Here is a 111,606-nt window from a genome sequence, read left to right on the forward strand (position 1 = left end):
ACCAGGAGGCGCTTAGGCCTTCTCCACCTGGCCGAATTCGAGCTCGACCGGGGTAGAACGACCGAAAATGAGCACCGCGACACGCAGGCGGCTCTTTTCGTAATTCACTTCCTCAACGACACCATTGAAGTCGTTGAACGGGCCTTCTGTGACACGGACCATCTCGCCTGGCTCGAAGAGGACCTTCGGGCGAGGCTTCTCGACACCTTCGCGGACCCGGCTGAGGATGGCCTCGGCCTCGGTGTCCTTGATCGGGTGCGGACGGTCGGCGGTGCCGCCGATGAACCCCATGACCTTGGGGGTTTCCTTGACCAGATGCCAGCATTCGTCGTCGATACGCGGCGTCTTGCCGTTGGTATCGGTTTCGATCTGCACGAGGACGTAACCGGGGAAGAACTTGCGCTCGCTGCGACGCTTCTGGCCGCCGCGCATTTCGATGACTTCCTCGGTCGGAACCAGGATCTCACCGAACTTCTCTTCCATGCCCTCGCGCAACACGCGCTCGTTGAGGGCCTTGCGGACCTGCTGTTCGAACCCCGAATAGGCGTGAACCACGTACCAGCGTTTGCTCATGCCTTACCTCAATGTCCGAGCTTAAGCAGCCAATCGAGCACGACCGTCTTCAACAACCAGTCGATCAGCCCCATTAGCAGCGAGAGAATGATGACGACCACGATGATGATACCGGTGGTCTTCAGCGTTTCGTCGCGCGACGGCCAGACGACCTTGCGCAACTCGAACTGCGACTCAGCGACAAAGCCGCGCAGCTTACGGCCAGGGACCGTGAAAGCGCCGATCGCCATGGCGGCGGCGACAGCGGCAATAACACCGATGACGCGCGCGAAAGACGGCACGTTCGGGTTATCGCTGAAATAGTAAAAACCGACGATGCCGGCGATGAGCACGATGAAAGCAAGCGCTAGCTTGCCGATGTCGGCCGGGCCCATACCCTTGGCTTGTTCTGCCTTCGTGTTCATGCGCGCTCAAGAATGGCACGCCAGGAGGGACTCGAACCCCCAACCTGCGGTTTTGGAGACCGCTGCTCTGCCAATTGAGCTACTGGCGTACAGATGAAACAGTGGAAACGCCAGCCCTGGCGGGGCTGGCGTTACTTGTATTACTTGTTGATCTTTGCCACGACGCCGGCGCCGACGGTACGACCGCCTTCACGGATCGCGAAACGCAGGCCTTCGTCCATGGCGATCGGGAAGCCCAGCGTGACATTGATCTTCACGTTGTCGCCCGGCATCACCATCTCGACGCCTTCCGGCAGCTTGATCGAACCGGTCACGTCCGTGGTACGGAAGTAGAACTGCGGGCGATAGTTGCTGAAGAACGGCGTGTGACGGCCACCCTCGTCCTTCGACAGGATGTACACCTCACCCTCGAACTCGGTGTGCGGCGTGACCGACTTCGGAGCAGCCAGCACCTGGCCGCGCTCGACGTCTTCGCGCTTCAGGCCGCGGACCAGCACGCCGACGTTGTCACCGGCCTGACCCTGGTCGAGCAGCTTGCGGAACATTTCCACGCCCGTCACGGTCGTCTGCTGGGTGTCCTTCAGGCCAACCACTTCGGCCGCATCACCCACCTTGACGATACCGCGCTCGACGCGACCGGTCAGCACGGTGCCGCGACCGGAGATGGAGAACACGTCTTCCACCGGCAGCAGGAACGGCTTGTCGATCACGCGCACCGGCTCCGGGATCCAGCTGTCGAGTGCGTCGACCAGCTTGACGATCGACGGGACGCCGATTTCCGACTGGTCGCCGTCAAGAGCAAGACGGGCCGAACCGTGGATGATCGGGGTGTCGTCGCCCGGGAACTCGTACTTCGACAGCAGTTCGCGGACTTCCATCTCGACCAGCTCGAGCAGCTCGGCGTCGTCGACCATGTCGGCCTTGTTCAGGAACACGACGATGTACGGCACGCCGACCTGACGCGACAGCAGGATGTGCTCACGCGTCTGCGGCATCGGGCCGTCAGCAGCCGAGCACACCAGGATCGCGCCGTCCATCTGCGCCGCACCGGTGATCATGTTCTTGACGTAGTCAGCATGTCCCGGGCAATCGACGTGGCCGTAGTGGCGCATCGGCGATTCATATTCGACGTGGGCCGTCGAGATCGTGATGCCGCGTGCCTTCTCTTCCGGCGCAGCGTCGATCGAACCGTAGTCCTTGAATTCGCCGCCGAAACGCTCGGCGCCGATCTTGGTCAGCGCAGCCGTCAGCGTGGTCTTGCCGTGATCGACATGACCGATGGTGCCGACGTTGACGTGCGGCTTCTTACGTTCGAACTTACCCTTTGCCATGAGCGCTAAACTCCGCTGGAGCCAATGAGATAGTAAAAAAGGAACCGCCGCGGACGACGAAGATGGTGCTCATGACTGGAATCGAACCAGCGACCTCTTCCTTACCAAGGAAGTGCTCTACCGACTGAGCTACATGAGCACGATTACGCAGCGCGCGAAGTTACAATGGAGCGGGAGACGGGAATCGAACCCGCACAATCAGCTTGGAAGGCTGAAGTTCTACCATTGAACTACTCCCGCACTGCGCGGAACTCGTCTGGTGGAGGAAGGTGGATTCGAACCACCGAAGGCGTAAGCCAGCAGATTTACAGTCTGCCCCCGTTGGCCGCTTGGGTATTCCTCCAACATAGAACGCCTATTGTCGCGAGCGCCCCGGAAACTGTCAATAACTTCTGCAGGCGAATCAGCGTGCAATGACGGGTTCCGGATGCCCGGACACCCCATCGATACGGGCCGTCGACGGGTGGGCCGCGAAGTGTAACGAGGTGCCCTTGTGAAGGGAAGCGTTTTTACGCCTCGCGGGTTGCCAGGACCAGCGGCTCCATGGCTCGTGACATCTCCATCAGCTTCAGGGCGTACTCCTGCAGGCGCAGGTCTTTCGCCTCCACCGGCTTCCACGGCGGCACGGGCGTCGGCTTGCCGCCGTCCGGCTTGTCGAGCGCCACGAAGACCATGACGCAGCTGGTGGCCAGGCGCTGCTCGCCGCTGCGCAGGTCGCGGGCCAGGACGTCCACCGACAGGTGCATGCTCGAGGTTCCCGTGTGGATCAGGCGGGCACGGACGGTGACCAGGTCGCCGATCAGGATGGGCGCGAGGAACTGGATGCCACTGACCGACGCCGTGACGCAATACGCGCCGCTCCAGCCCACGGCACAGGCGTACCCGGCCTGGTCGAGCCACTTCATCGCCATGCCGCCATGGACCTTCCCGCCGAAATTCACGTCGGTCGGCTGGGCCAGGAAACGGAATTCGACCTCACGCTGCGTGCCGGGCATGCAATTACCTTGCTCTGAAAAGTCGCATTATGGCCTCCCGACGGCTTGTCCGGCCGCTCCGGCCGGCATAGATTCGACTTTACGCACCCCTGGAACCTCCGATGGTCCTTCGCAGCGTCGCCTCCCGACTCGCCCTGGCCGTCCTGCTGGGGTCGGCGATCGTCCTGATCGTCACGGGCGGCCTGCTGCTGACGCATACCCGCGAGCAGACGCTCGCGCAGACCGAACGCGAGGCCGCGGCCATCGCCTCGTCCGCCGCCAATCGCATCCAGGCCCGTATCGACGGCGTGGCCAAGGTCGATCAGGTCCTGGCCAGCCTGCTCAGTACACGGCGCGAGGAAGCGCCGGCGATCATCCACGACATCCTCGCGGCCAACCCCGACATCGGCGACATCAGCGCCGCCTTCGTGCCGCGCGACCATTCGGCACTGCGCGACGACGATGCCCCGGTGGCACGCCGGAAAGCGGACGGTGGCATCGTCATGGGCACCCGGCTGAGCGATCCGGAACCGTACTGGAGCTCGCCCTGGTTCATTCGTGGGCTGAACTGCGATAGCGGCTGCTGGCAGGCGCCCTTCCGGTCTGCCGAGCGCAACGAGACCCTGGTCGGCTATTCGATGGCCATCCCCGGCAAGACCGTGCCGGTGATCGGCGTGGCGGATACCACCATCAGTCTCGACTGGCTGCAGAAGCTGCTCGGTGAACTGACCAAGCCCGAACACGCCTCCGCTTTCGTGCTCGACGCCAACGGCGAGTTCCTGGCCCACGACTGGGTGTCGTATATCGGAACACGCGGCAGCCGCCCCCTGCTCGCCGCTGTGGCCGCGAACCGCAACCCGTTCCGCCTCACCCCCGAAGATGGGGGGCGCGTGAGCGAGCCGGTCTGGATCTATTTCGTGCCCATCAAGGGCACCCGTTGGATCTTCGGCCTGAACATGCCGGAGCGCCAGGTACTGGCCGACCTGCGCCATACGTACATGGTGGACATCCTCCTGGGCGTACTCGCGCTCGCCGGCGTCTCGTTGATCACCCTCATCGTGACCCGTCGCCTGATGGCGCCGCTGGGCGTGCTCGCCGAACGCGCGGAGAATGTATCCCGCGGCGATCTCGACTTCGCCCTGCCCGTGGTTCGCCGCAATGACGAAGTCGGCCGGCTCACCCGTGCCTTCGATCAGATGCGTCACCAGCTCGCCGGCCATATCGATACCGCCAAGCGCACCGCGCGCGAGCAGGAGCGCATGGCCAGCGAGCTGGAGATCGCGCGGCAGATCCAGCTCGCCCTGATTCCCGAAGCGCACTGGCTGGCCGACGATGGCCGGCTTGAAGTGCATGCCGCCCTGCGTCCGGCCAGCGCCGTCGGCGGGGATCTCTACACGTACTTCGCCCTGGGTGCGAAACACGTCTGTGTCATGGTCGGCGACGTCTCCGACAAAGGCATTCCTGCCGCGCTCTTCATGGCGCGCACGATCACGCTGGCACGCACGATCGCTACCCACGCACGTTCGCCCAGCGACATCCTCGGGGCACTCAACCGCGAGCTATGCAAGGGCAACGACACCTGCATGTTCGTCACCCTGCTATGCGGCGTCGTCGAGACCGAGACCGGGCTCCTCGCGCTGGCCAGCGCCGGGCACGAGCCGCCGGTGCTGCATGCGGGAGGTAACGCCATCATGGTGGATGTGGAGACGGGCCCCGCGCTCGGCCTCGACCGCGAAGCGCGCTACCCTGTACGCGTACTCACGCTGCTTGGGGGTGACACGGTGCTCATGTATACCGACGGCGTCAGCGAGGCGCATGCGGGAAACCAGAAGCTTTACGGCACGCATGCGCTACTCGAAAGCGTTTCCCGAATCGAGGAAGGCGCCACGCCGGAAGCCTTCGTCGATCGCGTGCTCGACGACGTCGATGCCTATGTCGAAGGTGCGCCAGCGTATGACGACATCGCCCTGCTCGCCCTGACCTGGCACGACACGAGTGCCGAGGGAGCCCGCTTCAATGCGGCTGTGCATTCCTAATCGCCTCGAGGACGTGTTCCTCGCCCTGGACCGCGCCGAGCTCACGCTCAACGGCGCGGCGATCGACCATGCGTGTCGCGCCGACGTACGCCTCGTCCTCGAGGAGCTGCTGGTGAACACCGTTCGTCACGGCTATCCCGACGGGCGCGAAGGCACCATCGACATTCATCTCGAGATTCGCGCCGACACCGTACGCCTCGAGTTGCGCGACGACGCCGAGGCTTTTGATCCACTCCTGCACGAACCGCCCGACCTGCCTGGCGATCTCGCCGACCGGGAAATCGGCGGCCTTGGCCTGCACCTCGCGCGCAGCATCGCCAGCGACTTTGAATATGCACGCGATACACACGGCAATCGTGTCGTTATCCGCTTTGATCCATCCCTGTCCGACGAGCCTTCCCCATGACCCTGATCGTTCGCAGCGAAAGCCCCACCCCTGCCCGTACCACCGTCTGGCTCGAGGGGCGACTCGATGCGGCGACCTTTGGCGACCTCGACGACGCCCTGCGCGACATCACGCCCCTGGTCGACAACGGCGGCACGCTGGTCATCGACCTCTCCGGCCTCGACTACATCAGCAGTGCCGGCCTGCGCAGCCTCGCGCAGTTGCGCAAGCACATGCATGACCGGGACAGCCGCACGCTGCTGCTCAACCCGCAGCCGCAGGTGAAGAAGGTCTTTGAGATCGTGAAGGCGGTACCGGTGGCCGAAGTGTTCGCCAGCGTGGCGGAACTGGATCAGTACCTTGACCACATGCAGCGGCAGATCACCGGCTGATCGCCGGGCGGATTCGCTCAGCTGTTGTTCGTGTCGATCAGGCCGGCGCGCAGCTTTTCCAGCTGACTTTTGAGACCGACGACCTCGTCGATCTCGCAACCCGTTGCGCAGAAGACATCCACGGGTACCTGGCCGGCCCTCTCGCGGAGCACCCTGCCCTCGTCCGTGAGCGTAACGATGACCTGGCGCTCGTCGCGGGTGCCACGGGTACGCTGGACCAGACCCGCCGCCTGCAGCCGCTTGAGCAGGGGCGTAAGCGTGGCGGAGTCGAGGAACAGGCGCTCGCCGAGTTCGGACACCGTGATGCCATCACCCTCCCAGAGCACCAGCATGACTAGGTACTGCGGATAGGTCAGGTCGAGGTCCGCCAGCAGTTGGCGGTAGAGCTTGCCCATCGCCAGGTTGGCCGAATACAGCGCGAAGCACAGCTGCCCGTCGAGGGTGCGGGGTGCTTCGATGCCTGCCGGGAGTGAGTTCTTGCTCATGACCGGAATGTAGGGTCGCGGATATTGAATTGCAAGCGATTGAATTGTGCTGCCTGCGTGGCGAGAAGCCGTATGATCGGCTTACCGTGGAACGGGAGCGACGCGTGATTCTGGGCACCCTCTGGGATTTCATCACATCGACCTGGGTCGCCGACGTCATCGGGGTCATAGGCGATGTCGTTCGGGTGATCCCCTACCCGCTGCTCTTTCTCCTCGGCTTCCTGATCGTGCAGGGCCTCATGGCCTGCCACGCCTCGGTCGACATGGGTACTGGACCGGCCGCTCGTGCGCTCGTGCACGGTGCGTTCCTCGATAGCCTCGGCCTTGGGTGGTCACTCGGAGTGGCGAGCGCGCTCGTCGCGTGGAAATGGCTGGCGAAGATCATGCTCGGAGCGCGGAGGTAGCGAGAGTCGTTCGCCTTCGTCGCGCACTCACTATTCAGCGCATGCCTGCCGCTTCGCGCACAGGACCTCCCATCCGGGCGAATGGTTCAGCGTTTTCTCGGAAAATTCGCAGAACATCGTGCTTCACCTGAAGGACGAAACGGAAGTTCATGGCTGGCCGTCGATGTGGCCTGCAGGTGCTGAAAAGGGCCATTTTTTCGTCACTGACGCCATCCGAACGTCTCGCGACAGCGATGAAACGGCTTCCACGCATGAGGCCCTGATGATAAATGTAGTGGACGTGGTGCTTGTTGAATTCCCCGCACCGAAGGAGAAAAAGTGATGCCAGATTCAGGCAAGAAGAGGTTCTGGGAAGATCCACGCTTCTATGAGCGCTACTCCAACACCACGCCGCCGCCCTCGCGCCCCATGCCCCCTCCGCCGGCGCGTTTTTTCGACGCAGCCACACGAAAACCGAAGGCTGCCAGACGGGATGCACCTCCAGGTTACCTGTGGGTGCTGGTCAGGATTGAAGACATCGAATCTTGCTAATAAAAAAGCCACGGCGCGAGCCGTGGCTTTTTTGTTCCAGCAATGACGCCAGCAATCAGACGTTGAACCGGAAGTGCAGCACGTCGCCTTCCTTCACCAGGTATTCCTTACCTTCCAGGCGCAGACGCCCGGCTTCCTTGGCACCCTGCTCGCCCTTGAACTTGATGAAGTCGTCGAAGGCCACCGTTTCGGCGCGAATGAAGCCGCGCTCGAAGTCGGTGTGGATCACGGCCGCAGCCTGCGGAGCCGTCGAACCGGCGCGGACCTGCCACGCACGAACTTCCTTCTCACCGGCAGTGAAGTAGGTCTGCAGGCCGAGGAGACGATATCCGGCACGAATGAGGCGGTTGAGACCCGGCTCGTCCAGGCCGAGATCCTTGAGGAATTCGTCGCGGTCGGTGTCTTCGAGCTGCGAAAGCTCTTCCTCGATGGCCGCGCTGATCGGCACTACCTCGGCACCCTCCTGCGCGGCGTGCGCGCGAACGGCGTCCAGGTGCGGGTTGTTCTCGAAGCCGTCTTCCGCAACGTTGGCGATGTACATCAGCGGCTTCATCGTGATCAGGAACATGTCACGTATAAGCGCTTTCTCTTCGGCGTCGAGACCAGCGGAGCGCGCCGACTTGCCCTGGTCGAGCGCGACACGCAGCTTCTCAAGAACGGGCTTCTTCGCCATCGCATCCTTGTCATTGGCCTTGGCGGCGCGCGTGGCGCGATCCAGCGCCTTCAGCACGGCTTCGAGATCGGCCAGGGCCAGCTCCGTGTCGATGGTTTCGATGTCAGCGATCGGGTCGACCTTGTTCGCCACATGGATGACGTTGCCGTCTTCGAAGCAACGGACGACGTGCGCGATGGCGTCGGTCTCGCGAATGTGGGCGAGGAATTTGTTACCGAGGCCTTCACCCTTCGACGCGCCAGCCACGAGGCCCGCGATGTCGACGAATTCCATGGTGGTCGGAATCACGCGCTGCGGCTTCACGATGTCGGCGAGCTGGGTCAGGCGAAGGTCCGGCACGGGAACGATACCGGTGTTGGGCTCGATGGTGCAGAACGGGAAATTCGCCGCGGCGATGCCCGCCTTCGTCAGCGCGTTGAACAGGGTGGACTTGCCGACGTTAGGCAAGCCGACGATGCCGCATTTGATGCCCATGGCGTTATGGTCCGGTAGAAGTGATTGGTGCGGTCAGGCGACCGTGTGCAGGCGTTTCATCGCCTCTTCGAACTTGCCATCCAGCGCCAGCGGCAGCACGTCGAACGCGCGCCCGATGCCGTGCATGATGGCGTCCTCGTCAGCCGCATTGGGGCGGCCGAGCACCCACGGGGTGACCTTGTCCTTGTGCCCCGGATGACCGATGCCGATCCGCAGGCGGTGGAACTTGCCGTGGCCGAGATGGGCCACGATGTCGCGCAATCCGTTCTGGCCGCCGTGGCCGCCATCGAACTTCATGCGGACGGTACCGGGCGGAAGGTCGAGCTCGTCGTGGGCGACGAGGCACTCTTCCGGCGCGATCTTGTAATAGCGCAGCGCCGATGCGACGGCGATGCCAGACTTGTTCATGAACGTCGCGGGCTTGAGCAGCCAGACGGTCTCGCCACCGAGGCGCAGCTTGCAGGTTTCCCCATGCAGCTTGCCGTCGAAGGTCCAACGCTCTCCCTGTTCCATCGCCAGGGCGTCGACACACCAGAACCCGGCGTTGTGCCGGGTCCTGACGTATTCGGCCCCGGGGTTACCGAGGCCGACGATGAGACGTAGTGTTGCCAAGTGCCAGATTATTTCTTGTCGGCCGGCTTTTCTTCGGTTGCCGGCACGTCAGCGCCTGCAGCCGGTTCCGGATCGACTTCTTCCTGGACCGAAGCGACGGTCACGACGGCGACGTCGTGTTCCTTGCCGAGACCCAGCTCCGGGATTTCCACACCGGCCGGCAGCTTGAGGTCGGACAGGTGGACGATGTCGCCGGCGGCGAGCTTGGCGAGGTCGAGTTCGATGAACTCCGGGAGGTCCTTCGGCAGGCACGAGACGGTGACTTCCGTCAGGTTGTGCGAAATGACCAGGCCGGCGGTCTTGCCAGCGGGCGACTTTTCCTGGTTCAGGAAGTGCACCGGCACGGCGACCTTCAGGACTTCGTTCTCGTTAACGCGCAGGAAGTCCATGTGCAGCATGAGCTGCCTGAACGGGTGCTTCTGCCAGTCCTTGATCAGGACCTTCTGCTTCTTGCCGTCGACCGTGAGATCGATGACCGAAGAGTAGAACGACTCGAAACGCGAGCCGAGCAGGACGTCGTTGTGCAGGACCTGGACGGGCTGCGGTGCTTCGTTGCCGCCATAGATGACAGCCGGTACGTAGCCAGACAGGCGGAGGCGGCGGCTCGCACCCTTCCCCTCGACCTGGCGGCTGGTAGCCGTGAGCGTGTGATTCGTTGACATGGTGTTGCCTCAGTGTTGAAAGCCGCCTTCCGGCGACTGATAAAGGGCTCCTCCGCGACCAGGGGAGCCCGAAAAACGATACGTCAGTCGATGTAGAGCGAGCTCACCGATTCGCCAAAGGCGATGCGGCGGATCGTCTCCGCGAGCAGTTCCGCCACCGACAACTGGCGGATTTTCGCACAGTCGCGGGCGTTGTCGCGCAACGGCAGCGTATTGGTGACCACCAGCTGGTCGAGCTGGGAGCCTTCGATGTTCTGGATCGCCGCACCCGAAAGCACCGGATGGACGCAGTAGGCGACGACCTTGCGGGCGCCCTTTTCCTTCAGTGCCGCCGAGGCGGCGCATAGCGTACCGGCGGTGTCGACGATGTCGTCCACCAGCACGCAGGTCTTGCCTTCCACGTCGCCGATGATGTTCATGACCGTAGCCACGTTCGCCTTCGGACGGCGCTTGTCGATGATCGCCAGATCCGCGTCGTCGAGGCGCTTGGCCAGCGCGCGGGCGCGTACCACGCCGCCAACGTCGGGGCTGACCACGATCAGGTCATCCATGCTGTGGTGACGCCAGATGTCGGCCAGGAGCACCGGCGAGGCGTACACGTTGTCGACCGGAATATCGAAAAAGCCCTGGATCTGGTCGGCGTGCAGGTCGATCGTCAGGACGCGGTCGGCACCGGCCGTCGCGATCATCTTGGCAGCCAGCTTCGCCGTGATCGGCACGCGCGCCGAGCGCGGGCGACGATCCTGGCGGGCGTAGCCGAAGTACGGCATGACCGCAGTCACACTGCCAGCCGATGCGCGCTTGAGCGCGTCGATCAACACCAGCAGGTCGAACAGATTCTCAGCGCTGGGGGCGCCCGTCGGCTGAATGACGAACACCTCCTGCTTGCGAACGTTTTCCTCGATCTCGATCTGAGCCTCGCCATCGCTGAACCGGCCGACGAGCGCCTTGCCAAGCGGAATACCGAGACGGGCAGCGACATCTTCGGCGAGCGCACGGTGCGCATTACCACTGAACAGCATCGGGGTGGACGTATCCACGTAGGAACTCCTGGCGTGAGAGGGGGGTGGATCGGCTCTGCCACCGCGAACGGTGGCTGGGGCGGCAGGATTCGAACCTGCGTATGCGGGAATCAAAATCCCGTGCCTTAACCAGCTTGGCGACGCCCCAACAAATTCATTCTGCCGCAGCCCGCGGCCCTACCCGTCCTTACGACCTGATCCCCGAAGCTTCGATCCGGCGCCGCACGACGTGCAGCGGCGAAGGGTCGATTCCCGCTGCCACGTGGGCCCTGAAGCCCGCGGGACAACGCGAGGCGACCGCAAGGGCCGCCTCGTGGGTTCGTGTTTCCAGAAAAATGCAACCGCCGCTGCCGGACAGGCGCGCATGACCGAAGCCACCCAGCCAGTCCAGTGCAGCCGCGACCTGCGGGTGACGCGCCCGAACCACGGGCTCGAAGGCGTTCTCCGCGGAATCCCCGGAAACAAAGGATGAAATTGTCGCCCGCGGGGCATTTCGTGTCAATTCGACGGCCTTGAAAAGGGCGGCCGTCGGGACGTTCTCGCGGGGATCGACGACCACGTACCAGCGCCTGGGCAGCTGCATGGGAGTCAGCTGCTCGCCGACCCCCTCGGCCCAGGCAGAGCGGCCACGGACAAAAACCGGGACATCGGCGCCAAGCTTCAGCCCGAGGGCGGCAAGGGCATCCTCGTCCAGCCCGACGCCCCAAAGAAGATTCAGGCCGACCAGCACCGACGCGGCGTCCGAGCTTCCGCCGCCCAGCCCCCCGCCCATGGGAATCCGCTTGGCGACATCGACATCGGCCCCCAGTTCGGTCCGGGTCTCAGCCGCGAGGAGACGGGCGGCGCGAATCGTCAGGTCCGCATCCTCGGGCACGCCGCGGATCGGATTCGGGCGGGTGATGACGCCGTCGCCGCGAATGCGCAGGCGCACTTCGTCACCCCAGTCCAGAAGACGGAACACCGTCTGCAGCTCGTGGTACCCATCGTCGCGGCGACCCACGATGCGGAGGAACAGGTTGAGCTTGGCCGGCGCCGGCCAGACGGTCCAGTCACCCTCTTCCAGCGGCGCCAGCTCGCGGCTCATGAAAACCCGCAGATGGTCGGGGAAGCCGTTCTCACGGTCGCGCTCGAGGGCCCGGGCAAAGGCCGGCGCATGCTTGTCGACGATGACGAACCCATGCTTCGCGTAGAACGGGGCGTTCCAGGGCACGTCGGCCAGCGTGCCGAGATCGATACGGCGATACCCCGCCTCGCGTGCCCACTGGCAGGCATGTTCGAGCAAGGCCGCGCCGATGCCCTTGCCACCGAAGGCCGGAAGGACGTCAATTTCCCCTACGCCGATCGAACCCGGCAGGCCTTCGGTGTCGAGACAGACAAAGCCCACGACAACCTCGTCGACGGTAGCGACCCACACCAGCCCCCGGACGATGAGCGCACGCACGACGTCCAGCGGCAAGGCCATGGACGAGTAGGCGCGCCAGGCCACATGCCCGCGAAACAGTTCGACAGCCGCCCGCTCGATGGCGCAAAGGCGCTCGGCGTCGTCCGCGAGAGCGCGGGAGATCTGGAAGTTCATCAGGGACCGGGGTGTTTCGACAGGGGCGGAGTATAGCGTTGCCTTACCGACCGAAAGACCAGTTCTCGACCGATAGCCTGACCTTGTACGGCGCTTTCTCGGCGAAGACACGCGTCGGCATGGCAGGCTGCCGCGTTGCGTCCCATTGCTTGTAGTCGACGGTCCAGCCGTCCTGGACCAGGCGCGAAGGCAGGCGATCGGCGCCGAACGCGATATCCGCAGGGCCGGTATCGGCACGCAGGCCGAGGGCCCAGCGCTTCAGCTCTGCCAGGGGGATATTCCAGCCGACCGTACTGGCCATGAGCGATTCCGCATCGGCGCCATGCCGCGGGCCGCCGTCAAGACCTTCCAGATCGGCCCCGCCCGGCCCGCCAGTGAGCCGGAACGTACGACCCGTGATCGGGCCGCGCACGGTGAACTCGTACCGATCACCGTCCTGGCGCCAGGTGAGCGTGCCGGAATTGTTGTCCTTGCCATCGCTGACCGAGAGTTTCCCCTCGAGGGTCCAGTGATCCGTGTCCGCAAGGCTGCGCTCTCGCTGCTCCTGCAGGCCGAGCGTGGCGGCGTCGCCCTGCAGATGCACGGGAGGCCTCGTCGTTGCGCAGGCAGCCAGCAACAGCGTGGCCAGCATGAAAAGGAGCGCCCTGTGTGGGGGCCGATTCATCCGCGAATGGGTGCACGGCTTCATCGCTCCGTTGGCTTTTCGCCGCTGAAGCGGCTCCCACATTGCCTTATCTCGCTCCCACATTTCCTTATTTCGCTTCAAGGCTTCAGCTTCCGCTCGGTCCGCTCCAGCGAGACGTTCCTGGGGTCGATACGGCGTACCTCATTGAGCACCTTGCGGGCTTCGTCGTGTTCGCCACGGTTCCACAGCACCTCGGCGAGATGGACGCCGATGTCGGCATCCTTGCGCTTGAGCCACGCGCTGCGCAGGGTGCTTTCCGCCTGATCGAGCTGGCCCTGGCGGAATTTCAGCCAGCCCCAGGAATCGGCCACGGAGGGATCATCCGGACGCGCGCTGCGGGCGGCCTCGATCAGGTTTTGCGCCTCACCGAGATCGCGGCCGTTGTCGGCCAGCGTGTAACCGAGGGCATTGCTCGCCTCGATATCCCCTGGCTTGAGTTCGAGCACCTTGCGGAAGTCGGCGACGGACTGGTCGATCTTGCCGGCTTCCGCATAGGCCAGACCACGGCCGTAAAGCATGTCGGTGTCGTCCGGCTTGACGCGCAGCGCCTTGCCGTACGAAGCCGCGGCGGCATCGAACTGGCGGGCATCCATGTATAGCTCGCCGTCGAGCGCGAAGGCCTTCAATAACTGTTCGGGACGATCCGCATAGGTCGTCTGCAGTTCGGCGACGATCTCGTGCGCATCGTCTTCCTTACCTTGCAGATGGAGCACGACGGCACTGCGAACCGAGGCGTCGTAGATGTGGGGGTCGTCGTCACCGACCGCCGCATACCAGTCCAGCGCGTCTTCCTGCTTGCCGAGCAGCTCGGCCAGCTGCCCCAGGGTGAAGGCGTTGTCGGTCTGCACGTCGTCGGACCGATGGCGAATCTCGTCGTAGAGCCTGCCCACGGCAACTTTGTCGTTGGCGCGCGCGGCGAGGGTCATGCGCATCGTGTAGGTGTCACTGTCCTGCGGGCCGGCGGATAGCAGTCTCGCGGCCGCCTTCTCGTCGCCACCCTGCGCCAGCACGCTGGCATAGGCCAGTCGCAGCCGGATGTTCTTTGGATCCTTGGCGACGGCCTTGGCGAACAGCTTCTTTGCGCCTTCCTTGTCGCCGGCGCGGAATTTCTGCTGCGCGGCCCAGGCGTACGTGGTGCCGTCATGGAAGCGGGCCATGGCCCCGTCGCCGATCGCCTTCGCGTAGTCGTGCCGCCCCAGGTTCTCGCCCAGTTCGCTCATGGCCAGCCAGGCACTTGAATCGTTCGGCAGTCGCTGCGCCGTGCCTACCCGCTCCAGCAGGACACCCGCCTGGGCAGCGTCGCGCGCGCTCATCAGGGTTCGCCCGATCTCGCGCCAGGCGTCCGGATCGCCGGTGGCGATCATGGCATTGAGCTGGCGCTCCGCTTCCACGGTATCGCCACGGTCCAGCGCCACGCGCGCCCTGCCCTCGGCGAGGTCGAGCGGCTTGCCGTGGAGGGCGGCCCAGCGGTCGATCGCTTTGCTGGCGGCCGCCTGGTCGTGCACGGCCAAAGCAAGCTCGGTCGCCCGGCCGGCGACGCGAGGGTCGTCACTGAGCTGCGCGGCGTTGCCGTAGGCCTCGGCGGCGGCCTTGAGATCGTTGCTGGCCAACGCAAAGTCACCTGCCATGAGCTGGGCCTGGAGATCGCGCTCGGGGGGCAGGATGGCCACCTGGAGCCGATCGAGCGGCTGGACGCCGGTCCGGGTTGCCCTGGGCGCCTCGTGCTCGTGCGGCGCCATGGCACAACCGGTCGCGGCGGCCACGAGGCTGGCCAGGACCACAAAATGCCGCACTTGCTTGAACTTGGACCGACCGCTCAGCACACTAGACTCCGTCATAATCGATAGGGCGCTGCAAGAGCGACGCGCCTTGTGAGCGCACAATGCGCCCTTAGCTTAGCCGACGCCACCGAAGCCGACTCACGCCCGTCATGCCACTCATCGCCCTCGGGCTTAATCACCTTACCGCGCCGGTCAGCCTGCGCGAGCAGGTGGCATTCGATGCCGCGGTGGCTCCGCAGGCGCTGGACGACCTTGTCCGGCAACCGGGCGTGGAAGAGGCGATGATCCTCTCCACCTGCAACCGCACCGAGCTCTACTGCAGTGTCACCGAGGGTTTCGAGGGCGTACCGGGCCAGTGGCTTTCGCGTCAGCATCGATTGACCCCGCAACGCCTCGACGAGTTCCTTTACCGGCACGACGAACACGAAGCCGTGCGCCACATGTTCCGCGTCGCCACCGGGCTGGACTCCTTGGTGCTGGGTGAGCCACAGATCCTCGGCCAGGTGAAGGACGCTTATCAGCAGGCCCGCTCGGCGCAGAGCCTGCGCGCGCCGATGGAGCGCCTGCTGCAGCACACGTTCGCCGTGGCCAAGCGGGTCCGTACCGACACCCGCATCGGCGCGCATACGGTTTCCGTGGCTTACACCGCCGTGCGCCTGGCCGAACAGGTGTTCACCGACCTGCGCCAGGCCTGCGTGCTGCTGATCGGCGCCGGCGAGACCATCGAACTGGCCGCCAGGCACCTTTCCGACAAGAAGGTGCGCCGGCTGATCGTGGCCAACCGCACGCTGGAGAACGCCCAGGAGCTGGCGGGCCGCTATAGCGGCTACGCCATTGCCCTGGCCGACCTGCCGCGGCACCTCGCCGAAGCGGACATCGTGATCACCTCCACGGCCTCGCGCCTGCCGGTTGTCACGAAGCAGATGGTGGCCGACGCCATCGCCGCCCGCCGCCGCCGGCCCATGTTCATGGTCGACATCGCCGTGCCACGTGACATCGAGCCGGAAGTGGCACATCTGGACGACGTCTATCTCTACGGCATCGACGACCTGAAGCAGGTCATCGACGAAAACCGACGGTCGCGAGAGATGGCCGCCCGCGAGGCCGACGCCATCATCGACCTCCAGGTCGACCGCTACATGGCCTGGCGGCGGGCCCTGAGCCTGCGTAACCCCGCCGTGGACATGCGCGTCGCCGCCGAGGCCCAGCGCGACGAGGTGCTGGCCAAGGCCCAGGCCATGCTGGCCAGGGGACGTACACCCGACGAAGCGCTGGCCTTCCTGGCCAACACCCTGACCAACAAACTGCTCCACGCGCCCAGCGCGCGCCTGCGCGACGCGGCGCTTTCCGGTGATCTCGACCTGCTCCACGCGGCCGGTCGACTCTACGGACTGGACCCGGACGACGACGTTTCCGCATGATGTGCGGCTCCTGCCACACCCCGTGCCCAGAATGACACCCTCGATCCGTCGCAAACTCGAAGCCCTGGCCGAACGCCACGAAGAAATCGGCCTGCTGCTCGCGCAGCCGGACGTGCTTGCCGATGGCCAGCGATTCCGCGACCTGTCGCGCGAATATGCGCAACTGGAACCAGTCACCCTTTCGCTGAAGGAACACGACACGGCGGAACGCGAACTGGCCGAGTCCAGAGCCATGCTCGACGACGCCGAGATGCGCGAGATGGCGGCCGACGATATCGCCCGGATCGAGGGCCGCTTGCGCGACCTCGACGCCGACCTGCAGGTGTTGTTGCTGCCCAGGGACCCGCGCGACGAGGGCAACCTGTTCCTCGAGGTGCGTGCCGGTACCGGCGGCGACGAAGCCGCGATCTTCGCCGGCGACCTGTTCCGCATGTATGCGCGCTATGCGGAACGCCAGCGCTGGAACGTGGAAATCCTGCATGCCAACGAAGGCGAGCATGGCGGTTACAAGGAAGTGGTCGCCCGCGTCGAAGGACGCGGCGCGTACTCGAAGCTGAAGTTCGAATCCGGCACCCATCGCGTTCAGCGCGTGCCGGAAACCGAATCGCAGGGTCGCATCCATACCTCGGCGGCCACCGTCGCCATTCTTCCCGAGCAGGACGAGGTCGGCGAGATCGAAATTCGCGACGGCGACCTCAAGGTCGACACCTTCCGTGCGTCCGGCGCGGGCGGCCAGCACGTGAACAAGACCGACTCGGCCATCCGCATCACCCACCTGCCTACCGGCACCGTGGTCGAATGCCAGGATGAGCGCAGCCAGCACAAGAATCGCGCCCGTGCGATGAGCCTCCTCAAGGCGCGCCTGCTCGACGCGGAGCGCAGCAAACAGAGCGCCGCCGAGGCCGAGTCACGCCGGTTGCAGGTGGGCTCGGGCGATCGAAGCCAGCGCATTCGCACATATAGCTACCCGCAGGGGCGGATCACCGATCACCGGATCAACCTCACGCTGTATCGCCTTCTTGAAACGATGCAGGGCGATCTGGACGAGCTGATCGATACGCTGACGCGCGAGCATCAGGCGGATGAATTGCAGAATCTGATCGGGGCCAGCTGAAGGGCATCGCCGCTGAAGCGGCTCCCACACAGAGCATCGCTCGCACCAAACTTACATTACCTGCCGCACAATGCCGGTCACCTCCCCGTGGAACGGACCGAACCGATGGGCAAGAAAAAGAAGAAAGCCTACGAGCACGACCTCGAGGCACTGCAGATCGAACTGGTAGGCCTCACGCGCTGGCTGCGATCCACAGGCAAACGCATGCTGGTGATCCTCGAAGGGCGCGACGCCGCCGGCAAGGGTGGCACCATCAAGGCCATTACCGACAAACTCGACACCCGCGCCGCGCGCGTGGTCGCGCTGGGCAAGCCCTCGCATACCGAGGAAAGCCAGTGGTACTTCCAGCGCTACGTCGCCCAGCTCCCCGCTGCCGGTGAACTCGCGATCTTCGACCGCAGCTGGTACAACCGCGCGGTGGTCGAGCCCGCCATGGGCTTCTGCACGGAAGAGCAGTACGACGCCTTCATGAAGGCCTGCCCCACGTTCGAGAAACTGCTCACGGACGACGGCATCATCCTGTTGAAGTACTGGCTGTCGGTCGACCAGGAACCGCAGGAAGAGCGCTTCGCCGAACGCGCAGCGGACCCGCTCAAGCGCTGGAAGCTCTCCCCGGTGGACCTCAAGGCACGCGAGAAATACGTCGAGATGGGCGACCTGCGTGACGCCATGATCCAGCACACGCACACCGCGGACGCCCCCTGGTTCGTCGCCGATTTCAACGACCAGAAAGAGGGCCGCCTCAACCTGATCCGTCATCTCCTCGACCAGGTGCCCGACAAGCTCACGCCGGACAAGGAATTCGACCTGCCACCCTTGAAGGGCAAGCCGAAGAAGGACAAGGTCACCGCCAAGGCGGAGAAGGTACCGAAGGTCTACTGACGCACGACGGCACGTCGCACGGGCGTCTTGCGTTTGGGCAGGCGCCCGTTACGTGACAACCTCAACCACTGGCGCAAGGCCAGCAGGCCGCCTGCGGATTCGATCATCGCCGCGGGCACCCACATGATGACGCCACCGATCAGCTGGCCGGTGAGCACGTTGAGGGTGAAGGCACGGCCGCAGATCTCGAAGATCGGATACAGGTCGGTCTTCGAGAACGTGACGATGGCGCCGGCGACAATCTGCGGCGTCATGGTGATCGCCGGCGACAACACGCGGATGCCCGGCGACATGCGTCCCGGCGGCTTTGGCCGGTGATCGAGGACGATCCACCAGTAGGCCAGCCCCGAAAGCACCATCGACCAGTTCATGGCGCGGTAGATCCGCCAGTCCAGCATCGCCATGGTCTGCATGTCGGGAATCAGCCAGACCAGGATCAGGGCGACGAAGAACGCCGTGACAAAGGCGGGGTTGAACAGGCACGCGGCAACCACTCGCCACGCCAGCGATCGGCCGGCATGTCGCAAGCGGATACGCAGCCAGAACGGCAGGCCCGCACGAAGCACGGTGCCCGGATACGCCGCGATGATCAGCAGCGGCGCGAGGTGATGCAACAGCACCTGCTGGATGCGATGCATGAAGAACTCATGCTCGGCGTAGTAGTCGAAATAGGTGTGCAGGGCGACGTAGACGATCGCCATGCCGGCCCAGAATGCCGCCTGCCGGAGCGGAGACACCCGCAGGCGACGCGACCCGGCCACGTACGTGGCGGCCGTGGCGAGGAAAACGATCAGGAACACCCAGGAAAATTCCCAGGGTACGATCCACTTCATCAACCCGGCGCCCATCGGCTCAGACGACCCGACGGGCGCGACGCGTGCGTCGCCAGCCGTAGATGAGGCCGAGCAAGGCAACCAGCCCCGGCACCAGCACGATGTTGATGAACTTCAGGCGCAGGCCCAGTGCGTCGATCTCGGCGTTGAGCTGGTGCTGCACGTCGCGCAACTCCTTGCCGATGGCAAGCTTGCGTTGCAGGTACTGCTCCACTTCGCGGCGTTGCTCGGCGGTGGCCGTGGCCGGCCCCGCCGCACCCTTGGCCGGCTGCAGTTCGGCAAGCCGCCGCTGCGTTTCATAGAGTTCGTTCTCGAGCTCGCGCTTCTTGACCAGGAACTTGCGATCCGCTGCAGCTTGCAAGGCCTTCACCCGGGTGAATGGCCGCTGGGAATTCACGCGCCCGCGGATCGACAGCAAGGCGGTCGAACCACCCAGGTTGTCGACGAGGTTGGCAACGAAGTCGCCGTTGTTCGCGAACGGTGTGAGTTGCTGCTGTCCCAGGAGCGGCTGCACGTCGATCCAGAGGCGATCCGAGAGCAGGTCCGTGTCGGCGACCAGGACGATCTCGCCCGGGCCACCGGCCACCGCCAGATGTCCCTTCTCACGACGCTCCGGGAAGGCGGTGTGGAAGGTGTCGCGCAGGCGCGCCGCCAGGAGGTAGCGCTCGTGGGTCGGTTCGTAATTGTCGAGCAGGCTGGTCGGATCACTCACCGAGTCGCGTACACGCTGGGCCGGCACGATCGTCGCCTCGTCCGAGGTCTGCACCAGCGGGATCAGCCGGGCCTTCGTATCCTGCGCAAGTTCGAAGAAGCCGGTCGTCGAGAAGTTGATCCGCTGCAGGCTCGCCGTGACCACGTCATCGTGATTGAGGTCCTGCGTACCCAGGCCGAGCATCGCCGGGTGGCCGATGCTGTTGCCGTTGAGTTCGATGGTAAGCGCCTGCGAGCGGTCGAGCACCACGCGCGTCGGATCGAAAATCACGCCCCAGCTCTTGAACAGCCTTGGCAGGTTCGAGTCGTGATCGTCCACGGTGCCGTGCGAATCGATGAGCGGCGCGGTGTCCATCTCCGCGTCTGGGTCGACGAAAACAACCAGATGCCCCCCGCGCATGACGAACTGGTCGATCGCGTATTGGGCGTCGTCCGAAAGATGCTTGGGATGAATCAGGAGCAGCACCCCGATCGAAGGATCGATGTGGGTCACGCTGTCCGGATCGATCGCGGTGACATCGGCGAGCTGGTCGAGTTGATGCATCAGCGTCCACGGCGCCTCACCGATGACCAGGTTGCCTTCGACGGGAAGCGAGCTCATCACGCCAAGACGGGGCTTCTTCGGCATACCTAGTTCGTAGAGCAGCTTGGCAATGTCGTATTCGACAAAGGCCTCGCGCGCCGGATCGAAGAAGGGAATCGCCTGCGGCGCGGTATCACCGGGACCGCTGCTGCCGACGAGGCCGAAGAACACGCGCTCGCCGTTGCTGCCGCCGCTGGCCGGCGTCAGGCCATAGCTTTCCGCGGCGTCCTCGTCGTCCGAATACGGCACCGGATCGATCACCCGCAGGCGGATACGTCCATGCGCGCGCACGGCGATCTCGCGCAGCATCTCGTGGACGCGCTGCTCGTAGCTGCGCAGCTGCGCGAGATCGCGCGTGGCGTGGTCGGAGAAATACAGCGTGAGCGTAAGCGGCTTGTGCAGGTCGTCGACGATGTCCAGGGTACCGGGCGTCAGCGTGTAGATGCGATCGGACGTCAGATCGACGCGAGCCGTACGCAGCGACAGCGAGCTGAAGGCGACCGTGATCAGGAAAAGGATCGCGATACCCAGCAGCGAGAGGCGCAGCAGGAAGGGGCGCGACAGACGCAGGCGGCGCGACATCGTCATCGCGTCCTCTTCAGGTCGAGGACCACGACGCTGGCCGCGAGCCACGCCACGATGGTGGCGAAAAAGTACACCAGGTCACGAAGATCGAGCACGCCACGTGCGATGGCATTGGCATGCCGGGCGATGCTCAGCTGGCCGAGCGCACCGATGACGCGTGGTGGCACGGCATCCTGGAAGAAATCGAGCACCTGAGGCTGGCCCGCAAGCAACAACAGGAAACACACCGCCGCCGTGAGGATGAACGCGATGATCTGGCTGCGCGTCGCCGTGGACATGCAGGTGCCGATGGCGATGAAGGCGCCGGCCATCAGCCAGCTACCGACGTAGCCGGCCAGGATCACGCCGTTGTCGGGGTCGCCGAGATAATTCACGGTGAGCCAGATCGGGAAGGTCAGGAACAGGCAGATCCCGATGAAAGCCCAGGCGGCGAGGAACTTGCCGAGCACGGCCTGCGAAATCGATACAGGTAGCGAAAACAGCAACTCCAGCGTGCCGGAGGACCGTTCCTCGGCCCACATCGACATCGTCACCGCGGGCACCAGCACGAGGTAGAGCCAGGGATGCATGTCGAAGAAGGGCTGGAGATCGGCGAGGCCGCGATCGTAGAAGTCGCCCGTGTAGAACGTCAGCACCCCGGCCATGACCAGGAAGATCACCATGAACACGTAAGCCACAGGTGTGACGAAGTAGCTCCACAGCTCGCGGCGCATGATCGCCGTCACGCCGCTCATGCCTGGGCTCCGCGTGGCTGGGTGGTGATCTGGCGAAACACTTCGTCCAGACGACCCTGCTCCAGCTGGATCTCCGAGACTTCGAGGTTCTGTGTCCGCAGCAAGGCCTGTACCTCTTCGAGGATCGGCTGGCCACTCCTCGGAAACACGGTGACGCGGCCATCGAGGGGATCGACCTCGACCGATGCCACGTTGGGAATACGCGCCAGCATCTCGCGGGACACGCCACTGCCCGGCGCGCTGAAGGACACCGCACCGTGGTAGCGCGAGCGCGCCTCCAGTTCCGCAGGCGTCGCATCGGCCAGCAACCGGCCATTCGCGATGATCGCGACGCGGTTGCACAGCGCATGCACTTCTTCGAGCAGGTGCGTGGAAATAAGGATGGTGCGCTCACGCGCCATGGCGTCGATCAGCATGCGTACCGAGTGCTTCTGGTTCGGGTCGAGGCCATCGGTCGGCTCGTCGAGCATGAGCACCGGCGGATCGTGCAGGATCGCCTGGGCCAGGCCGACGCGGCGGCGCAGGCCCTTCGACAGCGTGCCGATGGTCTGCTCGAGCACGTCTTCCAACTCGAGCCGCATCACCACTTCGTCGAAGCGGCGAAAGGCGATGTCCCGCTCCAGGCCACGCACGCGAACCATGAAGACGAGGAACTCGCGGATCGTCATCTCGCCATAGCTGGGCGCACCCTCGGGCAGATAGCCCAAAGCGCGCTTCGCGGCGAGCGGCTCCTTGCGTACGTCATGGCCACAGACTCGCGCGGTACCCGAGGTGGGAGCAAGGAAGCCGGCGATCATCCGCATGGCGGTGGACTTGCCCGCGCCATTGGGACCCAACAACCCGAGCACCTGCCCCGGCTCGGCCCGCAGGGTCAGTGCGTCCACCGCGGTCAGCGGCCCATAACAGCGGGTGAGTCGGTCGGTCTCGATCATTGCTTCGCAGTGTACCGAGCGGCCCAGCGGATAGCTCGCACCTTCCACGTAGGAGCCGATTCATCGGCGAACGCCTCAATGCTGATATTGCGAACGACGCATTGCTCCGCTTCGTGCTGGCGCTTCAACCGCTCGCCTCATGATCGCAATCCATCATCCGCGAACCCGACAGGCTGAGGGTTCGCCGATAAATCGCCAGAATGGTACCACTTGTGGTACCATTCTGGCCCAGCAAAGGAATGGCTGATGGTGCTAGTCCAAGAATACATAGCAGCAGATGGGCGTAATCATTATCGCGAGTGGTTCAACCGCCTCGTACCGCTAGCCGCTGCGAAAGCGGCCGCAGCGGTAGCGCGTATGGCTGCTGGCAACAGCTCTGGCCTGAAAGGCCTTGGTAGTGGTCTCGCGGAATGGAGAATCGATTGGGGCCCTGGGCTCCGCCTTTATGTGCACCAGGCTTTTTGAAGGCGGGCACAGGACGGCATAACAACGCGTCCAAACCCAGGAGGCGCAAATAGCCGTACAGATGGCTTCATGTCGGTGCCACAAGCAACACCACGAAGGAACAACCATGCCCCTGACCGTCGACTATCGCGAGACGATCGCAAATCGCATCAAGGACGACCCCGGGTTTGCTCGAGCACTGCTCGATGAAGCCACCAGCATGCTGCTCAATGGCGAGGCAGAAGCTGCACGCCTGCTGATGCGCGACCTCACCCACGGCCTCGTGGGCTTCGAGGGCCTGGCCAAGGCAACCGGGACCCCGCCCAAATCGCTGCACCGAATGCTTTCGCGCGGCGGAAACCCGGGCATGAACGCGCTATGCGGAATTCTCGCGCAATTGGTGAAGGCAACATTCCACGCGCCGGCCACCGCCCACGTGACCGCAGGACCTCTATCCGCCTGATCTCGAAGTGCCGCGCCGCGGTCCTTGTTTCGATAGGGCATCGCCGATGAATCGGCTCCCACAAAACAAAAAAAGCCCCGCCGTTGCCGGCGGGGCTTTGGGTGTTGCGCGGAACTAGCTTACTTCGACAGCGTCGGCGCGGAGGCTGCCTCGGCCGGAGCCGCGGCGGTACCTGCGGCGGCCGGGGCCGAGGAGGAGCTGGCCGGAGCCGCCTCTTCCAGGGCCGGCGGCTTCATGCCGGCTTCCTGCTCCGGGGTCTGCTCCGGGAGGTTGTCGCCCTGCAGCGGCAGGTAGATCTCGAACTTCTGCTCGTCGTAACCCTCGATCGTGCCGTGGTTATTGGTCGGAGCCTTGGTCTGGATGTCGTAAGCGCGGAAGACCACGTCGTCGTACTTGTAACCGTGGGTCTGCGCGTAAGCGCCCAGCATCTGACGCGTCTGCGGCAGGCCTGCACCGGTACCGGCCCAGTCGGCCTTGAGGGCCTTGCCACCGAAGGCGAGCACAGCCTTGACATTGCCATCGACGATGACGCGGCCCAGCTTGTCCTTGCTACCCGGAGCCGCATTGTCGCCGGCTGCCGGAGCGGCGGAGGTCGAAGCCTCGGCCGGATCCAGCGACGGACGCTGGGCGGCGGTGAGCTCGACGTCCTGACCGTTGATCTTCAGCGTGGTGGCGTCGATCTCGGCGGCCACGTCGAAGGTGTAGTTCTGGTCGCCCCAGTTCGTGGTGAACGTGATGCGCGGGCTGGTGATGTTCACGCCGAGCTTCTTGGCGGTCGCCTGGATCTCGGCCATCGCCTTGTCCGACGCGGTATCGACATCGTCGAGGGTGCGCGGAGCGGTGGTCGAGACGAAGAGGATCGGCTTGGCCGGCTGCTCGACGATCGACGGAACCATCTTGCTGTAGTCGATGTTGGGGATCGACGCCATCAGGTTCTGCAGATTCGACAGGCTGAACTGGATCAGCGCGTCGGGATCGCCATGGATGTAGAGATTCGAGAAGCGGTTGATCAGGTTGAAGCCGTACGACACGTCGTAAGCCCAATTGACCTTGACCAGCTTCTGGCTACGACCGGTGCGCTCGAGCTTGATCGTGAACTTCTTGTCGCTACCGCGCCAGCCGTTGTCCAGGTTCCAGACAATGGTGCCCTTGCCGGCATCGGAGATCTGGGCGAAGCCCGGATCGATAGAGGCAATCTCGAGGGCGCCATCGCCGACCTTGGGGTCGGAAGCCTTCCAGGAAATCTTTGCACCCGGGCCGTACGCCTTACCCGACAGCTCGAACTGCACCTTCGAATCGAAGGAGCGCAGAACGGTGTAGTCGGGGAAGCGACGGAAGTTGCTGAAAACGTCGTAAACCTGACGCAGATCCTTGCTGATCAGCATTTCGCGCTCAACATGTCCTGTTGAGGGCATAGCGACGCCGACCACGACACCGAGTACGGCGACGATGACGAGGGCGACAATAAATTCTAACAGACGCGTCATTCCACGGTTCTCCGAACGTCTTACGAACGGGTTCTACGCACAGCCATGGACGCCGTACGCTCACCCCTGAAGAATCGGCCCGTGGCAGGGGTTCGCCCGCGCCGAAAGAGCCGATGGTACTTGCTCGCGGCAGGGAACGCCATTGGGTGCCCTGCCCTTTTTCGCAAGCGGGTAAAAGGCGGTTTTCGGCCGCGGCGGCCCGGCGGGCGCCGCGGATCCGCGTCAGATCAGACGATCCCCAGTTCCAGCGCCTTCAGGACGGCACGCGTGCGGTCGCGAACGCCCAGCTTGGAAAGAATATTGGAAACATGATTCTTCACCGTCCCCTCGGCGACGCGGAGCGAATTGGCGATCTCCTTGTTGCTGTAGCCACCCGAGAGCAGGCGCAGGATCTCGGTCTCGCGCTCGGTGAGCGGGTCGGGCTGCTCCAGGCTGGAGAACTGGTTCTGGATGCGGCCAACCCCCGCGAGGAGGCGCTGGGTGACCATCGGGGCGACCAGGGAGCCGCCCGCCGCCACGGTGCGCACCGCTTCGACCAGCTGGTCGAGCGAGACATCCTTCAGCAGGTAACCGCGCGCGCCGGCCTTGAGTCCGGCCAGGACGAGCTGGTCGTCGTCGAAGGTCGTCAGGATGATCGTCGGTGGCAGTTCGTTGCGGCCGCCAAGAGTCTGGAGTACGTCCAGGCCGCTCATGTTCGGCATCCGCAGATCGAGGAGGACCACATCGGGGCGAATCTGCGGAATGGTCTGAACAGCCTGGGCGCCATCCGCGCATTCGGCGATCACGCGGATATCCCCCGCGAGGTCGAGCAGCGAGCGAATGCCCTGGCGAACCAGGTTCTGATCGTCAACGAGACAGACGGAGATCATGGATGACCCTCGGAAGGAAGCGGAATTGTGGCACGGGGCGGGAAGTCCGGATCGCCTGCCAGGCCCTGCTCCAGCGCGGGTCGCGTCGGTGCATGCGCCAGGGTCGGCTCCTCGCCGAGGGGAAGGCGTGCGGTAAGGGCAAAGCCGCCCTCGGGGCCACTGCGGAAGTCGACCGTGCCCCCGAACTCGGCCAGGCGCTCGCGCATGCCGTTGAGGCCATTGCCGGGCCGGACCGAACCGCTGCCATCGCCGCGCCCGTCGTCGCGTGCCTCGAGACAGAGTTCATCGGGACCCGTGTGCCGGAAGGTGAGCCAGAGATTCCGGGCGTGCGCGTGGCGTACCGTATTGGTCAGGATCTCCTGCACGCAGCGCAGCAGCATCTGCGCCCGGCGAGGATCTTCCACGCCGAAACGTGGCGGCACGCTCAACTGCACCTGCAGCCCGGGCACGCCTTCGATGAGGCTGCGCACGGCCTGGGTCAGGTCGATGGCATCGTCCTGGCGTAGCTCGCTGACCACTTCACGCACATCGGCCAGCAATTGCTTGGCGGTGCGCTGGGCCTTCAGCACGTGCTCGCGGGCGGTGTCATTGGTGAGGTGGCTGGCGACCTCGAGATTGAGGCTGAGCGCGGTCAGGTGATGGCCGACCAGATCGTGAAGATCGCGCGCGATACGCATGCGCTCGGCAATGCGCGTGGATTCGGCCAGCAGCGCCCGGGTAGCCCGCAACTCGGAGTTCAGCTGACGAAGTTCTTCTCGTTCGTCAGCCTGCTGACTCGCCACCATCGAGGCGATGAACACCAGCGCGGAGAAGCCGAAGTAGAGGCAGGCCTGCATGGCCGAGGCGACCAGCGTGAAAGGGATCTCAAGGAACACCGGGATCAGCAACAGGTGCGCCAGGACCATCCAGGCAATGCCGATGGGGAGGGTCACCAGCCAGGGGACCACCGTCGCCACGATGATCAGCAGCAGCGCCGCGACGCCGCTTTTGCTGAACACACCGATCGCCAGCGCCGTGCCGGTGAGAATCAGCAGGACCGCAATACGGGTAAATCCGTCTACACGGAGCCCGAGATTGCGGGTAAGCAGCCAGTAAACCAGGCCGAAGACGAGGTAACTCGCGGTCCAGCCCAGCAGCGCCGTGTCACCGATGGATCCGGGCCCGCTGCCGACCCGTTGCTGGGAAAGCGGCAGGCCCACGCACAGGAACACGAAGTACGTGGCGTACTTCAGCAGGCGGACGTTATTGAACTGAACCTTCGACATGGCCGCATCATAGGGCTTCGAGGCCGCCGCACCACCTGATAGAAGTCACGCTTGGGCAAACGGCAAGCGTCGGCTTTACAACGGTTTTACATGCGCATTGGCATGCCACTGGGGTAGCCGGCGTGCCATAATGCCGCGCATTCGGCGGCCGGGGGTCGCCTGTTTTCAGAACCACTCATTCCAGAATCTTCAGCGGAGCAACGAATGGCCCTTGCCATCCGCGACGTGCGTGAGCACGACCTGGATGCCGTGCTGGCACTCAATAACGAGGCAGGCACCGGTATCCTCGCCACGGACCGCAGCCGCCTGCGTCACCTGTACGAGATCGCGCACTATTTTCGTGTCGCCGAACAGGATGGCCGCATCCTTGGCTTTCTTATCGCCATGCGCCCCGACGCCGAATACGCCAGTCCGAACTTCCGCTGGTTCCAGGCCCATTACGAAAGCTTCGTGTACATCGATCGCATCGTGATCGCGTCCGAATCACGCGGCCATGGTCTGGGCCGCATCTTCTATTGCGATGTACAGAGTTATGCCGAGGTACGTGTGCCGCTTTTGACCTGCGAAGTTTTTCTCGAACCACGCAACGACCAGACCGTGCTGTTCCACGGGACCATGGGTTTCCAGGAAGTCGGCCAGCAGAAGATGGGCGACACGGGCCCGAAGGTGAGCCTGCTCGCGCGTGAGCTGCCAAGCTTCCCATTCGTGCGTGAGCGCTATATCGAGCAGGACGGCCTGCCCGCCGTACCCTGGCTCAGCGAGCGCGAGCGTCCGATCAACGGCCACAAGGTGAGCGCATGAGCGCCCGCGCTGAATCCCTCGAGGCCGCCTGCGACCTCCGCTTCGGCCAGGTCGGCATTGCCTGTGTACGGCTTCGCCGCGTCGATGCCGCCGCCCTCGTCGAAGAACTCGAGCGTCGGGTGCGTGCGGCCCCGCAGATGTTCGCCCGCGCCGCCGTCGTGCTCGATCTCTCGCACCTGCCCAAACTGCCTGACGACGGCATGGTCGACGCACTGCTGGAAGCCATTCGCAGCGCCGGCATGCTGCCGGTCGGCATCGCCTACGGAACCCCGGAAACCGAAGCGCTCGCCGAGCGGATGAACCTGCCGCTGATCGCCAAGTTCCGCGCACAGTACGAACCCGGGCAAGGCACGGCCACGCCGGGCGTCGGTGCTCCTGCGCGCAGCGAAGCAGCGCCCACCATGGCACCGATCGACCAGGATGCCGAACCGGGCAATGCGACGACCGCCCAGCACCACACGGGCAGCGCCGTGCGCTCGGGCCAGCAGGTCTACGCACGTGACCGCGACCTCGTCGTCACCGCCGCGGTGGCGAACGGCGCGGAAGTCATCGCCGATGGCTCGATCCACGTCTACGGCAGCCTTCGCGGCCGTGCCATGGCAGGCGCCCAGGGCGACGAATCCGCGCGCATCTTCTGCTCCGACTTCCGTGCCGAACTGGTCGCGATCGCCGGGCATTACCGCGTCTTCGAAGACATGCCGAAAGAATTCGAGGGCCAGCCCGTGCAATGCTGGCTCGATAATGGAAAACTCATGATCGCGCGCCTGTGACGCGCGGTCCCACGCTTATTCGCGGAGACATCTCTTGACAGAAATCATCGTCGTCACCTCCGGCAAGGGCGGAGTCGGCAAGACCACCACCAGTGCCTCCCTCGCCACCGGTCTCGCCCTGGAAGGCAAGAAAGTCGCCGTCATCGATTTCGACGTCGGCCTGCGCAACCTCGACCTGATCATGGGCTGCGAGCGGCGCGTGGTGTACGACTTCGTCAACGTCGTCCACGGTGAAGCCACGCTCAAGCAGGCCCTGATCAAGGACAAGCGCCACGAGACCCTCTTCGTGCTCGCCGCGTCGCAGACGCGCGACAAGGACGCCCTCACCCAGGAAGGCGTCGAGAAGGTGCTCGAGGAACTGACCAAGGAAGGCTTCGACTACGTCGTCTGCGATTCCCCGGCCGGCATCGAGAAAGGCGCGCACCTGGCGATGTACTTCGCCGACCACGCCGTCGTCGTCGTCAACCCGGAAGTCTCTTCCGTGCGCGACTCCGATCGCATCCTCGGCCTGCTCGCCAGCAAGACCCGCCGCGCCGAGAAGGGTGAGACGCCGATCAAGCAGCACCTGCTGCTGACGCGCTACAACCCCAATCGCGTCGAAGCCGGCGAAATGCTCAGCGTGAAGGACGTCGAGGACATCCTCGGCATCAGCGTCGTCGGCGTCATCCCGGAATCGGAAAACGTGCTCGCGGCATCCAACGCCGGCGTCCCGGTGATCCTCAACGATGACTCCAACGCGGGTCTCGCGTACAAGGATACGGTTGCCCGCATCCTCGGTCGTGAGCTTCCGCTGCGTTTCATCGAGCCGGTCAAGAAGGGCTTCCTCAAGCGCGTCTTCGGAGGTTGAGCATGGGTATTCTCGATTTCCTGAAGCGTAAACCCGAAGCGACTGCGGGCGTGGCCAAGGAACGCCTGCGCATCATCGTGGCCCAGGAACGCTCGACACGTGGCGGTCCCGACTACCTGCCGCTGCTGCGTAACGAGCTGCTCGAAGTCATCCGCAAGTACGTCAACGTCGACGTGGACGCCGTGAACGTCACCCTCGACCGCGACAGCGGCCACGAAGTGCTCGAACTCTCGGTTGCTCTTCCCGACGGCAAGCCCGCTACGTCCGCATGAACGCGCCCGATCCCGCCGACGCGGTCCTCCGCGTCGGCGCCATCGGCCTCGACGAACCACGTGCCCTGCTCGCCCGCTACGGCCTCACGCTCGTCGAGGTCGCGGACGGTGAAGCCATCCCGGGTAGTTTCTGGGGCGACACCGAGGCCGGCATCATCGGCACGACGGTCTACGCCCGCGCCGATACTCCCGTGCACTCGCTACTCCACGAAGCCTGCCACCTCATCGTTCTCCCCGAGGAGCGCCGAGCGTTGGTGCACACCGACGCGACGGATTCCATCGAGGAAGAAGACGCGACCTGCTACCTCCAGATCGTCCTCGCCGGCCAGCTGCCTTCGGTGGGCTCCGCACGCCTGATGGAAGACATGGACCGCTGGGGCTACACCTACCGCCTCGGTTCCACCCGCGCCTGGTTCGAGCAGGATTCGCCGGAAGCGCAGGCGTTCCTGCGTGAGCGCGGGTTGCTTACTGGCTGATGCGGGGGCACCCGATCGCCGATAAATCGGCTCCTACAACAGAGGCCCGCGCTAACCCGGCTCGTTTCGCTCGATCTGCGAAACGACGCTGGACGCCGCGGCTGCCGACATGCGGGCAAGCCGACGGCGTTCCAACGAGGCGTAAGCGAGCCACGCGCTCAGGCCGATCAGGCACATGCACGTCGTGCCGATCGCCAGGCTGAGCATGCTGCCGGACAGCGCCGGCGACAGGATGCCGGCGACGATGGCCGTGAAGATCAGGCTACCGAACGCCTGCACCGACGACACGCCGCCCCGCTGTTCCGGGAAGCGATCCAGCAGCAACAGGGTCAACGTCGGGAATGCCAGCTGCACACCGCAGCCATACAGCGCCAGCGGGAGGGTGGACCAGGGGACGCGGGGATGGTCCAGCGTCAGTGCGAGGATAAGGTTAAGGGCGCACGACGCGAGCATCGCCGCGTAACCCCAGTTCACCGTGCGCGCCGCACTCGCCCGCCCGGCCACGCGGCCGGAGATGAAGGCGCCGACGACCATGCCGCTGACCACCGGTACGAATAGCCACGGGAAGCCGTCTGCACCCAGGTGAAGGCGATCGCGGATGAGCTGGGGCGCCGAGGCGATATAGAGGAACAAGCCGGCGAAGTTGATCGAGCTGGCGATCGCCAGCGGCCAGAACGGGATATCGCGCAGGATGGTGAGGTAGCCGTGCAACAAGGGCCGTGGACGGAATACCGTGCGCTTTTCCTTCGGATGCGACTCGACCAGCAGGCGCGCCACGCTCACCGTCAGCGCCACCGTGAACGCCGCCAGGGCCCAGAAAATACCCCGCCAGCCGTCGATGCCGAGCAGCCACGCGCCGATGATCGGGGCGATGGCCGGCGCCACGCCGAAGATCATCATCACCTTCGACATCATGCGCTGGGCTTCCTCGCCCTGCATGGTGTCACGCACGACGGCGCGACCGATGACGATACCGGCGCCACCACACATGCCCTGGACAATCCGGCAGCCGAGCAGGAAACCGAAGCTTGGCGCCATCGCGGCGCCCACGGACGCCACCGCGTAGATCGCCATGCCGGTGACGATCACCGGTTTGCGCCCGTAAGCGTCCGACAAGGCGCCATGGAACAGGCTCATCACCGCGTAGGCAAGCAGGTACACGCTGAGCAGCTGCTGCAGGGCCACTTCGCCCACGCCAAAGTCGCGCCCGATATCCGGAAAGCCCGGGAAAATGGCGTCGATCGAAAACGGCCCGATCATCGACAGGGCCGCCAGCAGGTACGGCAGGTAACGCCGCAGGTCGCGGGTCGCGGAGGTCATAGACCTTCAAGGCGGTGGCAAGGGGACTTTGCGAGTATAGCTGCAAGGTTTCGGGCCATAATCGTGCCATCGAACTACGCAGGAGCTGCCGTGGGTTACACCGGTTTTCTTGCCGTCGGCGTCGGCGGCGTCCTCGGCTGCTGGTTGAGGTGGTGGCTGGCGGTCGCCTTCAATCCGCTCTTCCCCAACCTGCCGCTCGGTACGCTCGCGGCCAACCTCACCGGCGGCCTGCTCATGGGTGTGGCGCTGGGCGTGTTCGACCACTTCACCACCTTGCCGGTGGATGCACGACTGTTGATCGCCACGGGCTTCCTCGGCGGCCTCACCACGTTCTCGACCTTCTCGGCCGAGACCACGGGCCTGCTCCTTCGCGAGCAGTACGGCTGGTTCGCCCTGCATGTCGGGTCGAACCTGGCCGGCTCCATCGCCATGACGATTGCCGGCCTTTTCATCACACGCGGAGTTCTGAAACACATGTGAGCGCCACGCCGCGCGGGGCGGCGAGAGGATCACCAGGGATCACTTCGATGAGCCACGATTCTTCTTCTCTCAAGGCACGGGCACAGGCCATGCTCGAACAGGCCGGCATCACCCTCGGCGGTAACCGGCCCACCGACCTTGTCGTGCACGACGAACGCACTTATCCCCGTGTCTTCGCCCACGGGTCGCTCGGCCTGGGCGAGGCCTATATGGAAGGCTGGTGGGACGTGGGTGACCTCCCCGCCTTCTTTGCCCGCGTACTCGGATCGCATGTGGACGACTCGCTGCGTACGCTGGACACCCTCGTCGCGCACCTCAAGGCCCGCTTCCTCAACCTGCAACGCGGCGACCATGCGTGGGACGTCGGCAGGCAGCACTACGACCTGGGCAACGACCTCTTCGAAGCGATGCTCGGCAAGCGCATGGTCTATTCCTGCGGTTACTGGGCCAACGCCAGCAACCTGGACGATGCGCAGGAAGCCAAGCTCGATCTCATCTGTCGCAAGCTGCAGTTGCGGCCCGGGCAGCGCCTGCTCGACATCGGATGCGGCTGGGGCGAAGCGTTGAAATACGCCGCGGAACGCTACGGCGTGAGCGGCGTCGGCGTCACCATTTCGAAGGAACAGGCCGAGTACGCACGTGCGTTGTGCAAGGGCCTGCCGGTCGAGATCCGCCTGCAGGACTACCGCGACCTGGACGAGCGCTTCGACGCCATCCTCTCGGTCGGCATGTTCGAGCATGTCGGCGGCAAGAACTACCGCACATGGTTCGAGGTGGCGCGCCGATGCCTGCACCCCGAAGGGCTGGCGGTGCTGCATACGATCGGCAGCAACGAACAGCCGGGACGCCCCGATCCCTGGATCGAGAAGTACATCTTCCCCAACTCGGTCATCCCCGCCATGAGCCAGGTAGCCACCGCACTGGAGGGCCTCTTCGTGGTCGAGGACTGGCACAACTTCGGCACCGACTACGACCGCACCCTCACCGCATGGCTGGCCAACTTCAACAAGGCGTGGCCCCAGCTGGCGGGGCGCTACGATGAACGTTTCCGCCGCATGTGGCAGTTCTACCTGGGATGTTCGGCCGGCATCTTCCGCAGCCGGCGCGACCAGCTCTGGCAGCTCACCCTGTCCCCCCGGGGCGTGGCCGGCGGCATGCGCGTGCCACGCTGACGCCGCGACGACTTACCGCCCCGTACGGTCAGGGGCATGACTGATCGTGCCAGTGCCAGCGACGGAGTGGTCGAAACGGATGTGCCAGCGCGGCTGGACAGGCTTAGCTGGGGTCGCTTCCACACCCTCGTCGCCGTTGCGCTCGGCATCACCTGGGTGCTCGACGGCCTGGAAGTCACCATCACCGGGTCGATCGCGGGCGCGCTGAAGTCCAGCCCGGCGCTCCACCTGACCGACCTGCAGGTCGGCATGGCAGGAAGCCTCTACCTGGTGGGCGCAGTCGCCGGCGCCCTCTTCTTCGGCTGGCTGACCGACCGCCTCGGTCGCAAGAAGCTCTTCACGATCACGCTCGGCCTGTACCTGGTGGCGACCGCCGCCACGGCGTTCTCCCCGGATTTCACCACCTTCGTGATCTTCCGCATGTTGACCGGTGCCGGCATCGGCGGCGAATACGCGGCGATCAATTCGGCGATCCAGGAGTTGATCCCGGCCCGCTACCGCGGCCACACGGACCTGGTCATCAATGGCAGCTTCTGGATCGGCGCGGCGATGGGGGCGCTCGGCGCCGTGGGCTTGCTCGACGGTGGCTGGGTGCCGCCCGAACTGGGTTGGCGACTTACCTTCGGGCTGGGCGCCGTGCTTGGCCTGGGTGTACTCGTGCTTCGCCATTGGGTGCCGGAGAGTCCGCGCTGGCTGATGCTGCACGGGCGCGTCGACGAAGCCGAAGCCATCGTTGCGCAGATCGAGCGGCGACTGGGTGTCGCGCCGCCGACGGTGTCGCTTCCACGACTACGCCTGCGTCCGCGCAAACTGACCCTCGGCGCCGTCGCCACCACCCTGTTTCGCGACTACCCCAGGCGCACGGTCCTCGGCCTGATCCTCATGGCCACGCAGGCGTTTTTCTATAACGCGATCTTCTTCACCTACGCGCTGGTGCTGGGGCGCTTCTACGGTGTAGCCGATGCCGACATCGGCCTTTACCTGTTGCCTTTCGCCGCAGGCAACTTCCTCGGCCCCTTGCTGCTTGGACGGCTGTTCGACACGGTCGGACGCAAGCCGATGATCGCGATCACCTATGCGATGTCCGGAGTGCTCCTGTTCGCCACGGCGTGGATGTTCGTCCATGGCATGCTCGATGCCCGCACGCAGACGGTCGCGTGGAGCGTCGTCTTCTTCTTCGCCTCGGCGGCCGCGAGCTCGGCCTATCTCACCGTCAGCGAGAGCTTCCCGCTGGAGCTGCGCGCGCTGGCTATCGCGCTCTTCTATGCGTTTGGCACGGCACTGGGCGGCGTGGTCGGACCTTGGCTGTTCGGCTCGCTGATCGGCACGGGCGAACGCTCGGCCATCGGCTGGGGCTACGCCCTGGGTGCCTGCCTCATGCTAGTGGGTGCCGCCGCCGCCCTTGGTCTCGGGATCGCCGCCGAACGGCGCTCCCTGGAGGATGTCGCTGCGCCGCTCGGGCGCGCCGACTGAGCGCAGGAAGCGCTTGCGAAGGATGCCGCGAACGAAAGCGATCGCCGGCTGCGGATCGTCCCAGCGAAAGGTATGCAACTGCGCGCTGGCCCACTGTCCGAGTACGCGCAGCCACGGCAGGCGCTGGCGTTTCCGGAGCGCCAGCACCGTGGGGATGTCGTGGTAAAGGTCCACGCAGGCGACACCCTCCGGGTAGTCCGCCGTCGCACGCGTCACCGGGAGGCCCTGCGCATCCTGCCAGGCCATCTCGCACACGTTCATCCCGCAGCGCGCGGCGAACTCCACATAGGTCCACGCGCGCGTGTTCACCTCGATGATGCGGTAGACGCCATCACGCGGATCACGTTTGAACTCGGCACTGAAGATACCCCGGTAATCGAGGCCGTCGAGGAGACGACGCAGTTGGCGAATGGCTTCCGGCAGGATGGCAAGCGGGACCGAGTGACAACACGAGCTGTTGCCGAAGTCCGGTGGCGACATGCGCAGCCGTCGCCGGGCGAACACGCCGCCGTAGGCTCCGTTCGCTCCGCGAAAACCGTCGACGAAGAAGTGTTCGCTGGCCGGCCCGGGCACGTACTCCTGGGCCATCAGGCTGAAGCCCTGCGCGTGCAGGCGTGCCCACGCCTCCCGCAACGCTTCGGGCCGATCCACCCATATCCCTTTCACCCCGGTGACGTCACTGAAGCGCTGCGAGTTCACGGGCTTGATGAAGACGCGATCCATCGTGGCGAAGGGGATCGCGTCGATATCCTCCAGGCTGGCGATGCGATACGTGCGCGGATGAGGAATATGCGCGGCAGCGAGGTAGCCCGCGAACACCGCCTTGTCCTGCAGCAGGCTCTGCGCGTCCCGACTGGACGTGCTGACCAGGAAACGTTCGCCGAGATCGCTCGACGGCAGGTCGGCCAGCCAGAGTGCCGCGTCGTCCGCACCGGCGATGATCACGGCTTTTTCCAGGGGCATCGCCCGCAGGGCGGCCAGGGCATGTTCGCCCGGCTGGCCGTCCCACGGAACGGCACCGGGGGTCGGCCGGAACCACCGCGAATGGGTCACGATATCGCCGGCGGGACAGGCCACGTAGGCAGGAATGCCCGCCATCTGCAGGCTACGAAGAATACCCAGCGCGGTCGGCCCGCGCCCCATCACGATCGCGGGTACCCGCTCGTCGCCGCACGTAGTCATGCCGCCCCCTGTGGCGGGTTACAACGCCGGAATGGCGCACCCTGCAAGGGAAATGTGACACCGGAGCCGGCGACCAGATAGATCGCCACACGGCCTATGCCCTATCGGGGGGAGCCGCGTTGCTCGGCGAGGGCGGATTCGATGGCGGCATCCATCGCCAGGGCACTCGCCCGCAGGGAGGCGCCGTCCATCAGGTCGAACACGTCGGCCACGGCGGCCGATGGCGTAGCGTCCGAGGGAGTGGCAGCAACGTCAGCCGTCGACGCCGGGGCAACCAGGGCATCCGCGCTCATCTCGGTCGCGTACTTGACGATCTTCACCGGGCGTCCGTTGGCGTCGAAGATCGGGTTGTATGTCGCCTGGATCCAGGTGACGACCTGGCCCTTGGCCAGTCGCCGGTACAGGCCGGCATCGTGCAGACCCGAGCGCAAACGCCGCCAGAAGCCGATATAGGCGTCGGAGCGGCTCTCCTCCTGGTCGACGAAAAGACTGTGGTGCTTGCCGACGATCTCGTCGAGACGATAGCCCGTCATGCCGAGGAAGACGTCGTTGGCGTCCAGCACCATGCCGTCGAGCGAGAACTCGACGACGGCCTGGGTATGGTCGACCGCGTCCTCGCGCTGGACCCGCGTCGTGACGGCCGCGCGCTCGTCGGAAATGTTGCAGCCGTAAAGCAGCACCGACGACATCCGTCCGCCACGGCCGGCCAAGGGAATGTAGACCGCCTGGAACCAGACCTCGCGGCCGGGAGCACCCACAGCGCGATACGTCCCGGCCACCTGCTCGCCCCGGGCAAGGGCGCGCCAGAGGTGTTCGGCGTCATCCAGCGGGAAGAAACGGCTGTGCGGTTGCCCCACCACGGCCTCGGCCCGGCAGCCCAGCGCGGCGAGGAAGCGCTCGTTGACCGAGCGCACCACGCCATCCATGCCGAACTCGACCACCGACTGGCTGCGCGAAAGCGCTGCGATGATTGCGCGCTCCGTGCGGGCGCCGCGCATGCCGCGCACCCATCCGAACATTCCCATCGTCGCGCCCCGTACTTCAATGTGATTCAAACTGGCTTATCGGCCGGAGGCGGTCCGGGCTTTAGGCGGACGATACCAGTTTCGTCATTTCACATCTGTCCGTCGGCCACGGCGAACGGGACGACGGCGGGTGGCTCGCGGGCCTCCATCGCCTGGCGACGCACCGGCGGAGCCGGGCGCGGGACCGAGGGCGCGGTACGGCCAAGGGTGATGTTCTTGGAGGCGCGCACTTCCCGGTTGGCGAAGGTCCAGATCTCCCCGGATTCGGTGATGAACACCGTCCAGTAAAGGTCCGACTCCGGGCCATAGTCGATCAGGAAATGGGCGAAGCCTTCGCCTTTGGGGGTGTTCATGGGAAGTGGTGGATTCAGTTGCAGCATGGTGTCCTCCTCGTGAGCCGATTAGCCCCAAACGCGCGTGGGGCCGGAGTGAACGTGCCGTCGATCACGCATCACCGGACGGGGACACCACTTTTCGCCACGGGTGGGTAACATGGACGTATCCGAGAGCAGGTTCACCAGGGGATTCAGGGCGTGCAGGCACGTAATTTCGCGGTATCGGTTGTCCAGCCCGGTGGCAAGGTTGCCATCGAGATCGAATTCAACGAGAAGATCCACGGACTGTCCGGGGACACGCTGTGGCTGTCGCTGGAAGACGATGCAAGCGTTGCCGACGCGGAGGCGCTACGCGCGCTGCTCGAGCGCGTGGGTCACCGCATCACGGTGACGAACGTACGCGCCTGACCGGCGATGCAGCCGTCTCGGTGACGGCGCCTACCGCCACCGCCAGCGGTACCACGACAGGCGTCAGCCGATGGTTCACGCCATGGATCTTGCCGCAGCCAAGGCAATGACGGGTCATGCCCAGCCCACGGCGGGAAGCCCGCGCCGAGCTCAGCAGGCACCCGCAGACATAGCAGCTGGCGATCGCACCGCGGTCCCATAGCTTCACGCGCACGGCCTGCACTGCCACCCACCCGATCGCGACCGTCACCGACCCGGCCATGATCCAGCCGGGAAGGTCGGAATACAGGGAAAGAATGCCCAGCCTGCCGGGCATCTGTTGCACGGCTTTCATCGCCGCCGCCGCAAGCGCACCTGCGCCAAGGACCATCAGGCCCGGCGAGAACAGCCGAAAATACATTCGTCCGGTGTACGACATGTGGCTCCCCTTCCCCAGCCGGATGCTCCCGGCCGGGTCAGGTTGGGGCCTGCGGGGTCTAGCCGCCGTGAACGACGTTGGCTCAGGTGGCCGACGCGCCGAACGAGGGCGGCCGGTCGGCCTTCGCCTTGCCGAATGCCTCGTTGGGTTTGTCGCCCATCACGAAGCTCAGTGTTCCGCCGGCAGCGAGTTCCTTGTGGCTGATCCAGCTCTTCGACCACGGCTGGCCGTTCCAGCTCACCGACTGGATGTACGCCCGGCCCGGACCGTTGTCCTTCGTCTCGATGACCAGCGTACGGCCACCGCCGACCTGCACTTCCGCGCGGTCGAGCAAGGGGCTGCCAAACACGTAGTTGGTGCTGACCGGATCCACCGCGTAGAGACCCATGGCGCTGATCACGTACCAGGCGCTCATCTGGCCGCAGTCCTCGTTGCCCGGAAGGCCATCGGGCTCGGGCAGGTACATGGATTCCAGGATCATGCGCACGCGCGCCTGGGTCTTGTGGTGCGACCCGGAGTACGCGTACAGGTAAGGCATGTGATGCCCCGGCTCGTTGCCGAACGCGTACTGGCCGATCATGCCGGCGATGTCCGGCGGCGCGTTGTCCGGCAGGTCCGGGTCCGCATTGAACAGGCCGTCGAGCTTGGCCTCGAAAGCCTTCTCGCCACCGAACAGCGCCATGTAGTTGTACACGTCGTGCTGGTTGAGGAAGGTGGCCTGCCAGGCGTTGGATTCGGTGAAGTCGCGCCACTTCTTCGAATGACCGATGGCGATCGGATCGAAGGGCTGCAACCAGCTACCGTCGTCCGCACGCGGCTGGACGAACTGCGTGTCCTTGTTGAACACGTTGCGATAGTTCTGCGACTGCGTCCGCAGGAGCGTCGCGTCGTCGGCGTGGCCTAGTGCATCGGCCACGTGTGCCACGGCCCAGGCGTCGTACGCGTACTCGAGCGTCTTGCTGGCTGCCTCGCCTTCCTTGTCGCTGGGGATGAAGCCCTTCGCGCGGAACGCCGGCAGGCCGAAGTAGTCGTCCTGCAGGGCACGACGGCGAAGCACCGGCCAGGCCTTGGCGTAATCGATACCGGTGAAACCCTTGGCCTGGGCCTCGGCGATCACCGGCGCGCAGTGGTAGCCGATCATGCAGACCGTCTCGATACCCTGCAGCGGCCATACCGGCGCGCCGCTCGGGCTCTCGACGGCAAGCCGCACGAGGCCGTCGACCAGGTCGGGCACGCGCTCGGGCTGGTAGAGCGTGAACAGCGGATGTTCCGCCCGGTAGGTATCCCACAGCGAATACGTGCTGTAGTTGTGCCGTCCCTCGGGCAAGGTGTGGACCGCCTTGTCCATGCCACGATAACGACCGTCGAAGTCACTGAAGACCGTCGGCGCGAGCATGGTGTGATAAAGCGAGCTGTAGAACGTGCGCTTGATCTTGTCCGACGACGACTCGATGCGGATGCGCGAGAGTTCGTGCTCCCACTCGGCTTCCGCCGAGGCGCGGATGCCGTCGAAGTCCCAGCCGGGCATCTCGCTGTCGACGTTGCGCATGGCCCCGTCGATGTCGACGCCGGAGATACCGACCTTCACCAGCAGCGGTTCCGACGATGCCTTGTCGAAGTGCAGCGCCGCCTTCAGCTGTTCGCCCTTGATCGTGGTCGTGCCATTGGGCAACGCCTTGTCGTCGCTGTACAGCGTGGCGCTGACGATCGGCCGTGAGAGCTTCATCGCGAAGTAGATCACGCGCCCCGTCGCCCACTGGTAGACACGACGGCCACCGACGATCGTGTCGTTGCCGACCAGGGTCAGTTCCACGTCGCTGAGGCGGGTCGGCGTCTGGATGTTGTCCTGGTAACCGTGCGCGAGATCGAGCAACAGGTGGGCGTCGCCATCCTTCGCGAAGGTGTAGCGATGCATACCCGCGCGCAGGGTCGCCGTGAGTTCCGCCAGGATGTCGTGGTCGGTCAGCTTCACCCGGTAGTAGCCCGGATGCGCCTGCTCACCCGTGTAGCGCGAACGGTAGCCCTTGACGTGCGTACGGAAGCCCTTCTCCGGCTTCTGGTTCCCCTTGTGCTTCGCGTCGAAGCGCGACACGAAGTTCACGCCGTCGTAATCGCGGTCACCCGGCTGCAGGCGCACCGCGCCCATCGCCGGCATGACGAGGAAGTCGAGCATGTCCGCCGCACCGGTGCCCGACAGGTGGGTGTGCGAGAAGCCCATGATCGAACCGTCGCCCTGGTGGTAACCGGACGAACCGTCCCACTCGGCGTTGTTCGTGTCCGGACTCAGCTGGACCATGCCGAACGGCCGCGTCGCACCCGGGTAGGTGTGACCGTGGCCGCCCGATCCGACAAAGACGTCGACGTAACGCAAGACGCCATCCGCAGCGGTGCCGCCGCTGGCGGGTGGCGCGTTCAGGCCCTGGTGTACGCCAGTGGCCAACGCGGTGAGGGAACCGAGCTGACCAACGGCCGTAACGGCGGCCATCCCTTGCAGAAAACGTCGACGGGTAACCATGAATCGCTCCAGCTCAGTTGAGCCGCGTCAGACGCGGCGCAGGGAATCGGGGGACTTGTCGGCGAGATGGACCACCAGCTCGCCGAACAAGGTATTGGCCCACGCGAACCACACGCGGGTGAATTGCTTCGGGTCGTCCTGGTCGAACGACTCGTGCATGAAGCCGGTACCGGCGTGGGTCGTCTTCAGCCAGTGCAGGCACTGGCGTTGCTCGGCCACGTCGGTAGTGGTGAAGGCCTTCATCATGATCGACATCGGCCAGATCATGCGCAGGCCTTCGTGCGGGCCACCGACGCCTTCGCCGGCGCTGCCCTTGAAGAAGTACGGATTGTGCGTGCTCCATACGCGGTCACGCGTGCGCTGGTAGCGCGCATCGTGCGGCGCGCTTTCCAGGTACGGCAGCGCCAGCAGGCTCGGCACGTTGGCATCGTCCATGAACAACTGGTTGCCGTAGCCGTCGACCTCGTAAGCCCAGTAGTCGCCCTGGGGATCCTTGACGACACCGTACTGCTCGACGGCCGCGGCGACCTCATCGGCCAATGCATGGCATTCGTCCGCGAATACCTGGTCGCCGTAGAAGCTGGCGTGCATCTGCGCGAGGCGGCGCAGGGTGACCACGGCGAACAGGTTGCCCGGGATATTGAACGGGTAAACCGTCGCATCGTCGGACGGCCGGAACATCTGGTGGATCATGCCGACCGGGCGGGTCGGCTGGCCATAGCCCTTCAGGAACTGCGTTTCGGTCGGGTTGGGCGAGGGACGCTGGAAATGGTACGGACCCGGATTGTCCTTGCGCTGCTGCTCACGGAACGTCGTCACGATGAGCCGCGTGGCAGCGCGCCAGGCATCGTCGAAGGGCTCGCGGTCGCCCGTGGTCTGCCAGTAGCCGTGCGCGAGGCGCACGGGGTAGCACAACGAATCGATTTCCCACTTCCGCTCGGCGACGCCGGGCTTCATGTCGGTCTGGTCGGCCTGGGCCCAGTCCAGTTTGCTCTTGCCCTTCGGGTCGGGCAGGAAGGCGTTGGCGTACGGATCGAGGGCAATGCAGCGTGCCTGCCGGCGGATCAGGCCGCGGAACAGCTTGCGCAAGCCTTCGTCCTTCGGCGTCAGTGGCAGGTAAGGCCACACCTGGGCCGAGGAATCGCGCAGCCACATAGCGTCGATATCACCGGTGACGACAAAGGTGTCTTCGTAGCCATCCAGCCGGCCGACTTCCACCGTGGTATCGAGGGTGTTCGGGAAGCAGTTCTCGAACAGCCACGCCAGTTCGGGATCGGCGATCTTCTTCTTCGTCGAGGCGATCAGCGCTTCGACCGCGGCGCTGGTGAACTTGCGCTGCCCGACGGGGGGACGTTTACCAGGAAAACGCGAGGCAGCGAACGCGCCCGTGCTGATGCCACCGACCAGGGCGACGCTGGGTACGAGCGACAGCCATTTGATGAGGTTACGACGACTGGGATTCATGGCTGACTCTCCTTCAGGGCATCGACCAGCGATCGTACCGACAGGGCATGACGAAGCGTCTCGAGGTCGACGTGGCCGTCGATCGTGACGTCCACGCTCTCACCCGGCAGCAGGTCGAAGGCATTGTTGGACAAGCGGACATCGAGGTCCCCGGTATCGATCCATACGGCGCGCGCGAGGCGCTTCGCGCTCACCGTCAGCACGATGCCGTGATCGGTTTCGCGCAAGCTCGTGGCGAGCTCCGGCAACGGCAGCGCGAGCGTGCGCGCCGCACCGAAGTACAGCAGGTGGTGCGCCAGCGTCTTGCCCTGCTCGATCAGGTCGAAAGCGACGACGGTGTGCTGCGGGTCGGCACCCTTGAGCAGGGCCGCATCAGCGACCTGTTCCACGCGGGTGCTGGCCAGCGCGGTCGCGTGGACAGGGCGACTCTCTTCGCGAATCAGCTTTCCACCCATGTCGTAGACACGCATGTGCAGGCTGGCATCGAAGTCAGCCGTGCGATCGGACACCGCGAACACCTCGGTCTTGCCGTCGCGACGCAGGGGAACGATATCCACCGGCGCATAGAAGCGCTTCGCGTGGAACTGGAGTGCCTTCCAACGATTGAAGTAATCCACGCTGGCCCACGACGCACCGGGCCACACGTCGTTGAGCTGCCAGTAGAGCGAGCCCATGTTGCGCGGGCGGGCACTGCGCAGGTGCTCGGCGGCCAGCTCGATACCCTCGGCCTGCATCACCTGGCTGAGGTAGACGAAGGACGGGAAGTCCTTGGGCTCACCATATTCCTGGCGGATGTACAGCAGCAGGCGCTGGTTGCCATCACCGTTGGCGAACTTCTGGTGGGCGCGCATTACCTTCGATTCCGGCTGCATGTCGCCGGGCTCGGCAAAGGCCTTGATCGTCGCCATCACCGGGAAGGACTGCAGGCCGTACTCGGACTGGAAGCGCGGCGTGACATCGAGGTAATGCGAGATAGGCTCGGAGCCGGACCACACCTTCCAGTAGTGGAAGTCACCGTCGTTCTCGACATTGGCTTCGCCGTCGAAATCGGTGCTCGGCGAACTGGCCCAGTAAGGTGTCTGCGGCGAAAGGTCACCGACGACCTTGCGCAAGGTCTTGCCGAACAGTTCGTGCATGCCCTCGTCGAGGCGACGCACCTCGTCGGCATTGATGAACTTGCGGAAGTCTTCGCGATCCGGCCACGATTCCCAGCCGGTCTGTACTTCGTTGTTACCGGCCCAGAGCACGATGGACGGATGGTCGCGCAGGCGGGTCACCTGCTCAACGGCTTCGATGCGTGAGCTTTCGCGGAAGGCGGGGTCATAGGGCGTGATCGCGCCGCCGAACATGAAGTCCTGCCAGATCATCAGGCCCATGCGGTCGGCCGCCGCATAGAACGCGTCGTCCTGGTAGGTACCGCCACCCCACATGCGCAACATGTTCATGTTGGCGTCGCGCGCCGACTGCAGCATGGCTTCCATGCGCGCCGTGGTCACCCGCGCCGGAAAGCTGTCGAACGGGATCAGGTTCGCGCCCTTGGCGAAAATGGGCACGCCGTTCACTACGAAGGCAAAGCCCCTGCCCCACTGGTCTTTCTCACGGCGCAGCTCGACGCTGCGCAAACCCGTCTCGCGATCGGCTTCGGCCAGGCTCGCCCCGCCAGCGCTGACGCTGGCATGGAAGCGATAGAGATTCGGGTCGCCGTAGCCCACCGGCCACCAGCGTTGCGGATGATCGATGTCGATCGGAACGGCAACGTGGTTTTCGCCAGCGGCCAGGGTCACGTCGCGCTCCTGCGCACCATGCGTGCCATTCGGCGCGGTCCACTCGACGGTGACCTTTGCCTTGCCCGCTTTGTCGGCGCGCAGGTCGAGCTGCGCATCGACATGCGCGCTGGCTTCGTCGACCTTCGCCTGCGCGATGTGGAAATCGGCAAGGCGCAGGTCGTCCCAACTTTCCAGGCGCACGGGACGCCAGATGCCGGCGGCGAGGTAACGCGGACCCCAGTCCCAGCCGTAGTGGTAATTGGCCTTGCGGACGTAGTTGGAGGTCTGCTTGCCCTTCGGCTCATCGCCGAAGGAGGAATCGAATTCACCCGGCAGCGCGTACGGCTGCTTGAGCAGCCAGGGCTGCAGGCGGGCGATGGGTGACTGGAAGTGCACCAGCAGCGTATTGCTGCCGGCATGCAGGTTGTCTTTCACCGGCAGGCGCCAGCGACGGAACATGTTGTCCGCGGCCAGCAGCTTCTTGCCGTTGAGGCTGACCTCGGCAAAGGTATCGAGGCCGTCTAAAACGAGATCGACGTGACCACGCTTGAGCGCGGCCACGTCGAGGTCGAACGAGAGCTGGTAGTCCCAGTCGGCGAGGCCGATCCACTGGAGCCCTGCCTCGTTGTCGCGCCAGAACGGATCACCGATCCGTCCCAGCGCCAGCAGGTCCGTCTGGACGGCTCCCGGCACGATGGCCGGTTGCCAGTCCGTCGGGGCCTTCTGCGCGATCGCTGGCGCCGCCCCGGGGGCGAGGCGGAACCGCCAGCCGGCGGAGAGGTCCCTCTCCCCCGGCGTGGCTGCCGTGGCGGCGCTGGCGACGAGCCAGGCCACCACCGCCAGCGACGCGCGGCGCATCACAGCTTGAAGCCCAGCGTCAGCGTGTAGGTGCGGCCGTTCTTGTAGGCATTGAGCGGCTCGGCCGGCGTGTTGTTGTAGACGTAATACGTTTCGTCGAGCAGGTTGGTGCCGTCGAGCGAGATACGCATATGGTCGTTCACCTGGTAGCCGATGGAGGCGTCTAGTTCACGGAAGATACCGGTGATCTGCGCCGACTCCAACTGGGCGATCTGGGTGAAGTACGCCGAGCGCCAGCTGTACGTCACGCGCGCGTCCCACGGACCCTTTTCGTAGTACGGGCTGAGGTTGAACGCGTTCTTCGAGTTGTACGGCAGCGGGAAGTCATTGCTCGTGCTCGCGTCGGAGTACGTGTAGTTGGCCAGCATGCCGAAACCGTACTTGAATGTCTGCTGGTAGGTCAGCGACACGCCCTTGACCTTGGCCACGCCGGCATTCACCGGGATTTCCATGTCATACACGTCGTCACGCAGGTTGGTCAGGTTGTAATGCGTCTGCTTGACGTTGGTGTTGAGGATGTAGCCGGAGATGCGACGGTAGAACAGCTCGGCGGACAGCACGCTGTTCTCCGAGAAGTACCACTCCGCCGAGGCATCGTAGTTGGTCGACTTGTACGGCTTGAGGTCGGTGTTGCCGCCCGAACCGGTCAGCGTGCGGTCGTCCAGTGCGATGTACGGGGTCATCTCCTGGTAACGCGGGCGGGCCATGGTCTGCGCCGCGGCGAAACGCAGGGTCACGTCTTCGATCGGGTCATAGGCGATGTTGAACGACGGCAGCCAGTCGTGGTACGTGCTGCGCTTGTTCACCGGCGCGTACTGGTCCGGGCCGATGCTGTTGTAACCATTCACCGTGTCACGCGTGCGGTAGTAGCGCACACCGAGGTTGCCGCGGTAGGAGTCACCGGAGAAATCGCCCTGGATGTAGAAGGCGCGGTTCTGCTCGGCGATGCTGTACGTGGCCTTCGGATCCAGCGGCGTGCTGGTGACCAGGCTGTTGACGTAGTCCTGCAGGCCGCCGCGGCTGATCGTCGTCCAGTTGGCCATGCTGCCCGTACCGTCCAGGCCACCGAGGTAACCGCCGGGCGTGCCGCCGCCGTCCAGGTCCGAAAGCGAAACGCCGCTGCCATCCGGCGACGGGATGCGTGCCGCGTAAGCGTCCTGGCCGTTGAGATGGTTGGTCGCCTTGATGCCGACCTCGATCTGGTTCAGCGGACCCCACGTCACGTCGTGGCGGAAGTCGGTCTGGAAGTAGCGCTCGCGGTCATAGCTCGGCGCATAGCTGAAGCCGGCACCATGGGCGAGCATCGCCGACGGGTTGTCCGGGCTGTTGAAGTTGATCTGCGGGTGCTGGCCGTCGAGGTTCCAGTTGTAGCCACCGAAGCCCTGGAACTGCGCGTTCCAGATGCCTTCGGAGCCACCGGTGGAACCGGTGTAGCCGACCTGGCTCGTGGCCGACCAGCCGTCGCCGTACCAGTCGGCGCGCAGCTGCGCTGTGCCGGTGTTGACCTTGGACTCGCGCTCATAGCCGTCGAGGTAGGTCGACGCGCCCGGACCGTAGGAGCCGCTGGTGCCCACACCGTTCTGGAAGTTCAGCGCCGTGGCGTCCGGCGCGCTGCCGGACCAGTCGCCGTAATGGCTCTGGTTGAAGTTGTCGAACTTCTCGGTGACGTAGAGGCCGGTGAAGTTCAGCTCGAACGCGTCGTTCGGCTTCCACTGCAGGTCGGTCGAGACGCCGTCACGCTTGCGCTGCTGCTGGAACCACGCGGTATTGATCGCGGTCGGGTAGACACCCTTGGTGCCCGGCGCGACGACGCCCGGATTGAACTGGTGGTTCGGGTCCGTATCGGTCGGATCGTTCGCGCGCTGGTAGCCGAACACCTCGGTGCCCTGGCGATCGATGATGCGATCGGAATGCATCACCGAGCCGAGTACGCCGAAGGTCGAATCGTTGTTCTTCCAGCTGTACAGCGCGGAGGCGTTCGGCTTGCCGGTGTCGGCGCGGTCGTTGTAGCCATAGCTGACGCTGCCGGTGAGCGTGTTCGCTTTCAGGTCGAGTGGCTTGCGCGTATTGACGATGACGGTGCCGCCAATGCTGCCCTCGTCGAGATTCGCCTGCGGGGTCTTGTAGACCTGGGCGTTACCGATGATTTCCGAGGTGAGCAGGCTGTAATCGAAGGAGCGGCTGTCCGGGTTGTTCGGATCCGACGTCCAGTTGGTCGACGCCAGCGTCTGGCCGTTGAGGAGCAGGCGGTTCAGCGCCGGGTCGGTGCCGAGGATGCTGACCTTGTCGCCTTCGCCGAAGTTGCGGTCCACGCTGATGCCCGGGAGGTGCGACAGCGATTCAGCCACGTTGCGGTCCGGGAACTTGCCCACGTCTTCGGCCGAGATGGCCTCGATGATGGAGTCCGAGTTGCGCTTGAGGTCCAGCGACTTCTGCAGGCTCGCGCGGATACCCGTCACCGTGACACCGGCGAGGTTCGCTGCGTTCTGTGCATCGGCGTCGGTGGCCGGTGCGGCGGCCGGCTCGGCTTTCTTGATGGTCGTGGCAGGCGGGTTGGTCGCGCCGGCGTCCTGCGCCATGACGGAGCCTGTGGCGAACAGCCCGGCCATGATGGCCATGGAAAGGGCGCTGATCCGGTGAGTCACTTCTATCTCCTGGGGACGAGAATGGTTTTTTCGGGACGAACGACACCGCGCAAGCTTTCGCCTGCGTTCGTCGTTCGTTCCATGGATTTAAGTCGGTTGCCCTGCGCGGTGGGGGCCGCGGTGGATCGCTGTTGCAGCCGTGTTACGCAGCGGATTTTTAAGGTCCGCTGACAACGTTGTCAACCATTTTTTAACTCGATCTAAAGTCAGGCGAATTCGTTTAAGTCATTGATATACGTTTAAATAGTTGAATGACGAAAATACTGCACTGCGGAAAATCTCATAGGGGATTTGGATCGATCCATGCGCGGGCAAGACATTCGATGCGAGCGCGTAAGCCACTGCCCGGGCGACAGTTTTTCAAAGCGGGATGCGCAGGGCCATCGAGAGGGCTCGTCGGGGAGCCGCTTTGTTGCGGCGCAGCGTAAAAACATGTGTATCCGATGCCAACTCGCGGATGAACGACATCGGCAAGTCCTTGCGGTTTGGCGCTTCAGACAGCCATCGCTCACCTGTTTTCGCTGAAGCTGAACGCACGAAGTCCCACGAACGACTAAGGAACTCATGGTGATCAAGCGATTCGCCCTGGATATCTCGATGATGTCCGTCCTGTCCGTCTCACTGATCGGCGCTCTCGCCGGCTGCCAGCGCCAGGCGCCGGCCGACGCTGACGCACAGGCACCCGTCGCGGCGACATCGGCGGCAGGTCCTGCCACCGCATCCACCCAGGCCCCCGCCTACCAGCTGCCGACGGCTGAGCAGCTGTTTGCGCTGGTCGCCCCGATCGCCCTGTTCCCTGACCGCCTCGTCGCGCAGACCCTGGCTGCTTCCACGCATCCCGACGATGTCGGCGCCGCGCGTGACTTCCTTCAGCAGAACCGCAATCTCACCGGCGCCGCCCTCATCGACGCCGCCGACGGCCAGCCGTGGGATCCGAGCGTGAAGTCGCTGGTGGCCTTCCCCGCCGTGCTCGACCAGCTGGCCAACAACACCGAGTGGACAGCTGCACTCGGCGCGGCCTATGCAAGCGAGCCCACCGATGTCATGAACGCAATCCAGGTCATGCGCGGCCGGGCGCGGGCGCACGGCAACCTGCAAAACTCCGCGCAGCAGGTCGTACAGGTCGAGCAGCGAGGCCCGTCCGTCGACGAGACCGTTGCCGACGACAACGGCATCGTCGCCGCACCCGCGCAGACCATCGTCATCGAGCCGGCCGAGTCCGGCGTGGTCTACGTGCCCGATTACGATCCGGACGCTGTCTACGGCGAGCCGATCGTCACGCGCGTCTATTCCCAGGGTTGGTACGAGGAACCGCCGCGCGACCGTGGCGATCTGGTCGCCACCGGCCTGATCTCGTTCGGTGCCGGTGTGCTGGTCGGCGAGTTGTTCGCCTCGCACGGGCACCGCGAGCCGCCGCGTTGGGGCTGGAATTCGTGGAACACCTCGTGGGGCGGCGGCCGGCCGGGTGGCCCGCACTATGGCGGCCGTCCGGCGATCGTCTACGACAACCATCCCTATGCAGTGAATCGCACGACGGTGATCAACCGCACGGTCAACATCAACCGCTCGGTAAACATCGATCGTTCGAACCACATCGACAACCGGCACGACTTCAATAACAACAATATCGACAACCGCCGGCAGGCGGCACCGGTCGCAACCGGTGCGCGTCCGGCGCCACCCGACTACGCGCACATGCAACGCCCGAACTTCACGGCCGGCATGACGCACCCGACGGCGCCGAACGCGCGCCCTGCCCTGCCGCCGCCGCAAGCGCAGGCGCAGGCGCAGGCGGAGGCGGAGGGGCAGCGTGCCGACGGGCGTGGTCTGGCATTCGGCCAGCGTCCTGGCAACCCCGCCGATCCACGCAATGCGAACGCAGCGCGGGCATTCCGCCCCAGTCAGAACCCGCCAGGCCAGAACGTCACGCGGAACGAACCGACGCGATTCGATCCGCGCCAGCAGGCAGGCGGTCAGGTGCCACACGTCGACCCTCGCGAACAGCAGCGGGCCACGCAGGCGGCGCAGGCCGCGCAGGCGCAGCAACAGGCAAATGCACGGGAGCAGGAAGCTGGACGGTCGCGCGCGGAAGCGCAGCAGCGCGCTGCCGCGATGCCAAGGCCGCAGCCGGCAGCACAGCCACGGCTACAGCCGCAGCCGCAGCCGCAGCCGCAGCGTCCGCAGCAGATCGAACGGCAGCCTGCGCAGGAACGACCGATGCCGCAGCGCGCGGAACCCCAACGCGAACCGCAGCAGCGAATGGAACAGCCGCGACCGCAGCCGCAACGCGTGGAGCAGCAGCACGAACAGCAACGTTCTGCACCTCAGCAGCGTCCAGCCCCTCAGCAACGGCAGGAACCGCAGCACGAGAACCATGCGCCTGCGCAAAAGGCTGCTCCACCCGCGCATCACGACAGGCACGACGACCACTAAAGGCAGCGCGACATCCGCTGCGGCGCTGGACCTTCAGTGTTTGAAGGGTGAGGCGCAGAGCCTTCGGTGCCTGAAGGTCACGGCGCAGAGCCTTCGGTGCCCACCCTCGCTGCTCAGACACCCCTTCGCGTTTCGTACCGGAAAGGCCGCTGCGCGGCCCATGTATCCATCTGGCCTACGGCCGCTCCACTTGTCGGGAACTCGCCTCGAGGGTGGGCACCGAAGACTCTCCCCAGCCCCGAGGTTCGTGAGGTCGAGCTGACGAAGCAACGCCGCTTCGGCTGTTGGCTCTCCTTACAGCTGACCGTATCGTCGTGAGAGACCTTGGTGTCCACCCTCGATGCGAGTTCCGGACAAGTGGAGCGGCCGTAGGCCAAATAAGTACATCGGCCGCGGTAGCGGCCTTCCGGTACGAAACGCGGAGGACTGTCTGAGCAGCGAGGGTGGGCACCAAGGTCTCCCCGCGAGACGCCCAAGTGTAGAAGGCGATGGTAAAAGCCGAGCCCGCGAGGCCAAAGGCAAGCCGGTCGAGCGCCCCAAGCCCCGGTGATCTGCGAAGAACCAAAAAAAAGAGCCCGGTGTAAGCCGGGCTCTTCATTGCAACCTGAGGTGGTCGCTTACTTCTTGCGTGCCCGCTTCACCGGCGCAGCCTTGCGTGCGGCGGCGACCTTTTTTGCCGGGGCCTTCTTCACGGCTGCCTTCTTCACTGCGACCTTCTTGACTGCCGCCTTCTTCGGCGCCGCTTTCTTCACCGCGACCTTGCGGGCCGGCACGGCCTTCTTCGTCGCGGCAACACGCACCGTCTTCTTCGCCGCCGCGCGCTTCGCTGTCTTGCGAGCCGCAGGCTTCTTCTCGGCAGAAGCCGATGCATCCGTCTTGGGCTTGGCGGTACGACGGGCATTGAGCTCCGCGGCGGAGTTCAGCGGACGCCACGAACGGCCACCGAGGGCGAGCAAGGTGTCGGCCGAGGCCGGACCCGCGCTGCCGGAGGCGTAGTTCGGGAAGTCGGCCGGCGTGCGCTGTGCCCAGTCGTCGAGGATCGGCTGCACGGCGCGCCAGCAGGCTTCGACCATGTCGGCACGCTGGAACAGCGTGGCGTCGCCGGTCATGCAATCGTAGAGCAGCGTTTCGTAGCCCACGTTCGGCTCGGCGCGGAACCAGTCGGCGTACTTGAAGTCCATGCGGACCGGTGCGAGTTCCACACGCGGGCCGGGGCGCTTCACGTCGAACTGCAACGAGATGCCTTCGTCCGGCTGGATCTGCAGCACCAGCCAGTCCGGACCGAACGCGTCCATGCCGGTGCCACGGAACGGGGCAAACGGCGCGGACTTGAAGCGGATCGCGATCTCCGTTGTGCGGCGACCCATATGCTTGCCGGTGCGCAGGTAGAACGGCACGCCCGACCAGCGCCAGGTGTCGATAGACAGCTTCAGCGCGACGAAGGTCTCGGTCACCGAATCCGGCGCCACGTTCGGCTCGTCGCGGTAGGAGGTGGCCAGTTCGTTGTTCACCGCGCCCGGACCGTACTGGCCGCGCACCGCGTCTTCGGGCTGGATCGGACGGATTGCCTCGATCGTCTCGGCCTTGCGCGTGCGCACGGCTTCGGCGTCGAAGGAAGTCGGCGGCTCCATGGCGACCATGGCCAGCAACTGGAACAGATGGTTCGGCACCATGTCGCGCAGCGCGCCGGTCTGCTCGTAGAACGAGCCACGGCGTTCCACGCCCACGGTTTCGGCCACGGTGATCTGCACGTGGTCGATGCGATCGCGGTTCCAGATCGGCTCGAACAGGCCGTTGGCGAAGCGGAACGCCATGATGTTCTGCACCGTTTCCTTACCGAGGAAATGATCGATGCGGTAGATCTGGTCTTCGCGCAGCACCTTGAGGATGCGCTCGTTCAGCGCATGCGCGGAGGCGAGGTCGTGGCCAAAGGGCTTCTCGATGATCACGCGGCGCCAGAACTGGCCATCCGCACCACCGTCGTCGACCAGGCCGGCATTCTTCAGCTGCTCGATCACGTCGCCGAAGAAACGTTCCGGGGTTGCCAGGTAAAAGAGCACGTTGCCCTTGGTGCCACGGCTCCGCTCTGCCGCCTTGAGCTTGGTGGCGAGGCTCTGGAAGGCACTGAGGTCGTCGAAGTCGCCTGCGTGGTAGCTCATCTGGCTACTCAGCCAGCCCCAGGCATCGTCGTCGAGCTTGGCGCCGGCATTGCTGACGTAGCGCTCGAGCGCGGTGCGCAGGCTTTTCTTCCAGGCGTTGTCGGCCATCTTGCCGTGATTGAAACCGATCACGGAGAAATTGTCGGACAACAGGCCGGTGCGACGCATGTTGTACAGGGCGGGAACGACGAGGCGGCTGGTGAGGTCACCGGCAGCGCCGAAAATCACGACGGTACACGGGTCGGCCGGGTGAGCGCGCGAGGTAACGCGCTTCGATTGGGCTTGGCTCATGCACGGACTCCTTGGGGATCGGTGGTAGGGGGGGAAGCGTGGCTGTCGGCAGTCGCGCTGAAACCGTGCGCGAGACTGAAAGCGGCATTAACCAACGCTACGTGGGAAAAGGCTTGTGGGAAATTGCCCAGCAGTCGTTTCGACCGTGGATCGTACTCCTCCGCGAGCAGTCCGAGGTCGTTCGACAGAGCAACCAGGCGGACAAAAAGCGCTCTCGCCTCGTCCAGCCTGCCCAGCAGCACGTAATTTTCCACCAGCCAGAAGCTGCATGGCAGGAACTCGCCCTCCCCCGGTGGCAGGCCATCCACGCCACTGCGCGTGTCGTAGCGGCGGACGAATCCCTCGACGAGCAGGTCCTCTTCGATGGCCCGGACGGTGGCGACGATGCGCGGATCGTCCGGGGGGAGGAAGTCGGAGAGCGTCACCAACAACAGGCTGGCGTCGAGCTCCGTCGAACCATAAGACTGGGTGAAGCAGCCGCGGACGGGATCCACGCCCTTGGCGAGGATATCGGCTTTGATCTCGTCGGCGACGTTTCTCCAGCGTTGGACGAAATGCGGGTCGCGACCGTCGCGGTTCTGTTCGGCCGCACGCTGGAAAGCCAGCCAGGCCATGACCTTGGAGTGGACGAAGTGACGCGGCTCACCACGGATTTCCCAGATGCCTTCATCCGGGTGGCGCCAGATGCTTTCGAGGTGTTCGAGGAACACCGACTGCACGTCGTCGGCATCGGGCTGCAGCGCGACGCCATGGCGCACCGCGTGGGCGAAGGCGCCGACGAGTTCACCGAAGATATCGAGCTGGAACTGTGCCGATGCCGCATTGCCGACACGAACCGGCTTGGCACCTTCGTAGCCAGCGAGCCAGGGCAGCTCGTATTCCTCGAGCCGACGTTCGCCAGCCAGGCCGTAGAGGACCTGCAACTGGCCGGGCGAGCCGGCAACGGCGCGGCGTACCCACTCGCGCCAGGCGCTGGCTTCATCGTGGTAACCCGCATTGACCAGGGCCGAGAGCACGAAGGTAGCGTCGCGTGCCCAGCAGAAGCGGTAGTCCCAGTTACGTTCGCCACCGAGCTGCTCGGGCAATGACGTGGTCGGCGCGGCGACGATGCCGCCGGTAGGCAGATAGCTGAGGCCCTTCAGCACGATGAGCGAGCGGCGCACGATATCGCTCCACTCGCCCGAGTCGTTGCAGCGACCGGACCAGTCTTCCCAGAAGGCCAGCGAATCCTTCAGTTCCTGATGCGCATCGAGCGCTTCGGGCGGTGGCAGGTGCGAGGCACCCCAGGCCATGACGAAGGGGATCGAGTCGCCCGCGCTCACGGCGAAACGCGCCACGCTTTGCATGCCCTCGCCTTCCACCGCGATAGGACTGCGCACCACCAGCAGGTCGGGACCAGCGACCGCGGTCATCGTGGTCTCGTCGACGCGAGTCACCCAGGGCACCGCACTGCCGTAGTCGAAACGAATGGTCAGGATGCTTTCGAAGTCCACCCGGCCCTCGATACCTTCGACGATGCGCGTCACGCCGACCTGCTCGCCGGCGAACGGCATGAAGTCGATGACGCGGGCACGGCCGGTCGCGGTGCGCCACTCCGTTTCCAGCACGAGGCTGCCGTCGATGTAACGACGCTGACAGGAGGCGTCGGGATCCGAAGGCGCGACGCGCCAGCGTCCGTTGCTTTCGTCACCGACCAGGGCGGCGAAGCAGGCGGCCGAGTCAAAGCGCGGCACGCATAGCCAATCAATGGAACCGTTGCGTGCCACCAGGGCGGCGCTTCGGCAGTTGCCGAGCATCGCGTAGTCTTCGATCAGGGATGCCATGAAGTCCTCGTCGTATGAGCGCTATTCCGTTAACGGTAGTCGCCGGGACGTTAGAACCGCGTAGCGATCAGTGCCCCGAAGTAGCCACCGGCGTGCGATCGCCGCGCGCGGCTTCGAACAGGCTGTGCGCAAGTTCCTGCTCCCCATAGATGACCTCGCTGGCACCGAGGCCGGCGAGGTGATCCATGCACTCCTGCGAGTGGGCGCGCGCGACGATGGGCAGGTCGGCGCGGGCCTGGCGTGCAGCGCGAACGACCTGCCCCGCTTCGAACGGATCCGGCACCGCCACGATCAGGGCGCGTGCGCCGGCGAGGTTGGCTTCGGCCAGGACCAGCGATGCCGCGGCGTTGCCGATAACGACATCCGCGCCACCCGAATCGCGCAACGCACGCACGGCATCTTCGTCGGTTTCGATGACGAGCACGCGCGCGCCGGCGGCACGCAGCTCGGCGAATACGCGACGACCGACACGACCGAAACCGACCAGTACGGTGTGGCCGCCGACAGCTGCCGGATGCTGATCGGGAGCATCGGCATCATGTTTCGCGATCCAGCGATCGAGGGCGACGAACAGCAAGGGATTCACGAGGATCGACACGATGGCCGCGGCGAGGATCACGTCGCGCGCCTGTGCACTGATGAGGCCAACCGACACACCGAGCGCGGCAAGGATGAAGGAGAACTCACCGATCTGCGCCAGACTGGTGGCGATGGTCAGCGCGGTTTTCACAGGCCGGCCGAAGGCCCGCACGATGACGAAGGCAGCGGCCGATTTGCCGACGATGATGATCAGGCAGGCGGCCAACACGACCCACGGATGCTCGACCAGGATATGTGGATTGAACAGCATGCCGATCGAGACGAAGAACAGCACGGCGAAAGCGTCACGCAACGGCAGGGTTTCCTCCGCCGCCTGCTGGGAGAGTTTCGACTCACCCATCATCATGCCGGCGAAAAAGGCGCCCAGCTCGAACGAGACGTCGAAAAGATGCGCGGCACCGAACGCGACACCCAGGGCCATCGCCAGTACGGCAAGGCGGAACAACTCACGCGAGCCCGTGGCCGACACAGCCTGGAGTGTCCAGGGAATCACGCGCTTGCCGACGATGAGCATCAAGGCAACGAAGACCACCACTTTGCCGATGGTCCACGCCACGGTCTCGAACAGCTCGCCCATCGACGGTGTTGCGCCGCCCTTCTCCGAACCCAGAAAGCCACCGATGGCCGGCAGCAGGACCAGCGCCAGGACCATGGCGAGGTCTTCGACGATAAGCCAGCCGACGGCGATGCGACCGCGATCGCTGTCGAGCAGCCGCCGCTCTTCCATGGCGCGAAGCAGGACCACGGTGCTCGCGACCGAGAGTGCCAGACCGAAGACGAAGCCCTGGGCGAGCGGCCAGCCCAAACCCCAGCCGAGCAGCATGCCGAGACCGGTGGCGACACCCATCTGGACGGCGGCGCCGGGGATCGAGATCGCCTTGACCGAGAGCAGGTCCTTCAGCGAGAAGTGCAGCCCCACGCCGAACATCAGCAGGATGACGCCGAGGTCCGCGAGTTCCTGGGCGATGCCTGCGTCGGCTACGTAGCCCGGGGTGAAAGGCCCGGCGACGACACCCGCGACCAGATAGCCGGCCAGGACAGGCAGCCGCAGGCGGTTGGCAATGGCGCCGAAGATGAAAGCGAGAACGAGTCCACCGACGATGGTGGCAATGAGAGGCGTGGCGTCGTGCATGGCGGCTCCTTGAGTCGTCGTTGGCCATGACCGTATCAGCTAAACCGCTCCGCTGGCTTTTCGCCGCTGAAGGGGCTCCCACCCGTCCTGATCACCGATGAATCAGCTCCTACGGGGGCTGAGAAGAATCTTAGGCGCCGCTGGCGGTCAGGACGGCGAGGAAATCCTTGCCGTAGCGCTTGAGCTTGTTTTCGCCCACGCCACTGATCGAACCGAGTTCGTCTTCGTTGGCGGGCAGCGCGCGAAGCATCGCCAGCAGGGTCGCGTCGTGGAAGATGACATACGCGGGCACGCCGTGCTGCTTCGCCAGCTCCGAGCGCACACGACGCAACTCGCTCCACAACGGCTGTTCGATCTCCTCGATACCGAGTGACCCGCCCGTGGTCGCGGGAGAGGGCCGCGAGTTACGACGTCCTTTGGCTGGACGCGCGTCCTCACGCAGCCAGACCTTGCGTTCGCCCTTGAGCACCGGGCCGCTGGTCGGTGAGAGGCGCAGCGTGCCGTATCGCTCGGGGTCTGCTTCGATCAGGCCGGCAGCGAGCAACTGGCGGAACACCGAACGCCATTGCGTGGCGTCCATGTCGGCGCCGACACCGAACACAGTGAGCTGATCGTGACGCAGGTCGCGCACACGCTCGCCCGCTTCTCCGCGAAGGATTTCGATGAGATGCCCTGCGCCGTAGCGCTGGCCACTGCGATAGACACACGACATGGCCTTCTGCGCGGCCAGGGTCGCGTCCCACGTCGTGGGTGGGACAAGGCAGTTGTCGCAGTTGCCGCAGGGCTCCGGGTAAACCTCGGCGAACGCCTCGAGCAAGAGCTGTCGACGGCAACGCGTGGCTTCGGCGAAACCCAGCAGGGAGTCGAGCTTCAGGCGCTCGATGCGCTTGCGATCGTCGCCGGCCTCGGACTGCGAAATCATCTGGCTCATGGTGACGACGTCACCCAGGCCGTAGACCATCCAGGCTTCGGCCGGCAAGCCGTCACGACCGGCACGGCCGGTCTCCTGGTAGTACCCCTCCATGCTGCGCGGGAGGTCCAGGTGGGCGACGAAGCGTACATCGGGTTTATCGATGCCCATGCCGAAGGCGACCGTCGCCACCATGACCACGGCGTCTTCCCGCAGGAATCGCTGCTGGTGGCGCGTGCGCATATCGCCGTCCAGGCCGGCGTGGTACGGCAACGCCTCGACGCCGGCCTCGACCAGCCAGGCAGCGGTCTCGTCGACCTTGCGGCGGCTCAGGCAGTAGACGATGCCGGCTTCACCGCGGTGCGCGTCGAGGAAGTCCAGCAGCTGGCGTCGCGCGTTCTGTCGCGGCGCAACGCGGTAACGGATGTTCGGTCGGTCGAAACTCGACACGAAGCGACGCGCCTCATTCAGGCCGAGGCGCTCGACGATTTCTTCCCGCGTGCGGTCGTCGGCCGTGGCGGTGAGCGCGATGCGCGGGACTTCGGGGAAACGTTCATGCAGCACCGCCAGTTCGCGATACTCCGGGCGGAAGTCATGGCCCCACTGGGAGACGCAGTGCGCCTCGTCGATGGCGAACAGCGCAATCGGAATCCGGTCGAGCAGGCCGAGGAATCGCCCTGTGAGCAGGCGCTCCGGCGCGACATAGAGCATGTCGAGGTCACCGGCGAGAAGGAGCTCTTCCACCTCACGCTGGGTGGCCGAATCGAGGCTGGAGTTGAGGTAACGGGCGCGAACGCCGGCCTCGGTCAGCGCATCGACCTGGTCTTGCATGAGGGCGATGAGGGGCGAGACGACGATGCCCGTGCCATGGCGCATCAGGGCGGGAATCTGGAAACACAACGATTTGCCGCCGCCGGTGGGCATCAGGACGAGAGCGTCGCCGCCATTGGCGACCTCTTCGACGATGGCCTGCTGCTGGCCGCGGAACTCGGGGTAACCGAAAACGGAATGGAGAAGATCGTGGGCCGGGGACTGCATGCCGCCATGCTAACAAACGGGGACCTTCTACCGTCATCTACTGACAGCTGAACGGGCCGTAGGCCTACTCCGATTTGAGACGCCAGCGATGTTCTTCCGCAACGTGTGGGCGGGTAATAGGCGTGGGCCCGCCGCGTGGCTCGTCGGCTGTTCGTATCCCAGGGGAACGAATATGAAGCATCCGTACCTGACCGCTACGTGCCTCGCCGGTGTCCTGCTGATGGGCACTCTTCCCGTCCATCCCGAAAACGGCCGCGTCGCCTTCGCGGGTAGCATCGTCGAGCCGGCCTGTCCGCTGCGGGACGGCCTGCTCGATTGTCCACCCGGCCGCCCGTCCACGGCCATCGTCCGTGCGCTCGACATGAGGTCCGCCCAACGCCAGATCCACGCGGAGTTGTTCGCCTACGCCCTCCAACGAGATCGCACGGCAGCCTGGCGCGTCGTGGACGTCACCTACCCCTGAGCCTCAGCCCCAGATGGCGCGATCGAGGTCGTGGTCGAGACCGAAGGCGCTCATCGGCACCCGGCCGTCCTTCACGGTGACGCCTTCGGCCTTGAGGCGCCGGCATTGCTCGCGATATCCCTGCGTCCCCGCAGGGATTCCGATCCGTCCGTCCGCCCGGAGCACGCGATGCCAGGGAAGGTCGAGCCGATTGGGCGCGTCGCCCAGCACCCGGCCGATCAGGCGCGCGCGTCCCGGATAGCCGGCCCGCGCGGCGATAGCCCCGTAGCTCGCCACCCGGCCACGTGGAATGGCTGCCACCGCTTCGATGATCCGCGTCGCCCGCAGCGTGCGGGCCTCGTCGTCGTCGAGTTCATCCGTCATGGTCGTTTCGTGCATGCCTGGAAACGGCGGGGAGCGTACCATCGACCCTCCCCAGAGACGGAATTTCCCCCAGCGATGCGACACTTCGAGGCAATCCGATCCCACGTCGGCGGCGTGCACAAACTCCGCCAGAACGAGCCCTATGTCATCAGTTTCGACCTGGAGCTGCCGGACGGACGCCATCAGGGCATCTACCTGGCTGAGCTGGAAGATTCGGAAGGTCTGCGCTTCCTGCGCCTGTCGACCCCGATCGGCCCGCTGGCGGGGGTGGACGCACGTCGCTGCCTTCGCTTCAACTGGGAACAGCGTACGGGTTACCTCGCCGAGGCAGATCTCGACGGCTCGCCCTACCTGCATCTTTGCGAGAACCGGCCCTACGACTACCTGGACGAGCGGGAGCTCGCCCGGTTGATCGAAGAACTCGGTGCCACCGGCGACCAGCTCGAGCAGGTCGTCAACGGCGAAGCCGACGCCCTCTGAGACTCAGAGAAACAGCCGGCTGAGCTTGACCAGGCCATAGCCGATGCCCGCCGTGATCGGCAGGGTAAGAATCCAGGCCCAGACCATCCGCTCGACCACGGACCAGCGGATGGCATTCCAGCGCTTGGCCGCGCCCACGCCCATGATCGACGCCGACACGTTGTGGGTGGTCGAGACCGGGACACCGAGCAGCGACGCGGTGAGGATCACCGCCGCCGAACTGCCTTCTGCCGCGAAACCGTTGATCGGGTGCAGCTTGACCATCTTGTGGCCGAGCGTCTTGATGATGCGCCAGCCACCGCCCGCGGTACCGGCGGCCATGGTCAGCGCGCAGACGACCTTGACCCACACCGGGATCGGGAAGCCACCGGGCGCTGCCGGGTCGTGCGGAATGCGCAGGAAATGAAGGATGGTCGGCAGGTGGTCGAAGTGACCGGCCGCCGTGGCGCCAGCGAGGGCAAGGGCGATGATGCCCATGCTCTTCTGCGCATCGTTCATGCCGTGGGACAGACCCATCGCGCTGGCCGAGACGATCTGCGCCTTGCCGAAGAAGCTGTTCACGAACGGGGTACGACCGAAACGGCGCAACGGGCCTTTCCGGCTCGAGAAGAAGCCGAGCAGCGCGTACAGGCCACCCATCAGCGCGTAGCCGATGACGAAGCCGAGGAAAGGCGAGACGATCATCGGCAGGATGACCTTGGGCATGACGCCCTTGCCCAGCCACCAGTGCGCCCCACCCTGCCACCAGATGATCGAATGCAGGTTGCCGTCCGACGCGGCAAGCGCCGCGCCACACAAGCCGCCGACCAGGGCGTGGCTGGAACTGGACGGCAGGCCCATCCACCATGTGATCAGGTTCCAGATGGTGGCGCCAAGTAGCGCGCTGATCAGCAGCTGCGAGCCCACGTCGACCACGCCGGTATCGATCAGGCCCGAGGCGATCGTCGCCGCCACGGCAGTGCCCCACAGAGCGCCGGCCAGGTTGGTGACCGCCGCCAGCAGGACCGCCTGGCCCGGCGTGAGGACCTTGGTTGCCACCACGGTGGCGATGGAGTTCGCCGTATCGTGGAAGCCGTTGATATAGGTGAACGCGAGGGCGATCAGGACGACCGCGATGACCATGCTCATGGGAACGCCGCCCTCAGGAGTTCTTGAGCACGATGGAATAGACGACGTTGCCTACGTCACGGCACTTGTCGACCGCCTTTTCCACCAGCTCGAACAGGTCCTTGGCAAGAATGGCGCGCAGCGGGTCGGTACCCTCCGCGTAGAGCGTGCGGTAGGGATCGAGCAGGAGACGGTCGGCTTCCGACTCCAGGGCCTGCAGCTGGTCGCGCAGCTTCTTGACCGGGTCGATTTTCAGGCCATGGCGCAGCTGGCCAATCATGGCGACCACGACCTCGGCCGAGCGCTCGAGCAGGGCCGCGCGCTGGCCGAAATCGATGCCCTGAAGACGCTCGGCGACGATCACGTAGCGTTCGGCGAACTTCTCGATGGACTTGGGAATCTTGTACAGCGCGGAGTTCAGCGCCTCGATGTCTTCGCGATCCAGGGCGGTCACGAAGGTGTTGACCAGTTCCTCGCCGATCTGGCCGTGCAAGGCCTTCTCGCGAGCCCGGGCGGTGCTGAAGGCGGCCATGATCGGGGTACGGTCGGTCTGGGTGACCAGTTCGTGCATCGCCTTGGCACTTTCACGCGCGGCCTCGGCGCTGGCCTCGAGCAGGCCATAGAACTTGTCGCCCTTACCGAACATCGTCTGGAGTGAAAACATGGGGTCGCCTGGAGGAACCTGGGGGATTTGTGACCGCAATGTTACCGGATAAGGAAATGTGGAAGCCGATTCATCGGCGATCAGGACATGTAGGAGCCGCTTCAGCGGCGATCAGGACATGTGGGAGCCGCTTCAGCGGCGATCAGCACATGTAGGAGCCGCTTCAGCGGCGAAAAGCCAACAGAGCGGGGAAGCCGGATTCCCCACGCCCCAAATCCCCCCGGTCTGATATATATCCCCCCAATGCTCTCCGAAATCCTGCTCGTCCTCGTCCTTTCCCTCGGCAACGCGTTCTTCGCGCTGTCCGAGATGTCCGTCGTGGCCTCCCGCAAGAGCCGCCTGAAACAGATGGCACGAACCAGTCGCCGCGCGGGGGTGGCGCTGCGCCTTGCCGAATCCCCCGAGCGCTTCCTGTCGACCGTGCAGGTCGGCATGACCCTGATCATCCTGGTCACCGGTGCCGTGGCCGGCGACACCCTGGGCGCGCAGTTCACCGCCCTGTTCCACGACGGCGAACCCGCCTGGCTGGAACCGTACGCCAAGATCATCGGCTGGCTGCTCGGCTTCCTGCTGATGTCGCTGGTCCAGATCGTCATCGGCGAACTGGTGCCCAAACGAGCGGCGCTGACAGCGCCGGAGCGGATCGCCTCGCAGATCGCCGTGCCCATGCTCGTCGTATCCCGCCTTTTTTTGCCCATGGTCTGGCTGCTCAACCACCTCTCCAGCGGCATCCTCCATGTACTTCGCCTGCGCCGCGGTGACGCTTCGGCAGCTACGGAAGAAGAGATTCGCCTGCTCGTGGCCGAGAGCGCGGAACAAGGCATCCTCGACCTGGACGAACGCAACATGGTCAACCGCGTGCTGCGGCTGGGCGACCGCACCGTGGGCTCGGTGATGACGCCGCGCATGAAGATCGCCTGGCTCGACATGAACGCTCCGCAGGAAGACAACCTCGAGGTACTCCGCGAGACCCCCTTCTCGCGCTACCCGGTCTTCCGCCGCGACGAAAGCGACGTGGTCGGCACCGTCGAGGTGAAGTCCCTCTTCAGCTCGATGCAACAGGGCGAAGTCGACCTCTTCAGGCACATCGCCAGACCGCTCTTCGTCCCGGCGACGGCGCGCGCCCTCGATCTCCTGGAATCCTTTCGCGATGCCGACACCCAGCTAGCCCTGGCCGTCGACGAATACGGCGACATCGAGGGCCTGGTCACCCTCAACGACCTCCTTTCGGCCGTCGTCGGTGCCACCGCGCCCTCGACCGAAGACGCCACGCACGACGGCCCCATCGTCCGCCGCGAGGACGGCAGCTGGCTTGTCGACGGCGCACTGCCCGCCGACGACCTGCGCGAACTACTCCAGATCGATCGCCTGCCGAACGAGGAAGAACACGACTTCCGCACCGCGGCCGGCATGGTCACGACGAACTTCGGCCACATCCCTCGCGCCGGCGAATCCTTCGTCTGGCAGGGCATCCGTTTCGAAGTCGTCGACATGGATGGCGCCCGCATCGACAAGCTGCTGGTCAGCGTCGTCGGCGAGAACGAGGCGCTCGTCCAGGAGTGACAAAGCGGACAGCCCCAAGGGCTTTGCGCCTCGCGGCTTCCCAGAAGCATCGCCGCTGAAGCGGCTCCCACATTAGAAGCATGAGCCCACGTAGCGGGCTATCCGCATCAGTCTTTCTTGTGTGCGATCCCGGCCATGCGCTGGGCGTCGGCGAGGATGCCGTGGAGGATGCGGAGTTCGCGGAGCTCGGGGCGGGCGCGGAGGAAGAGCTTGCGCAGCTTCAACATGATCGTCACCGACGACCGGCCCTTGTGGAACTCGATCTCGTCCAGGGTCTGGCCCAGGTGGGTGAAGAAGCGCTCCATCTGCTCGGCGTCGGCCGGGATCTCGTCGGGATCGACGGCCGTCTCCGCAGCCAGTGCCTCCGGTGCCGTCACCTCATCGGCCAGCAGGGCCGAACGAAGCTCGTAGGCCACGACCTGCACCGCCTGCGAGAGGTTCAGCGAGCTGAAATCGTCCACGCTGGGGATGCGGATCATCGCATGGCATCGCGACAGCTCGTCGTTCTCCAGGCCGGTACGTTCATTGCCGAAGACCAGGGCGACCTGCTCGCCCCGGCGAGCGGCGGCGATGGCCTGGGCCACGCCTTCGCGAGGGTCCAGCTCCGGGATGTTGACCCCGCGGCGGCGCGCCGAGAGGCCCAGGGCAAACGTAGTTCCGGCGAGGCCCGCCACCAGATCGTCCTGCACGGAAGCCTGGCCGAGGACATCGTCGGCACCCGCGGCCAGCGCCGTGGCTTCCGGGTCGGGGAAGCGATGCGGTGCCACCAGGGTCAGCCGGTCGAAGCCCATGGTGCGCATGGCACGGGCTGCGGAGCCGATATTTCCCGAATGCGAGGTGCGGACGAGGACGAAACGGAGGCGGTCGTTGAGCTCGGAAAGGGCCATGGCGTCGGGAGGCTGAACGGGAGGACCGGAAAGTCTACAACGGCAATGACTTGGGTGAGCCGCAAGGCGGTGTTAAACTGCCCGACCGACGCGGCTCGACCGCGCTCACCTGTTCTTTTACCAAGTCGATCCCCATGCCCAGACCCGCCGTCAACGTTGCGGCGCGCGCCGCGCGCTCCGCAGGAAACATCATCCTGCGCTACATGAATCGCCTCGAAGGCCTCGCGGTCGTCGAAAAGCAGCGCATGGACTTCGCTTCGGAAGTCGATCGCCTCGCCGAAGCCGAGATCGTGAAAGAACTTCGCCGGGCCTACCCCACCCACGCCATTCTTGGCGAAGAGTCGGGGCAGATCGGCAAGGGACCGCTGACCTGGGTCATCGACCCGCTCGACGGCACGCACAACTACCTGCGTGGCATCCCCCACTTCTGCGTCTCCATTGCCCTGGTCGAGAAGGGTGAGCCGGTCTACGGCGTGGTGTTCGACCCCCTGCGCGATGAGCTCTTCACCGCCAGCAAGGGTGATGGCGCCTATCTCAACGATCGCCGCATCCGCGTGGGCAAGCGCGAAGGTCTCTCCGGGGCACTTATCGCCACCGGTTATCCCTACCGCGCCCGCAACCACCTGGAGCCGCAGCTCGCGATGACCGCCGCCCTGCTGGCCGAGGCCGAAGACATCCGTCGCATGGGCTCGGCCGCGCTGGACCTGGCTTACGTGGCCTCGGGCCGCGTCGACGGCTTCTTCGAGCCGGCCCTGAACATCTGGGATATCGCTGCGGGCGCCCTGCTCGTGCGTGAAGCCGGCGGCGTCTATGGCGATTTCGCCGGACGCGAGGGCCTGCCCGAGAGCGGCAACATCGTCGCCGGCAACCACAAGGTGGCCGCTGCGATGACCGAGGTGATCAAGGCCAACGCCACGGCGCGCCTGCTCGGGGTCTGACTCAGGCAGCAGTGTAGGCAATCGCTTCAAACATTACCGGCGCCTGCCTACAGGCGCCGGTTTGTTATGCGTCTAATCTGTCGTTGCGAACCGGACGTTCGCTCGCTCTGCACCGACACAAGGACGACATGCCATGACAAGAAACCCCCGCGCCCGCCGCGGCCTCAGCCTGACGATCGCCATGGGCGCCCTCGCCCTCGCCGCCAATGCAACGGCCGGCATCCAGACCATGATCGTCACCTCCGACCCACAGTACCCGTGGACGGACCTCACCGACGCCCACGTCACCCAGAGTGACAGCGCACGCGACAGCCGCTCGGAAGCGCTGATCACCGAGCAATACCTCAGCATCGCTGCGTATCGCGCGGCACGACCCGGCACGGACATCCCCGTCTTCATCAACGGTGATCTCACCGCTTATGGGCACGGCCACCAGCGCGCCGTCATGGCGCGACTGCTGACGATTCTCGGCGACAACGTGCATCTGGGCCTTGGCAACCACGACTACGAGAACAACATCCGCAAGGAGAATGGCTCGGGTTGCTACAACAACGGCTGCGCCCGCGACAGCATCGGTGACCTCGTCAGGCACGTCACCAGCAAGGCCGGCAAGATCTCGTTCGACTTCTCCGTCATCCCGGGTGTGTTCCGTACGGTCTATGAGGGAAGCCTGGCCTACGCCGTCGACGCGCCGGGCCTCGATCGCGTGCTGAGCATCCAGCTCAACAACTTCCCGAACTACGAGGTCAGCTTCGAGACGAATGAAGGCGTTGGTGCCGGACGCTACGACATCAGCTCGTCCCTGCCCTGGTTACGCCACCTCATCGAGAACAAGCTGGAGAAGCCCCGGTATGGCGACTGGAAAGATCGCGACCACGACTTCGGCATCGTCCACATGCATGATCCGAAGGAGCTCTACGGCGACTTCGCGCGGATGGTCATCAACGCCGACATCGCGGCCATCTTTGCTGGCCACCTGCACGAGCAGATGGGCCGCTATGGCGAGGTCGGGAGCGTACCGGTGTACCTGAGTGGGTCGGCGTCACAACGGACGTATCTCATCGTCGAACACGACACCGATGAAGGCATGCTTCACGTGTACGGTGTCCGCAATAACGATCCCGAGCAGAAGCAGCTGATCGATACCGTTCCCGTCCACCGCAACCGCTAACGCGTGGGAGCCGATTCATCGGCGATGCTTCCTGTGGGAGCCGCTTCAGCGGCGATCCCCGCGCAGCGGGCCAGGTGCCGGCAAGCACCCATCGCCGCTGAAGCGGCTCCCACAGGGAAAGCGAGAAGGAAGTCAGTCGTTTCTGAGCAGGTTGCGCAAGAAGGGAACGGTGACGCGTCGCTGGGCGGCGAGCGACGCGCGGTCCAGGGTGTCGAGCAGGTCCAGCAAGGCACCGAGGTCGCGCGCGTGATGCGCGAACAGCCAGTCGAGCACGGTGTCGTCGAGCTCGATGCCGCGGCCGGCGGCATGGTCGCGAAGCACCTGGCGACGTTCCACGTCCGCCAGTGGCTTCAGCAACGCCTGCGTCAACGAACCGAGGCGTGAACGAAGATCCGGCAGCGCGATGTCCAGCGACACCGGCGCACCCACGGCCGCGAACAACAGCGTGCAGCCGTCGGCGCGATAGCGATTGAACGTGTCGAACAGCGCGTGCTCGGCCTCGGCTTCGCCGGCAATCGAGTCGACGTCGTCGATCGCCAGCACGTCGCTACCAGCCATGCCGCGGATGGCCGCTGCACGCGAGCCACGCAGGCCGGCCAGCGGCAGGTACTGGGCCGTGCGACCGGCATCGATTGCCGCCTGGCAGGCGGCTATGAGCAGATGGGTGCGACCGCTACCGATGGGCCCCGCCACGAAAACCCAGGGCGCCGACGCGTCAGTAGCAGCGGCTTGCACCGCCTCCACCGCCACCGCGTTTTCGCCAGCGTGGAAGTGCTCGAAGCGCTGGCGGCGGGGCCAGCGCAGTGCGAGGGGAAGCTGGGTCGTCATGGACCGCCGTCGCCTGGAATGGTGGGGCGCACCGGCTTGACGCGGACATCCACGTCGACATCGACATCGATGCGCTCCGGCTCCGCTGGGGCAGCCGGCTCCATGTAGAGATCGCTCTCGCGGTAACGCGCGAAGACGTAGCGCATCAGCACCACGACGACCGACGCGGCCGGCAGTGCAAGCAGCACGCCGAGGAAGCCGAACAAGTGGCCACCCGCGAGCACGGCGAAGATCACCGCCACCGGGTGCAGACCGATCTTGCCGCCAACCAGGCGCGGCACCAGCACGTAGCCTTCGAGCAACTGGCCGACGGTGAAGACCACCGCCACCAGGATCACGTGGGTCCAGTCGCCGTATTGCACGAGCGCGGCGATCATGGCGGCTACGAAGCCGATCATGAAGCCGAGATACGGCACGAAGCTGAGCAGGCCGGCGACCATGCCGATGAGCGGGCCGATCGAGATGCCGCATAAGGTCAGGCCGATACCGTAGAACAGGCCGAGCGCCAGCATCACCAGCAACTGGCCGCGAACGAAGGCACCAAGCACCTGGTCCGACTCACGCGACAGGCGCACCACGGTCGGCTCGATGGAACGCGGCAGCAGGCGCTGGATGTGCGCGATCATCGTGTCCCAGTCGCGCAGCAGGTAGAACGCGACCACCGGGATCAGCACGAGGTTGGTCAACCACATGACGATGCCCATGCCGGACTGCGACACCTTGGCCACCGCGGTAGCCAGCACGCTGCTGACCGAGCCGATGTGCTCCTTGATGGTCGCGATCAGCCGATCGCTGTCGAAGACGTCCGCGTCCAGGTGCAGGCGTTGCTGGATCCACGGCAGCGCCGTGCTCTTGGCCCACTCCACGTAGCGCGGAAGATTCTCGGCCAGGTTCTCGAACTGATGCTGGATCAGCGGAACCAGCAGCAGGAGCGTCCCGATGAAGATCAGTGCGATGACGGTAAAGACGATGCTGACCGCCCACGTCCGCCCCATGCCCAGGCGCTGCAGTCGATCAGCGAGCGGATCACCCAGGTAGGCGAGCATCGCGGCGACGGCGAACGGCATGAGCACCGGCGCGAGCAGCCAGATCACGAAGATGATGACGGCGGCGATGGCGAGCATCTGCCAGCGGCGCGAGGTGTCGTGAGTCATGCGATTCCAGTTTCGGCATAGGGGTGACGCCGCCATCGTCCCGTGGCGGTAGTGACGCCATTGTCGCGGATCAGGGGATCCAGCGAACGGCGAGGTCGGCGCCGTCGTGCGCATCGGCGGCAAGAACATGGCCACCGGAGGCATAAGCGGCGACCAGGCGGGCCAAGGGCGCGGTGGCGCTCACGTTGAGCAGGACCCCGTCCGAGGTGGCGCCGATGGGAGCGACCGTCTTTACCGAGGGGTCGTTCTGGAAGGTCGACAGCAGGCTCGCGTAGTCAGCGGCCGAGCGCAGGCCCGACACCCATACCTTGCCACTGGAGCTGCCACCCTGGGTCGCCGCGAACTGACGATCGAGCTTGTCGGCCATGGCGTTGGCGCCATTGGAGAGCAGCGCCGCACGCGCCTCGCCGCTGTCTTTCCAGCTCGACGTCCGCCCTGCCGAGACGAGCGTCCAGTCGGTCTGGTCGCCACCGACCTTGCCGATCAGGATCACGGCGGTGTTGTACTGCCGCGCCACGGTGGCGATCGCCCCGGCGTCTCCGGCGGCGATAGCGTTGGCGTCCAGGGTGGAATCCGGCTTCGGCACGACGATCTGGTAGCCGCGGGTGTCGGCCATCTGCGCCAGCGGGAGCAGGTCCTGCTGACCGAGCAGCTTGCCGCTGGCATCGTGGGCGATGACGAGCACCGGGGCTTTCGGTGCCGCTGCCGCGGCGTCGCCGACGGCCAGCACGCGACGGATCGCGCCGGGATCGAAGACGATTTCAAGACTCAGGGGAGCGCCATTCGCGCCACCCGTACGGGCGTACTGGTACTGCTGCACCAGGCCGCCGGGCTGCTTGATGGCTTCCGCATAACCTGGCTTCGCCCGGGGATCCGCACCGTTCGACGCCCGGGCGAGCACCTGGGTCAGTCCGTTGGCGAAGGCCTGGTCACGTACGGCGGCGCTGGTATCGGCCACGGGCACCGTCACCGAATAAATCGCGGTCTGCGCCGCCACCGTGCCGACGAAAGACAGCAGGAAGAGCATGAGGAACGCGAGGAGACGGGCTGGGCGCATGGGTTTGGCGTCGCTTTGTGAAGACAGGGAGTCTGCCCAAACCTTGCCATGCCGTCCATCGAGACGGCGTGCAGGGCAAGGCCGTGGGGCCGCTTGCTGTTATCATGCACGGTTTCCAATACGCGCCGGAATCGCTTATGTCCTCCGACCAGGGCTCTCTTACCTACCGCGACGCGGGTGTCGATATCGACGCCGGCAACGCCCTCGTCGAACGCATCAAGCCGATGGTCAAGCGGACCTTCCGTCCCGAAGTCATGGGCGGGCTTGGCGGCTTCGGCGGCCTGTTCGACCTGTCCGGCCGTTATAAGGAGCCGGTGCTGGTCTCGGGCACCGACGGCGTGGGCACCAAGCTCAAGCTGGCCCAGATCCTCGGCCGTCACGACACGATCGGCATCGACCTGGTCGGCATGTGCGTCAACGACGTGCTGGTGCAGGGCGCCGAGCCACTGTTCTTCCTGGACTACTTCGCCACCGGCAAGCTCGACATCGACACCGCCGCTTCGGTCATCAGCGGCATCGCCCGCGGCTGTGAGCTGGCGGGCTGCGCGCTGATCGGCGGCGAAACCGCCGAGATGCCGGACATGTACCCACCGGGCGAGTACGACCTCGCCGGCTTCACCGTCGGCGCGGTGGAAAAGTCGGCCATGAACGACGGTTCGTCCATCGTCGCCGGCGACGTCATTCTCGGTGTAGCCGCCTCCGGCCCGCATTCCAACGGCTACTCGCTGATTCGCAAGATCCTCGAGCGCGCCGGCTCGCCCCTCGACCTCGATCTCGATGGCGTGAAGCTGGGTGACGCACTGATGGCGCCCACCACCATCTACGTGAAGCCGATCCTCGACCTGCTGACGAAGGTGGACGTGCACGGCATGGCCCACGTGACCGGTGGCGGCCTGAAGGAAAACATCATCCGCGTGGTGCCCGACGGCCTCGGCCTGAGCATTGACGCCTCCTCGTGGGAGCTGCCGCCGGTGTTCCAGTGGCTGCAGCGCGAGGGCAACGTCGCCCGCGAAGAAATGTGGCGCACCTTCAACTGCGGCATCGGTTTCACCGTGCTGCTTGCACAGGCGCAGGTGGAAGCGGCGAAGGCCGCTCTCGCCGCCCACGGCCTCGCCTCCTGGGCGATCGGCTCGGTCGTCGCCGCCAGCGGCGACGAGCGCGTCCACATCGCCTGATCCGCTCCGTGGATCGACCCCTGCGTGTCGCCGCGCTCGCTTCCGGGCGCGGCAGTAATCTCGCCGCGCTGATCGAAGCGCGGCTGCCGATCGAGTTCGTGCTGGTGGGCAGCGATAAGGCCTCGGCGGGAGCCCTCGCCGTTGCCGCCGCCGCGAACATCCCTACGATTTTCCTCAACCCTCGCGACTACCCCACTCGTGCCGATTTCGACCGTGCGCTGTTCGGGCGAGTGGCTGATGCCGGCGCCGACCTCCTGGTACTTGCCGGCTTCATGCGCATCATCGATGCCAGCGTGGTGGCCGACTGGGAAGGCCGCGCCATCAACGTGCATCCCTCGCTGTTGCCGAAGTATCGCGGCCTGCACACGCATCGCCGCTGTCTCGAAGCCGGCGACGCCGAACACGGCGCCAGCGTGCATTACGTCACTGCCGAACTGGATGGCGGCCCGGTCGTGGCCCAGGCGCGCATTGCCGTTGGCCCGGGTGACACCGAGGCCTCGCTTGCAGCCAGGCTGTTGGTGCAGGAACACCGCTTGCTACCGGCCGTCGTCAACGCGATCGCCACCGGCCGCCTGGCCTGGGAAGGGAAGGCCATGTTCGAGGGCCACGCGCTGGCAAACCCGCTGGACATAGCCGCGCTCCTATAGGAGCCGCTCCAGCCGCGATCCCGCTCTCTGTGGGAGCCGCTTCAGCGGCGATCCCGTTTTCTGTAGGAGCCGCTTCAGCGGCGATAACCAGGTGGCCGCAAGCCCCCTTCGCCGATCAATCGGCTCCCACAGAAGCATGGCCGACGCATCGGCTGCTACCGAGCGGGGGGTGCGGCGCTTATTGCCCCACATTCAGCCACCGCCATTAAACTCGGTTACATGAAGACGACTCCCCTGCTCCGCGCCGGCCTTGCGCTGGCTCTCGCCCTGCCCGCCGCCACATTCGCCGCTGACGTGCCGCAGTCCTTCACCGCCACGTATCACGTGCTCCAGGGCGGCGATCCGCTCGGCGACGCGACGATCACGCTCAAGTCCGTCGGCAATGGCCAGTTCGAATACAGCAACCAGACCAAGGGCACGGGTGGTCTCGCGGCCGCCGTGGGCGCCAACGTGAGCGAAGTCTCGCGCTTCGCCTGGTCCGGCAAGGTGCCGGCCGCGATCAGCTACCACTACCAGCTGGATTCCTCATTCAAGAGCAAGACCCGTGACCTGACCATCCAGGGCAACACGGTCCAGGTGCAGGACACCAAGAAGAGCTTCTCGTACGCGGCCGTGCCGAACATGGTGGAGCGCAACACGCTGCCGCTGGCACTCGGCGTCGCGCTGGCCGCGGGCCAGCAGCAGGTCACCTTCCCGGTCGCGGTCAAGCAGGCCGTGGAAAACCAGTCGTTCAAGGTGTCGGGCAAGGAGAAGATCACGGTGCCGGCCGGCTCGTTCGAAGCGCAACGTGTCGACCGCTCCGACCAGGCCGCCACCTTCAGCGCCTGGTACGTGCCGGCAAAGTATCCGGTACCGGTGAAGCTCGCCCAGAAAGACGGCGGCGACCTGACACTGGAGCTGGTGAGCTACAGCGCGAGGTAAGCCGCGCGCGTGCGGAGCCGCATAGTGTGTGGGAGCCACTTAGTGTCGGAGCCGCTTCAGCGGCGATGGGTGCCCTCGGCAACCTGGCAATCGCCGGCATAGCCGGCTCCCACATGAAAAAAAGAGCCGGCATTGAGCCGGCTCTTTTTTTAGCCCGGGACGCGACGGATCGTCGCGCCGAGGACGCCGAGCTTCTCTTCGATATTCTCGTAGCCGCGGTCGATGTGATATACGCGGTCGACCGTGGTGTCGCCCTCGGCGACCAGGCCAGCGAGCACCAGGCACGCCGACGCGCGCAGGTCGGTCGCCATGATCGGCGCACCGCTCATCTTCGGCACACCGGTGATGATCGCCGTGTTGCCTTCCAGGCGGATGTCCGCACCCAGGCGCTGCAGTTCCAGCGCGTGCATGAAGCGGTTCTCGAACACCGTCTCGGTGATCACGCCCACGCCTTCGGCGATGCAGTTGAGCGCCGTGAACTGTGCCTGCATGTCGGTCGGGAACGCCGGGTACGGCGCGGTCACCAGATTGACCGCCTTCGGGCGACGACCGCCCATGTCGAGCTCGATCCAGTCGGGGCCCGTGCTGATGTGCGCACCGGATTCCTCGAGCTTCTGCAGCACGGCGTCCAGGGTGTCGGGACGTGCGCCGCGCGCGCGCACCTTGCCACCGGTCATCGCGGCGCCGACCAGGAAGGTGCCGGTTTCGATACGGTCGGGCAGCACTTCGTAGTGCGCGCCATGCAGGCGTTCCACGCCCTCGACGATCAGCGTGGAGGTGCCGATGCCGTCGATCTTCGCGCCCATGGCCATCAGGCAGTGGGCGAGATCGACCACCTCCGGCTCCTGCGCGGCGTTCTCGATCACCGTCGTGCCCGAGGCCAGGGTGGCGGCCATCAGAATGTTCTCGGTACCGGTGACGGTGACCATGTCCATGACGATGCGGGCACCCTTCAGGCGCCCGGCCTTCGCCTTGATGAAGCCGTTCTCCACGGTGATCTCAGCACCGAGCGCCTGGAGGCCGCGGATGTGCTGGTCCACCGGGCGCGAGCCGATCGCGCAACCGCCCGGCAGCGACACTTCGGCCTTGCCGTAGCGGGCCACGAGCGGACCCAGTACGAGGATCGACGCACGCATGGTGCGCACGAGCTCGTACGGTGCCACGCAGGAATTTTCCGGGCGCGGGTCGATGTGCATCTTCATGCGATCGTCCAGCACCACGCGCACGCCCATGCGGCCGAGCAGCTCGATAAACGTGGTGACGTCGTGCAGGTGCGGCACGTTGCCGATGCTTACCGGTTCATCGGCAAGCAGGCAGGAAGCGAGGATGGGCAGTACGGCATTCTTCGCGCCGGAAATGCTCACGTCGCCCACGAGCGGGTTTCCGCCGGTGATAAGGATCTTGGCCATGGAATCGAATTACCTGGAAAGGGAGGTCGTACGAGGAGTGTCGCGGCGCCTCAACGGCGGCCGGCGGCTTCTTCGGGAGTAAGGGTTTTCAGGCCCAGGGCGTGGATGGCACCGCCCATGAGGTCACCGAGAGTGGCGTAAACGAGGCGGTGACGGGCCAGCGGGAGCTTGCCTGCGAACTGTTCCGAGACGACATCGGCCTCGAAGTGCACGCCGTCGTCGCCGCGAACGTTTACCAGGGCACCGGGCAGGCCGGCTTCGATCAATGCCTGGATGCGGGCAGCGTCCATGGATTCTCCGTAGAAAGGGGGTCGTCGGGCCGCAGGGTTCCGAAACGGACCCTGAACCATCGTTCGATGGCGGCGACGATAAAATGAGAATATGTAATGGTAATGGAAATCCGGTGTCGCAGAAATGGACATCCCGGGTCAAACGCCCCAACCCGGACCCCCGAGGCCGCATGAACGCCCGCACCGCCCCGCCTGCCGATCACCCGCTCGTGAATGCCGATATCGTCGTCCGTAGCGCGCGTACCGTGATCGTCACCGAGGCGGCGGCTATCCGTGCGCTCGAAAAGAAGGTCGACGCGTCCTTCGTCCAGGCCTGCCAGCTGATCATGGCCTGCAAGGGCCGCGTCGTTGTCTCCGGCATGGGCAAGAGCGGGCATATCGCCCGCAAGATCGCCGCGACGTTCGCGTCCACGGGCACGCCGTCGTTCTTCGTCCATCCGGGCGAGGCCAGCCACGGCGACCTGGGCATGATCCAGCCGGACGACATCCTGCTTGGAATCTCGTACTCCGGCGAGACCGACGAACTGCTGTTCATCCTGCCGGCGATCAAGCGCCAGGGTATCCCGCTCATCGCGATTACCGGCAATCCGAAGTCGTCGCTGGCCCGGCAGGCCGACGTCAACATCGACGCCAACGTGACCTCGGAGGCGTGCCCCCACGGACTCGCTCCTACCGCCAGCACCACGGCCGCGCTGGTCATGGGCGATGCCCTGGCCGTCGCCCTCCTCGAAGCGCGGGGCTTCACGCCGGATGACTTCGCGCGCTCGCATCCGGCCGGCAGCCTTGGGCGCCGCCTGTTGCTGCACATCGCGGACGTCATGCACGCGGGCGAGAACGTTCCCCGTGTGCGCCTCGACGCCACGCTCAGCGAAGCGCTTGTGGAAATGAGCCGTAAGCACCTGGGCATGACCGCCGTGGTCGACGATGACGGCTTCCTCCTCGGCGTGTTTACCGACGGCGACCTTCGTCGCTGCCTCGACGACGACGACATCGACCTGCGAAACGCTACCGTTGCCCAGCTGATGACCCGCGGACCGAAAACCATCGGCTCTGACAAACTCGCCGTCGAAGCCGCGCAGCTGATGGAAAAACACCAGATCAATGCGCTGCTGGTCACCGATGCCGACGGGCGTGTGGTCGGCGCGCTCAATATCCACGACCTGCTCCGCGCCCGCGTCGTCTGACGCTCCCCACCCAGAAGCCCATGCCCTACACGCATTACTCAGAGATTCCCGCCGATGTCGCCGAGCGCGCGGCCAAGATACGTATCGTGGTATTCGACGTGGACGGCACCCTTACCGACGGCCGCCTCTGGTATGCCGAGGACGGCCGCGAGACCAAGGTGTTCCATGTGCATGACGGCCTCGGTCTGAAGCGGCTGCAGGAAAACGGCGTCAAGGTTGCGATCATCACTGCCCGCATCAGTCACCCGGTGTCGCTGCGCGCGGAAGAACTCGGCATCCAGCACGTCTACCAGGGCCAGAAGGACAAACGCGCCTGCCTGACGGAACTGCTCAGTGCGCTGCGCCTGACGCCCGAGCAGTCGGCCTTTGTCGGCGACGACCTCCCCGATCTCGCCGCCATGGGTATCGCCGGACTCGCCGTGGCCGTGGCCAACGCCCACCCCTGGGTGGTCGAGCGTGCGCATATCCGCACGCGCCTCTCGGGTGGCTATGGGGCGGCGCGTGAAGTGTCCGACCTGATCCTCGCCGCCCAGGGCAAGGCCGAAGCCGAGCGGGAACGCTGGCTGTGAGCCTGATGCTCCTGTTCAAGGATCGCAGCGCGGCGGGCACGGCCGGCATACTCGCTGCCGTGCTCGGCGCCAGCGTGCTGCTTTATTACTGGGTCGCGCCGGTCAGCGAGCCGAACGATTTCGTCGGTCCACCGCGGTCCGGTTACGTGCTGACCAACTTCAACCTCGATTCCTACAACGACTTCGGCCAGCCCGCCTTCAAGCTGATCGCGCCCCACCTGGAGCGCCGCGAAGGCGACGAGTCGCTGTACATCAATACGCCGGACTTCATCCTGCCGCCGACCAAGGACCTGACGGCGCCGCCGTGGAAGGGTCACTCGGAATATGGCTGGGTGAACAAGGACGGCAGCCTGCTCAAGCTGCAGGGCAAGGTCCACATGGACCGCATTGCCTTCGAGCAGACGCCGCCGGCGAGCATCGACACCTCCGAGGTCACCGCCTGGCCCAAGGAGAACCGTCTGGAGACGGCCGAGGCAGCCCGGATCGTTCAGGGTGCCTCTACAATGGATGGCGTTGGCATGCGCGCCAATCTCGATACCAAGCATTTGGAGCTCCTCGATGCAGTCCACACCGTCTATCCGCCGCGCAAGCGCTAGTACCCTCCTCGCGGTCCTTGGCGTGGCGCTCACGATGAGCCTGCCCGCCTTTGCCAAGCAGTCCGATCGCGCCCAGCCGACCAACGTCACGTCGAAGACGTTCGATGGCACGCAGCAGCAGGCGAACAGCACGCAGCCGGGCAAGGTGATCTGGACCACGAACGTCGTGCTGACTCAGGGAACCCTGAAGATCACCGGCGACAAGGCAACGGGCTACCTCGATGCCGACAACCAGATCATCCGGGTCATCGTCGACGGTAACCCGGCCACGGTGCAGCAGATGGACGACCAGGACCTGCTGATGCGCGGCCATGCCGCCAACATCGACTACAAGCCGGATGACGCCGCCAACAGCGGCAACGGCATCGCCGTGCTCACCGGCAAGGCGCATGTGGACAAACAGACCGACGCGGCCGACAAGAGCAAGCTCAACGAGAGCAACGGCGACAAGATCACTTACAACACGACCAACAGCACGATGACCGGCGAAAGCAATGGCGCGGAACCCGTGCACATGACCTTCCAGCCGAAAAACCCGCCGCCCGGCGCCGCTCCGGCCACGCCGGCCACACCGCCGGCCGCCAAGCCCGCGCAGCCAAAGAAGCCCTGACCCGATGCTCTCAGCCCAAGGCCTGCAGAAGCGCTTTCGCGCGCGCCAGGTAGTCCGCGATTTCGCTTTCTCCATCCGCGAGGGCGAAGTGGTCGGCCTGCTCGGCCCCAACGGTGCCGGCAAGACCACCTGCTTCTACATGGTGGTCGGCCTCATCCAGGCCGACGCCGGCGTTATCAAACTCGACAACCAGGACATTACCGGCCTGCCGATGCATGCCCGCGCCAAGCTCGGCATCGGCTACCTGCCGCAGGAAGCCTCGGTGTTCCGCCGCCTGAGCGTCTCGGACAACATCCTCGCCGTGCTCGAACTGCGCGACAACATGACCGCCCGGCAGCGCGAAGAGGAACTGGAAAGCCTGCTGGACGAACTGAAGATCGCCCACATCGCCGAGCAGAAGGGCATCAGCCTCTCCGGCGGCGAGCGTCGCCGCGTCGAGATCGCCCGCGCGCTGGCCGCCCGCCCGCGCTACATGTTGCTCGACGAACCGTTCGCCGGCGTCGACCCGATTTCCGTCGGTGAGATCCAGCGCATCGTCCGCCACCTGAAAGAACGCGGCATCGGCGTGCTGATCACCGATCACAACGTACGTGAGACGCTCGGCATCTGCGACCGTGCCTATATCCTCAATGACGGCGAAGTCCTCGCCCGGGGTACGCCCCAGCACATCCTCGCCGACGAAAAGGTCCGCGAGGTGTATCTGGGCCGTGAGTTCCGTATCTGACACACTGCATCGTCGGCCGGTGGGCATAGCTCACCGGAATGCTGGTTTGGGAAGGTCGCAAGGGGTTACGATGGATTTGACACCTCACGCATCGAAGGCATGAAACCCGGACTCCAGTTTCGCCTGCATCAGCAGCTCACGCTGACGCCCCAGTTGCAGCAGGCCATCCGCCTGCTGCAGTTGTCGCAGCTGGAGCTCGAGGCCGAACTCCGCCAGATCGCGGAAAGCAACCCGTTGCTCGAGTTCGCCGAAGACGCCGAAGCCGAGGCCGAGCTGCCCGAAGAGGGCGACTACGACGGCCCGGACTTCCCGGCGCGTGACGAAGTCCCGGTCAAGGCTTCCAAGGCCGAAGAAGAATCGACGGTCACCCCCTCCGAAGAACTTGCCCCCGAGTGGGACGACGATCGCTTCCACGGCGAAGCCGGCGACTACGCGGGTGCGCCTTCGCGGTCCGGAAGCGGTGACGAGGACGGCTTCGAGCCACAAAACGCTGCCCCTGAGAACCTCCAGCAACACCTGGAGTGGCAGCTCAACCTTTCCCAGTTTTCCCCTCGCGACCACGCCATCGCCACCGCCATCATTCATGCGCTGGACGAAGACGGCTACCTCCGCGACGGCGTCGAGGCGGTCGAAGCCGCCCTGCCCGCCGAGATGAAGGCCACTGCCGAGGAAATCGAGCGCGTGCGCCAGCGGGTGCAACGTTTCGATCCCACCGGCATCGCCAGCCTGGATCTGCGCGACTGCCTGCTGTGCCAGCTCTCGCAGTTCTCCCTGGAAACCCCGCACCGCGACCTCGCCATCCGCGTGGTCACCGACGAGCTCGAGCTTCTTGCGCGTAACGACGCCGCCAAGATCGCCCGAAAGCTCAAGGCCGCCGAAGAGGATGTCGCCGCCGCGGCCGCCCTGATCCGCAGCCTGGATCCGCGGCCCGGCTCGGCGCTGGACGCCACGCCGGTGGAATACGTGGCCCCCGATGTCTATGCGCGGCGCGAAAACGGCCGCTGGCAGGTCAGCCTCAATCCCGACGCCCAGCCCCGGCTGGGCCTCAACCAGCATTACTGCAACCTCATCGCCCGCGCCCGCGGCGACGACGCCACGTGGATGAAGGGCCAGCTCCAGGAAGCCCGTTGGCTGCTGAAGAGCCTGCAATCCCGTGCCGAGACCCTGACCAAGGTGGCCGACGTCATCGTGCGCCGGCAGAGCGCCTTCCTCGACTATGGCCCCGAGGCCATGCACCCGCTGGTCCTGCGCGAGGTGGCCGAGGAAGTCGGCATGCACGAATCGACCATTTCCCGGGTCACTACGCGCAAGTACATGCACACGCCGCGCGGTACCTTCGAACTGAAGCACTTCTTCTCCAGTGGCGTGGCCACGGAGGACGGCGGCAGCGCCTCGGCCACCGCCATCCAGGCCATGCTCCGCAAACTCATCACGGGCGAGGACGCGCGCCGCCCACTCTCGGACCAGGCCCTGGCCGAGGAACTTCATCGACGCGGAATTCAGGTTGCCCGTCGTACGGTGGCCAAGTACCGGGAAGCCCTGCGCATCCCCAGTTCCAGCGAACGTGTCCGCGCCAGTTGAGGCGCGGGGAACCCTCACGGAGGTCCACGGTCACAGTATTTCAGGCTTGAGGAACGGCACTCCGCCGCTCCGCACTCGTCGCCCCCAGGGCGGCACCCTCAGCAAGAAGGAGGCGTCATGCAAATCCAGATCAGCGGCCAGCACATCCATATCACCCCGGCTCTGCGCGAGCGCGTGGAACAGCAAATCGGCCGCTTCGAACGCCTTTTCGACAACATCAAAGCCCTCGACGTGGTCCTTTCCGTCGACAAGAACGAGCACAAGGCCAGCGGTACCCTGCATTGCGCCGGCACCCGTCTTCACGCCGATGGCGTCGCCAGCCTGGAAGACGAAAAGAAGCCCGACGCCCTCTATAAAGCCATCGACGGGATGATCGCCAAGCTTGCCGACCAGCTGAAGAAGCACAAGGAAAAGCTGAAGGATCACCACAATACCGAGGGCCGCGACGCGCGCGTCGCCAGTCCCTGAACCCCCGTCCACGCTTGATGGCACAATAGCCCCAGCCGGCGCCCTCGCGCCGGCTTCGCCATTTCAAGGGATCCAGCGTGGACCGGCTGACCGCCAGACAACTCTTCGACGGGGTACACGAGCGCATGGCGCTGCGCTGGGCCGCCGGCATGCGCGGCGAATCGCGCGTGCTCGAACCCAATGCCAAGCAGAGCCGCCGTCCCTCGCTGGTCGGTTACCTCAACGTGATCTACCCGAACAAGGTGCAGATCATCGGCACCGAGGAACTCAACTTCCTCGACGGACTGGAGCCCCGCCAGCGCTGGGAAGCGATCCACAAGATCGCCGCCTACCAGCCCGCCGCGCTCATCGTCACCAAGGACCAGGCCATTCCCTCGGACCTGCGCGAAGTGGCCGAGGAAACCGACACCCCGCTGTGGCAGAGCACGCGCCGCGGCCATGAGCTGCTCACCTACCTCCAGTATCACCTGGCACGCACGCTTGCCCCGCGGGTCACCCTGCACGGCGTGTTCCTGGAAGTGTTCTCGATCGGCGTGCTGATCACTGGCGAGCCGGGCTCGGGCAAGAGCGAACTCGCGCTGGAACTGGTCAGCCGCGGCCACCGCCTGGTTGCCGACGACGCCACCGAATTCACCCTGATCGCGCCCGACGTGATCGACGGCGCCTGCCCCGACCTGCTCCAGGACCTGCTCGAAGTACGCGGCCTGGGCGTGCTCAACATCCGCGAGATGTTCGGCCACACCGCCGTGAAGCCCTCGAAATACCTGCGGCTGGTGATTCACCTGAAGCCAATGCTCGCCGGTGAAGAGACCGACGCCATGACCCGCCTCACCGGCGATGTCAGCCGGCGCAACGTGCTCGACGTGGACGTTCCCAAGATCACCATTCCCGTCGCTCCCGGCCGCAACCTTTCGGTGCTGGTCGAAGCCGCCGTGCGCAGTCACGTGCTCAAGAGCAAGGGTATCGATCCCGCGCAGACCTTTATCGACCGCCAGGCGCACCAGATGCGCCGGCTTCCTCCCTGGTGACCCCCGTGATCGACGAAGTCATGAACCCGATCGTCGACCCCGACGCCATTCACCTGATCGTCCTCACCGGCATGTCCGGTGGTGGCAAGACGGTGGCCCTGCGCGCGCTCGAGGACCTCGAGTTCTACTGCGTCGACAACATGCCGGCCGAGCTCATCCCCCAGCTGGTAGCCGCGGTGAGCCAGGGCGAACATGGCCCGCGCCGTCGCATTGCCGTCGGTGTGGACGTACGCAACCGCCGGGTCGACCTCTCGCGCATGCCGCACGTCCTCTCCGAGCTCTCCATGGCCGGCGTGCACGTCCACCTGATCTTCCTCGACAGCCGCGACGACGTGCTGATCAAGCGCTACTCGGAAACCCGCCGGCGCCACCCGCTGGCGGCCGAGAAGCTCTCGCTGGCCGATTCGATCGCCCAGGAGCGCAAGCTGCTCCGGCCGCTGATCTCGATCGCCGAAAAGGTCATCGACTCCAGCGACCTCAACGTCCATCAGCTGCGGCGCCTGTTCGCTACCGGCTATGCGGCGGCTTCGGACGGCACCACCCTTCTGTTCGAGTCGTTTGCCTACCGCCGGGGCTTGCCCTCGGATGCCGATTTCGTCTTCGACGCCCGCTGCCTGCCCAACCCGCACTGGGATCCGCGCCTGCGCCCCTTTTCGGGCAAGGACCAGCCGGTCAGGGAGTTCCTCGACGCGAACCCGCTGGTAGGCGAGTACTATGACGACGTGACTCGCTGGCTCGAAAAGTGGCTTCCACGCTTCGAGGGTGAGGATCGCAGCTACGTCACCGTTTCGATCGGCTGTACGGGCGGGCGCCATCGCTCGGTCTACCTCGTCGAGAAGCTGGCCCAGCATTTCCGCTCGGAACGCGGCAACGTACTGACCTTTCACCGTGAGCTCGAATAACGCCATGACCCAGCCCCAGTCTTACCGAGATACCGGGCGATGAGCGTCGGCGTCCTCCTCATGACCCACGAAGCCGTCGGCAAGGCGCTGATCTCCGCCGCGCGCCACGTTATGCCCAAGCTGCCGATGGATGTGGACGCCGTGGAAGTGCCGCCCAGCGCGGACCCCGACGTCATGCGCACCCTCACGGCCAAGCATGCCCGCGATCTCGACCATGGCGACGGCGTCCTCGTCCTCGCCGACCTTTACGGGGCGACGCCCTGCAACATCGGTCTTTCCCTGAGCGAACTCGGCGTGCACCTGCGCTGCGTCTCGGGACTGAACCTGCCGATGCTGCTGCGCGTGCTCAACTACTCGGATAAATCGCTGACTGAACTGACCGAGATCGCGGCCAGTGGCGGTCGCGGAGGGATCTTCATCGACCATGCTTGAACGAGACATCGTGGTATCCAACCGGCTGGGCCTGCACGCCCGCGCTTCAGCCAAACTCGTCCAGCTGGTTTCCAGCTTCAAATCGACCGTGTGGATCGTCAGCAAGGGTCGCGAAGTGAACGCCCAGAGCATCATGGGCGTGATGATGCTGGCCGCCGGCATGGGCACTGCCCTTGGCGTGCGCGCCGAGGGCGAGGACGAAGAAGCCGCCCTGGCCGCCGTGGTCGAGTTGTTCGACCGCAAGTTCGACGAGGGTGCCTGACCCATGAGATACGTGCTGACCGGTACGCAAGCTGCCCGGGGCATGGCCCTGGGACGCGCGCGCCTGGTTCAGCCGAGCATCTATGCGGTCGACACGCGCATGCTCGAAGACGCGGAGATCGCGCCCGAGATCGAACGACTGCACAAGGCCATCGACAGCGCACGTACGGAACTACGTGAGCTGCGCGGCAAGCTGCACGGCGCACTGGCCCGCGAAGTGGGCGACTTCATCGACGCGCACAGCCTGCTGCTCGACGACGAAGAGCTGCTCCGCGGCCTCGACGAGCTCGTCTCTGTCGGCCACTACACCGCCAGCGCAGCGCTGAAGATGCAGCGCGACCGACTCGCGGCCGTATTCGACGCGATGAACGACCCCTACCTCAAGAGTCGCGGCGAAGACATCGACCAGGTGATCGGTCGCGTCATGTCCGCCCTCCTCCAGCAATCCAGCCGTGAAGAGCGCAAGCTCGCCGCGCGCGTGGGCGAGATCGTCGTCAGCGACACGGTGGCGCCGGCCGACATGGCCAGCATGGCTGGCCAGGGCATGCTTGGCGTCATTGCCAGCGCCGGCAGCATCTATTCGCACAGCGCCATCCTCGCGCGCAGCTTCAACCTGCCGATGCTGGTCGGCACCAAGGACGCGCTCGCGACGATCAACGACGACGACCTCGTCCTGATCGACGCCGAGCACGGCGAAGTCATCGTGCATCCGACCGCGCAGGACCTTGCCCGTTATCGCCAATGGCAGCGTCAGGCTGCGGCGGAAGGCCGTCGCCTCGCTGCCCTCGCCTCCGCACCGACATTGACGAAAGACGGCGCCCACGTGCGCCTCTACGCCAATGCCGAACTGATCGGTGACATCACCCTCGCCCGCGCGCGTGGCGCCGATGGCGTCGGCTTGTACCGCTCCGAATTCCTGTTCCTGCGCCAGCGCGGCCTGCCCTCGGAAGAGGAGCAGTTCATCGCGTATCGCGACGTCGTCCTCGGCATGGGCGGCCTGCCCGTCACCATCCGTACGCTCGATCTCGGTGCCGACAAGGCCGATGCCGCGGGCCTCGCCATCCGTGGGGAAGACAACCCCGCACTCGGCGTGCGTGGCATCCGTTTGTCGTTGCGTTACCCCGATATCTTCAGCATCCAGCTTCGCGCCATCCTGCGTGCCGCCTGTTATGGCCCGGTGCGCATCCTCATCCCGATGATTACCCACCTGGGTGAGATGACGGACGTGCGTCGCCTGATCAAGAAGGCGCGCGAGGATCTCGCCCGCGAAGGTCAGGAGTTGCCGGAGCGGCTGGATATCGGCGCGATGATCGAGGTGCCGGCGGCGGCGATCGGCGTGTCGTCGATTCTCGAGAAGGCCGACTTCCTCGCCATTGGTACGAACGATCTCGCACAGTACGTGCTCGCGGCGGATCGTAACAACGATGCGCTCGAAGGCATCTACGATCCGTTGCAGCCTGCGTTCCTGCGCCTGATTGCGCACGTCATCGCCAGTGCGCGTCGCGCAAAGAAGCCGGTGAGCCTGTGCGGCGAGATTGCTGGCGATACGCAGTTCACGGCGTTGCTTCTGGCCATGGGCCTGGAAGAATTCAGCATGCATCCGGGGCAGCTGCTCCAGGTACGCGACCGCCTCACCACCCTGGACTGCCGCGCACTCCGCCGCGCAGCACCGCGCCTGTTCCGCGCCCATTCGCGCGACGAAGTCGAAGCGCGCCTCCTCGAAGTCGTCTCTCTCCAGGACAACTGCGCGTAACAACCTTGCTCTGTGTGGACCGGCTCTTTGTGGACCGGCTCTGTGTGGGAGCCGCTTCAGCGGCGATGCTTTATCGAAGAGGACAGCCACTTCGCGGCTCATGTGCCCAGCGGCTTATGCCGCCTGACGCTCGTGCTTCGCGCGTGGTCGCGACCGGGTTGGCCCTTGGGGCCGCGGCGCGGCACTTCGTGACGGGCCGTAGCTCCTCTTTCGCATTCCATGTGGACTGAGCGGCCCTCAGCTTAGGCGTCCCCAAGGGCCAACCCGGTCGCGCCCTCAAACGCTGAGGTTGCGTGCGGCACCAGCGCAAAGCCGGCTCGTGCCACCTATCGCGTGTTGCAACGGCCCGCCTTTGTAGGAGCCGCTTCAGCGGCGAATCCTCAGACTCCAAACGATGCGACCGATGCATTGCACCGATCACAACGAGCCTTCCCCCTCACCGCCCATCCCAACAAATCCGCACATGCGCCTCCGCCGCACAATGCGCCCCCATCTGCGTAAGCGCCGCCACTGCCTCGAGCGACAACGCCATCCGCCGGCAATCGACGGTGTCCGACTCATGCACGAATTCCGCGAGCAACTCCGTGACCCCGCGCGCGTACTGCAGCAGTTCCGCCGCGTTGTTGAGAAGGTCGTGCGCCGACGCTTCGGGGTCGGCGTAATAGCGGGCACGACGAACCGTGCCGTTTTCGTTGGTAACTGACATCGCTTCTCCTTGATTGGAACCCACGACTCCAGGTGCGGCACGTCCACAAAGCGACGTGCCGCGGATCTAACGGACTCGCGGTTTCACGACTGCCCGTGACCGGGCGCCGGGTGCGTTGGTTGTTGAAGTGGTCAGCGTCAGCTCTATGGATCCGTGCGCGTCGGAACGCGCCGGGTTACACGGCCGAGAAATATCTTAGAAATGGCTGACGCTGCGGTTCGTCAACCGTGTCTGCGATGGACGCAGACGACCCGGTAACCGTAGGGGGTGTCGCCGGGGAGGTTCGGCGGGCGAGCGGGTGCCGTATGATCGGTATCAGCCATAACTACTGCCTTCTAGTTCGTTGTGGTTAGCGAGGCAGGCGTGCTTCGAACACTCCTGTCTCGCGCTTCTTCACCGCATGAAGCGGTGGTTGCCTGCGCAGCATTCACAGCGACGACGCAGGCAACGAAACGACCGTAGCAAAACAACATCGGGTTGTATGTAGAAGCATGCTCAATTGTGCGATGGCATGCCGTACCGAAGCTGGAATCGCCACAGTCGGCGAGAACGACAGGTTGATCAGACAGAGGGACTGACAATGAATGCGTATTTCCGGCTCCGCGGCGTCCTCTGCACGCGCAGCGGACTACGACTACGAAGTGGACTTCCAATCGTCGCAGGCCATCCTCCGCGCTATCGAGGCATGCAGAGCCGACAAGTGCGATCTCAATACCTATCGCCTGTCGGCGACGGGCGGTTTCAACGTCTCCGACCAGCGCGAGAAGTACCATATTCGCCGCGCGCAAGTGACACGAGGAATCGCCCTCAAGGTCGCGAAGAACTTTCGATCATGGAAGTGGAAGCGCGATGACCGCGAAGACCAGGGCGTCATTGCGCAGTGGCTGCAGCAGCATGCGCCCCGATGGGTCCGCGAGTTTGAGCGCCACGTCGTCGGCAGCAAGGTCAATGGACGGAAGGTCAAGCGCCTTTCGGTAGACAAGGCAGGACTCGCCCTTGATTGCGCGATGGATAACGCGCTCGACGTCGCGGAACTGTTCAACCGCCTGAATAAACTGGAGCGCAAGATCAAATGAATCCCCGTATCGAAACCCTCGCGCCCGGCGTGACGCGTGAAGTTATTTCACTCACCACGACGATGGTCTACGACCCCGCATCAAACGGCGTACAAATTACGTTCGGTGGTCGCCCCTGCATCTTTGTCGGCGACGACTACAAGGGGCCGGGCGGCGACCAGGCGCCGCTGCTGACGTCGCTGGACACGATCGCGGCGCGCTGCTTCGGTTCCGGCGTCGATCCCGTCACTAACTTCGACCTGTCGAAGGTCTCGGCGGCTGGTGCCGCACTCATCATCAAGGCCGCATTCGCGACCCTGTATGACGAGGCGCAGGACGTGCCGCCTTCCGTCGCGGATGTCGTCAACATTCCGCAGCCGGGAGTAGATGACGCGTGAGCCGGTATTTGACCGGGGGCACTGATCTTGATGCCCTGTTCGATCCCGATACCGTGGGTGACGGCACGGCCGTCGCCTTCTATGTCGGCGGCACTCCGTTGCGCTATGCAAACATCAAGTACGGTTCGAAGCGCGCGGATGTTGGATACAAGAACGGCGGCACCGACGTATCAAACTATTGGGCGGCGAAAGGAACGGCTGTCTACAATCTCGGCTTCAATGGGAGGAACTACACCGCGTCGAACAATCTTCGCGGCACAGCGACCATCAAGCTGTACATGCTGAATGACGGCACCTGGCAAATCCATCGCATCGTGAGCAGCACAGAGACGGGGATCGACTCGGGCGTTTGGTTGCCAGCGGGCGATTCGGTCGCGAACTGGTCTTGCAACATGGGTGTGTCGCAGACGGGCACCAGCGTGGGCAACGCGAGCCACAGCACGGCGAATAGCGCCCCAGGTGTAACGGCCCTTACGACGACGCAGACGGCGTCGGCCACGTCGAGCGCGATCCTAGTTACGACGCAGGGCGTATCTAACGGCCAGATCACGGTCATCCTGTACCGCCTCGGCGTGCAGCGATCCGCGAGCACGTTCAATTATCAGACGAGCGCGTTCGGCAACTAAGCCATAGTCGGGGCCAGGCTGCCGTAGCTCCTTAGCTCCTGTGCGCCTTTTCGGCAGAATTCGAAAGGGCGCCAACCTCGCATAGGGAGCGCAAGAACTTGCTGTTGCGCAACACGAATTTTCGCTCGTACATTGCGTACGGCGAGCGATCCAGCGTGATTGCTTGCGATAAGGGGTCATCCGCAGGATCGAGGGACGGAGCCTCACATCACCAGCCGCAAATTGCGGCAACCGCAGTTTCATCGTCAAAAGGAGTTGTCCGATGTCTCGTCGTTTTCTCGTTGCGTTAGTACTTTTCGCTCTTGCTGGTACCGCAGTCGCCCAGCAAACGTCGTCAAGCGCCTCCCCTGCCATTCAGCCAAATTTGAAGTGCGACACATGTGATCCAGGTGGCGGTGGCGGTGGCGGTGGTGGAACAAATCCGCCGCCTCCTCCGCCGCCCACACCATCGATTACCTCGTTTTCCGTGACGCCTTATGGATCGACCATCGAGGTTTACGCGTCGAACGGCGTTACCCTAAACCTCAACATGGCCACGAACGTCGCTACCGTGTCGAATAGCCACGTGAGCACGCAGATGTCAGTTTCTCAGGCGTTTCTTGCTGCTGCGAATGGTGACCCCAATCAGGCCGCTGCGCTCCAGTCGCGATTCCAGACATTGCTCGCCAATCCGAAGAAGACCTCGCTGCTTATCAAGGCCGGCACTGTTGTGCCATCGGCCATGAAGGTCGGTAACAACGGGATGATGGCCGCGCAGGCTGTGCTAAGTCCCAATCTGTATCCATCTCCAGGCGGCGATGGTTTTGGTTGCGACGCGGCCTATTCGTGCAACGACGTCGTCGACAGCGACTTTGGAGGTTGGGGTGGCTATAGGTTCGACTTCTGGGATTCGAATGGTGCGGGCGGTGGAACGACTACGCCGGACTACACCTATTGGAACGCCTTTCGCCAACAACACTGCGACCACAAAACATCGGACGTAGCGCAGATAACCGGCGGTAGCCTAGCCACACTTGCAAGTTGCGCAGCAGCTGAGACCGGCGTCGCGATTGCAGGATGCATTGGCGCGTACGTGGTAACGGCCGACGGCTTGTCTAGCTACTCTGAGGACAACGCTACATGCAACTCCACTTACCCGGGCCAGGGAAACTGGTAACGAAGAGGCCGTAGATGATGATCGCTATTCTGTCGTTTGATTTAACGCCGTTTCAGTGGACGATGGTCGTATGTGCAGTAATCACGGCTGCAATCATTTTTGCTTTGCTGAGGCACGTGCCTAAAACGCCGCAAACGCGACGCCTTCAGTCTATAGCAGTAGCGATCGCCTTCGTCGTAATCATTGCGACGGTCCTTGAAAAGCTAGGGTGGATACATTGATTTTTCAATAATCGTTTCGACTTAAGCCGCTCACCAGAGCGGCTTTTTCTTAGCTCAACTCGTATAAACCCTCCGTGCATCAGCACGACCCGCACACCATCAGCCGCCCACGAGGCGGTTTTTTATTGCCCAACGATCAGCAAGGAACCCCGCATGGCCCGCATGACCACCCCGAGAAAGCCGTTCCGATCCTACGTCACCGTCTTCGAACACGAGGAACGCAAGTGGGCCGAGAGATCCAGGGGAAGGCTATCGTGACCCTCAACGACCACCCGGCCATTCGGCAGCTCTTCAGTCGCTTCACATGGAGCGACCCGATCACCGCTATACCGTCGGGTGTGGCAAGGGCAAGGAGGTCGGTGAGGTGCTGATCTTCAGCTGGGACCTCGCGGCGGAGCCAGCCGGCCTTTTCTGACGCGTGGCGAGGGCGGAGCGGGTGCCTAGCTGTTCCTTGCCCGCCTTTGCCGTCCCGGGGCTGGCCTCCCGGCGATTGGGACCGCTTTGGGCAGGGCACCTATAAGGTACCCATAGCTACCCATATGGCCCCATAGCGGCCTGCCCGAGGCCGGGGCCTTTTAGGGCCCCTCAAGGGGGATTTGGCAGTTATCAAACCATGTGGCACGCCTGCTCAGACCAATCGCCGCCCTACAAAGAGCCGCGTCGCGGCCCCAAGGGCCTTGCCCCTCGCGGCTTTCCAGAAGCATCGCCGCTGAAGCGGCTCCCACAGGAGCCTGCGTGCGGACTAAAAAAAGGCCGCGATTGCTCGCGGCCTTTTCGCCGATGAATCGTTTCCCACAGAAGGCGCTGCTGCTTACGCGGCGCGTACCTTTTGCATGGCTTCGGCGTTGCGCTTCACGCCGGCCTGCAGCTCTTCGCTGTCGAAGTCGTCGACCGAGATGAACTCGGCGACGCCGTCACGCACGCGCTGGAGCAGGTCGCGCTCGGCGGCGGTGATGGCGCCGAGCTTCTCGGCTTCGACGAGCTGCTCGTTGTACGTGTGCGACTTCAGCTGGCCACCCTTGAACGCCTTCAGGAACTTGCGCTCCACCGGCTCGGCGGCGATCACGTCGGGCAGGAGCGCATTCATGCGACCCACTGTGTTGTTCGCCGTCGGAGTGAGGTAGGTCCAGGTGGTCAGGCGATCGCGGGCTTCGCTGGGCGCGGTGATCAGCGCGGCGACGCGACGGCCGAGACGATCGGACGGCGGCACTTCGCGACGACCGAACGGGAACACGAGGGCACGCAGCAGCCAGGCCACCGGACGTACCGGGAAGTTACGGATCACGCCGTCGAGCGCCATCTGCATGTTCCACACGCACTGGTGGAACGCCCAGGCCAGCAGCGGACGATCCGCTTCCGGACGACCGGTGTCTTCGTAACGCTTGAGCATCGCACTGGCGATGTACAGATACGACAGCACATCACCCAGGCGAGCCGACAGCTTTTCCTTGAACTTCAGCTTGCCGCCGAGCACACCCATCGCCACGTCGGCACACAATGCCAGCGCCGCGGAGTAACGGTTGAGCTTGCGGTAGTAGCGGCGCGTGTACGCGTCGCCAGCGGTCTCGCCGATCTTCGCGGCGGTCACGCCGAGGACGAAGCTGCGTACGGCATTCGAAAAACCGAAGCCGATGTGGCCGAACAGCGCCTTGTCGAACGTCTTCAGGCGCTCGCGGTAATCGGCGATGCCCAGGGCCTGCATTTCCTTCAGCACGTAAGGATGGCAGCGGATCGCACCCTGGCCGAAGATCATCAAGCTGCGCGTCATGATGTTCGCGCCTTCCACCGTGATGGCGATCGGCACGGACTGCCAGCCGCGACCCATGTAGTTCTTCGGGCCGAGGATGACGCCCTTGCCGCCGTGCACGTCCATCGCGTCGGACGCGATCTGGCGGCACCATTCGGTGGCGTGGTACTTGGCGATCGCCGACGGCACGGCCGGCTTCTCACCGCGATCGACAGCCGCTGCCGTGGCACGCGAGAGCGCCTGCATGGCATAGGTCAGGCCGCCGATACGCGCGAGCGCTTCTTCCACACCTTCGAAACGACCGATGGCGAGGCCGAACTGCTTGCGCATGCGCGCATACGAGCCGGTAGCGGAGACCGCCATGCGCGACGCGCCCGTTGCGTTGGAGGGCAGCGAGATAGCGCGGCCAACCGAGAGGCACTCGACCAGCATGCGCCAGCCCTGGCCGGCCATGTGCGGGCCACCGATCAACACGGACAGCGGGACGAACATGTCCTTCGCGTGCACCGGGCCGTTCTGGAACGGGGTGTTCAGCGGGAAGTGGCGACGACCGATTTCCATCCCCGGGGTTTCGCGCGGCAGCAGCGCCAGCGTGATACCGAGGTCTTCCTTCTCACCCAGCAGCTTGTCCGGGTCGTACATGCGGAATGCGAGGCCGACGATGGTCGCGACCGGTGCCAGCGTGATGTAACGCTTGTCGAAGGTCAGGCGGATACCGACGGTTTCTTCGCCGTTCCACATGCCCTTGGTGACGATGCCGAAGTCGGGGATCGAGGTCGCGTCCGAACCAGCGTAGGGGCCGGTGAGCGCGAAGCACGGGACTTCACGACCGTCGGCCAGACGCGGCAGGAAGTGGTTCTTCTGCTCGTCGCTGCCGTAGTGCATGAGCAGTTCGCCTGGTCCGAGCGAGTTCGGCACGGCGACGGTGGAAGCGAGCGTCTGCGACATGCTCGAGAGCTTCTGCAGCACGGCCGAGTGGGCCAGCGCCGAGAAACCGAGACCACCGTAGGTCTTCGGGATGATCATGCCGAAGAACTTGTTCTTCTTGATGAACTCCCACACGTTCGGCGGGAGGTCGGCCAGTTCATGGGTGATCTGCCAGTCGTCGACCATGCCGCAGAGTTCTTCGACGGGACCGTCGAGGAAGGCCTGCTCTTCCACCGAGAGTTCCGGCTTCGGCTGGCGCAGCAGTTCGGACCAGTCCGGCTTGCCCGAGAACAGCTGGCCTTCGAAGCCGACGGTGCCGGCCTCGAGCGCGGTCTGCTCGGTCTCGGAAAGCTTCGGCGTCACCTTGGCGAAGATCGACAGCAGCGGTGCACTGATCTTCTTCCGGCGGAAGTCGACCATCAGCAACGGCGCGGCGACGAGTGCCAGCAGGATCAGCACGATGACGGTGGTTACCGGCGCGCGGGCGAGCAAGCCGACGACGAGGGTCGTCACCGCGGTCGCGATGGCCCACGTGCGGAGCGACGTGCGGTGGTACGCACAGGCACCGGAGGCGATGATTGCCGCCAGTACAACCAGGATTGCAGACATCGGTGTTACCTCGTCAGGGATTGCATGAACTGTGAGATTTCGCGGGTAAACGCGTCGTTCGCATCGCCGGCCACCATGTGGGTGGCATCGGCAAGCGACACATGACGCGCGTGCGGCACGAGACGGAGAAATTCGTCGACGGTCTGGCTGGAGACGACGTCGCTGCGGCTGCCTGAAAGGAGCAGCACCGGCACCTCGACGCGTGCGGCGGCGGCGAACAGGCGCGGCTGGTACCGCTCGCTTTCCTGCACGAGGCCGTCCAGCAACGCGGGATCCCAATGCCAGCGCAGCCGGCCCTGCTCGTCCTGACGCAGCAGCGGCTTGAGTTGGGCTTCGGATTTGCGCTCGCGACGATGCGGCAGGTACGCCTCGATCGCCGAGGCCGCCTCCTCATAACTCGCGAAGCCATCCGGATGCGCGCGCATGAAGCCGAGAATACGTTCGACACCGGCGGTTTCCCAGCGCGGGGTGATGTCGACCAGGATAAGTGCCGAAAACGGGGGACGGGACGGATCGGCTTCGCCGGCGGCCATCAGGCCGAGCAGTCCACCCATCGACGCGCCGACCAGGACCGGGGGACGGCCGTCCGGCGACACCGCTTCGGCGGATACCGCGAGCAGGTCGGCGACGAACTGCTCCATGTGGTATTCGCCGCGCGGCACGCGCTCGCTCTCGCCATGGCCACGGGCATCGAAGGTGGTGGCATCGAAGCCCTGCTCAGCCAGCGTGCGCGCCGCGCCGTTCCAGGCGTGGCGCGTCTGCCCGAAGCCGTGCGCGAACACGAGCGACGGCGAACGCTCACCGGCCCAGCGCTGCGTGGCCAGTGTGATGCCATCGATCGAGATAAGGCTCGAGAAGGCGGATGTCGGGGACGTAGGGTGGGCGACCATACGGACGAGTATGTAGGGCGCGGAGAGGTGCGTCAATACGGCAGCGTACGGTCACGCAATGGCAACCAAGTCAAGGTCTTATGCAACACGCCACCGGGTGGCTGGATTGCAAACGGCGGCGTCTCGGCTACCATGCGTCGATGACCGACGGTGCCAAGAACGAACGAGTCCGCCTCTCCGCAGAAGACTGGGAAGACGGCGCCCTAGCCCTTATCGCCGAACAAGGCGTCGGCGCGCTTGCCGTGGAGGCGCTTGCCCGCCGCTTGGGCGTGACCAAAGGCAGCTTCTACTGGCACTTCCGCACGCGCGAAGCCCTGCTCCAGGCCTCGCTGGAACGCTGGGAAGAATACGGCGAACGCGAGGTTCTCGGCGAAATCGAGCGCATCGCGGATCCGCGCAAGCGCCTGCCGGAACTGTTCCGCCGCGTCGCCCACGAACTGCAGGCTCACCGGGTCTACGCGGCGCTGCTCAAGGCTCTCGACCACCCGCAGGTCGTCCCGGTCATGGCCCGGGTGTCGCAGCGTCGGATCGAATTCCTTACCTCGATGTACAAGGAAGCCGGCCTCGAGCCCGTGGTCGCCCTGCACCGTGCCCGCCTGACCTACGCGGCCTACGTCGGCTTCCTCCAGCTGAACTTCACGCTGGGCCTGCCGCGCCTGAGCCATGACGAGTTCGACGCCTATGTCGAGCACGTGATCTTTACGCTCACCCCGGCCAAGCCTGCCGCCTGAGCTGAACGGCGCGGCGCATTTTGCTGCGCCGTGCCTTGCCAATACCAACGATCGCAAACTACTGTCTCTACAGCGTTTAACTGGAGACCACAACGGATGCGTTCGTACGGAAGTTCCCTGGAAACATTGAATCGATGGGTTGACGAAGTCGCCCGACTGACGGAGCCCACCTCCGTTCGCTGGTGCGACGGCACGGACGCGGAGTACGCCGAACTCGTCCAGACAATGCTCGCCAGTGGCGATCTCCTCCCGCTCAACGAGGAGACCAACCCGCGCAGCTACCTGCATCGATCGAATCCGTCGGACGTAGCCCGCGTCGAGCACCTGACCTTCGTCTGCACGCCCGAGGAAGAAGAGGCCGGCCCCAATAACCACTGGATGGCCCCCGCCGAGGCGCACGCGAAGATCGACGCCCTGTTCGCCGGTGCCATGCGTGGCCGCACCATGTACGTCATCCCGTACTGCATGGGCCCGATCGATTCACCGTTGTCGCGTTGTGGCGTCGAGATCACCGACAGCCCCTACGTGGTCGCCAACATGCGCATCATGACGCGCATGGGCGCGCCCGCCCTGGCCCGCATCGAGCGCGAAGGCCAGTTCGTGAAGGGCCTGCACTCCACGGGCGACCTCGACCCCGAGCGTCGCTTCATCATGCATTTCCCCGAAGAGCTTTCGATCAAGTCGATTGGCTCCGGTTACGGCGGCAACGCCCTGCTCGGCAAGAAGTGCCATGCCCTGCGCATCGCCAGCCACCAGGCGCGCCGCGAAGGCTGGCTGGCCGAGCACATGCTCATTGTCGGCATCGAGAACCCGCAGGGCGAGAAACACTACATCGCTGCCGCGTTTCCGTCGGCCTGCGGCAAGACCAACCTCGCCATGCTCATCCCGACCGAGGGCTACCGCGAGGCCGGCTGGAAGGTCTGGACCGTCGGCGACGATATTTGCTGGATGACGCCGGGCGAAGATGGCCGCCTCTGGGCGATCAATCCTGAAGCCGGTTACTTCGGCGTCGCGCCGGGCACCGGAGCGAATACCAATCCCACCGCCCTGGCCACCCTCGGCCGGGATGCGATCTTCACCAATGTCGCCGTTACCGCGGACGCGCGTCCGTGGTGGGAAGGCCTGGGCGAAGGCGAGCCGGTGACCGACTGGCAGGGTCGCCCGTACGATGCGGCCAGCGGCCCCGCCGCGCACCCGAATTCCCGCTTCACCGTCAGTGCGAAACAGTGCCCGAGCTGGGCGCCGGAGTCCGAAGAGGCCGCTGGCGTGCCGATATCGGCCATCGTCTTCGGTGGCCGCCGGCCTTCGCTCGTCCCGCTGGTGTTCGAGGCGAAGGATTGGGCACATGGCGTGCTGGTCGGTGCCGCCATGGGTTCGGAAACCACGGCCGCCGCGACCGGTGCCGTCGGCGTGCTCCGTCGCGATTCCATGGCGATGAAGCCCTTCTGCGGCTACAACTTCGCCGACTACTTCGCCCACTGGCTGTCCTTCGACAAGCCCGGCGCGAAGCTGCCGCGCATCTTCCACGTGAACTGGTTCCGCAAGGACGCCGATGGCCGCTTCATGTGGCCCGGCTACGGCGAAAACCTCCGCGTGCTCGACTGGATGATCCAGCGCGTTGCGGGCAAGGCCGAGGGCGTGGAAACGCCGATCGGCGTGGTGCCGGCCAAGGGCGAGCTCAACGCCGAAGGCCTCTCGATCAAGCCGGGTTCCCTCGACGAGCTGCTTCATGTCGACGTCGAAGGCTGGACCGAGGAGCTCAACGCCATCGGCTTGTACCTCGATGGCTTCGGCGCACGCATGCCTGAACGCCTGAAAGCCGAGCGAGTGCGCGTGAGCAAGGCGCTGGAAGCGGCTGTGGAGCGCCGGGCGGCCAACGTCGCCTGATCGGGGCTGCATTGCCTGATTGGGGCTGCTTTGTGTGGGAGCCGACTTGTCGGCGATTGGCGATGCGGCTAAGCCGCTTCGTTGGCTTTTCGCCGCTGAAGCGGCTCCCACATTTTCCCTCCCCCTTAAACGCTTCTCCCCTTGCCGGCATCCAAGCTGGCAAGATGAATGCCCTATGCCTCGCCGCCACTTCCTTCATGCAGCCTGAACTGCCTGTCGCCACGTCCGACGACGATGTGGTGCGCGCTGCCGTCGGCGGCGACCGGAAGGCGTTCGAGATCCTCTACCGCAAGCATTCGGACCGGGTCTATGGCGCCATTCTTCGCCTGGCCGCGTTCGACCATGCCCGCGCGGAAGACCTGACCCAGGAAGCCTTCATCCGCGCCTGGCAGAAGCTCGACGGCTTCCGCTTCGAGAGTGCCTTCGGCACCTGGGTGTACCGGTTGGCGGTGAATGTGGCACTCATGTCCATACGCGCCCGCAACGCCGACCCCGTCAGCATCGTCGACGATGAACATCTGCCGGACATCGCCGACCTCGATAATCCCGTCCGCGCCGTGGAGCGCGACGAACTTGAAAAGGCCATCGCGGCACTACCGCCGCGGGCCCGTGCCGTCCTGGTCCTGTACGACGTGGAAGGTTGGAAACACGAGGAGATCGCCATTGAACTCGGGATGGCGGTCGGTTCCTCGAAAGCTCAGCTACACCGTGCACGCGGACTGCTCCGCCGCGCGCTGGGAGATAACTCATGAATGACCTCGATTACCTGCGCCAGATGCGCTCCCTCAACCGGCCGGTCGCGCCCCGTCGCGATCTATGGGCCGGTATTGAAGCCCGTCTCGACGAAGCACCCGTCGCCGCCGCGCCGCGCCGTCGGCGCGCGCAGCCCTGGCTGATGGCTGCGGCGATCGCCGGTGTTGCAGTACTGGGTGGCAGCATCGGACTTCATCTCGTCGCGCCCATCGGCAGCGACGGCCTGGCCAGTGCCAGTCAAACCCACTGGAAACCGACCGACCCGCGCCTCTCCGGAGCCGCGGTAGAACTCGACGCCGCGCGCATGGAGCTGACCCAGGCCATGCAGGACTCCCCCGATTCGGCCGCCCTGCAGCGTTTGCTGCTGAGGACCGAACGCCAGCGCGACCGTCTGCGTAACCTCGAAAAGCAAGCCGGCTAACATGCGATCAGCCAGGACCCCACTCATGAAAACGCTCTACATCACTCCCCTGCTGCTGGCGCTCTCGATCGGACAGGCTTTCGCCTCGACCCCGATCAACCTGTCGAAAGACATCCGGCCCAACGCGAAAGTCAGCATCGATAACGTCAAAGGCGAGGTCACCGTGACCGCCTGGGACAAGAACCAGATCCAGGTGTCCGGCACGCTGGGCGACGGCGCCCGTCCGCTGGAGATCGAAGGCAGCGACGGCAACGTGGAAATCCACGTGGACAGCGACTCCAAGGAACATTCGATGTTCAGCTGGGGCAGCGACACGCGCATGCAGCCCACCGTGCTCAACGTGCGCGTGCCGAAGGCCGTCAGCGTCGAGATCAACGTGGTCAGCGCGCCGGTCAGCATCGACGGACTCGACGGCGGCAAGGTCGAGATCAACTCGGGTCAGCGGTCGCATCCGCGGCAACCTGCGTTCGCCCGACATCAACCTGCAGACGGTCAGCGGCAGCATCGACCTCGCCGGCAGCGCCGTGAAGGCGGATCTGCAGACCGTTTCCGGCGACATCACCGCCCCCAGCGTGACCGAACGCGTCGAAGCGCAGACCGTATCCGGCCGCATGACGATCGGTGGCGGTCCCTGGAAGCAGGCCAGCTTCAGCACGGTCTCCGGCGACACGCAGATCACCGGCGGCCCGTCGCGCGACGGCAAGATCGATGTCGACTCGATGAGCGGCGACGTCCAGCTCCAGCTTCCGTCAGACACCTCGGCCAAGCTCGACGCCTCCACTTTCAGCGGCAGCATCCGCAGCGATTTCGGCAATCCGTCCAGCGAAGACGATGGTCCCGGCAAGAAACTCCGGGCCACCATCGGCGCCGGCGGCGGCAACATCCACGTCGAGTCCTTCAGCGGCGACGTAAAACTGCGCGGCCAGGGCCACTAACAGACCGGCGAGTCGCGGTGCATGGCGCACGGCGCAGAGCCTTCGGTGCCCACCCTCGCTGCTCAGACACCCCTTCGCGTTTCGTACCGGAAAGGCCGCTGCGCGGCCCATGTATCCATCTGGCCTACGGCCGCTCCACTTGTCGGGAACTCGCCTCGAGGGTGGGCACCGAAGACTCTTCCGGCCCCTGAGGTTCTTGCGGGTCGAGCCGACGAAGCAACGCCGCTTTGGCTGTTGGCTCTCCTTCCAGCTGACCGTATCGTCGTGAGAGACCTTGGTGTCCACCCTCGATGCGAGTTCCGGACAAGTGGAGCGGCCGTAGGCCAATAAGAACATGAGCCGCGGAGCGGCCTTCCTTTTCGAACGCGGAGGACTGTCTGAGCAGCGAGGGTGGGCATCAAGGTCTCCCGCCAGACGCCCCAGTGTGCGGCGAACGGGCCATCGCCGCTGAAGCGGCTCCCACATGGCCGAAGGCGAGCGCCCAACCCCCGGTAGTCCGCGAAGACCAAAAAAAACCGCCTGGATGGCGGTTTTTACAGGTCCTGGTGGTACTGGACGTAGGGTGTTCGCGACTGGTCGGGTTCGGGGCCGGCCGGGCTGCTTGGTGCGCTGCCGGAGGACCACACGTTCTGGGCACCGACGGACAACTCGCCACGCCAGGGCAGACGCCATGTCACGCCGAGATCGATCGCGCTCCAGCGGCGGTCGCCGTTGATCTGGTTGATGGCAGTCGCTTCGGGCTGCATGGTGCGACCCGTGATCAAGCCCGACAGCGGACCGCGGTCGACGCCAAAGCTCAATGCCTTCTGGTCGACCGAACCGATACCGAGCAGGTTGCCGGGTGTGAGGCGGATGCGACCGATGCTGGCGCCGAGATCGATGCCGCTGCGCGAGCCCAGGTCGACCCTGCCGTGCGCATTGAATTCGGTGCTCGACGACAACGCGGTGATCGGCAGGCCAGAGGCCGTCGCCAGGCCCGGGAGCACGCGAGGCAGTGCTGCGCCCGTGCCGGTAGGCCGGCTGGAACCGACACCCAGACCGAGGCTGTAACCGGTACCGCGATAGGTCGCGCCGACTTCACTGCCGACGATGCGCGGAGGCGCACCGGGCGAGTTGCAGAGATCGTTACGGCCCGTGGCGGAAGCGCCGCAGGATTCCACGGAATTCATCCAGCCCTGGCCGGTGATATTCGCATGAGCCTGCACGTGCGGGCCAAGGTCGTACTGGAGACCACTGGAAAGGAACGGACCGGCGTCTACCGCGTGCAGGGCAAGCGGCTGGGTAGCGTTGGTGCGATCGTCGGTCTTGAGGGCGAGCATGCGGCCGTCCGGCGCGCGCCAGAGCGGTACCGAGCCCTGCGCATTCTGGGCGTAGGCGTCCGGCTGCTGGGCCAGCAACCGGGTTGCTTCGGCGTCCGAACCCACCGGCGCGACCTGACCTGCCGCGGCGAGCGGCATCATCATCAGTAGCAAGGTGAGAAAGGAGCTCCGCATGGTCATCATATCGGCAGGTGGCTGAAATCCCCGAGGTCCCGCTTCAGCCTCGCGAGAACGGTCTCAGTGTATCGCGTTTTACGTTTTACTAACACCCCGGCGAGCCACCTTCAGTAATCCGGGAAGCTGCCGTTTATGAGCGTAGGGGGCTGTTCGGTCCAAGCTGGCGCACACCCCGTGAGACTGGCCGGCCGCGCCCCATCGCGCGGCCGCCGTAACGCATATAGACTGAACCGACCACACCGGAAACCTCGCCAGGCGATGACTATCGCTCCAACCCAAAGCCCGTCCCTGAAGGCGCCCGGTCACGGTGAAAGCACGCCGTTGCACGAGGCTGTCGAGCGGTTGCTACGGGCGGCCGAGGCCGATGTGGTCCGGAGCGAGGCGGAAGCCTTCGCCTGTCATCTCATGCCCGGCGCTCGCGTGGCCTGGCGAGGGACGGATGAGCCACGGGCCACCCACCATGCCGTGATCGAGCTCGGGACCGACCCCCAGGCCGACCGTTTCCTCGAACTGCATGTGGACTCCCCAAGCGCCGATTCGGCGGAGCTGATCGACTGGCTTGGGCGGCTCGCCTCGGTTCGCCTGAGGCAGCTCGCCGAAACCGCGAACCTTTACGAGGCGATCTCCCGCCTGGCCCTGGCCGAACGGCTTCAGCGCGCGCTCTACGCCATCGCTGAGCAGGCCGGCGCCGAGCACAACATGAAGGACATGATGAGCGCGCTCCACGGCATCGTGGGCAGCCTCATGTATGCCGAGAACTTCTTCATCGTGCTGTTCGACGCGCAGAACCGTACGGTGCGCTTTCCTTACTTCGTCGACTCACTGGATCCCGACATCCCGGATCCCGAGGGCATTCGCCCGATCGATGCGATCGAGAACTCGCTGACCTGGCATGTCCTGCAGGGCGGCAAGTCGCTCATGGGCGCGAGCGCGGAGCTGGAGAAGAACCTTCCCGGCCCGCGTGTGTCGATTGGCCCGCCCAGCGACGACTGGCTCGGCGTACCGATGAAGCGCGGCGACGATGTCGTCGGTGCCCTGGTCGTGCAGAGCTATCGGGACGACACCCGCTATACGCAGAACGATCGCGAGCTGCTGACCTACGTCGCCCAACATGTCCAGACGGCGCTGGAACGTCGCCAGGCGCACGAAGAACTCGAGCGCCGCGTCACCACGCGCACCGCGGCATTGCGCGAAGCCAATCGCGTACTGCGCCAGCAGGTGCTTCAGCGCCAGCGCGGCGAGCGCCTTCAGGCTGCGCTGTTCCGCATCGCCGAACTGGCCAATACCTCGGACAGCATCGAGAACTTCTACGCTGCCGTGCATCGCGTGATCGGTGGCCTGCTGTATGCGCGTAACTTCTATATCGCGCTGCTTTCCGAAGACCAGAACAAGCTCACCTTCCCGTATTCGGTCGACGAACTCGACGGCTCGCGCGAACCGCGCGAACTCGGCCGCGGGCTTACCGAATTCGTCCTGCGCAACGGCAAGGCACTCCTTGCCGACCGCGAGGAAATCGACCGTCTCAACCGCGACCAGGTGCTCTCCACCAGCGGCGCCCGCTCCCTGCACTGGCTGGGCGTGCCGCTGATCTGGAACGAAAAGTCGATGGGCGTGCTCGCCGTGCAGAGCTACTCGCCCGAGCACACCTACAGCGCCCGCGACCAGGAACTGCTGACCTTCGTCAGCTACCACATCGCTAATGCGCTGCAGCGCAAATACACCACCGAGTCGCTCAAGCAGGCGTATGCCAGCCTGGAGCGCCGCGTGACCGAGCGTACGCGCGCACTGGCCCTGGCCAACCGCGACCTGCGCGAACAGATCGCCGAGCGCGAGCGCGTCGAGCGCCGGCTCAAGTACGAAACTCTGCACGATTCGCTCACCGGCCTGCCTAACCGCACGCTGCTGCTGCAGCGTCTGGAGCAGGCGCTGAACCACTATCGCGAGAACCCGGCGGATCTTTTTGCCGTGCTCTTCATCGACCTGGATCGCTTCAAGGTCATCAATGATTCCGTGGGGCATCTGGTCGGCGACGACCTGCTGTTCCAGGTCGGCGGCCGCGTGCGCGCCTGCCTGAAAACGCGCGACGTAGTAGCGCGACTGGGCGGCGACGAATTCGCCGTGCTGGTCGAGGGCATCACGGATCCACAGGCGGCCACGCATATCGCCGAGCGCATCATCGCGCAGCTGCAGACGCCATTCCGCCTGGGGGCGAAGGAGATATTCACCTCCGCCTCCATCGGCATCGCGTTGCCGACACCCGAATACACACGGCCCGAAGAACTGCTACGCGACGCCGATTCGGCCATGTACCGCGCGAAGGACGAAGGTCGCCACCGCGCCGCGGTGTTCGACGATCGCCTGCGCCGCGAGGCACTGTCGCTGCTCGAACTTGAAGGCGACCTGCGCCGCGCACTCACGCGCAACGAATTCGTTCCGTTCTACCAGCCCATCGTCGATCTCGAAGACAGCCGCGTCGTCGGCTACGAAGCCCTGCTGCGCTGGCGTCACCCGGAGCGCGGCTTGCTTCCGCCCGGGGATTTCCTCTCCGTGGCCGAAGACACCGGTTGCTCGGAGGCCATCGACTGGCAGATCTTCGAACAGGTGGCTCGCCAGGTGCGCGCACTGACGCGTGACGAAGGCTTCGTCAGCATCAACGTGTCCGGCAGCCACTTCCGCTCGCCCGATCTCGATCAGCGCCTGCTCGACCTATTCGCCGAACACGGCGTGCCGGCACGCTGCGTCCGCGTGGAAGTGACCGAACGCGCGCTGCTGGAGAATCCCGCACAGGTCAAACGCATTCTCGAAAACCTGCGTGACCATGGTGTGGGTATCGCGCTGGACGATTTCGGCACGGGCTACTCGTCGCTGAGCTACCTGCATCAGTATCCGATCGAAACGCTGAAGATCGACCGCTCTTTCGTGATCGAACTGCCGTCCGAAGACACCGACACCGATGCGCACAGCACCGCGGTGGTCCGGGCGATCCAGGCGCTGGCCAACTCGTTGCGCATGCAGGTCATCGCCGAAGGCATCGAGACCGAGTCACAGATGCGCGCCCTGCGCCGCATCGGCTGCCGCTTCGGCCAGGGCTTCCTGTTCGCCCAGCCCCAGCCGGCAAGCAAGTGGCTGGCTGCGCCGCTGTCGCTCGACGCCTAGAAAGCCCAGCTCTTGCCTACTATTGCAGGGTCGAGGGGGACGGCGGGGTTTCCGCCTGGGTTAGCAGGCGCTCTGCATCGACGCGATCGAATACGTAGCGCGTGGCGCAGAACTCGCAGATCACTTCGATCTCGCCGTTGCGATCGTCCAGTGTCTCTTCCACCTCGGTACGGCCCAGCGCACGCAGCATGCCTTCCACGCGCTCCTGCGAGCAGGTGCAGCCGAAGGAGAGGCCCTTCGCCTCGTAAACGCTCACGGTTTCCTCGTGATACAGCCGATAAAGCAGCTCTTCCGGCCGGATCGACAGCATCTCGGAACTGCTCAGCGTATCGGTGAGCATCCCGACGCGCGCCCAGGCATCGTCGTCATCCTCGGCCGCGCTGTGACCACCCTCGCCCGCGATCGGCTGCAGCATCAACCCGACAGCATGGTCGGCGTTGGCCGCGAGCAGGATGCGCGCCGGCAGCTGCTCGGAGCGCTCGAAGTAATTTTCCAGCGCCTTCGCGATCGACGGCTCGTCCAGATCCACGACGCCCTGGTAGCGACCGCGGTCCACCTGGCCAATGGTGATGGCGAGCAACGCGTTCGGTAGCTCGTTCAGATGCAGCGCCGGCGGCATGCTGTCAGCGTCGAAGCGTGCCAGGCCGCGCAGGTGCCCCTGGTCGGTGCACTCGGCGAAAAGCAGACGCAGCGCGCCCTCGCTCTTGAACTCGAGCGACAGGGAGCCGTCGAACTTTATATTGCCGGTGAGTAGCGCGCTTGCTGCCGCCGCTTCGCCAAGCGTATTGCGAATGTCCGAGGGGTAGTCGCCGCGCGAGGCGATTTCGCGCCAGCTCGCGCCCAGCCGGACCAGCACGCCACGCACGCCCGCCTTCTCGAGCATGAAGCGGTGCAATACGTCTTCGGACGACAGGTTTTCGACGATCGAATCGGTCACGGTGGCCTCCTGGTGATCCGACGAAAGATGGGGCCGTTCCGGCGCACCGACAAGCCCGGCACGCGCGAGGCCCCCTATACTGCGCCATCCTTTGCCACAGCGCTGCCATGAGCCCGACGACCCGCTCGCTGCCGATCCGCATTGCCCGCTTCGTCGGTCTGGCAGTCCTTGCCTGGATCGCCCTGTCGTGGCTGGTCGTGTTCATGCTGCGCTTCGTGCCGCCCTGGACCAGCGCCATGATGATGGAGCGCCGCGTCGAGGCCTTCGTCTCCCGCGAGCCGGACTTCACGTTTCGCCACCGCTGGGTGTCTGCAGATGCCGTGTCGCCCGAGGTTGGCCTGGCCATGGTCGCCGGCGAGGACCAGAAATTCCCCTTCCACCATGGCTTCGACATCGATGCGATCCAGGACGCGATCCAGGACGCGATCGACGCGTCTGACGAAGGCAAGCGCCTGCGCGGTGCCAGCACGATCAGCCAGCAGGTGGCGAAGAATCTCTTCCTGTGGAACGGCCGCAGCTTCATCCGCAAGGGCTTGGAGGCGTACTTCACCGTGGTCATCGAAGCGACGTGGCCGAAGCGCCGGATCCTCGAGGTTTACATGAATATCGTGGAGCTGGGTAACGGCGTGTACGGGGTCGGGGCGGCCAGCGACGTCTTCTATCACACCCCACCGGATCGCCTTGGCGTGATCCAGGCGGCACGCCTGGCGGCCGTACTGCCGAACCCGCGTCGGTTCCGCGTGGACGCGCCAAGCGCCTATGTGCAGAAGCGCACGGCCTGGATCGCCCAACAGATGGGCCAGCTCGGCGGCCCTGCCTACCTCACCCGGCCCGCGCCTGTCGCCGGCCGCGTTCGCTGAAGGACCCTCATGACGTTTTCGCTCGCCATCGTCGTTCCCGCCTATAACGAAAGCGACGTTATCGACACCTTCCACGCGCGCCTGGGCGACGTGCTGGACGGTATCGACGCAACCGCCCGGGTGATCTACGTGGACGACGGTAGCAGTGACGACACCTGGGAGAAGCTGGGTGCGATCGCCGGCAACGACGGCCGCGCCACGGCCCTGCGCCTGTCACGCAACTTCGGCAAGGAAGCCGCCATGACGGCGGGCCTGGACGCCGCCGACGCCGATGCCGTCGTGGTCATTGATGCCGATCTGCAGGACCCGCCCGAGCTGATTCCGACGTTGGTCGCGCGCTGGCAGGAAGGTTTCGACGTGGTTTACGCGACGCGCGGCGAACGCGACGGCGAGACGCGCTTCAAGAAATTTACCTCCGCCGCCTTTTACCGCGTCATGGAGCGACTCTCCGACACACCCCTGCCGCGCGACACGGGCGATTTCCGGCTGCTTTCCCGGCGCGCGGTAGCCGCCCTGGGTGGCCTCCGCGAGCGGCAACGCTTCATGAAGGGCCTCTTCGCCTGGATCGGCTACCGGCAGACCGCCGTCACCTACCATCGCGACGCCCGCTATGCGGGCGCGACCAAGTGGAACTACTGGCGCCTGGGCAACCTCGCCATCGAAGGCATCACCTCGTTTTCGGCAGCGCCGTTGCGCGTGGCCACCTGGGTTGGCCTCATGGCGGCCGTGCTCGCCTTCCTTTATGGCATCTGGGTGTTGCTGAAAGTGTTGTTCTGGGGCGACCCGGTGCGGGGCTACCCCACCCTCATGGTGGTGATCCTGTTCCTGGGCGGCATCCAGCTGCTCGCCCTGGGCGTGATCGGCGAGTACGTCGGTCGCACCTACAACGAGACCAAGCGGCGCCCGCTCTATTACGTCGACTCCCGTCACGGCAGCGAGCCGCCTTTCACCTGAGCATGACTCCGGAACACGGCAAGCGGCGGTACACTGCGTTATCGCGGCGACGCGCCGCCTCCACCCGGAGAGTCGAGCATGCAGCAGGTCAAGCATCTCCTTGAATCCAAGGGCAAGGAAGTCTACGCGGTGGCGCCCGACGCGTCGGTCTATGAAGCGATTCAGCAGATGGCCGACAAGAATGTCGGCGCGCTGGTCGTCCTCAAGGGCAGCGAACTGGTCGGGATCGTTTCCGAACGCGATTACGCCCGCAAGGTCATCCTGAAAGACAAGTCGTCACGCGACACCCCGGTAGCCGACATCATGACGCCCTCCGTCATCACGGTGTCGACGAGCGCGACGGTGGACGAGTGCATGCGCCTGTGCACGGACAGCCGGTTGCGCCACCTGCCGGTACGCGACGGCGACCGCGTGGTCGGTGTCATTTCCATCGGCGACCTGGTGAAGGCGGTGATCTCCGAGCAGAAGCAGACGATCAACCAGCTCGAGAGCTATATCACCAGCTAGGTGTCCTTCGCGGCCGACTCAGGCAGGAGGTCGGGCGACGTTGCCGCCCGGCGGGCCACGATCGTGGCCACGCCGCAGAGCGCTGCGCTGATCAGGCCCAGCCCCGCAATGCCCACGCCCACGCCGCGCAGCGCGGTGAGCGCCGTCGTGACCAGCAGGTCGCCGAAGCGCCACACGGTCGTCTCGATGAAGTTCTTGCCCTTGTAGCGCGCGTCACGCGGCATGCGTGTGTAGAGGGAGTCGGATGCCGGCTTGGTCATGCCGTAGGTCATTCCCCGCGTACCGATCTGCACGATGGTCAGCAACGAGATCACCGACCCGAACACCGCGATGTCAGCCGGCCCGTAGATGGCCAGCAGGGCTAGCAAGACGAAGTTGACTAGTGTGGGCAGCACCATCGCCCAGAGCGTGCCCAGGCCACGGAGAATCAGCGGCGTGACGGTCAGCTGCAACAGGGCGCCGAAGCCATTGATCGCAAGGTCGAGATCCGCGTAGAACGCGGTACGCGCAGCGATGCCGGGGTAATGCACCTTCGTATAGTCCGCCATGAGCGCATAGGCCAGGGTGGCAATGCCATCGCTGAGCAACATGAGGATAGCCATGTAGCGCAGGAACGGCTGGGCGAAGGCGGCCTTCGCGCCATCAAGGGGGGAACCACCTACCGCTGCGCCGCCACTCGTATCGTTGGCCGTGCGTCCGGTGGTAACGGCCAGCAGCAGGCCCAGCGCGATCAACACCGATGTCGCCGACACCAGAAGCAGCGCGGGCACCCCGATCCGCGCGACGAGCAGGGACGTCATCAGGGGCCCGGCAAGGGCCCCGGCCATGCCACCGAACGCGATGAACGGGAACATCAGTCGCGCCTGCGCGCTCCGGTAGATGTCCGCCATGAAGCTCCAGAACAGGGACACGACGAACAGGTTGAACACGCTCACCCAGACGAAGAACACCCGACCCAGGGCCACCGCGCCGATCCGATCCTGGGCGACGAACGCAGGAATGAATCCGACGAGGCAGGCGGCGAAGAACAGATAGCTGCCCAGCAACACGCGTTTGCGTGGAAAGCGCGAGACGAGCCAGCCGAACACGGGCGTCAGCGCGAGCATGACGACCAGCACGATGGTGTAGAACACGGGCAGCGAAGACGACCCCGCAGCGCCTATCAACTGGTCGCGGACCGGCCGGATCACGTAGTAGGAGGTCATCACGAAGAAGAACGCGATGATGGAAAGGGCCAGGGTCATGCCCTCGCCCAGGGCGGCGTGTCGACGTGTGTTCACAGGTGGCCGACTTGATCCGGGGGAGGCTGTCAAAAGCCTAGCACGGCCCGGTGGCGCCTCACTGCCGCCGCTCCTGTGGGAGCCGATTCATCGGCGATCGGGCGTTGCGGCTTCACTGCTCCGTTGGCTTTTCGCCGCTGAAGCGGCTCCCACATTTACCTTTTCGCCGATGAATCGGCTCCTACATGGTTTATGAATCGGCGTTGTTCCCAGCCGGGAAGTAAAAGACAATGACCCTGATGACGATCAGCGCGCTGACGTCCCCCTTTCCGCGGCGTGTCCCCTACGCCTCGACCCGCGAGATAAGCATGTCGTTTCGTTCCGCTTCCCTGCTCGCTTGCGCCATCGCCTGCGCCGTCGCCGCTCCCTTCGCCATGGCTGCACCGCCGCCCCCGCAGAAGCCGCCGGTGGTCCACGTCGACCCCGAGTCCGCCAAACTGCCCCCCGAGCGGATCAAGCAGACCGTCGAAGACTACAAACGCTGGCTCGACTCCGCCGAGGCACGCGATGCCGCGCCGGCGCTCGTCACGGCGGTCATCGTGGACGACAAGGTCGTCTATGAACGCGCCATCGGCTACGCCAACGCAAAAACGAAAGAACCTGCCACCCCGGAAACCGTGTTCCGCCTGGCATCGCTGTCGAAAGCCTTTGCCACCGGCGTCACCGCCGTACTCGTGCGCGAGGGCTTCCTCAGCTGGGACACCAAGCTGATCGACACCATCCCCTACTTCAAGCTCAAGGACATGGAGGCCGCACAGCAGGCCACGGTCCGCGACATCCTCGGCCAGCGTCTGGGCCTGCCGCGCAACACCTACGACAACATGCTCGAAGCCGACATGCCGTACGAGGAACTCGTGCGCAAGCTGGACGAAGTAGACCTCTCCTGCAAGGTCGGCTCCTGCTACGGCTACCAGAACGTCGCCTTCAGCATGATCGGCGACGTGATCTACGCCACCACCGGCGATTATTTCTTTCGCCAGGTGGAGCGCCGCATTTTCGCGCCGCTCGGCATGACCACCGCCAGCTACGGCCGCGACGCGCTCGAGGCAAGCAAGAGCTGGGCTCGCCCGCACCGCGGTGGTCCGCATAACTGGATTCCCTACGAGCCGAACGACAGCTACTACCGCGTTGCTCCCGCCGCCGGCGTCAACGCCAGCCTGCGCGACATGGAGCAGTGGCTGATGGCGCAGATGGGCGGTCGCCCCGACGTGCTCCCCACGCCCTCCCTGGACGTGCTGCACGCGCCCGGCGTCGCGACCCCGTCGGAAGTGCACTCGCTACCCTGGCGCCACGCCCGGGTCACTGACGCGCACTACGCGCTGGGCTGGCGCGTCTTCAAGTACGCCAACGAAGACCTGATCTTCCATGCAGGCGCCGTCTCCGGCTACCGCACGATGATCGGCTTCTTCCCGAAGTACCACGCTGGCGTGGTGACGATGTGGAACGGCGCAGGTCCGATTCCCGCCGGCCTGATGCCGATGGTCTTCGACGATCTCCTCGGCCTGAACCACGTGGACTGGGCGGGCGTCGAGGGATCCGTACACACGGCATCTGCGGCTGCACCTTCGAAGAAAGCCGCCACGACGAAGAAGGCGGCTGCGTCCAAGAAGGCCGCGCCCGCCAAGTCGACGACGAAAAAGAAAAAGAAGCCCTGAGAGCTCCGTTCGATAGGACAGCCGCTGCGCGGCTCATGTGACCAGCGGCGTTCGCCGCCGCACGCAGCTGTTGTAGGAGCCGCTTCAGCGGCGAACCCTCAGGACCTCGCGCTTGCGAATGAGGCCTTGCGATGATGAGGCGAGCGGTTGGAGCGCCGGCACAACGTGAGGCAACGCCTCATTCGCGAAATCATCGGTGAGGTGTTCGCCGCTGAAGCGGCTCCCACAATAGACATGGGGCGCGCAGCGACCTTTCTTTGCCGATGAAGCGGCTCCTACGGAAAACAAGAAGGCCGCGATTGCTCGCGGCCTTCTTCGCCGATGCATCGGCTCCTACTGAATCGACTGCTTACCTGCCCAGGTTGAACTGCAACCGTCGGCGGAGGGTGACGGCAATCGCCTCGCCGTTTCGGGTGGCCGGCTTGAATTCCCATTTGCTCACCGCGTCGATCGCCGAGCGGTCGAAGACGTGCTTGGGCTGTGCGTCGACCACCGAGACGTTGCCGACGGCGCCATCGGCGCCCACGGTCATCTCGACGTCCACCCAGCCTTCCTGGTTCGCACGCATGGCGGCCGTCGGGTAACGCGGGTTCACCTGGCGGATCAGGACAGCATCGCTGATCGACTCGTCGGTCGCGGCACGAGCCGCGGGACGCGGTGCCGCTGCGACGGGTGCAGCAGCGACAGGAGCGGCGGCAGCGACACGTGCAGCCTGCTCACGCGCTACCTGCTGACGCTGTGCCTCGGCGGCGGCCGTGGCCTGCTGCTCGGCCTGCAGCTTCGCGGCATTGGTCGCGTTCTGCTGGGCCAGCTGCTGGGCCTTCTGCGTATCGACCGCCTGCTGCTGCTCACGGTCCAGCGTCTTGCGCTGGGCGTCGAGCTTGGAACGCAGGATGGTCAGCGTGTAGTTCTCCGGATCGGCCTTGGCGAGCAGGTCGATCTCGCGCTGCGCTTCGTTGAAATCGCGCTGGTTGATCGTCTGCTCGGTCGCGGCGGCGCCGTAGGAGAAGGTTTCGCGCAGGGCGTCGGCGGCAACGGGGTTACCCGGCTGCTTCTGCAACACCTTCATATAGAACTCGAAAGCGTTATTACCTGCCGGCGCCACGAGGCGCTGCTCGTTCATTGCCGTGCGGGCTTCGGCCAGCAGCTGGTCGGTGCTGAGCGCATCGACGTTGGCCGGGGTGTCGCGCCTGGTGCCCGGCGTGGTCGCCGCGGCGGTCGCCGGTACGACGCCAGCGTTAGCGTCTTTATAAGGCTTGATGATAAGGAACCAGGCCGCGACTGCCAGCGCCAGAACAATGGCGATGACCGTAAGTGTCACGGGATTGACGGCGCCGCGCGCGTAATGGCGCGAAGAAATGCGTTGACGATTATCCATGGCGGTCGAAAGCGGACTCCGCATAGCGCGCGCCCCCTGATGGCTTGACGCGAAGAACCCCCCGTCCTCCGCAGCGCGATGTGGCGACAAGGTAACCGTAATGGGCGCGTGAATCCAGCGCGGCGGTCTAGGAGGTTTTCCGGGGGCAAGAAACCGCGGCCCGGAAATGAATAACCCCGGCAGTGCCGGGGTCAAGGTTTCGAAGTGTCTCCCCGCGCTGGGCACCGCGGGGAGATAATTCGTAACGAGCTTTCTTATTGGAAGGTGAAGCTTATTACTTAGCGGCCTTCGGGGCCTTGGCAGCACGCGGTGCCTTGGCCGGCTTGGCAGCCTTGGTGGCGCGAACGACCTTGGCCGCAGCAACCTTCTTCGAAGCAGCCTTGCGCGGCGCGGCGGCCTTGCGCGGAGCTGCCTTACGGGCAGTCTTCTTTACGGAAGACTTCTTGACGGCCTTCTTGACGGCCTTCTTGGCAGCTACCTTCTTGACGGCAGCCTTGCGGGCGACCTTCTTGACAGCAGCCTTCTTGGCCGGCGACTTGCGGGTCGCAGCCTTCTTGACCGCGACCTTACGGGTCGAGGCCTTCTTTGCCGGCGACTTGCGCGCGGCGGTCTTCTTCACGGTGGATTTCTTCGTCGCCTTTTTGGCGGCGGACTTCTTGGCAGTGGCTTTCTTGGCAGTGGCCATGGTTCGTCTCAGCTCCTCATCAGTTGGCAGTGGTTGCCCAGTAAAAGCATGAAGGAACGCTTCAACCAGCAGATCGCTGTTCGTTGCGTGCCTTAAATTGTTCACCTGGCGGCGAGTACGTTCATCGGAAAGCAGTCGAAGTACATGCAACGGAATGGAGACAGTGATCTTGCGAACCGCCCCCGCTTTGTTGCCGTGTTCGACGTACGGCCTGATGAATTTTCCTAATTCCATATCGGGTTCCCCGTCAATTGGTGCAAAAGCTATTCCTGAACATATCCGCTGTCAATAAACTTTGGCTATGAATTGAAGACCTTGCGGGTGCATATCTGTTCGACTGGTGACCTCTCGGGGTGCGTGATGAGAGGTTATTCGTTACGTCAGGAACGGAATGGACATCCGAAATAAAAAATACCCGCGCAGTAAAACGGTTCAGCAAATAGCTTAAATAAAGATGTTTTTTCGTTCGTCGCCGCGAACAATGGATCGACGACAGACGACGACGCGAGAAAAAAGAGGCGCTCTCCGACACGACCTGTCGGGGGCGATTTCGCGGATGAACGGAGTTCGACTGAGGGTAAAAAAAAATTTCGCCGAAGGGCCGTTCCGGACAAAAAAATGCCGGTCGAGGACGACCGGCATACAGATTGAACGTGCCGAACCGGATCAGTGGTCGTCGTTCTCGGCAACTTCGGCGTACTCGTCGGCCGTCAACAAACCGTCGAGTTCGGACTTGTCACTGAGCTTCAACTTGAAGATCCAGCCGTCACCGAACGCGTCTTCGTTGATCGTTTCCGGCTTGTCGCTGAGGACGGTGTTGACCTCGGTGATTTCACCCGAGACCGGCGCGTAGATATCCGACGCGGCCTTGACCGACTCGACGACGGCGACGCCGTTGCCGGCCTGGACGCTCGAACCGACTTCCGGCAGTTCGACGTAGACCAGATCGCCCAACGCGCCCTGCGCGTGGTCGGAGATGCCGACGGTGACCGTGCCGTCGTCCTCGATGCGCACCCACTCGTGGGTCTTCTGGAATTTCAGGTCGCCGGGAATTTCTTTATCGCTCATGGGGCTGCTCCTCGATGTCACGGGACGGGGTGCGGGTGATGGACGGTCAATTGTACCGATACATATATATATGTGTGAGGTCAGCCGTCGACGATGCCGGGCATCGGCTGGCCGTCACGGACGAAGGGGAACTTCACCACGCGCACCGGCACTTCGCGACCGCGGATGTCGACGCGGACGTCGCCATGATCACCGACGGGAAGGCGCGCGAAGGCGACCGACTTGCCCAGGGTGGGCGAGAAACCGCCGGAAAGGATTTCACCTTCGCCATTGGCCGCGAGCACTTTCTGGCCGTGGCGGAGCACACCCTTCTCGTCCATGACCAGGCCGACCATCACGCGAGGTACACCCTCCGACTTCTGCTTCTCGAGCGCCTCGCGCCCGATGAAGTCGCGACCTTCGTCCAGCGAGATGGTCCAGGCGAGCGACGCCTCCCAGGGGGTGACGGTCTCATCCATGTCCTGGCCGTAAAGATTCATGCCGGCTTCCAGGCGCAGCGTGTCGCGCGCACCGAGTCCGGCCGGAGCCACGCCGGCCTCACGCAGCAGATTCCACAGCTCGACCACGCGCGTGTTCGGTACCACCACTTCGAAACCGTCCTCACCCGTGTAGCCGGTGCGGGCCAGGAACAGCGGCATGCCGTTCGGGCCTTCGCATTCGATCGCGGCGAACTTGCCGAGCTTGCGCGCCTTCTCACGGATGTCTTCCGGCAGCAGGCCGATCAGCTTCTCGCGGGCGTTCGGGCCCTGCACCGCGACCATGCCGAACTCCGGACGCTCGCGCACCGTGATCCCGAACGCTGCCGCCTGCTTCTCGATCCAGGCCAGGTCCTTCGCACGCGTGGCGGCGTTGACGACCAGGCGGAAGAAGTCCTCACGCAGGAAATAGACGATGAGGTCATCGATGACGCCGCCGGTCTCGTCGAGCATGCAGGTGTAGAGGGCCTTGCCGGACTTCGTCAGCTTGTCGACGTTGTTGGCGACCAGCTTGCGGAGGAACTCGCGGGTGCGCTCGCCGGTCAGGTCGACCACGGTCATGTGGGAGACGTCGAACATGCCGGCGTCCTTGCGCACCGAGTGGTGTTCCTCGATCTGCGAGCCGTAGGCGATCGGCATGTCCCAGCCGCCAAAGTCGACCATGCGGGCACCGAGTTCACGGTGGGAGGCGTTGAGTTCGGTCTTGTCGGTCATCGTCGTACCTTGCAGGGGAATGTCGGCGGGAACAGCCTCGCATTATCGGGCCGCGGAGCCCGTCAGGCCAAGCGCAAACGCAGCATCCGCTTCTGCTAGCCTTCGCCCATGACGACCCCATCCCTGCCCGGTTCGGCCACGCTCACCCGCGATGCGGGTGGTGCACGCCTTGCCCTGACCGGGGACTGGACACTGGTCCATTACATGGAACTGCAGG

106 protein-coding genes and 5 tRNA genes (1 of these 111 only partly in view) are annotated in these 111,606 nt (G+C 64.9%); 54 read left to right on the forward strand and 57 right to left on the reverse strand.

All coding sequences use genetic code 11. From position 1 onward, the window contains the following. Window positions 1–12: 12 nt before the first annotated feature. From nusG to ACVWWJ_RS18615, 8 genes are all read right to left on the reverse strand, one after another. A complete protein-coding gene (gene nusG, locus ACVWWJ_RS18580) occupies window positions 13–573 on the reverse strand; it encodes a transcription termination/antitermination protein NusG (RefSeq protein ID WP_159892983.1) in 561 nt (186 codons plus the stop codon). An 8-nt stretch (window positions 574–581) separates the two neighbouring features. Continuing rightward, window positions 582–977, reverse strand: coding sequence for a preprotein translocase subunit SecE (secE, locus tag ACVWWJ_RS18585; protein ID WP_159892981.1), 396 nt, complete (start codon window positions 975–977; stop codon window positions 582–584). 13 nt (window positions 978–990) lie between these two features. Further along, a tRNA-Trp gene (locus tag ACVWWJ_RS18590) sits at window positions 991–1,066 on the reverse strand. 51 nt (window positions 1,067–1,117) lie between these two features. After that, window positions 1,118–2,308: an elongation factor Tu gene (gene tuf, locus ACVWWJ_RS18595; protein WP_107912700.1), complete on the reverse strand. Its 1,191-nt coding sequence runs from the start codon at window positions 2,306–2,308 to the stop codon at window positions 1,118–1,120. Between the two features lie 63 nt (window positions 2,309–2,371). Continuing rightward, window positions 2,372–2,447: transfer RNA gene (locus tag ACVWWJ_RS18600), tRNA-Thr, on the reverse strand. A gap of 27 nt (window positions 2,448–2,474) precedes the next feature. Continuing rightward, window positions 2,475–2,548: transfer RNA gene (locus ACVWWJ_RS18605), tRNA-Gly, on the reverse strand. A gap of 17 nt (window positions 2,549–2,565) precedes the next feature. Next, window positions 2,566–2,651, reverse strand: a tRNA-Tyr gene (locus ACVWWJ_RS18610). 166 nt (window positions 2,652–2,817) lie between these two features. Beyond that, window positions 2,818–3,303 (reverse strand): acyl-CoA thioesterase, encoded by a 486-nt coding sequence (locus ACVWWJ_RS18615; protein ID WP_159892979.1) that lies wholly within the window; start codon window positions 3,301–3,303, stop codon window positions 2,818–2,820. 101 nt (window positions 3,304–3,404) lie between these two features. On the opposite strand from ACVWWJ_RS18615, the gene ACVWWJ_RS18620 reads away from it, so the two are divergent. Genes ACVWWJ_RS18620 through ACVWWJ_RS18630 form a run of 3 tightly spaced genes read left to right on the forward strand, consistent with a single transcriptional unit; the run spans window position 3,405 to window position 6,095 of the window. Beyond that, window positions 3,405–5,318 carry a SpoIIE family protein phosphatase gene (locus tag ACVWWJ_RS18620; RefSeq protein WP_200851711.1) on the forward strand — a complete coding sequence of 638 codons (1,914 nt, stop codon included), beginning with the start codon at window positions 3,405–3,407 and terminating at the stop codon, window positions 5,316–5,318. After that, window positions 5,299–5,724, forward strand: coding sequence for an ATP-binding protein (locus tag ACVWWJ_RS18625; RefSeq protein WP_200851710.1), 426 nt, complete (start codon window positions 5,299–5,301; stop codon window positions 5,722–5,724). The genes ACVWWJ_RS18620 and ACVWWJ_RS18625 overlap by 20 nt, the downstream gene beginning before the upstream one ends. Next, window positions 5,721–6,095: an STAS domain-containing protein gene (locus tag ACVWWJ_RS18630; RefSeq protein ID WP_159892977.1), complete on the forward strand. Its 375-nt coding sequence runs from the start codon at window positions 5,721–5,723 to the stop codon at window positions 6,093–6,095. The genes ACVWWJ_RS18625 and ACVWWJ_RS18630 overlap by 4 nt, the downstream gene beginning before the upstream one ends. A 17-nt stretch (window positions 6,096–6,112) precedes the next feature. Here the strand turns inward: ACVWWJ_RS18630 and ACVWWJ_RS18635 are convergent, their stop codons facing one another. Beyond that, entirely contained in the window at window positions 6,113–6,580 is a 468-nt protein-coding gene (locus ACVWWJ_RS18635) for a MarR family transcriptional regulator (RefSeq protein WP_159892975.1), read from the reverse strand. Between the two features lie 104 nt (window positions 6,581–6,684). Between ACVWWJ_RS18635 and ACVWWJ_RS18640 the strand changes: the two genes are divergently transcribed. Beyond that, entirely contained in the window at window positions 6,685–6,984 is a 300-nt protein-coding gene (locus ACVWWJ_RS18640; RefSeq protein WP_456969021.1) for a hypothetical protein, read from the forward strand. 118 nt (window positions 6,985–7,102) lie between these two features. Then, window positions 7,103–7,306 carry a hypothetical protein gene (locus ACVWWJ_RS18645; protein WP_456969022.1) on the forward strand — a complete coding sequence of 68 codons (204 nt, stop codon included), beginning with the start codon at window positions 7,103–7,105 and terminating at the stop codon, window positions 7,304–7,306. A 264-nt stretch (window positions 7,307–7,570) separates the two neighbouring features. Here ACVWWJ_RS18645 and ychF read toward each other — a convergent pair whose 3' ends face one another. The 8 genes from ychF to ACVWWJ_RS18685 form a co-directional block, all read right to left on the reverse strand. After that, on the reverse strand, window positions 7,571–8,662 hold the full coding sequence (gene ychF, locus ACVWWJ_RS18650) for a redox-regulated ATPase YchF (RefSeq protein ID WP_456969023.1): 1,092 nt from the start codon (window positions 8,660–8,662) through the stop codon (window positions 7,571–7,573). A 33-nt stretch (window positions 8,663–8,695) separates the two neighbouring features. Next, window positions 8,696–9,274 (reverse strand): aminoacyl-tRNA hydrolase, encoded by a 579-nt coding sequence (gene pth, locus ACVWWJ_RS18655; RefSeq protein ID WP_159892969.1) that lies wholly within the window; start codon window positions 9,272–9,274, stop codon window positions 8,696–8,698. A gap of 8 nt (window positions 9,275–9,282) precedes the next feature. Beyond that, window positions 9,283–9,936 carry a 50S ribosomal protein L25/general stress protein Ctc gene (locus tag ACVWWJ_RS18660; RefSeq protein ID WP_456969024.1) on the reverse strand — a complete coding sequence of 218 codons (654 nt, stop codon included), beginning with the start codon at window positions 9,934–9,936 and terminating at the stop codon, window positions 9,283–9,285. A gap of 83 nt (window positions 9,937–10,019) precedes the next feature. Then, on the reverse strand, window positions 10,020–10,958 hold the full coding sequence (locus tag ACVWWJ_RS18665) for a ribose-phosphate diphosphokinase (RefSeq protein WP_159892999.1): 939 nt from the start codon (window positions 10,956–10,958) through the stop codon (window positions 10,020–10,022). 71 nt (window positions 10,959–11,029) lie between these two features. After that, window positions 11,030–11,106, reverse strand: a tRNA-Gln gene (locus ACVWWJ_RS18670). Window positions 11,107–11,145: 39 nt separating this feature from the next. After that, on the reverse strand, window positions 11,146–12,534 hold the full coding sequence (gene ispE / locus ACVWWJ_RS18675) for a 4-(cytidine 5'-diphospho)-2-C-methyl-D-erythritol kinase (protein WP_456969025.1): 1,389 nt from the start codon (window positions 12,532–12,534) through the stop codon (window positions 11,146–11,148). 43 nt (window positions 12,535–12,577) lie between these two features. Beyond that, the gene (gene lolB / locus ACVWWJ_RS18680; protein WP_456969026.1) at window positions 12,578–13,165 is read right to left on the reverse strand and encodes a lipoprotein insertase outer membrane protein LolB; all 588 of its coding nucleotides are present in this window, start codon (window positions 13,163–13,165) and stop codon (window positions 12,578–12,580) included. A gap of 131 nt (window positions 13,166–13,296) precedes the next feature. After that, window positions 13,297–15,042, reverse strand: coding sequence for a tetratricopeptide repeat protein (locus ACVWWJ_RS18685; protein WP_456969027.1), 1,746 nt, complete (start codon window positions 15,040–15,042; stop codon window positions 13,297–13,299). 107 nt (window positions 15,043–15,149) lie between these two features. Between ACVWWJ_RS18685 and hemA the strand changes: the two genes are divergently transcribed. The 3 genes from hemA to ppk2 all read left to right on the forward strand — a co-directional run bounded on the left by hemA (window position 15,150) and on the right by ppk2 (window position 18,417). Then, complete coding sequence (gene hemA, locus ACVWWJ_RS18690) at window positions 15,150–16,421, forward strand: glutamyl-tRNA reductase (protein WP_456969028.1); 1,272 nt, start codon at window positions 15,150–15,152, stop codon at window positions 16,419–16,421. 31 nt (window positions 16,422–16,452) lie between these two features. Then, window positions 16,453–17,535, forward strand: a complete 1,083-nt coding sequence (gene prfA, locus ACVWWJ_RS18695; protein WP_456969029.1) for a peptide chain release factor 1 — start codon at window positions 16,453–16,455, stop codon at window positions 17,533–17,535. A 105-nt stretch (window positions 17,536–17,640) separates the two neighbouring features. Next, on the forward strand, window positions 17,641–18,417 hold the full coding sequence (ppk2, locus tag ACVWWJ_RS18700) for a polyphosphate kinase 2 (RefSeq protein ID WP_456969030.1): 777 nt from the start codon (window positions 17,641–17,643) through the stop codon (window positions 18,415–18,417). On the opposite strand, the gene ACVWWJ_RS18705 is transcribed toward ppk2, so the two are convergent. The 4 genes from ACVWWJ_RS18705 to ACVWWJ_RS18720 are packed head-to-tail and all read right to left on the reverse strand — an operon-like array spanning window position 18,411 to window position 22,795. Beyond that, entirely contained in the window at window positions 18,411–19,265 is an 855-nt protein-coding gene (locus tag ACVWWJ_RS18705; RefSeq protein ID WP_456969031.1) for a cytochrome c oxidase assembly protein, read from the reverse strand. The genes ppk2 and ACVWWJ_RS18705 overlap by 7 nt on opposite strands. A 4-nt stretch (window positions 19,266–19,269) precedes the next feature. Further along, window positions 19,270–21,132, reverse strand: a complete 1,863-nt coding sequence (locus ACVWWJ_RS18710) for a GldG family protein (RefSeq protein ID WP_456969032.1) — start codon at window positions 21,130–21,132, stop codon at window positions 19,270–19,272. Further along, window positions 21,129–21,863: an ABC transporter permease subunit gene (locus ACVWWJ_RS18715; RefSeq protein WP_159892953.1), complete on the reverse strand. Its 735-nt coding sequence runs from the start codon at window positions 21,861–21,863 to the stop codon at window positions 21,129–21,131. The genes ACVWWJ_RS18710 and ACVWWJ_RS18715 overlap by 4 nt, the downstream gene beginning before the upstream one ends. Continuing rightward, the gene (locus tag ACVWWJ_RS18720; RefSeq protein ID WP_159892951.1) at window positions 21,860–22,795 is read right to left on the reverse strand and encodes an ABC transporter ATP-binding protein; all 936 of its coding nucleotides are present in this window, start codon (window positions 22,793–22,795) and stop codon (window positions 21,860–21,862) included. Before ACVWWJ_RS18720 ends, ACVWWJ_RS18715 begins: the two co-directional genes overlap by 4 nt. 571 nt (window positions 22,796–23,366) lie before the next feature. On the opposite strand from ACVWWJ_RS18720, the gene ACVWWJ_RS18725 reads away from it, so the two are divergent. Beyond that, window positions 23,367–23,702 carry a helix-turn-helix domain-containing transcriptional regulator gene (locus tag ACVWWJ_RS18725; protein WP_456969033.1) on the forward strand — a complete coding sequence of 112 codons (336 nt, stop codon included), beginning with the start codon at window positions 23,367–23,369 and terminating at the stop codon, window positions 23,700–23,702. Window positions 23,703–23,821: 119 nt separating this feature from the next. Here the strand turns inward: ACVWWJ_RS18725 and ACVWWJ_RS18730 are convergent, their stop codons facing one another. From ACVWWJ_RS18730 to ACVWWJ_RS18740, 3 genes are all read right to left on the reverse strand, one after another. Then, entirely contained in the window at window positions 23,822–25,189 is a 1,368-nt protein-coding gene (locus ACVWWJ_RS18730) for an SRPBCC family protein (protein WP_159892947.1), read from the reverse strand. Window positions 25,190–25,416: 227 nt separating this feature from the next. Further along, window positions 25,417–26,058 carry a response regulator transcription factor gene (locus tag ACVWWJ_RS18735; RefSeq protein ID WP_159892945.1) on the reverse strand — a complete coding sequence of 214 codons (642 nt, stop codon included), beginning with the start codon at window positions 26,056–26,058 and terminating at the stop codon, window positions 25,417–25,419. Beyond that, window positions 26,055–27,323 (reverse strand): sensor histidine kinase, encoded by a 1,269-nt coding sequence (locus ACVWWJ_RS18740; RefSeq protein ID WP_159892943.1) that lies wholly within the window; start codon window positions 27,321–27,323, stop codon window positions 26,055–26,057. The genes ACVWWJ_RS18735 and ACVWWJ_RS18740 overlap by 4 nt, the downstream gene beginning before the upstream one ends. Window positions 27,324–27,527: 204 nt before the next feature. Here ACVWWJ_RS18740 and ACVWWJ_RS18745 point away from each other — a divergent pair, with 204 nt between their 5' ends. From ACVWWJ_RS18745 to ACVWWJ_RS18765, 5 genes are read left to right on the forward strand one after another with little or no spacing between them, the layout of a single operon-like run. Further along, window positions 27,528–28,124, forward strand: coding sequence for a GNAT family N-acetyltransferase (locus tag ACVWWJ_RS18745; protein ID WP_456969034.1), 597 nt, complete (start codon window positions 27,528–27,530; stop codon window positions 28,122–28,124). After that, complete coding sequence (gene minC, locus ACVWWJ_RS18750; protein WP_456969035.1) at window positions 28,121–28,894, forward strand: septum site-determining protein MinC; 774 nt, start codon at window positions 28,121–28,123, stop codon at window positions 28,892–28,894. The genes ACVWWJ_RS18745 and minC overlap by 4 nt, the downstream gene beginning before the upstream one ends. Before the next feature lie 34 nt (window positions 28,895–28,928). Continuing rightward, on the forward strand, window positions 28,929–29,741 hold the full coding sequence (gene minD / locus ACVWWJ_RS18755) for a septum site-determining protein MinD (RefSeq protein ID WP_159892937.1): 813 nt from the start codon (window positions 28,929–28,931) through the stop codon (window positions 29,739–29,741). Between the two features lie 2 nt (window positions 29,742–29,743). Continuing rightward, complete coding sequence (gene minE / locus ACVWWJ_RS18760) at window positions 29,744–30,013, forward strand: cell division topological specificity factor MinE (protein WP_063571637.1); 270 nt, start codon at window positions 29,744–29,746, stop codon at window positions 30,011–30,013. After that, window positions 30,010–30,489: a hypothetical protein gene (locus ACVWWJ_RS18765; protein ID WP_456969036.1), complete on the forward strand. Its 480-nt coding sequence runs from the start codon at window positions 30,010–30,012 to the stop codon at window positions 30,487–30,489. The genes minE and ACVWWJ_RS18765 overlap by 4 nt, the downstream gene beginning before the upstream one ends. A gap of 51 nt (window positions 30,490–30,540) precedes the next feature. Here ACVWWJ_RS18765 and ACVWWJ_RS18770 read toward each other — a convergent pair whose 3' ends face one another. Beyond that, window positions 30,541–31,809 carry a multidrug effflux MFS transporter gene (locus ACVWWJ_RS18770; RefSeq protein ID WP_456969037.1) on the reverse strand — a complete coding sequence of 423 codons (1,269 nt, stop codon included), beginning with the start codon at window positions 31,807–31,809 and terminating at the stop codon, window positions 30,541–30,543. Window positions 31,810–31,899: 90 nt separating this feature from the next. On the opposite strand from ACVWWJ_RS18770, the gene crcB reads away from it, so the two are divergent. The 3 genes from crcB to ACVWWJ_RS18785 are packed head-to-tail and all read left to right on the forward strand — an operon-like array spanning window position 31,900 to window position 34,934. After that, entirely contained in the window at window positions 31,900–32,289 is a 390-nt protein-coding gene (gene crcB, locus ACVWWJ_RS18775) for a fluoride efflux transporter CrcB (protein ID WP_456969038.1), read from the forward strand. 47 nt (window positions 32,290–32,336) lie between these two features. After that, window positions 32,337–33,461, forward strand: coding sequence for a cyclopropane fatty acyl phospholipid synthase (cfa, locus tag ACVWWJ_RS18780; RefSeq protein WP_456969039.1), 1,125 nt, complete (start codon window positions 32,337–32,339; stop codon window positions 33,459–33,461). A 36-nt stretch (window positions 33,462–33,497) separates the two neighbouring features. Then, the gene (locus ACVWWJ_RS18785; protein WP_456969040.1) at window positions 33,498–34,934 is read left to right on the forward strand and encodes an MFS transporter; all 1,437 of its coding nucleotides are present in this window, start codon (window positions 33,498–33,500) and stop codon (window positions 34,932–34,934) included. Here the strand turns inward: ACVWWJ_RS18785 and ACVWWJ_RS18790 are convergent. The 3 genes from ACVWWJ_RS18790 to ACVWWJ_RS18800 all read right to left on the reverse strand — a co-directional run bounded on the left by ACVWWJ_RS18790 (window position 34,842) and on the right by ACVWWJ_RS18800 (window position 37,521). Then, window positions 34,842–36,116 carry a carboxylate--amine ligase gene (locus ACVWWJ_RS18790; RefSeq protein ID WP_456969041.1) on the reverse strand — a complete coding sequence of 425 codons (1,275 nt, stop codon included), beginning with the start codon at window positions 36,114–36,116 and terminating at the stop codon, window positions 34,842–34,844. The genes ACVWWJ_RS18785 and ACVWWJ_RS18790 overlap by 93 nt on opposite strands. A gap of 101 nt (window positions 36,117–36,217) precedes the next feature. Further along, complete coding sequence (locus ACVWWJ_RS18795) at window positions 36,218–37,141, reverse strand: PAS domain-containing protein (RefSeq protein WP_456969042.1); 924 nt, start codon at window positions 37,139–37,141, stop codon at window positions 36,218–36,220. 89 nt (window positions 37,142–37,230) lie between these two features. Then, a complete protein-coding gene (locus tag ACVWWJ_RS18800) occupies window positions 37,231–37,521 on the reverse strand; it encodes a hypothetical protein (RefSeq protein ID WP_456969043.1) in 291 nt (96 codons plus the stop codon). A 153-nt stretch (window positions 37,522–37,674) separates the two neighbouring features. On the opposite strand from ACVWWJ_RS18800, the gene ACVWWJ_RS18805 reads away from it, so the two are divergent. Beyond that, window positions 37,675–37,884: a hypothetical protein gene (locus tag ACVWWJ_RS18805; protein WP_159892521.1), complete on the forward strand. Its 210-nt coding sequence runs from the start codon at window positions 37,675–37,677 to the stop codon at window positions 37,882–37,884. Here ACVWWJ_RS18805 and ACVWWJ_RS18810 read toward each other — a convergent pair. From ACVWWJ_RS18810 to ACVWWJ_RS18830, 5 genes are all read right to left on the reverse strand, one after another. Then, window positions 37,859–38,302 carry a hypothetical protein gene (locus tag ACVWWJ_RS18810; RefSeq protein ID WP_456969044.1) on the reverse strand — a complete coding sequence of 148 codons (444 nt, stop codon included), beginning with the start codon at window positions 38,300–38,302 and terminating at the stop codon, window positions 37,859–37,861. The two genes, ACVWWJ_RS18805 and ACVWWJ_RS18810, sit on opposite strands and share 26 nt — an antisense overlap. Window positions 38,303–38,384: 82 nt before the next feature. Continuing rightward, window positions 38,385–40,817 (reverse strand): GH92 family glycosyl hydrolase, encoded by a 2,433-nt coding sequence (locus ACVWWJ_RS18815; RefSeq protein WP_159892517.1) that lies wholly within the window; start codon window positions 40,815–40,817, stop codon window positions 38,385–38,387. Between the two features lie 27 nt (window positions 40,818–40,844). Then, window positions 40,845–42,281 carry a glycoside hydrolase family 125 protein gene (locus ACVWWJ_RS18820; protein ID WP_456969045.1) on the reverse strand — a complete coding sequence of 479 codons (1,437 nt, stop codon included), beginning with the start codon at window positions 42,279–42,281 and terminating at the stop codon, window positions 40,845–40,847. Continuing rightward, window positions 42,278–44,905: a beta-mannosidase gene (locus tag ACVWWJ_RS18825; RefSeq protein ID WP_456969046.1), complete on the reverse strand. Its 2,628-nt coding sequence runs from the start codon at window positions 44,903–44,905 to the stop codon at window positions 42,278–42,280. The genes ACVWWJ_RS18820 and ACVWWJ_RS18825 overlap by 4 nt, the downstream gene beginning before the upstream one ends. Further along, complete coding sequence (locus ACVWWJ_RS18830; protein WP_159892565.1) at window positions 44,905–47,484, reverse strand: TonB-dependent receptor; 2,580 nt, start codon at window positions 47,482–47,484, stop codon at window positions 44,905–44,907. Before ACVWWJ_RS18830 ends, ACVWWJ_RS18825 begins: the two co-directional genes overlap by 1 nt. A gap of 630 nt (window positions 47,485–48,114) precedes the next feature. On the opposite strand from ACVWWJ_RS18830, the gene ACVWWJ_RS18835 reads away from it, so the two are divergent. Then, window positions 48,115–49,983 (forward strand): DUF3300 domain-containing protein, encoded by a 1,869-nt coding sequence (locus ACVWWJ_RS18835; RefSeq protein ID WP_456969047.1) that lies wholly within the window; start codon window positions 48,115–48,117, stop codon window positions 49,981–49,983. 617 nt (window positions 49,984–50,600) lie between these two features. Here ACVWWJ_RS18835 and zwf read toward each other — a convergent pair. The 4 genes from zwf to recQ all read right to left on the reverse strand — a co-directional run bounded on the left by zwf (window position 50,601) and on the right by recQ (window position 57,936). Next, entirely contained in the window at window positions 50,601–52,433 is a 1,833-nt protein-coding gene (gene zwf / locus ACVWWJ_RS18840) for a glucose-6-phosphate dehydrogenase (RefSeq protein ID WP_456969048.1), read from the reverse strand. After that, window positions 52,430–54,256, reverse strand: coding sequence for a glycoside hydrolase family 15 protein (locus ACVWWJ_RS18845; RefSeq protein ID WP_456969049.1), 1,827 nt, complete (start codon window positions 54,254–54,256; stop codon window positions 52,430–52,432). The genes zwf and ACVWWJ_RS18845 overlap by 4 nt, the downstream gene beginning before the upstream one ends. A gap of 67 nt (window positions 54,257–54,323) precedes the next feature. After that, window positions 54,324–55,988 (reverse strand): YbaL family putative K(+) efflux transporter, encoded by a 1,665-nt coding sequence (gene ybaL / locus ACVWWJ_RS18850; RefSeq protein ID WP_456969050.1) that lies wholly within the window; start codon window positions 55,986–55,988, stop codon window positions 54,324–54,326. Window positions 55,989–56,118: 130 nt separating this feature from the next. Then, the gene (gene recQ / locus ACVWWJ_RS18855) at window positions 56,119–57,936 is read right to left on the reverse strand and encodes a DNA helicase RecQ (protein ID WP_456969051.1); all 1,818 of its coding nucleotides are present in this window, start codon (window positions 57,934–57,936) and stop codon (window positions 56,119–56,121) included. A gap of 172 nt (window positions 57,937–58,108) precedes the next feature. On the opposite strand from recQ, the gene ACVWWJ_RS18860 reads away from it, so the two are divergent. Continuing rightward, entirely contained in the window at window positions 58,109–58,399 is a 291-nt protein-coding gene (locus ACVWWJ_RS18860) for a hypothetical protein (protein WP_456969052.1), read from the forward strand. A gap of 3 nt (window positions 58,400–58,402) precedes the next feature. Here ACVWWJ_RS18860 and ACVWWJ_RS18865 read toward each other — a convergent pair whose 3' ends face one another. After that, window positions 58,403–58,762 carry an MGMT family protein gene (locus ACVWWJ_RS18865; RefSeq protein WP_456969054.1) on the reverse strand — a complete coding sequence of 120 codons (360 nt, stop codon included), beginning with the start codon at window positions 58,760–58,762 and terminating at the stop codon, window positions 58,403–58,405. 75 nt (window positions 58,763–58,837) lie between these two features. On the opposite strand from ACVWWJ_RS18865, the gene ACVWWJ_RS18870 reads away from it, so the two are divergent. Continuing rightward, on the forward strand, window positions 58,838–59,242 hold the full coding sequence (locus ACVWWJ_RS18870) for a hypothetical protein (protein WP_159895457.1): 405 nt from the start codon (window positions 58,838–58,840) through the stop codon (window positions 59,240–59,242). A 3-nt stretch (window positions 59,243–59,245) separates the two neighbouring features. Here ACVWWJ_RS18870 and ACVWWJ_RS18875 read toward each other — a convergent pair whose 3' ends face one another. Both ACVWWJ_RS18875 and ACVWWJ_RS18880 read right to left on the reverse strand, forming a co-directional pair. Further along, window positions 59,246–60,370: an inorganic phosphate transporter gene (locus ACVWWJ_RS18875; protein ID WP_159895459.1), complete on the reverse strand. Its 1,125-nt coding sequence runs from the start codon at window positions 60,368–60,370 to the stop codon at window positions 59,246–59,248. A 13-nt stretch (window positions 60,371–60,383) separates the two neighbouring features. Then, window positions 60,384–61,013 carry a DUF47 domain-containing protein gene (locus ACVWWJ_RS18880; RefSeq protein WP_456969055.1) on the reverse strand — a complete coding sequence of 210 codons (630 nt, stop codon included), beginning with the start codon at window positions 61,011–61,013 and terminating at the stop codon, window positions 60,384–60,386. A 243-nt stretch (window positions 61,014–61,256) separates the two neighbouring features. On the opposite strand from ACVWWJ_RS18880, the gene ACVWWJ_RS18885 reads away from it, so the two are divergent. Then, entirely contained in the window at window positions 61,257–62,576 is a 1,320-nt protein-coding gene (locus ACVWWJ_RS18885; protein WP_456969056.1) for a hemolysin family protein, read from the forward strand. A gap of 107 nt (window positions 62,577–62,683) precedes the next feature. Here the strand turns inward: ACVWWJ_RS18885 and ACVWWJ_RS18890 are convergent, their stop codons facing one another. Beyond that, complete coding sequence (locus ACVWWJ_RS18890; protein ID WP_456969057.1) at window positions 62,684–63,463, reverse strand: RNA methyltransferase; 780 nt, start codon at window positions 63,461–63,463, stop codon at window positions 62,684–62,686. A 134-nt stretch (window positions 63,464–63,597) separates the two neighbouring features. On the opposite strand from ACVWWJ_RS18890, the gene ACVWWJ_RS18895 reads away from it, so the two are divergent. Together ACVWWJ_RS18895 and ACVWWJ_RS18900 are read left to right on the forward strand one after the other, a co-directional pair. Continuing rightward, the gene (locus ACVWWJ_RS18895) at window positions 63,598–64,401 is read left to right on the forward strand and encodes an inositol monophosphatase family protein (protein WP_159895467.1); all 804 of its coding nucleotides are present in this window, start codon (window positions 63,598–63,600) and stop codon (window positions 64,399–64,401) included. A 133-nt stretch (window positions 64,402–64,534) separates the two neighbouring features. Then, window positions 64,535–65,572: a metallophosphoesterase gene (locus ACVWWJ_RS18900; protein WP_456969058.1), complete on the forward strand. Its 1,038-nt coding sequence runs from the start codon at window positions 64,535–64,537 to the stop codon at window positions 65,570–65,572. Between the two features lie 132 nt (window positions 65,573–65,704). Here ACVWWJ_RS18900 and hda read toward each other — a convergent pair whose 3' ends face one another. The 3 genes from hda to ACVWWJ_RS18915 form a co-directional block, all read right to left on the reverse strand. Next, complete coding sequence (gene hda / locus ACVWWJ_RS18905) at window positions 65,705–66,400, reverse strand: DnaA regulatory inactivator Hda (protein WP_456969059.1); 696 nt, start codon at window positions 66,398–66,400, stop codon at window positions 65,705–65,707. Further along, the gene (locus tag ACVWWJ_RS18910; RefSeq protein ID WP_159895473.1) at window positions 66,397–67,554 is read right to left on the reverse strand and encodes an AI-2E family transporter; all 1,158 of its coding nucleotides are present in this window, start codon (window positions 67,552–67,554) and stop codon (window positions 66,397–66,399) included. Before ACVWWJ_RS18910 ends, hda begins: the two co-directional genes overlap by 4 nt. Window positions 67,555–67,624: 70 nt before the next feature. Continuing rightward, entirely contained in the window at window positions 67,625–68,611 is a 987-nt protein-coding gene (locus tag ACVWWJ_RS18915) for a DUF2066 domain-containing protein (protein WP_456969060.1), read from the reverse strand. Between the two features lie 137 nt (window positions 68,612–68,748). Between ACVWWJ_RS18915 and purM the strand changes: the two genes are divergently transcribed. The 3 genes from purM (at window position 68,749) to ACVWWJ_RS18930 (ending at window position 71,354) form a co-directional block, all read left to right on the forward strand. Then, complete coding sequence (gene purM / locus ACVWWJ_RS18920; protein WP_456969061.1) at window positions 68,749–69,786, forward strand: phosphoribosylformylglycinamidine cyclo-ligase; 1,038 nt, start codon at window positions 68,749–68,751, stop codon at window positions 69,784–69,786. Window positions 69,787–69,794: 8 nt separating this feature from the next. Further along, window positions 69,795–70,433, forward strand: coding sequence for a phosphoribosylglycinamide formyltransferase (purN, locus tag ACVWWJ_RS18925; RefSeq protein WP_456969062.1), 639 nt, complete (start codon window positions 69,795–69,797; stop codon window positions 70,431–70,433). Window positions 70,434–70,652: 219 nt separating this feature from the next. After that, window positions 70,653–71,354 (forward strand): DUF3108 domain-containing protein, encoded by a 702-nt coding sequence (locus tag ACVWWJ_RS18930; RefSeq protein ID WP_456969063.1) that lies wholly within the window; start codon window positions 70,653–70,655, stop codon window positions 71,352–71,354. 149 nt (window positions 71,355–71,503) lie between these two features. Here ACVWWJ_RS18930 and murA read toward each other — a convergent pair whose 3' ends face one another. Together murA and ACVWWJ_RS18940 are read right to left on the reverse strand one after the other, a co-directional pair. Beyond that, the gene (gene murA, locus ACVWWJ_RS18935) at window positions 71,504–72,763 is read right to left on the reverse strand and encodes a UDP-N-acetylglucosamine 1-carboxyvinyltransferase (RefSeq protein ID WP_159895481.1); all 1,260 of its coding nucleotides are present in this window, start codon (window positions 72,761–72,763) and stop codon (window positions 71,504–71,506) included. Window positions 72,764–72,813: 50 nt separating this feature from the next. Further along, window positions 72,814–73,053, reverse strand: a complete 240-nt coding sequence (locus ACVWWJ_RS18940) for a BolA/IbaG family iron-sulfur metabolism protein (RefSeq protein WP_159895483.1) — start codon at window positions 73,051–73,053, stop codon at window positions 72,814–72,816. A gap of 170 nt (window positions 73,054–73,223) precedes the next feature. Here ACVWWJ_RS18940 and ACVWWJ_RS18945 point away from each other — a divergent pair, with 170 nt between their 5' ends. The 12 genes from ACVWWJ_RS18945 (at window position 73,224) to ptsP (ending at window position 83,161) form a co-directional block, all read left to right on the forward strand. Further along, on the forward strand, window positions 73,224–74,237 hold the full coding sequence (locus tag ACVWWJ_RS18945; RefSeq protein WP_456969064.1) for a KpsF/GutQ family sugar-phosphate isomerase: 1,014 nt from the start codon (window positions 73,224–73,226) through the stop codon (window positions 74,235–74,237). A 20-nt stretch (window positions 74,238–74,257) separates the two neighbouring features. Then, on the forward strand, window positions 74,258–74,806 hold the full coding sequence (locus tag ACVWWJ_RS18950) for an HAD-IIIA family hydrolase (protein WP_159896442.1): 549 nt from the start codon (window positions 74,258–74,260) through the stop codon (window positions 74,804–74,806). 5 nt (window positions 74,807–74,811) lie between these two features. Then, entirely contained in the window at window positions 74,812–75,402 is a 591-nt protein-coding gene (gene lptC, locus ACVWWJ_RS18955) for an LPS export ABC transporter periplasmic protein LptC (RefSeq protein WP_159896462.1), read from the forward strand. Between the two features lie 34 nt (window positions 75,403–75,436). After that, the gene (gene lptA / locus ACVWWJ_RS18960; protein ID WP_456969065.1) at window positions 75,437–76,012 is read left to right on the forward strand and encodes a lipopolysaccharide transport periplasmic protein LptA; all 576 of its coding nucleotides are present in this window, start codon (window positions 75,437–75,439) and stop codon (window positions 76,010–76,012) included. A 4-nt stretch (window positions 76,013–76,016) separates the two neighbouring features. Further along, window positions 76,017–76,736 carry an LPS export ABC transporter ATP-binding protein gene (gene lptB, locus ACVWWJ_RS18965; RefSeq protein WP_063572632.1) on the forward strand — a complete coding sequence of 240 codons (720 nt, stop codon included), beginning with the start codon at window positions 76,017–76,019 and terminating at the stop codon, window positions 76,734–76,736. Between the two features lie 99 nt (window positions 76,737–76,835). Then, window positions 76,836–78,317, forward strand: a complete 1,482-nt coding sequence (locus tag ACVWWJ_RS18970; RefSeq protein WP_456969066.1) for an RNA polymerase factor sigma-54 — start codon at window positions 76,836–76,838, stop codon at window positions 78,315–78,317. 117 nt (window positions 78,318–78,434) lie between these two features. Beyond that, a complete protein-coding gene (gene hpf / locus ACVWWJ_RS18975) occupies window positions 78,435–78,785 on the forward strand; it encodes a ribosome hibernation-promoting factor, HPF/YfiA family (RefSeq protein WP_159896448.1) in 351 nt (116 codons plus the stop codon). Between the two features lie 125 nt (window positions 78,786–78,910). Beyond that, window positions 78,911–79,813 (forward strand): HPr(Ser) kinase/phosphatase, encoded by a 903-nt coding sequence (gene hprK / locus ACVWWJ_RS18980; protein WP_200851979.1) that lies wholly within the window; start codon window positions 78,911–78,913, stop codon window positions 79,811–79,813. 20 nt (window positions 79,814–79,833) lie between these two features. After that, window positions 79,834–80,715: an RNase adapter RapZ gene (rapZ, locus tag ACVWWJ_RS18985; protein ID WP_159896464.1), complete on the forward strand. Its 882-nt coding sequence runs from the start codon at window positions 79,834–79,836 to the stop codon at window positions 80,713–80,715. Between the two features lie 39 nt (window positions 80,716–80,754). Then, window positions 80,755–81,147, forward strand: a complete 393-nt coding sequence (locus ACVWWJ_RS18990; RefSeq protein ID WP_063573064.1) for a PTS sugar transporter subunit IIA — start codon at window positions 80,755–80,757, stop codon at window positions 81,145–81,147. Then, window positions 81,140–81,409, forward strand: a complete 270-nt coding sequence (locus tag ACVWWJ_RS18995; protein ID WP_046967005.1) for an HPr family phosphocarrier protein — start codon at window positions 81,140–81,142, stop codon at window positions 81,407–81,409. The genes ACVWWJ_RS18990 and ACVWWJ_RS18995 overlap by 8 nt, the downstream gene beginning before the upstream one ends. A gap of 3 nt (window positions 81,410–81,412) precedes the next feature. Continuing rightward, on the forward strand, window positions 81,413–83,161 hold the full coding sequence (gene ptsP / locus ACVWWJ_RS19000) for a phosphoenolpyruvate--protein phosphotransferase (protein WP_456969067.1): 1,749 nt from the start codon (window positions 81,413–81,415) through the stop codon (window positions 83,159–83,161). Between the two features lie 436 nt (window positions 83,162–83,597). Here ptsP and ACVWWJ_RS19005 read toward each other — a convergent pair whose 3' ends face one another. Further along, on the reverse strand, window positions 83,598–83,867 hold the full coding sequence (locus tag ACVWWJ_RS19005; protein WP_456969068.1) for a hypothetical protein: 270 nt from the start codon (window positions 83,865–83,867) through the stop codon (window positions 83,598–83,600). A gap of 584 nt (window positions 83,868–84,451) precedes the next feature. On the opposite strand from ACVWWJ_RS19005, the gene ACVWWJ_RS19010 reads away from it, so the two are divergent. The 4 genes from ACVWWJ_RS19010 (at window position 84,452) to ACVWWJ_RS19025 (ending at window position 87,102) form a co-directional block, all read left to right on the forward strand. Continuing rightward, a complete protein-coding gene (locus ACVWWJ_RS19010) occupies window positions 84,452–84,943 on the forward strand; it encodes a tail fiber domain-containing protein (RefSeq protein WP_159896456.1) in 492 nt (163 codons plus the stop codon). Continuing rightward, a complete protein-coding gene (locus ACVWWJ_RS19015) occupies window positions 84,940–85,320 on the forward strand; it encodes a hypothetical protein (protein ID WP_456969069.1) in 381 nt (126 codons plus the stop codon). Before ACVWWJ_RS19010 ends, ACVWWJ_RS19015 begins: the two co-directional genes overlap by 4 nt. Then, entirely contained in the window at window positions 85,317–85,946 is a 630-nt protein-coding gene (locus ACVWWJ_RS19020) for a hypothetical protein (protein WP_456969070.1), read from the forward strand. Before ACVWWJ_RS19015 ends, ACVWWJ_RS19020 begins: the two co-directional genes overlap by 4 nt. A gap of 262 nt (window positions 85,947–86,208) precedes the next feature. Then, on the forward strand, window positions 86,209–87,102 hold the full coding sequence (locus tag ACVWWJ_RS19025) for a hypothetical protein (protein WP_456969071.1): 894 nt from the start codon (window positions 86,209–86,211) through the stop codon (window positions 87,100–87,102). Window positions 87,103–88,134: 1,032 nt separating this feature from the next. Here ACVWWJ_RS19025 and ACVWWJ_RS19030 read toward each other — a convergent pair. Both ACVWWJ_RS19030 and ACVWWJ_RS19035 read right to left on the reverse strand, forming a co-directional pair. Further along, entirely contained in the window at window positions 88,135–90,606 is a 2,472-nt protein-coding gene (locus ACVWWJ_RS19030) for an acyl-CoA dehydrogenase (RefSeq protein WP_159895375.1), read from the reverse strand. Window positions 90,607–90,611: 5 nt separating this feature from the next. Beyond that, window positions 90,612–91,496: an alpha/beta fold hydrolase gene (locus tag ACVWWJ_RS19035; protein ID WP_456969738.1), complete on the reverse strand. Its 885-nt coding sequence runs from the start codon at window positions 91,494–91,496 to the stop codon at window positions 90,612–90,614. Between the two features lie 140 nt (window positions 91,497–91,636). Between ACVWWJ_RS19035 and ACVWWJ_RS19040 the strand changes: the two genes are divergently transcribed. The 4 genes from ACVWWJ_RS19040 to ACVWWJ_RS19055 all read left to right on the forward strand — a co-directional run bounded on the left by ACVWWJ_RS19040 (window position 91,637) and on the right by ACVWWJ_RS19055 (window position 95,288). After that, window positions 91,637–92,227: a TetR/AcrR family transcriptional regulator gene (locus tag ACVWWJ_RS19040; RefSeq protein WP_159895401.1), complete on the forward strand. Its 591-nt coding sequence runs from the start codon at window positions 91,637–91,639 to the stop codon at window positions 92,225–92,227. A 96-nt stretch (window positions 92,228–92,323) separates the two neighbouring features. Continuing rightward, window positions 92,324–94,114 carry a phosphoenolpyruvate carboxykinase (GTP) gene (locus ACVWWJ_RS19045; protein WP_456969072.1) on the forward strand — a complete coding sequence of 597 codons (1,791 nt, stop codon included), beginning with the start codon at window positions 92,324–92,326 and terminating at the stop codon, window positions 94,112–94,114. Between the two features lie 197 nt (window positions 94,115–94,311). After that, complete coding sequence (locus ACVWWJ_RS19050; protein ID WP_159895403.1) at window positions 94,312–94,866, forward strand: sigma-70 family RNA polymerase sigma factor; 555 nt, start codon at window positions 94,312–94,314, stop codon at window positions 94,864–94,866. Beyond that, on the forward strand, window positions 94,863–95,288 hold the full coding sequence (locus tag ACVWWJ_RS19055; protein ID WP_159895381.1) for a hypothetical protein: 426 nt from the start codon (window positions 94,863–94,865) through the stop codon (window positions 95,286–95,288). Before ACVWWJ_RS19050 ends, ACVWWJ_RS19055 begins: the two co-directional genes overlap by 4 nt. 36 nt (window positions 95,289–95,324) lie before the next feature. Here ACVWWJ_RS19055 and ACVWWJ_RS19060 read toward each other — a convergent pair whose 3' ends face one another. Next, window positions 95,325–95,687 (reverse strand): hypothetical protein, encoded by a 363-nt coding sequence (locus tag ACVWWJ_RS19060; protein ID WP_456969074.1) that lies wholly within the window; start codon window positions 95,685–95,687, stop codon window positions 95,325–95,327. Between the two features lie 83 nt (window positions 95,688–95,770). Between ACVWWJ_RS19060 and ACVWWJ_RS19065 the strand changes: the two genes are divergently transcribed. Further along, the gene (locus tag ACVWWJ_RS19065; protein WP_456969739.1) at window positions 95,771–96,223 is read left to right on the forward strand and encodes a DUF4097 family beta strand repeat-containing protein; all 453 of its coding nucleotides are present in this window, start codon (window positions 95,771–95,773) and stop codon (window positions 96,221–96,223) included. A gap of 533 nt (window positions 96,224–96,756) precedes the next feature. On the opposite strand, the gene ACVWWJ_RS19070 is transcribed toward ACVWWJ_RS19065, so the two are convergent. Continuing rightward, window positions 96,757–97,716, reverse strand: a complete 960-nt coding sequence (locus ACVWWJ_RS19070; RefSeq protein ID WP_456969075.1) for a hypothetical protein — start codon at window positions 97,714–97,716, stop codon at window positions 96,757–96,759. A 261-nt stretch (window positions 97,717–97,977) separates the two neighbouring features. Here ACVWWJ_RS19070 and ACVWWJ_RS19075 point away from each other — a divergent pair, with 261 nt between their 5' ends. Further along, a complete protein-coding gene (locus ACVWWJ_RS19075; RefSeq protein ID WP_456969076.1) occupies window positions 97,978–100,875 on the forward strand; it encodes a bifunctional diguanylate cyclase/phosphodiesterase in 2,898 nt (965 codons plus the stop codon). Between the two features lie 19 nt (window positions 100,876–100,894). On the opposite strand, the gene hslO is transcribed toward ACVWWJ_RS19075, so the two are convergent. Continuing rightward, a complete protein-coding gene (gene hslO / locus ACVWWJ_RS19080; protein ID WP_159895389.1) occupies window positions 100,895–101,812 on the reverse strand; it encodes an Hsp33 family molecular chaperone HslO in 918 nt (305 codons plus the stop codon). Between the two features lie 107 nt (window positions 101,813–101,919). Here hslO and mtgA point away from each other — a divergent pair, with 107 nt between their 5' ends. The 3 genes from mtgA (at window position 101,920) to ACVWWJ_RS19095 (ending at window position 104,133) form a co-directional block, all read left to right on the forward strand. Next, complete coding sequence (gene mtgA / locus ACVWWJ_RS19085; protein ID WP_456969077.1) at window positions 101,920–102,672, forward strand: monofunctional biosynthetic peptidoglycan transglycosylase; 753 nt, start codon at window positions 101,920–101,922, stop codon at window positions 102,670–102,672. A gap of 9 nt (window positions 102,673–102,681) precedes the next feature. Further along, window positions 102,682–103,626 carry a glycosyltransferase family 2 protein gene (locus tag ACVWWJ_RS19090; protein ID WP_456969078.1) on the forward strand — a complete coding sequence of 315 codons (945 nt, stop codon included), beginning with the start codon at window positions 102,682–102,684 and terminating at the stop codon, window positions 103,624–103,626. A 78-nt stretch (window positions 103,627–103,704) separates the two neighbouring features. Then, window positions 103,705–104,133: a CBS domain-containing protein gene (locus tag ACVWWJ_RS19095; protein WP_456969079.1), complete on the forward strand. Its 429-nt coding sequence runs from the start codon at window positions 103,705–103,707 to the stop codon at window positions 104,131–104,133. Here the strand turns inward: ACVWWJ_RS19095 and ACVWWJ_RS19100 are convergent. Then, window positions 104,130–105,413: an NTP/NDP exchange transporter gene (locus ACVWWJ_RS19100; RefSeq protein ID WP_456969080.1), complete on the reverse strand. Its 1,284-nt coding sequence runs from the start codon at window positions 105,411–105,413 to the stop codon at window positions 104,130–104,132. The genes ACVWWJ_RS19095 and ACVWWJ_RS19100 overlap by 4 nt on opposite strands. 308 nt (window positions 105,414–105,721) lie before the next feature. Here ACVWWJ_RS19100 and ACVWWJ_RS19105 point away from each other — a divergent pair, with 308 nt between their 5' ends. Beyond that, the gene (locus ACVWWJ_RS19105; protein WP_456969081.1) at window positions 105,722–107,068 is read left to right on the forward strand and encodes a serine hydrolase domain-containing protein; all 1,347 of its coding nucleotides are present in this window, start codon (window positions 105,722–105,724) and stop codon (window positions 107,066–107,068) included. Between the two features lie 349 nt (window positions 107,069–107,417). On the opposite strand, the gene ACVWWJ_RS19110 is transcribed toward ACVWWJ_RS19105, so the two are convergent. From ACVWWJ_RS19110 to gcvT, 4 genes are all read right to left on the reverse strand, one after another. Further along, on the reverse strand, window positions 107,418–108,446 hold the full coding sequence (locus ACVWWJ_RS19110) for an energy transducer TonB (RefSeq protein ID WP_456969082.1): 1,029 nt from the start codon (window positions 108,444–108,446) through the stop codon (window positions 107,418–107,420). A gap of 274 nt (window positions 108,447–108,720) precedes the next feature. After that, the gene (gene metJ / locus ACVWWJ_RS19115) at window positions 108,721–109,365 is read right to left on the reverse strand and encodes a met regulon transcriptional regulator MetJ (protein WP_159895399.1); all 645 of its coding nucleotides are present in this window, start codon (window positions 109,363–109,365) and stop codon (window positions 108,721–108,723) included. A 432-nt stretch (window positions 109,366–109,797) separates the two neighbouring features. Next, complete coding sequence (gene gcvH, locus ACVWWJ_RS19120) at window positions 109,798–110,199, reverse strand: glycine cleavage system protein GcvH (RefSeq protein WP_159896415.1); 402 nt, start codon at window positions 110,197–110,199, stop codon at window positions 109,798–109,800. Window positions 110,200–110,279: 80 nt separating this feature from the next. Then, window positions 110,280–111,389 carry a glycine cleavage system aminomethyltransferase GcvT gene (gene gcvT, locus ACVWWJ_RS19125; protein WP_159896414.1) on the reverse strand — a complete coding sequence of 370 codons (1,110 nt, stop codon included), beginning with the start codon at window positions 111,387–111,389 and terminating at the stop codon, window positions 110,280–110,282. A gap of 108 nt (window positions 111,390–111,497) precedes the next feature. Here gcvT and ACVWWJ_RS19130 point away from each other — a divergent pair, with 108 nt between their 5' ends. Then, window positions 111,498–111,606: the 5' end (the start) of an MlaE family ABC transporter permease gene (locus tag ACVWWJ_RS19130; RefSeq protein ID WP_456969083.1), read on the forward strand. Its footprint extends 1,034 nt past the window's final position; the window shows 109 of its 1,143 coding nt (coding positions 1–109); its start codon is at window positions 111,498–111,500; its stop codon lies beyond the right edge, outside the window.

The organism is Luteibacter sp. HA06 (genome assembly GCF_054061215.1).

Coding starts and splice junctions, on each gene's coding strand:
- ACVWWJ_RS18910 (WP_159895473.1), bottom strand. CDS start 67,554: ATGACTCACGACACCTCGCGCCGCTGGCAGATGCTCGCCATCGCCGCC.
- ACVWWJ_RS18900 (WP_456969058.1), top strand. CDS start 64,535: ATGACAAGAAACCCCCGCGCCCGCCGCGGCCTCAGCCTGACGATCGCC.
- ACVWWJ_RS18835 (WP_456969047.1), top strand. CDS start 48,115: ATGGTGATCAAGCGATTCGCCCTGGATATCTCGATGATGTCCGTCCTG.
- lptA (WP_456969065.1), top strand. CDS start 75,437: ATGAGCCTGCCCGCCTTTGCCAAGCAGTCCGATCGCGCCCAGCCGACC.
- ACVWWJ_RS18815 (WP_159892517.1), bottom strand. CDS start 40,817: ATGGTTACCCGTCGACGTTTTCTGCAAGGGATGGCCGCCGTTACGGCC.
- hemA (WP_456969028.1), top strand. CDS start 15,150: ATGCCACTCATCGCCCTCGGGCTTAATCACCTTACCGCGCCGGTCAGC.
- ispE (WP_456969025.1), bottom strand. CDS start 12,534: ATGAACTTCCAGATCTCCCGCGCTCTCGCGGACGACGCCGAGCGCCTT.
- ACVWWJ_RS18860 (WP_456969052.1), top strand. CDS start 58,109: ATGAAGCATCCGTACCTGACCGCTACGTGCCTCGCCGGTGTCCTGCTG.
- ACVWWJ_RS18875 (WP_159895459.1), bottom strand. CDS start 60,370: ATGAGCATGGTCATCGCGGTCGTCCTGATCGCCCTCGCGTTCACCTAT.
- ACVWWJ_RS19090 (WP_456969078.1), top strand. CDS start 102,682: ATGACGTTTTCGCTCGCCATCGTCGTTCCCGCCTATAACGAAAGCGAC.
- ACVWWJ_RS19105 (WP_456969081.1), top strand. CDS start 105,722: ATGTCGTTTCGTTCCGCTTCCCTGCTCGCTTGCGCCATCGCCTGCGCC.
- ACVWWJ_RS18730 (WP_159892947.1), bottom strand. CDS start 25,189: ATGACGCGTCTGTTAGAATTTATTGTCGCCCTCGTCATCGTCGCCGTA.
- ACVWWJ_RS19060 (WP_456969074.1), bottom strand. CDS start 95,687: ATGCTGACCGGCGCGCTGACCACGTTGATCTCGACGCTGACGGCCTTC.
- ACVWWJ_RS18720 (WP_159892951.1), bottom strand. CDS start 22,795: ATGATCGAGACCGACCGACTCACCCGCTGTTATGGGCCGCTGACCGCG.
- tuf (WP_107912700.1), bottom strand. CDS start 2,308: ATGGCAAAGGGTAAGTTCGAACGTAAGAAGCCGCACGTCAACGTCGGC.
- ACVWWJ_RS18630 (WP_159892977.1), top strand. CDS start 5,721: ATGACCCTGATCGTTCGCAGCGAAAGCCCCACCCCTGCCCGTACCACC.
- ACVWWJ_RS18885 (WP_456969056.1), top strand. CDS start 61,257: ATGCTCTCCGAAATCCTGCTCGTCCTCGTCCTTTCCCTCGGCAACGCG.
- secE (WP_159892981.1), bottom strand. CDS start 977: ATGAACACGAAGGCAGAACAAGCCAAGGGTATGGGCCCGGCCGACATC.
- ACVWWJ_RS18710 (WP_456969032.1), bottom strand. CDS start 21,132: ATGACGATGTCGCGCCGCCTGCGTCTGTCGCGCCCCTTCCTGCTGCGC.
- ACVWWJ_RS19050 (WP_159895403.1), top strand. CDS start 94,312: ATGCAGCCTGAACTGCCTGTCGCCACGTCCGACGACGATGTGGTGCGC.
- ACVWWJ_RS18625 (WP_200851710.1), top strand. CDS start 5,299: ATGCGGCTGTGCATTCCTAATCGCCTCGAGGACGTGTTCCTCGCCCTG.
- ACVWWJ_RS18745 (WP_456969034.1), top strand. CDS start 27,528: ATGGCCCTTGCCATCCGCGACGTGCGTGAGCACGACCTGGATGCCGTG.
- ACVWWJ_RS19075 (WP_456969076.1), top strand. CDS start 97,978: ATGACTATCGCTCCAACCCAAAGCCCGTCCCTGAAGGCGCCCGGTCAC.
- gcvT (WP_159896414.1), bottom strand. CDS start 111,389: ATGACCGACAAGACCGAACTCAACGCCTCCCACCGTGAACTCGGTGCC.
- ppk2 (WP_456969030.1), top strand. CDS start 17,641: ATGGGCAAGAAAAAGAAGAAAGCCTACGAGCACGACCTCGAGGCACTG.
- ybaL (WP_456969050.1), bottom strand. CDS start 55,988: ATGCACGACGCCACGCCTCTCATTGCCACCATCGTCGGTGGACTCGTT.
- ACVWWJ_RS19045 (WP_456969072.1), top strand. CDS start 92,324: ATGCGTTCGTACGGAAGTTCCCTGGAAACATTGAATCGATGGGTTGAC.
- ACVWWJ_RS19095 (WP_456969079.1), top strand. CDS start 103,705: ATGCAGCAGGTCAAGCATCTCCTTGAATCCAAGGGCAAGGAAGTCTAC.
- cfa (WP_456969039.1), top strand. CDS start 32,337: ATGAGCCACGATTCTTCTTCTCTCAAGGCACGGGCACAGGCCATGCTC.
- ACVWWJ_RS18620 (WP_200851711.1), top strand. CDS start 3,405: ATGGTCCTTCGCAGCGTCGCCTCCCGACTCGCCCTGGCCGTCCTGCTG.
- hprK (WP_200851979.1), top strand. CDS start 78,911: ATGGCGCTGCGCTGGGCCGCCGGCATGCGCGGCGAATCGCGCGTGCTC.
- rapZ (WP_159896464.1), top strand. CDS start 79,834: ATGAACCCGATCGTCGACCCCGACGCCATTCACCTGATCGTCCTCACC.
- ACVWWJ_RS18785 (WP_456969040.1), top strand. CDS start 33,498: ATGACTGATCGTGCCAGTGCCAGCGACGGAGTGGTCGAAACGGATGTG.
- ACVWWJ_RS19070 (WP_456969075.1), bottom strand. CDS start 97,716: ATGCGGAGCTCCTTTCTCACCTTGCTACTGATGATGATGCCGCTCGCC.
- lptB (WP_063572632.1), top strand. CDS start 76,017: ATGCTCTCAGCCCAAGGCCTGCAGAAGCGCTTTCGCGCGCGCCAGGTA.
- hda (WP_456969059.1), bottom strand. CDS start 66,400: ATGACGACCCAGCTTCCCCTCGCACTGCGCTGGCCCCGCCGCCAGCGC.
- ACVWWJ_RS18615 (WP_159892979.1), bottom strand. CDS start 3,303: ATGCCCGGCACGCAGCGTGAGGTCGAATTCCGTTTCCTGGCCCAGCCG.
- ACVWWJ_RS18740 (WP_159892943.1), bottom strand. CDS start 27,323: ATGTCGAAGGTTCAGTTCAATAACGTCCGCCTGCTGAAGTACGCCACG.
- ACVWWJ_RS18795 (WP_456969042.1), bottom strand. CDS start 37,141: ATGGGAATGTTCGGATGGGTGCGCGGCATGCGCGGCGCCCGCACGGAG.
- ychF (WP_456969023.1), bottom strand. CDS start 8,662: ATGGGCATCAAATGCGGCATCGTCGGCTTGCCTAACGTCGGCAAGTCC.
- minE (WP_063571637.1), top strand. CDS start 29,744: ATGGGTATTCTCGATTTCCTGAAGCGTAAACCCGAAGCGACTGCGGGC.
- minC (WP_456969035.1), top strand. CDS start 28,121: ATGAGCGCCCGCGCTGAATCCCTCGAGGCCGCCTGCGACCTCCGCTTC.
- ACVWWJ_RS19010 (WP_159896456.1), top strand. CDS start 84,452: ATGCGTATTTCCGGCTCCGCGGCGTCCTCTGCACGCGCAGCGGACTAC.
- ACVWWJ_RS19035 (WP_456969738.1), bottom strand. CDS start 91,496: ATGGTCGCCCACCCTACGTCCCCGACATCCGCCTTCTCGAGCCTTATC.
- ACVWWJ_RS18830 (WP_159892565.1), bottom strand. CDS start 47,484: ATGGCGCAGGACGCCGGCGCGACCAACCCGCCTGCCACGACCATCAAG.
- purM (WP_456969061.1), top strand. CDS start 68,749: ATGTCCTCCGACCAGGGCTCTCTTACCTACCGCGACGCGGGTGTCGAT.
- nusG (WP_159892983.1), bottom strand. CDS start 573: ATGAGCAAACGCTGGTACGTGGTTCACGCCTATTCGGGGTTCGAACAG.
- ACVWWJ_RS18950 (WP_159896442.1), top strand. CDS start 74,258: ATGCCCTACACGCATTACTCAGAGATTCCCGCCGATGTCGCCGAGCGC.
- metJ (WP_159895399.1), bottom strand. CDS start 109,365: ATGGAATTAGGAAAATTCATCAGGCCGTACGTCGAACACGGCAACAAA.
- murA (WP_159895481.1), bottom strand. CDS start 72,763: ATGGCCAAGATCCTTATCACCGGCGGAAACCCGCTCGTGGGCGACGTG.
- ACVWWJ_RS19055 (WP_159895381.1), top strand. CDS start 94,863: ATGAATGACCTCGATTACCTGCGCCAGATGCGCTCCCTCAACCGGCCG.
- ACVWWJ_RS18895 (WP_159895467.1), top strand. CDS start 63,598: ATGCCCAGACCCGCCGTCAACGTTGCGGCGCGCGCCGCGCGCTCCGCA.
- ACVWWJ_RS18890 (WP_456969057.1), bottom strand. CDS start 63,463: ATGGCCCTTTCCGAGCTCAACGACCGCCTCCGTTTCGTCCTCGTCCGC.
- ACVWWJ_RS18945 (WP_456969064.1), top strand. CDS start 73,224: ATGAACGCCCGCACCGCCCCGCCTGCCGATCACCCGCTCGTGAATGCC.
- ACVWWJ_RS19040 (WP_159895401.1), top strand. CDS start 91,637: ATGACCGACGGTGCCAAGAACGAACGAGTCCGCCTCTCCGCAGAAGAC.
- ACVWWJ_RS19015 (WP_456969069.1), top strand. CDS start 84,940: ATGAATCCCCGTATCGAAACCCTCGCGCCCGGCGTGACGCGTGAAGTT.
- ACVWWJ_RS18970 (WP_456969066.1), top strand. CDS start 76,836: ATGAAACCCGGACTCCAGTTTCGCCTGCATCAGCAGCTCACGCTGACG.
- ACVWWJ_RS18940 (WP_159895483.1), bottom strand. CDS start 73,053: ATGGACGCTGCCCGCATCCAGGCATTGATCGAAGCCGGCCTGCCCGGT.
- ACVWWJ_RS18725 (WP_456969033.1), top strand. CDS start 23,367: ATGCCCCTGACCGTCGACTATCGCGAGACGATCGCAAATCGCATCAAG.
- ACVWWJ_RS18995 (WP_046967005.1), top strand. CDS start 81,140: ATGCTTGAACGAGACATCGTGGTATCCAACCGGCTGGGCCTGCACGCC.
- recQ (WP_456969051.1), bottom strand. CDS start 57,936: ATGCAGTCCCCGGCCCACGATCTTCTCCATTCCGTTTTCGGTTACCCC.
- lolB (WP_456969026.1), bottom strand. CDS start 13,165: ATGCTGGCCACGCTGTTGCTGGCTGCCTGCGCAACGACGAGGCCTCCC.
- ACVWWJ_RS19030 (WP_159895375.1), bottom strand. CDS start 90,606: ATGTCTGCAATCCTGGTTGTACTGGCGGCAATCATCGCCTCCGGTGCC.
- ACVWWJ_RS18880 (WP_456969055.1), bottom strand. CDS start 61,013: ATGTTTTCACTCCAGACGATGTTCGGTAAGGGCGACAAGTTCTATGGC.
- ACVWWJ_RS18865 (WP_456969054.1), bottom strand. CDS start 58,762: ATGACGGATGAACTCGACGACGACGAGGCCCGCACGCTGCGGGCGACG.
- ACVWWJ_RS18820 (WP_456969045.1), bottom strand. CDS start 42,281: ATGAATCCCAGTCGTCGTAACCTCATCAAATGGCTGTCGCTCGTACCC.
- lptC (WP_159896462.1), top strand. CDS start 74,812: ATGCTCCTGTTCAAGGATCGCAGCGCGGCGGGCACGGCCGGCATACTC.
- gcvH (WP_159896415.1), bottom strand. CDS start 110,199: ATGAGCGATAAAGAAATTCCCGGCGACCTGAAATTCCAGAAGACCCAC.
- hpf (WP_159896448.1), top strand. CDS start 78,435: ATGCAAATCCAGATCAGCGGCCAGCACATCCATATCACCCCGGCTCTG.
- ACVWWJ_RS18635 (WP_159892975.1), bottom strand. CDS start 6,580: ATGAGCAAGAACTCACTCCCGGCAGGCATCGAAGCACCCCGCACCCTC.
- ACVWWJ_RS19110 (WP_456969082.1), bottom strand. CDS start 108,446: ATGGATAATCGTCAACGCATTTCTTCGCGCCATTACGCGCGCGGCGCC.
- ACVWWJ_RS18870 (WP_159895457.1), top strand. CDS start 58,838: ATGCGACACTTCGAGGCAATCCGATCCCACGTCGGCGGCGTGCACAAA.
- ACVWWJ_RS18660 (WP_456969024.1), bottom strand. CDS start 9,936: ATGTCAACGAATCACACGCTCACGGCTACCAGCCGCCAGGTCGAGGGG.
- ACVWWJ_RS19025 (WP_456969071.1), top strand. CDS start 86,209: ATGTCTCGTCGTTTTCTCGTTGCGTTAGTACTTTTCGCTCTTGCTGGT.
- ACVWWJ_RS18930 (WP_456969063.1), top strand. CDS start 70,653: ATGAAGACGACTCCCCTGCTCCGCGCCGGCCTTGCGCTGGCTCTCGCC.
- ACVWWJ_RS18735 (WP_159892945.1), bottom strand. CDS start 26,058: ATGATCTCCGTCTGTCTCGTTGACGATCAGAACCTGGTTCGCCAGGGC.
- ACVWWJ_RS18790 (WP_456969041.1), bottom strand. CDS start 36,116: ATGACTACGTGCGGCGACGAGCGGGTACCCGCGATCGTGATGGGGCGC.
- prfA (WP_456969029.1), top strand. CDS start 16,453: ATGACACCCTCGATCCGTCGCAAACTCGAAGCCCTGGCCGAACGCCAC.
- zwf (WP_456969048.1), bottom strand. CDS start 52,433: ATGAGCCAAGCCCAATCGAAGCGCGTTACCTCGCGCGCTCACCCGGCC.
- ACVWWJ_RS18845 (WP_456969049.1), bottom strand. CDS start 54,256: ATGGCATCCCTGATCGAAGACTACGCGATGCTCGGCAACTGCCGAAGC.
- ACVWWJ_RS18825 (WP_456969046.1), bottom strand. CDS start 44,905: ATGCGCCGCGCGTCGCTGGCGGTGGTGGCCTGGCTCGTCGCCAGCGCC.
- ACVWWJ_RS18665 (WP_159892999.1), bottom strand. CDS start 10,958: ATGCTGTTCAGTGGTAATGCGCACCGTGCGCTCGCCGAAGATGTCGCT.
- ACVWWJ_RS18915 (WP_456969060.1), bottom strand. CDS start 68,611: ATGCGCCCAGCCCGTCTCCTCGCGTTCCTCATGCTCTTCCTGCTGTCT.
- ACVWWJ_RS18770 (WP_456969037.1), bottom strand. CDS start 31,809: ATGACCTCCGCGACCCGCGACCTGCGGCGTTACCTGCCGTACCTGCTG.
- ptsP (WP_456969067.1), top strand. CDS start 81,413: ATGAGATACGTGCTGACCGGTACGCAAGCTGCCCGGGGCATGGCCCTG.
- ACVWWJ_RS18765 (WP_456969036.1), top strand. CDS start 30,010: ATGAACGCGCCCGATCCCGCCGACGCGGTCCTCCGCGTCGGCGCCATC.
- ACVWWJ_RS18990 (WP_063573064.1), top strand. CDS start 80,755: ATGAGCGTCGGCGTCCTCCTCATGACCCACGAAGCCGTCGGCAAGGCG.
- ACVWWJ_RS18715 (WP_159892953.1), bottom strand. CDS start 21,863: ATGAGCGGCGTGACGGCGATCATGCGCCGCGAGCTGTGGAGCTACTTC.
- mtgA (WP_456969077.1), top strand. CDS start 101,920: ATGAGCCCGACGACCCGCTCGCTGCCGATCCGCATTGCCCGCTTCGTC.
- ACVWWJ_RS18705 (WP_456969031.1), bottom strand. CDS start 19,265: ATGGGCGCCGGGTTGATGAAGTGGATCGTACCCTGGGAATTTTCCTGG.
- ACVWWJ_RS19005 (WP_456969068.1), bottom strand. CDS start 83,867: ATGTCAGTTACCAACGAAAACGGCACGGTTCGTCGTGCCCGCTATTAC.
- ACVWWJ_RS18810 (WP_456969044.1), bottom strand. CDS start 38,302: ATGTCGTACACCGGACGAATGTATTTTCGGCTGTTCTCGCCGGGCCTG.
- ACVWWJ_RS18800 (WP_456969043.1), bottom strand. CDS start 37,521: ATGCTGCAACTGAATCCACCACTTCCCATGAACACCCCCAAAGGCGAA.